The sequence below is a fragment of the Clostridium disporicum genome (genome assembly GCF_001405015.1).
Classification (GTDB): domain Bacteria; phylum Bacillota; class Clostridia; order Clostridiales; family Clostridiaceae; genus Clostridium; species Clostridium disporicum_B.
In genome coordinates, this window is record NZ_CYZX01000005.1 from 57,672 (window position 1) to 171,822 (window position 114,151).

103 protein-coding genes and 1 other annotated feature (1 of these 104 running past the window's edge) are annotated in these 114,151 nt (G+C 29.8%); of the genes, 10 read left to right on the top strand and 93 right to left on the bottom strand.

Annotated elements, in window-relative coordinates:
• The 9 genes from ARA56_RS04450 to ARA56_RS04490 all read right to left on the bottom strand — a co-directional run.
• A protein-coding gene (locus tag ARA56_RS04450; RefSeq protein WP_055264395.1) for a glycoside hydrolase family 130 protein crosses the window boundary here: on the bottom strand, nt 1-249 show its 5' end (the start). The gene continues 765 nt to the left of window position 1, outside the view; the window shows 249 of its 1,014 coding nt (coding positions 1-249); the start codon lies at nt 247-249; the stop codon falls past the left edge of the window.
• A gap of 155 nt (nt 250-404) precedes the next feature.
• Entirely contained in the window at nt 405-1,487 is a 1,083-nt protein-coding gene (locus ARA56_RS04455) for an SGNH/GDSL hydrolase family protein (protein ID WP_055264397.1), read from the bottom strand.
• A 13-nt stretch (nt 1,488-1,500) separates the two neighbouring features.
• The gene (locus ARA56_RS04460) at nt 1,501-2,607 is read right to left on the bottom strand and encodes an SGNH/GDSL hydrolase family protein (protein WP_055264399.1); all 1,107 of its coding nucleotides are present in this window, start codon (nt 2,605-2,607) and stop codon (nt 1,501-1,503) included.
• A 205-nt stretch (nt 2,608-2,812) separates the two neighbouring features.
• Nucleotides 2,813-4,108, bottom strand: a complete 1,296-nt coding sequence (gene eno / locus ARA56_RS04465) for a phosphopyruvate hydratase (RefSeq protein WP_055264401.1) — start codon at nt 4,106-4,108, stop codon at nt 2,813-2,815.
• 411 nt (nt 4,109-4,519) lie between these two features.
• Nucleotides 4,520-5,119: a serine/threonine-protein kinase gene (locus ARA56_RS04470; RefSeq protein WP_055264403.1), complete on the bottom strand. Its 600-nt coding sequence runs from the start codon at nt 5,117-5,119 to the stop codon at nt 4,520-4,522.
• 199 nt (nt 5,120-5,318) lie between these two features.
• Nucleotides 5,319-6,224, bottom strand: coding sequence for an ROK family protein (locus tag ARA56_RS04475; RefSeq protein WP_055264405.1), 906 nt, complete (start codon nt 6,222-6,224; stop codon nt 5,319-5,321).
• 131 nt (nt 6,225-6,355) lie between these two features.
• A complete protein-coding gene (locus ARA56_RS04480; protein ID WP_055264407.1) occupies nt 6,356-7,465 on the bottom strand; it encodes an ABC transporter substrate-binding protein in 1,110 nt (369 codons plus the stop codon).
• Complete coding sequence (locus ARA56_RS16925; protein WP_055264409.1) at nt 7,428-7,661, bottom strand: hypothetical protein; 234 nt, start codon at nt 7,659-7,661, stop codon at nt 7,428-7,430. Before ARA56_RS16925 ends, ARA56_RS04480 begins: the two co-directional genes overlap by 38 nt.
• 40 nt (nt 7,662-7,701) lie before the next feature.
• Nucleotides 7,702-8,943, bottom strand: a complete 1,242-nt coding sequence (locus ARA56_RS04490; protein ID WP_055264411.1) for a response regulator transcription factor — start codon at nt 8,941-8,943, stop codon at nt 7,702-7,704.
• 175 nt (nt 8,944-9,118) lie between these two features.
• Between ARA56_RS04490 and ARA56_RS04495 the strand changes: the two genes are divergently transcribed.
• Nucleotides 9,119-10,879: a sensor histidine kinase gene (locus ARA56_RS04495; protein WP_055264413.1), complete on the top strand. Its 1,761-nt coding sequence runs from the start codon at nt 9,119-9,121 to the stop codon at nt 10,877-10,879.
• Nucleotides 10,880-10,935: 56 nt separating this feature from the next.
• Here ARA56_RS04495 and ARA56_RS04500 read toward each other — a convergent pair whose 3' ends face one another.
• The 38 genes from ARA56_RS04500 to ARA56_RS04685 form a co-directional block, all read right to left on the bottom strand.
• Nucleotides 10,936-11,127 carry a hypothetical protein gene (locus ARA56_RS04500; protein WP_055264415.1) on the bottom strand — a complete coding sequence of 64 codons (192 nt, stop codon included), beginning with the start codon at nt 11,125-11,127 and terminating at the stop codon, nt 10,936-10,938.
• Between the two features lie 28 nt (nt 11,128-11,155).
• Nucleotides 11,156-12,163 (bottom strand): glycosyl hydrolase, encoded by a 1,008-nt coding sequence (locus ARA56_RS04505; RefSeq protein WP_084758953.1) that lies wholly within the window; start codon nt 12,161-12,163, stop codon nt 11,156-11,158.
• Nucleotides 12,160-12,426 (bottom strand): hypothetical protein, encoded by a 267-nt coding sequence (locus tag ARA56_RS04510; RefSeq protein WP_055264419.1) that lies wholly within the window; start codon nt 12,424-12,426, stop codon nt 12,160-12,162. The genes ARA56_RS04505 and ARA56_RS04510 overlap by 4 nt, the downstream gene beginning before the upstream one ends.
• The gene (locus ARA56_RS04515; RefSeq protein ID WP_055264421.1) at nt 12,369-13,382 is read right to left on the bottom strand and encodes an ABC transporter ATP-binding protein; all 1,014 of its coding nucleotides are present in this window, start codon (nt 13,380-13,382) and stop codon (nt 12,369-12,371) included. Before ARA56_RS04515 ends, ARA56_RS04510 begins: the two co-directional genes overlap by 58 nt.
• 1 nt (nt 13,383) lies before the next feature.
• Entirely contained in the window at nt 13,384-14,406 is a 1,023-nt protein-coding gene (locus tag ARA56_RS04520; RefSeq protein WP_055264423.1) for an ABC transporter ATP-binding protein, read from the bottom strand.
• A 12-nt stretch (nt 14,407-14,418) separates the two neighbouring features.
• Nucleotides 14,419-15,327, bottom strand: a complete 909-nt coding sequence (locus ARA56_RS04525; RefSeq protein WP_055264425.1) for an ABC transporter permease — start codon at nt 15,325-15,327, stop codon at nt 14,419-14,421.
• Between the two features lie 3 nt (nt 15,328-15,330).
• Nucleotides 15,331-16,305 carry an ABC transporter permease gene (locus tag ARA56_RS04530; RefSeq protein ID WP_055264427.1) on the bottom strand — a complete coding sequence of 325 codons (975 nt, stop codon included), beginning with the start codon at nt 16,303-16,305 and terminating at the stop codon, nt 15,331-15,333.
• 75 nt (nt 16,306-16,380) lie between these two features.
• Nucleotides 16,381-18,285 (bottom strand): ABC transporter substrate-binding protein, encoded by a 1,905-nt coding sequence (locus ARA56_RS04535; protein WP_055264429.1) that lies wholly within the window; start codon nt 18,283-18,285, stop codon nt 16,381-16,383.
• 231 nt (nt 18,286-18,516) lie between these two features.
• A complete protein-coding gene (locus tag ARA56_RS04540; protein WP_055264431.1) occupies nt 18,517-20,706 on the bottom strand; it encodes an alpha-galactosidase in 2,190 nt (729 codons plus the stop codon).
• 275 nt (nt 20,707-20,981) lie between these two features.
• Nucleotides 20,982-22,520 carry a 2,3-bisphosphoglycerate-independent phosphoglycerate mutase gene (gpmI, locus tag ARA56_RS04545; RefSeq protein ID WP_055264433.1) on the bottom strand — a complete coding sequence of 513 codons (1,539 nt, stop codon included), beginning with the start codon at nt 22,518-22,520 and terminating at the stop codon, nt 20,982-20,984.
• Nucleotides 22,521-23,016: 496 nt separating this feature from the next.
• Nucleotides 23,017-23,763 carry a triose-phosphate isomerase gene (gene tpiA, locus ARA56_RS04550; RefSeq protein ID WP_055264435.1) on the bottom strand — a complete coding sequence of 249 codons (747 nt, stop codon included), beginning with the start codon at nt 23,761-23,763 and terminating at the stop codon, nt 23,017-23,019.
• A gap of 240 nt (nt 23,764-24,003) precedes the next feature.
• Nucleotides 24,004-25,182, bottom strand: coding sequence for a phosphoglycerate kinase (locus tag ARA56_RS04555; RefSeq protein ID WP_055264437.1), 1,179 nt, complete (start codon nt 25,180-25,182; stop codon nt 24,004-24,006).
• 152 nt (nt 25,183-25,334) lie between these two features.
• Nucleotides 25,335-26,354, bottom strand: coding sequence for a type I glyceraldehyde-3-phosphate dehydrogenase (gap, locus tag ARA56_RS04560; protein ID WP_055264439.1), 1,020 nt, complete (start codon nt 26,352-26,354; stop codon nt 25,335-25,337).
• Between the two features lie 45 nt (nt 26,355-26,399).
• Entirely contained in the window at nt 26,400-27,446 is a 1,047-nt protein-coding gene (locus ARA56_RS04565) for a sugar-binding transcriptional regulator (protein WP_055264441.1), read from the bottom strand.
• A 182-nt stretch (nt 27,447-27,628) separates the two neighbouring features.
• Nucleotides 27,629-29,002 carry an RNA polymerase factor sigma-54 gene (rpoN, locus tag ARA56_RS04570; RefSeq protein ID WP_055264443.1) on the bottom strand — a complete coding sequence of 458 codons (1,374 nt, stop codon included), beginning with the start codon at nt 29,000-29,002 and terminating at the stop codon, nt 27,629-27,631.
• 139 nt (nt 29,003-29,141) lie between these two features.
• On the bottom strand, nt 29,142-29,978 hold the full coding sequence (locus tag ARA56_RS04575; protein ID WP_055264445.1) for a DegV family protein: 837 nt from the start codon (nt 29,976-29,978) through the stop codon (nt 29,142-29,144).
• Between the two features lie 19 nt (nt 29,979-29,997).
• Complete coding sequence (locus ARA56_RS04580) at nt 29,998-30,459, bottom strand: tRNA (cytidine(34)-2'-O)-methyltransferase (RefSeq protein ID WP_055264447.1); 462 nt, start codon at nt 30,457-30,459, stop codon at nt 29,998-30,000.
• 111 nt (nt 30,460-30,570) lie between these two features.
• Nucleotides 30,571-31,596: a spore photoproduct lyase gene (splB, locus tag ARA56_RS04585; RefSeq protein WP_055264449.1), complete on the bottom strand. Its 1,026-nt coding sequence runs from the start codon at nt 31,594-31,596 to the stop codon at nt 30,571-30,573.
• A gap of 65 nt (nt 31,597-31,661) precedes the next feature.
• Complete coding sequence (locus ARA56_RS04590) at nt 31,662-32,504, bottom strand: Cof-type HAD-IIB family hydrolase (protein WP_055264451.1); 843 nt, start codon at nt 32,502-32,504, stop codon at nt 31,662-31,664.
• A gap of 137 nt (nt 32,505-32,641) precedes the next feature.
• Nucleotides 32,642-34,111, bottom strand: coding sequence for a VanW family protein (locus tag ARA56_RS04595; RefSeq protein ID WP_242855875.1), 1,470 nt, complete (start codon nt 34,109-34,111; stop codon nt 32,642-32,644).
• A gap of 334 nt (nt 34,112-34,445) precedes the next feature.
• Nucleotides 34,446-35,387: a glycoside hydrolase family 25 protein gene (locus tag ARA56_RS04600; protein ID WP_055264455.1), complete on the bottom strand. Its 942-nt coding sequence runs from the start codon at nt 35,385-35,387 to the stop codon at nt 34,446-34,448.
• A gap of 271 nt (nt 35,388-35,658) precedes the next feature.
• Nucleotides 35,659-36,366 (bottom strand): trehalose operon repressor, encoded by a 708-nt coding sequence (treR, locus tag ARA56_RS04605; RefSeq protein ID WP_055264457.1) that lies wholly within the window; start codon nt 36,364-36,366, stop codon nt 35,659-35,661.
• A gap of 34 nt (nt 36,367-36,400) precedes the next feature.
• Nucleotides 36,401-38,065 (bottom strand): alpha,alpha-phosphotrehalase, encoded by a 1,665-nt coding sequence (treC, locus tag ARA56_RS04610; RefSeq protein WP_055264459.1) that lies wholly within the window; start codon nt 38,063-38,065, stop codon nt 36,401-36,403.
• Nucleotides 38,066-38,166: 101 nt separating this feature from the next.
• Complete coding sequence (gene treP / locus ARA56_RS04615; RefSeq protein WP_055264461.1) at nt 38,167-39,579, bottom strand: PTS system trehalose-specific EIIBC component; 1,413 nt, start codon at nt 39,577-39,579, stop codon at nt 38,167-38,169.
• Nucleotides 39,580-39,873: 294 nt separating this feature from the next.
• Nucleotides 39,874-40,440: a class I SAM-dependent methyltransferase gene (locus ARA56_RS04620; protein ID WP_055264463.1), complete on the bottom strand. Its 567-nt coding sequence runs from the start codon at nt 40,438-40,440 to the stop codon at nt 39,874-39,876.
• Nucleotides 40,441-40,648: 208 nt separating this feature from the next.
• Nucleotides 40,649-41,113: a GNAT family N-acetyltransferase gene (locus ARA56_RS04625; RefSeq protein WP_055264548.1), complete on the bottom strand. Its 465-nt coding sequence runs from the start codon at nt 41,111-41,113 to the stop codon at nt 40,649-40,651.
• 168 nt (nt 41,114-41,281) lie between these two features.
• Nucleotides 41,282-42,304: an ABC transporter permease gene (locus tag ARA56_RS04630; RefSeq protein WP_055264465.1), complete on the bottom strand. Its 1,023-nt coding sequence runs from the start codon at nt 42,302-42,304 to the stop codon at nt 41,282-41,284.
• On the bottom strand, nt 42,304-43,023 hold the full coding sequence (locus ARA56_RS04635; RefSeq protein WP_055264467.1) for an ABC transporter ATP-binding protein: 720 nt from the start codon (nt 43,021-43,023) through the stop codon (nt 42,304-42,306). Before ARA56_RS04635 ends, ARA56_RS04630 begins: the two co-directional genes overlap by 1 nt.
• Before the next feature lie 169 nt (nt 43,024-43,192).
• Nucleotides 43,193-44,110 (bottom strand): D-alanine--D-alanine ligase, encoded by a 918-nt coding sequence (locus ARA56_RS04640; RefSeq protein ID WP_055264549.1) that lies wholly within the window; start codon nt 44,108-44,110, stop codon nt 43,193-43,195.
• Between the two features lie 128 nt (nt 44,111-44,238).
• Entirely contained in the window at nt 44,239-44,745 is a 507-nt protein-coding gene (locus ARA56_RS04645) for a ferritin (RefSeq protein WP_055264469.1), read from the bottom strand.
• 257 nt (nt 44,746-45,002) lie between these two features.
• Complete coding sequence (locus tag ARA56_RS04650) at nt 45,003-46,601, bottom strand: amidohydrolase (RefSeq protein WP_055264471.1); 1,599 nt, start codon at nt 46,599-46,601, stop codon at nt 45,003-45,005.
• A gap of 211 nt (nt 46,602-46,812) precedes the next feature.
• A complete protein-coding gene (gene nth, locus ARA56_RS04655) occupies nt 46,813-47,457 on the bottom strand; it encodes an endonuclease III (protein ID WP_055264473.1) in 645 nt (214 codons plus the stop codon).
• Between the two features lie 52 nt (nt 47,458-47,509).
• On the bottom strand, nt 47,510-48,496 hold the full coding sequence (gene queG, locus ARA56_RS04660; RefSeq protein WP_055264475.1) for a tRNA epoxyqueuosine(34) reductase QueG: 987 nt from the start codon (nt 48,494-48,496) through the stop codon (nt 47,510-47,512).
• A 2-nt stretch (nt 48,497-48,498) separates the two neighbouring features.
• Complete coding sequence (gene epsC / locus ARA56_RS04665) at nt 48,499-49,089, bottom strand: serine O-acetyltransferase EpsC (protein WP_055264477.1); 591 nt, start codon at nt 49,087-49,089, stop codon at nt 48,499-48,501.
• Nucleotides 49,090-49,307: 218 nt separating this feature from the next.
• A complete protein-coding gene (cysK, locus tag ARA56_RS04670; protein ID WP_055264479.1) occupies nt 49,308-50,216 on the bottom strand; it encodes a cysteine synthase A in 909 nt (302 codons plus the stop codon).
• A gap of 112 nt (nt 50,217-50,328) precedes the next feature.
• Nucleotides 50,329-50,566 (bottom strand) — a binding site (T-box leader).
• 66 nt (nt 50,567-50,632) lie between these two features.
• The gene (locus ARA56_RS04675) at nt 50,633-51,889 is read right to left on the bottom strand and encodes a magnesium transporter MgtE N-terminal domain-containing protein (protein WP_055264481.1); all 1,257 of its coding nucleotides are present in this window, start codon (nt 51,887-51,889) and stop codon (nt 50,633-50,635) included.
• A gap of 494 nt (nt 51,890-52,383) precedes the next feature.
• Entirely contained in the window at nt 52,384-52,893 is a 510-nt protein-coding gene (locus tag ARA56_RS04680) for a hypothetical protein (RefSeq protein WP_231072637.1), read from the bottom strand.
• Between the two features lie 200 nt (nt 52,894-53,093).
• Entirely contained in the window at nt 53,094-53,975 is an 882-nt protein-coding gene (locus ARA56_RS04685) for a YegS/Rv2252/BmrU family lipid kinase (protein ID WP_055264485.1), read from the bottom strand.
• A 216-nt stretch (nt 53,976-54,191) separates the two neighbouring features.
• Here ARA56_RS04685 and pssA point away from each other — a divergent pair, with 216 nt between their 5' ends.
• Nucleotides 54,192-54,713 carry a CDP-diacylglycerol--serine O-phosphatidyltransferase gene (gene pssA / locus ARA56_RS04690; RefSeq protein ID WP_055264487.1) on the top strand — a complete coding sequence of 174 codons (522 nt, stop codon included), beginning with the start codon at nt 54,192-54,194 and terminating at the stop codon, nt 54,711-54,713.
• A 95-nt stretch (nt 54,714-54,808) separates the two neighbouring features.
• Here pssA and ARA56_RS04695 read toward each other — a convergent pair whose 3' ends face one another.
• The 11 genes from ARA56_RS04695 to ARA56_RS04745 all read right to left on the bottom strand — a co-directional run bounded on the left by ARA56_RS04695 (nt 54,809) and on the right by ARA56_RS04745 (nt 67,715).
• Nucleotides 54,809-55,231, bottom strand: a complete 423-nt coding sequence (locus ARA56_RS04695) for a hypothetical protein (protein WP_070205651.1) — start codon at nt 55,229-55,231, stop codon at nt 54,809-54,811.
• Between the two features lie 10 nt (nt 55,232-55,241).
• Nucleotides 55,242-56,327 (bottom strand): calcium/proton exchanger, encoded by a 1,086-nt coding sequence (cax, locus tag ARA56_RS04700; protein ID WP_084758954.1) that lies wholly within the window; start codon nt 56,325-56,327, stop codon nt 55,242-55,244.
• Nucleotides 56,296-56,718: a hypothetical protein gene (locus tag ARA56_RS04705; protein ID WP_055264491.1), complete on the bottom strand. Its 423-nt coding sequence runs from the start codon at nt 56,716-56,718 to the stop codon at nt 56,296-56,298. The genes cax and ARA56_RS04705 overlap by 32 nt, the downstream gene beginning before the upstream one ends.
• An 11-nt stretch (nt 56,719-56,729) precedes the next feature.
• Complete coding sequence (locus ARA56_RS04710; protein ID WP_055264493.1) at nt 56,730-57,272, bottom strand: rubrerythrin family protein; 543 nt, start codon at nt 57,270-57,272, stop codon at nt 56,730-56,732.
• Nucleotides 57,273-57,410: 138 nt separating this feature from the next.
• Nucleotides 57,411-58,781, bottom strand: coding sequence for a SpoVR family protein (locus ARA56_RS04715; protein ID WP_055264495.1), 1,371 nt, complete (start codon nt 58,779-58,781; stop codon nt 57,411-57,413).
• Nucleotides 58,771-59,955 (bottom strand): sporulation protein YhbH, encoded by a 1,185-nt coding sequence (gene yhbH / locus ARA56_RS04720; RefSeq protein ID WP_055264550.1) that lies wholly within the window; start codon nt 59,953-59,955, stop codon nt 58,771-58,773. Before yhbH ends, ARA56_RS04715 begins: the two co-directional genes overlap by 11 nt.
• Nucleotides 59,956-59,960: 5 nt before the next feature.
• Entirely contained in the window at nt 59,961-61,883 is a 1,923-nt protein-coding gene (locus ARA56_RS04725; protein WP_055264497.1) for a PrkA family serine protein kinase, read from the bottom strand.
• Between the two features lie 162 nt (nt 61,884-62,045).
• Nucleotides 62,046-63,812, bottom strand: coding sequence for a DNA helicase RecQ (gene recQ, locus ARA56_RS04730; RefSeq protein ID WP_055264499.1), 1,767 nt, complete (start codon nt 63,810-63,812; stop codon nt 62,046-62,048).
• A gap of 150 nt (nt 63,813-63,962) precedes the next feature.
• Entirely contained in the window at nt 63,963-64,607 is a 645-nt protein-coding gene (locus ARA56_RS04735) for a pentapeptide repeat-containing protein (RefSeq protein WP_055264501.1), read from the bottom strand.
• Between the two features lie 215 nt (nt 64,608-64,822).
• Nucleotides 64,823-65,863, bottom strand: a complete 1,041-nt coding sequence (locus tag ARA56_RS04740) for an aldose epimerase family protein (RefSeq protein WP_055264503.1) — start codon at nt 65,861-65,863, stop codon at nt 64,823-64,825.
• 37 nt (nt 65,864-65,900) lie between these two features.
• Complete coding sequence (locus tag ARA56_RS04745; protein ID WP_070205652.1) at nt 65,901-67,715, bottom strand: glycoside hydrolase family 2; 1,815 nt, start codon at nt 67,713-67,715, stop codon at nt 65,901-65,903.
• A 189-nt stretch (nt 67,716-67,904) separates the two neighbouring features.
• Here ARA56_RS04745 and ARA56_RS04750 point away from each other — a divergent pair, with 189 nt between their 5' ends.
• Entirely contained in the window at nt 67,905-68,837 is a 933-nt protein-coding gene (locus ARA56_RS04750; protein ID WP_055264507.1) for an ArsR/SmtB family transcription factor, read from the top strand.
• A 101-nt stretch (nt 68,838-68,938) separates the two neighbouring features.
• Here the strand turns inward: ARA56_RS04750 and ARA56_RS04755 are convergent, their stop codons facing one another.
• From ARA56_RS04755 to ARA56_RS04770, 4 genes are read right to left on the bottom strand one after another with little or no spacing between them, the layout of a single operon-like run.
• On the bottom strand, nt 68,939-70,195 hold the full coding sequence (locus ARA56_RS04755; protein WP_055264509.1) for an MBL fold metallo-hydrolase: 1,257 nt from the start codon (nt 70,193-70,195) through the stop codon (nt 68,939-68,941).
• Nucleotides 70,196-70,218: 23 nt separating this feature from the next.
• Nucleotides 70,219-71,463, bottom strand: coding sequence for a 2,3-bisphosphoglycerate-independent phosphoglycerate mutase (gene apgM / locus ARA56_RS04760; protein ID WP_055264511.1), 1,245 nt, complete (start codon nt 71,461-71,463; stop codon nt 70,219-70,221).
• Between the two features lies 1 nt (nt 71,464).
• Nucleotides 71,465-72,190: a hypothetical protein gene (locus ARA56_RS04765; protein ID WP_055264513.1), complete on the bottom strand. Its 726-nt coding sequence runs from the start codon at nt 72,188-72,190 to the stop codon at nt 71,465-71,467.
• A 46-nt stretch (nt 72,191-72,236) separates the two neighbouring features.
• Complete coding sequence (locus ARA56_RS04770; RefSeq protein ID WP_242855877.1) at nt 72,237-73,694, bottom strand: SLC13 family permease; 1,458 nt, start codon at nt 73,692-73,694, stop codon at nt 72,237-72,239.
• Nucleotides 73,695-73,878: 184 nt separating this feature from the next.
• On the opposite strand from ARA56_RS04770, the gene ARA56_RS04775 reads away from it, so the two are divergent.
• On the top strand, nt 73,879-74,757 hold the full coding sequence (locus ARA56_RS04775; RefSeq protein ID WP_055264515.1) for a LysR family transcriptional regulator: 879 nt from the start codon (nt 73,879-73,881) through the stop codon (nt 74,755-74,757).
• A gap of 169 nt (nt 74,758-74,926) precedes the next feature.
• On the opposite strand, the gene ARA56_RS04780 is transcribed toward ARA56_RS04775, so the two are convergent.
• The 9 genes from ARA56_RS04780 to ARA56_RS04820 form a co-directional block, all read right to left on the bottom strand.
• The gene (locus ARA56_RS04780) at nt 74,927-76,210 is read right to left on the bottom strand and encodes a TRAP transporter large permease (RefSeq protein ID WP_055264517.1); all 1,284 of its coding nucleotides are present in this window, start codon (nt 76,208-76,210) and stop codon (nt 74,927-74,929) included.
• A 12-nt stretch (nt 76,211-76,222) separates the two neighbouring features.
• Complete coding sequence (locus ARA56_RS04785; protein WP_055264519.1) at nt 76,223-76,714, bottom strand: TRAP transporter small permease; 492 nt, start codon at nt 76,712-76,714, stop codon at nt 76,223-76,225.
• A 10-nt stretch (nt 76,715-76,724) separates the two neighbouring features.
• Nucleotides 76,725-77,753: a C4-dicarboxylate TRAP transporter substrate-binding protein gene (locus ARA56_RS04790; protein ID WP_055264520.1), complete on the bottom strand. Its 1,029-nt coding sequence runs from the start codon at nt 77,751-77,753 to the stop codon at nt 76,725-76,727.
• Between the two features lie 77 nt (nt 77,754-77,830).
• Nucleotides 77,831-78,556, bottom strand: a complete 726-nt coding sequence (locus tag ARA56_RS04795; RefSeq protein WP_055264521.1) for a glycerophosphodiester phosphodiesterase — start codon at nt 78,554-78,556, stop codon at nt 77,831-77,833.
• A 284-nt stretch (nt 78,557-78,840) separates the two neighbouring features.
• Nucleotides 78,841-79,188 (bottom strand): DUF1667 domain-containing protein, encoded by a 348-nt coding sequence (locus ARA56_RS04800; RefSeq protein WP_055264522.1) that lies wholly within the window; start codon nt 79,186-79,188, stop codon nt 78,841-78,843.
• 2 nt (nt 79,189-79,190) lie between these two features.
• Complete coding sequence (locus ARA56_RS04805; protein ID WP_055264523.1) at nt 79,191-80,441, bottom strand: NAD(P)/FAD-dependent oxidoreductase; 1,251 nt, start codon at nt 80,439-80,441, stop codon at nt 79,191-79,193.
• Nucleotides 80,442-80,454: 13 nt separating this feature from the next.
• The gene (locus ARA56_RS04810) at nt 80,455-81,882 is read right to left on the bottom strand and encodes an NAD(P)/FAD-dependent oxidoreductase (RefSeq protein ID WP_055264524.1); all 1,428 of its coding nucleotides are present in this window, start codon (nt 81,880-81,882) and stop codon (nt 80,455-80,457) included.
• Between the two features lie 142 nt (nt 81,883-82,024).
• Complete coding sequence (gene glpK / locus ARA56_RS04815) at nt 82,025-83,524, bottom strand: glycerol kinase GlpK (RefSeq protein ID WP_055264525.1); 1,500 nt, start codon at nt 83,522-83,524, stop codon at nt 82,025-82,027.
• 12 nt (nt 83,525-83,536) lie between these two features.
• Nucleotides 83,537-84,097: a glycerol-3-phosphate responsive antiterminator gene (locus ARA56_RS04820; RefSeq protein WP_055264526.1), complete on the bottom strand. Its 561-nt coding sequence runs from the start codon at nt 84,095-84,097 to the stop codon at nt 83,537-83,539.
• 259 nt (nt 84,098-84,356) lie between these two features.
• Between ARA56_RS04820 and ARA56_RS04825 the strand changes: the two genes are divergently transcribed.
• Nucleotides 84,357-85,151, top strand: a complete 795-nt coding sequence (locus tag ARA56_RS04825) for an HAD family hydrolase (RefSeq protein ID WP_055264551.1) — start codon at nt 84,357-84,359, stop codon at nt 85,149-85,151.
• 277 nt (nt 85,152-85,428) lie between these two features.
• On the opposite strand, the gene ARA56_RS04830 is transcribed toward ARA56_RS04825, so the two are convergent.
• Entirely contained in the window at nt 85,429-86,271 is an 843-nt protein-coding gene (locus ARA56_RS04830) for a PHP domain-containing protein (protein WP_055264527.1), read from the bottom strand.
• A 291-nt stretch (nt 86,272-86,562) separates the two neighbouring features.
• On the opposite strand from ARA56_RS04830, the gene fba reads away from it, so the two are divergent.
• Nucleotides 86,563-87,426: a class II fructose-1,6-bisphosphate aldolase gene (gene fba / locus ARA56_RS04835; protein ID WP_055264528.1), complete on the top strand. Its 864-nt coding sequence runs from the start codon at nt 86,563-86,565 to the stop codon at nt 87,424-87,426.
• Between the two features lie 64 nt (nt 87,427-87,490).
• On the opposite strand, the gene ARA56_RS04840 is transcribed toward fba, so the two are convergent.
• The 4 genes from ARA56_RS04840 to ARA56_RS04855 form a co-directional block, all read right to left on the bottom strand.
• Nucleotides 87,491-88,288: a carbohydrate kinase family protein gene (locus ARA56_RS04840; RefSeq protein ID WP_055264529.1), complete on the bottom strand. Its 798-nt coding sequence runs from the start codon at nt 88,286-88,288 to the stop codon at nt 87,491-87,493.
• Between the two features lie 237 nt (nt 88,289-88,525).
• The gene (sdaAA, locus tag ARA56_RS04845) at nt 88,526-89,404 is read right to left on the bottom strand and encodes an L-serine ammonia-lyase, iron-sulfur-dependent, subunit alpha (RefSeq protein ID WP_055264552.1); all 879 of its coding nucleotides are present in this window, start codon (nt 89,402-89,404) and stop codon (nt 88,526-88,528) included.
• Nucleotides 89,405-89,409: 5 nt separating this feature from the next.
• Nucleotides 89,410-90,090, bottom strand: a complete 681-nt coding sequence (gene sdaAB / locus ARA56_RS04850; protein WP_055264530.1) for an L-serine ammonia-lyase, iron-sulfur-dependent subunit beta — start codon at nt 90,088-90,090, stop codon at nt 89,410-89,412.
• Nucleotides 90,091-90,214: 124 nt separating this feature from the next.
• Entirely contained in the window at nt 90,215-91,873 is a 1,659-nt protein-coding gene (locus ARA56_RS04855) for a nucleoside kinase (protein WP_055264531.1), read from the bottom strand.
• A 173-nt stretch (nt 91,874-92,046) separates the two neighbouring features.
• On the opposite strand from ARA56_RS04855, the gene ARA56_RS16385 reads away from it, so the two are divergent.
• A complete protein-coding gene (locus tag ARA56_RS16385; protein WP_055264532.1) occupies nt 92,047-92,886 on the top strand; it encodes a YetF domain-containing protein in 840 nt (279 codons plus the stop codon).
• A 47-nt stretch (nt 92,887-92,933) separates the two neighbouring features.
• Complete coding sequence (locus tag ARA56_RS04865) at nt 92,934-93,263, top strand: DUF4363 family protein (protein WP_172675742.1); 330 nt, start codon at nt 92,934-92,936, stop codon at nt 93,261-93,263.
• 185 nt (nt 93,264-93,448) lie between these two features.
• Here ARA56_RS04865 and ARA56_RS04870 read toward each other — a convergent pair whose 3' ends face one another.
• Entirely contained in the window at nt 93,449-94,354 is a 906-nt protein-coding gene (locus ARA56_RS04870; protein WP_055264534.1) for a helix-turn-helix domain-containing protein, read from the bottom strand.
• 152 nt (nt 94,355-94,506) lie between these two features.
• On the opposite strand from ARA56_RS04870, the gene ARA56_RS04875 reads away from it, so the two are divergent.
• Nucleotides 94,507-96,489 (top strand): FAD-dependent oxidoreductase, encoded by a 1,983-nt coding sequence (locus tag ARA56_RS04875; protein WP_148315742.1) that lies wholly within the window; start codon nt 94,507-94,509, stop codon nt 96,487-96,489.
• 90 nt (nt 96,490-96,579) lie between these two features.
• Here the strand turns inward: ARA56_RS04875 and ARA56_RS04880 are convergent, their stop codons facing one another.
• Complete coding sequence (locus ARA56_RS04880; protein WP_055264535.1) at nt 96,580-97,620, bottom strand: nucleoid-associated protein; 1,041 nt, start codon at nt 97,618-97,620, stop codon at nt 96,580-96,582.
• Nucleotides 97,621-97,722: 102 nt separating this feature from the next.
• On the opposite strand from ARA56_RS04880, the gene ARA56_RS04885 reads away from it, so the two are divergent.
• The gene (locus ARA56_RS04885) at nt 97,723-98,280 is read left to right on the top strand and encodes a class IV adenylate cyclase (RefSeq protein WP_055264536.1); all 558 of its coding nucleotides are present in this window, start codon (nt 97,723-97,725) and stop codon (nt 98,278-98,280) included.
• A gap of 138 nt (nt 98,281-98,418) precedes the next feature.
• Here the strand turns inward: ARA56_RS04885 and ARA56_RS04890 are convergent, their stop codons facing one another.
• The 15 genes from ARA56_RS04890 to ARA56_RS04960 all read right to left on the bottom strand — a co-directional run.
• Nucleotides 98,419-98,907: a TM2 domain-containing protein gene (locus ARA56_RS04890; RefSeq protein ID WP_055264537.1), complete on the bottom strand. Its 489-nt coding sequence runs from the start codon at nt 98,905-98,907 to the stop codon at nt 98,419-98,421.
• Nucleotides 98,908-98,924: 17 nt separating this feature from the next.
• Complete coding sequence (locus ARA56_RS04895; RefSeq protein WP_055264538.1) at nt 98,925-99,758, bottom strand: prephenate dehydrogenase; 834 nt, start codon at nt 99,756-99,758, stop codon at nt 98,925-98,927.
• Nucleotides 99,759-99,905: 147 nt separating this feature from the next.
• On the bottom strand, nt 99,906-100,919 hold the full coding sequence (gene aroF / locus ARA56_RS04900; RefSeq protein ID WP_055264539.1) for a 3-deoxy-7-phosphoheptulonate synthase: 1,014 nt from the start codon (nt 100,917-100,919) through the stop codon (nt 99,906-99,908).
• A gap of 63 nt (nt 100,920-100,982) precedes the next feature.
• Nucleotides 100,983-101,417, bottom strand: coding sequence for a type II 3-dehydroquinate dehydratase (gene aroQ, locus ARA56_RS04905; protein ID WP_055264540.1), 435 nt, complete (start codon nt 101,415-101,417; stop codon nt 100,983-100,985).
• Nucleotides 101,418-101,650: 233 nt separating this feature from the next.
• A complete protein-coding gene (locus ARA56_RS04910; RefSeq protein WP_055264541.1) occupies nt 101,651-102,157 on the bottom strand; it encodes a shikimate kinase in 507 nt (168 codons plus the stop codon).
• Nucleotides 102,158-102,171: 14 nt separating this feature from the next.
• Nucleotides 102,172-102,987 carry a shikimate dehydrogenase gene (gene aroE, locus ARA56_RS04915; protein WP_055264542.1) on the bottom strand — a complete coding sequence of 272 codons (816 nt, stop codon included), beginning with the start codon at nt 102,985-102,987 and terminating at the stop codon, nt 102,172-102,174.
• A gap of 15 nt (nt 102,988-103,002) precedes the next feature.
• The gene (locus ARA56_RS04920) at nt 103,003-104,130 is read right to left on the bottom strand and encodes a chorismate mutase (protein WP_055264554.1); all 1,128 of its coding nucleotides are present in this window, start codon (nt 104,128-104,130) and stop codon (nt 103,003-103,005) included.
• Between the two features lie 235 nt (nt 104,131-104,365).
• Entirely contained in the window at nt 104,366-105,439 is a 1,074-nt protein-coding gene (gene aroC / locus ARA56_RS04925; RefSeq protein ID WP_055264543.1) for a chorismate synthase, read from the bottom strand.
• Complete coding sequence (gene aroA / locus ARA56_RS04930) at nt 105,417-106,712, bottom strand: 3-phosphoshikimate 1-carboxyvinyltransferase (protein ID WP_055264544.1); 1,296 nt, start codon at nt 106,710-106,712, stop codon at nt 105,417-105,419. Before aroA ends, aroC begins: the two co-directional genes overlap by 23 nt.
• A gap of 12 nt (nt 106,713-106,724) precedes the next feature.
• A complete protein-coding gene (gene aroB, locus ARA56_RS04935; protein ID WP_055264545.1) occupies nt 106,725-107,774 on the bottom strand; it encodes a 3-dehydroquinate synthase in 1,050 nt (349 codons plus the stop codon).
• A gap of 11 nt (nt 107,775-107,785) precedes the next feature.
• A complete protein-coding gene (gene aroF / locus ARA56_RS04940; RefSeq protein WP_055264546.1) occupies nt 107,786-108,799 on the bottom strand; it encodes a 3-deoxy-7-phosphoheptulonate synthase in 1,014 nt (337 codons plus the stop codon).
• Between the two features lie 632 nt (nt 108,800-109,431).
• The gene (cls, locus tag ARA56_RS04945; protein ID WP_084758958.1) at nt 109,432-110,865 is read right to left on the bottom strand and encodes a cardiolipin synthase; all 1,434 of its coding nucleotides are present in this window, start codon (nt 110,863-110,865) and stop codon (nt 109,432-109,434) included.
• A gap of 110 nt (nt 110,866-110,975) precedes the next feature.
• Nucleotides 110,976-111,560 carry a TetR/AcrR family transcriptional regulator gene (locus ARA56_RS04950; protein ID WP_055264547.1) on the bottom strand — a complete coding sequence of 195 codons (585 nt, stop codon included), beginning with the start codon at nt 111,558-111,560 and terminating at the stop codon, nt 110,976-110,978.
• A 182-nt stretch (nt 111,561-111,742) separates the two neighbouring features.
• The gene (locus ARA56_RS04955; protein WP_242855878.1) at nt 111,743-113,551 is read right to left on the bottom strand and encodes a flavocytochrome c; all 1,809 of its coding nucleotides are present in this window, start codon (nt 113,549-113,551) and stop codon (nt 111,743-111,745) included.
• Nucleotides 113,552-113,854: 303 nt separating this feature from the next.
• The coding region (locus ARA56_RS04960; protein WP_341380049.1) for a ferritin family protein at nt 113,855-114,151 on the bottom strand (297 nt) is incomplete at its 5' end.

Below are 114,151 nucleotides of genomic sequence, written 5' to 3' on the forward strand. Positions count from 1 at the left end.
CCACTTTAATCCATCTTTACTTCTTCCTAAATGCAATTGTGGTTTACCATGTTTATGGTCTGCTCTAAATATTACTATAAATCCATCTTCATATGGTACTACTGCACTATTAAAAATTCTTGCTGTTTTCTTTGTAGGGTTCCATCCTATAATTGGATTTGCACTATGTCTCCAAACAACGCCTTCATACCCTTCTGGTTTATCTTGCCAAGGAATGTTTTTCAATTCACTACCTATTATTTTTACCATTTTCTTTTCCCCCTCAATCTGTATACGTTTTGCACAATATTCAATAATAAAATAATAACCTATGTCTAAACTTTACTATATTTAATTTATTAATTTAACTACTTTTATATATCACCATAATTATTGTATATATATCATAAAAACTACATATTTTATTAACTCCAAATATCATCTCCAAAGCTTTTTATAAAACTAGTTAATTCATTAGCCATTTCCTCTGCCTCTGGTATTCTTATATGCCCTGGTGTTCCTAAACCATTTCTTTTAAATTTAAATCTAACTATCTTTTCATCATTTATATCATTTGTCATTTCATCTAAGGCATCATCCCAACCTTTGTTATGACATAAAATAGTAGTTATAATAACAAATAAAGCCTCTGGATATTTGCTTCTTAAATCTAAAATAATATTTTTATATTTTGCTTTCCATAGTTCTCTTTTTTCTTTATCTTCATCTATATAGTCATATGGATGTGCATCATTCTGCCCAAGTGCCATTATTACTACATGAGGAATATAATTTGAGAAATCCCACTCATTGCAATAGCCTAATTCTGGATTATATCTTAATTTGTCATAAGTTGATTCTAATCCTAAATATCCCCTATCAGGATTAAAGTATCCAGTTCCATTCATTACTGCAATTCCACCTTGAGCAATATTATTAATTTCTGCTCCTAAATTTCTCGCTGTCATCATAGAATATGAATACCATGAATTAGATAATGTTCCTTCATGTCCTTCTGGATCTACTTTTCCCACATAATCTAGAGCTTCTGAAACTTCTCCTGCCGAAACAGAATCTCCAAAGCATTCAATTCTTCTATTACTTTTTTCTTCTGGGGCTTTTATACAACACCACTTATCTAAAATTACTCCGTAAAAATCAAAATAATGACAAGCGGAAGCTCTCTTATATAGGACTAAATCATGAATTCCTTCTTTAAGTCCTTCTGCAACATTTAAAATAATATCTTTGCCATGTTCTTCTATAACTACTTTCCCTGTAATATTTCCATCAATAATAAATCCAATGGCACTTTCGTACCCTCCACCATTATTGTTAATAGCTATCTTTAATGACGTTCCTGTAAATTTTGTTCTAATTGTACTTCCAGCATAAATGATAGTCGGAGCTTTAGGATTTTCAAAATCTACTCTCCCCATATATTGATAATTAGGATTATCTGCTTCTATTAACGCATATTTATCTTTATCAAGGTTTTCTAAACGCATAAATTCTCTCCTTCTATGATACTAATAACCCCATAATATATATTTCTTTATATATATTATTACTATCTACTAAAAACTCAATTGTATATCTTTCTTTCTTATCTCCTTCTATTAAAACTTCAGTTTCTGAATAATCACCCCATCCACCTTCAAAATAGCTATTTATATTCTTGATATAATTTCCATTAATCTTAACATCAAAACTTCCTGCAGTGTCTTTTATTAATTTCTTATATAGTACAAATATATTTTTTCCTTCTACCTCTAACTTTAAGTTACCTTCACTAGAGAAATCTGAATCAATAGTCCAACCATTTTTAAAACCTTGGAATCCTTCAGTATCTACTACCATTCCTTTAGTACATATAACTTCAACACTATCAGAATTTAAAATCTGTCCTTTAATATAATCTTCACCAAAAACAGGTTGTCCAATTATTTTGTCTTCATTTCCCTTTATATCATCGTCTCTATCTATGCTTTCTAATAAATTAATCAATAACTCAGAAATTATCTTATGTCCTTTATCATTTGGATGTACCTCATCAGAAGCCACTTCATTCCACTTCAAATTTCCATTACTTATCTCAGTTCTAATAGCATCTCTAAAGCTAACCATTGGAACATTATATCTTTTTCCTATCTCTATCTGTTGCTCTTGAACATTTCCTAAAATATCAGTACTCATAAATACCTCAACTACAGCTGGCTTACTATTATGAGTTAATATTCTTCTTATTAAACTATCATAAGCTATTTTATTGTATTTATTATCTTTATCATTAACAGCAAAATCTACAAATACTATATCAGGATTTTTACTTAAAACTTGATTTTCTACTCTATGAACTCCTATTATAGAACCTGTAGCCCCTATTCCTGCGTTCAAATACGTTACGTTAATTTTAGGGAATCTATTTTTAAACCATAAATAAGTTCTGTTTGCATAACAGTTTTCATGAATTGTAGCATTACATCCTTGCGTTATTGATCCACCTATAAAAGCTACTGTAATATCTTCTCCTCTATCAGCTTTTTCAAATACCTTTTTAACTTTATACGTATCTCCTCTATATACTAAAGATTCTTTTAACATTTCTTCACTTGCTATTCTCCCCATAATATCCACCTACGCTTTCTACTAATTTAATATTCTTATAGAAATATTTCATTATAATTTGAAATCTAAAATAGTTATTTTTATATTTTTATTATACATATTAAACAATTACATCTATTAAAATCATATTTTTATACTATAAATAGTAATTACTGTTTATATTAATTGAATGAAAAAGGAGCTACTTTTGTAGCTCCTAAATATATTATTCTTTAATATTAAAGAATGCTTTTCTTCCACGATATTCAGCAACATCGTCAAGTTCTTCAGCTATTCTTATTAATTGATTGTACTTAGCAACTCTTTCAGATCTTGCAGGTGCTCCAGTCTTAATTTGACCAGCATTAACAGCAACAACTAAATCTGCGATAGTTGTATCTTCTGTTTCACCACTTCTATGAGAAATAACTGCTGTGTATCCTGCTCTATTAGCCATTTCTATAGCATTTAAAGTTTCTGTTAAAGTACCAATTTGGTTTAATTTTATAAGAATAGAGTTTGCAACTCCCTTTTTAATTCCTTCTTCTAATCTTTCAGTGTTAGTAACAAATAAGTCATCACCAACTAATTGAACTTTCTTTCCAAGTCTTTCTGTTAATAGCTTCCAACCTTCCCAGTCTTCTTCTGCCATACCGTCTTCAATAGATATGATTGGATACTTGTTAACCCAATCTTCTAAGAAATCTACCATTTCAGCAGCTGTTAAAGTCTTTCCTTCATGTTCTAAAACATATTTACCATCTTTATAGTATTCAGAAGATGCTGCATCTATAGCTATAAACATTTCTTTTCCTGGTTCATAACCAGCTTTCTTAATAGCTTCCAAAATAACTTCGATAGCTTCTGCATTTGACTTTAAGTTAGGTGCAAATCCACCTTCATCTCCAACACCAGTAGCATATCCTTTATCATTTAAAGTTTTCTTTAATGCATGATAAACTTCTGCACATGCTTGAACTGCTGTATCAAAAGATTCAAACCCTACAGGCATAACCATAAATTCTTGTAAATCAACAGAGTTATCTGCATGAGATCCACCATTTATAATATTCATCATTGGAACTGGTAAAACCTTCGCATTTACTCCTCCAACGTATTGATATAAAGGTAAGCCTAAATAGTTTGCAGCAGCTTGAGCAACAGCAAGAGATACTCCTAGTATTGCATTAGCCCCTAACTTACCTTTATTGTTAGTTCCATCTAACTCTATTAATATTTTGTCTATATAAGTTTGGTCAAATACGTTACATCCTATTAATTCTTCAGCTATTGTATCATTAACATTTTCAACAGCTTTAAGTACACTTTTACCCATGAATTTAGATTTATCACCATCTCTTAATTCAACAGCTTCATATATTCCTGTTGATGCTCCTGATGGTACAGCAGCTCTTCCTACAGTTCCATCTTCTAGATATACCTCAACTTCTACAGTTGGAAAACATCTTGAATCAAGTATTTGTCTTGCTACTACATCAACTATTTCCACGAAATTTTTCATTACATGTCTCCTCCTTAATTTATAAGTGAAACATCTTCTCCTTTATTGTCGAAGATGTAACTTTCAATTGTAAAATATAAAATTTTGATTTTCAGTTATGAAACACCTTCTCCTTAATGTCGAATGTGTAAGTTCAGCTTACCAAATTAAAATTTGGAACTTCACTTATGAAACATCTTCTCCTTTATGGTCAAAGATGTAACTTCCAATAAATCTCTCTTGTTTATTTTATCCACAGCCTAGGATAATATTCATTAAAAATACCCTGATAATGTTAAAAAACAGTTATCTTATTTTATAAAATTTTTTAAGGTATAAAAAATAAAGCTAACACAAATGCTAGCTTTATTTTTAGAAGTTGCAATTCAAACTCACTAAGTAATTATAAATTCTACATTTTCTATTAATCAGTTAAACTATTTCCTCATTATCTTGCTTATAGTAATATTGTTCCATCTTCTTTCCCCACTCAAGACTGGTTTTTTTATCAAATCTCTCCACATAGTTTAGAAACTGATCAAGTACATTTATTCCATTTAGCCCCTTCATCAAATGTCTTGGATAAGATACTTTCCTTCTATAACATTGCTTAGGATCTATAACCATTACCCTTTCATCATCACCTACATAAACATCTCTACATCTTATATCTAATTTGGTAAATCTTAATTCCTCAAACTCTTTAATCAATTTATATAGGTTATATGATAATTTTTCAGTCAATCCATATTGCTCAATATAATGGTCTAATCTCATACCATCAACTTTTTCTCTTAAGATATAATAATCTCCTCGGCTATATATTTTGGGAAAATATTTTGATCTCCTTACTTTTTCTAAAATATCAGCTTCTTCCTTACAAATCTTTTTTTCTAAAAATATTTTTAAGGCCTTATTTCCTGGTACCTCATATACAATCCCATTATGACCTTCACCTAAAAATTCTGCTTCTCTAAAAAGGTTTTCCACTTCTTTATCAAAATCCGCTGAATATGCATATGTTCTAGCCATCACACCCTACCTTATTAAGTATTTGTACTATTATATTATTAATATTAATATAATATTCAATTAGTGATATTTATCTATTATGACAAATATAAATTTATATCTATTCTTATATGCATTACTCCAAGACCAATAACTTATTTGTATATAATTCTTATTAAAGGTTTAGGCTCTGTTAGAAAAAATCTAACAGAGTCTAATTTTAAATTAAATCTTGTTTTTGTAGAAAATTATATAATGCACCTAACTTATTTGCATTATTTCCATATTTACATATTCTAACTAATGGTCTAATTGTTGCATCATCATTATTATTCATTACTTCATCTATCTTCTTATTAACCTCTTCTAAAAATCCTTCTCTTTCACAAATAGCTCCACCTAGTATTATTACTTCTGGATCATAAGTATATTGAATGTTATATATTCCAATAGCCATATATCTAAAGAATTTATTTACCTCTTCAATAGCTATCTCATCACCATTATCATACAATTCAAATGCTTTAACTCCATTAAATTCATCTATATTTATCCCTTTTCTATCTGCGATAGCTTTTGCTACTGCAAATGTTGATCCCGCTCTACTCCAAGATAAATATTTTTTATTTACAACATCTATATCTACGAAGCAATATCCAAACTCTCCACCATGTTTATGGATTCCTGTATGAATTTTTTTATCCTTAATTAAGGCTCCTCCAATACCAGTTCCACAAACTACAAAAGCAGAATCATTTGCATCCATTGCAGCCCCTCTCCAGCATTCACCTAAAGCTGCACAATTTGCATCATTTTCGATTTCAATTGGTAAGCTAGTCATTTCATTTAAAATGACTTTAAAATTTGGCCCATGAATATATGGTAATGCACTCATTCCTCCTATTATTCCGCTTACTGAATCTACAGCTCCTGGTGCACTTATAGCTACTCCCTCTAACTGATACTTGTCCTTTAACTCATTAACCTTATCTGCAATAGCTTTAAAAAATTCCTCTATAGTTTTAGGAATAGATATTTTTCCATTCTCTAAAAATTCTCCATTTAAATTTATTATAGACCATTTTACAGATGATCCTCCTATATCAAATGCAATATAATTACTCATACTATAACTCCATTCTATTTATATTTTTAAACCTTTACTTAAAATTTATTATCTAATATTCAAAAATACAATATTGTGCTAGACAACTCTTTATTTTTGTATATATTTTCTTAAGCACAGTATATATTTATCTAATTTAACATTTCTTTAGACTTTAGCTCATTCCATCTATTATTTAAATCATTACTTAATTCTTCTACATTATCACTTACAATATACTCTTGTACAAAGGTATAATTTAATCCAGTTAGCTTTCTTAAGCTATCATATTTTTCATGATTAATATTTATATAATCTTCTCCATAATCAATAATATTATCGTGAATTATAACAGGTATATCAAAACTTTGAATTTCCTTAAGAAAATTTTTACTTTTATCACTATTCTTTGATATTGGTAATATATTCACTGCATCTGCATATCTATCATCTTCAAAAATAAATTTAAAAAATGTTTTTGCTGCTTCAGGGTACTTTGTATTCTTAGAAATTCCAAACCTATAATCACCGTAAACTATTATTTCATTAATTTCTGGTAATGGAAAAATTCCTATATCTTCGACATTCATTCCTATATCCTCTAATTGATATTTATAGTTAGAATTCCAAAATATCATAGCTACTTCTCCATTTTTTATATCTTTTTTACATTGCTCCCATTCATAATTTAATAAATCCTCTTCACAATATCCCTCTTGAACTATTGTCCTTATGAAGTTTAAAGATTTATATAATCCATTCCCTTCTTCTAGTATATTTACTGAATTTAATATAACTTCATCTTCAAACTTATTATTAAATGCATATGGTAATGTATCTATCCACGTACTCATTGTCCAACTATTTTTATAATTTATAGCCATAGGAACCTTATTTATTGCTTTTATTTTTTTACAAACTTCAAAAAATTCTTCATTTGTCCTTGGTATACCTTCAATACCTGCTTCTTCAAAAACTTTTTTATTATATAAAACTCCATTCCATGATATAGAACTATCTATATTGTATAATTTCCCATCACTACCAATCCCACTAGAATAATTATATATACTATCTTCATCAAACCCCAATCCATCTAAAGGCATAAAATACTTACTATATTCACTTATCTTTATAGCTGCAGGAACTAACGTTATATCTGATAATTCACCTACTGTAGCCTTTCTTTGAAGTATCTCTTCTGCATCTCCGATAAGCTCCAGTTCAACTTTTACCCCCTGGATGCATTTCTTCAAAATCACTAATTAAAGCTTCTAATTCTGCTTTTTTATCAGTTCTATTACTAACAAACCGTATTGTTCCTTCTAATTCCTCATCACCTTTAGCAGTTATATCATTAATATTATTTTTATATATAGCTGTACAACTAATAAAAATACTACTAATAATCATAAGATATACACCTAGTAAGATTCTCTTCATTTTATGTTTATTCATAAATTCTAACCTCTTTCATAATACTTAATAAATATTACTCTTATTCACTCACCCTATTATTTCTAAAACTATTTGGTGTTGCTCCTGTTATCTTCTTAAATGCTCTTCCAAAAGTTATAGAATCGTTATATCCCACATTTTCTGCTATTTCATAAACCCTCAGATTTGTTGTTAATAATAAATCTTTTGCAACCTGTATCCTATATCTAGAAAGGAAATCATAGAACCCTTCCCCCATCTCCTTTTTAAATAGCTCTGATAAATAATTCTGACTTAAAAACACTTCATCCGCCACTTCTTTAAGTGTTATATTTTTATTGAAGTTTTTAATAATATACTGCTTCGCCAATTTTATAGCTGTAACATTTGTTTTTTCATTCTCATCATATATATTATTATTCATTTCTTCTGATAAACTTAAAATATACTTTTTGGCCTTACTTTCACTACTAATATTATTTTTTAACTTTCTAAAAAGCCTTGACTGTTCACGTAACTGCCAAACTTTATCAGTATATTCAATAATAAATACATTCTTATCGTTTTCAACTAAGCTGTCAGCTTTACTTATAATATCTTCTGTTAATTTATTAATTAAATTTACTTCGCTACATTCTAGATAGAACACTATATATACGTTATCTTCAAAATAAAAAGATAAATATTCTACATCTTTATTTAACTCTAATATATCTCTTATAAAATTACTTATTATTGTCTTATCATTATTTCCATCTCTCTGAACAATTGTCATCTTATACTTATAATTTTCATTTAACTGTATATTCTCTAAAAGTGATCGGTCTGTTTTATAATTTGTTTCAACGTTTGAAAATAATATATGTTTAAAAAAGTCCTTTTTTAATACCTCTATTGATTTACTTAATAACTTATCTTGTTTCTTATTTTCTTTAATTTTAACTTCTACTTCTTCAATCACCTTTTTAAGCTCTTCTTGCTTTATAGGTTTAAGTAAATAATTAAATGCTCCTGATTTCATTGTATCTCTTACATATGTAAATTCATCATATCCACTTAAAACCACAAACACAGGAGGGTTGTCCAATTCTTTTGCTGACTTCTCTATTAATTCACTTCCCGTCATTATAGGCATCTTTATATCTGTAATGACCAAATCAACTTTATTATCTCTTAAATATTCTAGTGCAACTGCCCCATTATTAAAGTCTGAAATTACTTCATGTTGTTCAAATAATCGTTTTATTATCTTAGTTAATCCTAATCTAATAATTTTATCATCATCTACTACTACTATTTTCATAATTCCTCCTGAAGCTTATAAATTATAGTATAATTCATACTAAAATTATACATTAAATGTTTACATTTTTAAATATATTACTTTTTAAATAAATTTTATTTTTTTTACTATATTATGTATAATTAAATTAAATAAAATTTCTAATCATATTTAACTCTATGGGATGGCAATTATTATGTTTAAAATGAATTTATCAATTAAAAGACTCACTATATTTATTTTAATTTTTATGTATGTTATATATTTTTTAGCTACTTCATTAAACTTATATTCATATTCTAAATATGAATTTAACAAAACAGAAAAAGTAGTTAAAAATTTCAATTCAAGTCTAAGCCAACAGATAATAGAAAAACTTAACAATATTTCTGATGTATCTAAATACCCATTACTTATCCCAGAAGTAAGCAAACTTAATGCTATTCTAAATGATAATAATAGTGAAATTACTGATTATAACTATTTAAAATATATCTGTGAAATGATGTTAATCCAAAATGATTCTATAAACGGAGCTTATATATATGACCTAAAAGGTCGTGGAGTTTTCTCCAGCAGAAATAGTTCAAACTTTAAATTAATCAATCCAACCTTAGAAAATTGGTTTCAAGAAGCTTTATTATCAGATAGCCAAACTAATATTTTTACAAATATAACTGAAAATAATATATTTGATATCGAAATTGATAGCTCTACTAAATTAATAGCATTAACTAGGAAGATTATTGATTTAACAACAAATCAACCTACTGGTTTAATCCTTGTGACAGTACCTGTAGAAAACTTTTTAAACCTATTAACTAACGATTTACCTTTTAATAGACAAGTTATTTCTATACATGATTCTGATGGTAATCTGATAATGACTACCAATAAAGATTTTAGTATAGATAACTATTCTATTAACACAGATTATAAAAGTTCAGAGCCAACAATTAGCTATATAACCGAGGGAATAAAATATGTTAACTGTAAAAATTATATTCCTGAATCTAATTGGATTCTTACTAATACTATGCCAAAATCTGAAGTATTTAGAGTTAATAGTTTATATATAATATTATTTTTTATAAACTTAATTTTCTTCTTAATACTAACTATAATTTTATATATATTCTTTATACGAAGAATATTTAATCCAATAAAATCTTTAATAGTTAATATGGGGGCAAATAATTTAGAAAAAAATCTTAACTCTACTATCTCATATAATAAAGATGATGAAATAGGATTATTAATTAACTCTTATAATAAAATGAAGATTCGTATAAATGACTTAATAAATATAAATTATAAAAACCAAATTGAGCAAAAAGAATTGGAACTACGACAATTACAAAACCAAATTAATCCCCATTTTATATATAATACCTTAGAATCTATACACATGATGGCTGAAATTAATGATGATTTAGAAACCTCAATAATGGCAGAATACTTTGGTTCTATAATTAGATATAGTATGAATAGAAAAATCAATACAGTTACATTAAATAAAGAATTAGAAATAATAAACAATTATATATATCTACAAAAAATACGTTTTGATCAACTATTCACCATTGAGAATTTGGTTCCTGATGAATTATTAAATTGCGAGATAATCAAAATGATAATCCAACCTTTAATTGAAAATGCTATCTACCATGGACTTAGTGAATGTAGTGGTGATGGTAAAATAATAATTCAAGGTCAAAAAATAGATAACAATTTATTATTATCTATATCTGATAATGGTATTGGTATGGATGAATCAACTCGTGATAATCTAAACGACTATATTAATGATAAAAATAATAATTTTAAAGGCATCGCTTTAAGAAATATAAATAGAAGATTAAAGCTTAATTATGGCTCTAATTATGGGTTAGAAATATTCAGTATTAAAGGTAAAGGGACATCTATGGTTCTAACTCTTCCTTTCATAATTAAATAATCTTTATATTTACCCCAAAATTTTCCCCATGGATTCTTATCCATGGGGTTTTCAGATTATATATTTAATGATCTTAACTTATGAATCATATCTATTTGAGTACTATACATATCTTCTCTTTCATTTATATATATCCTTTTTAACTCATTATCATCTTCATTATTAATCTTTTCATCCATATCTCTTATTAGTTCTCCTATCTTAAAAAGATGTAAAGCTAACTCTAGAGCATTTTTAGATTCTTTCATAAAAATATCCTCCCGTAAACCTCTTAAACTACCTTAACTTTGGTAAATCTTCAAGAGTTATTAAAAAATCATCATTAAAAAATCTTTTTAAAACATCATTTGAGTTCCATACAATTTTTTCTGATACATTATTCCAAACCATAAACCAAAGCCAATAAGCTTTTGATGATTTTATAAGTTCAGGATCAGGTATTGGGCCATTTTCTCCTAATGCTAACGGTTTTTTAGTAGTTGGAATACTATAAAAAGTATTATACTCTTCAATTAATGGTCTATTATCTCCTAATGATGAATAATAATCTGCACTATTTATATCTACCACATCATCACCTGGATACCACTCTTTATCCGGGGAATTCCACACCCATATTAAATTATTAAGATTATGATAATTAACGTATCTATCATACATTAATCTATATAATTTAATATAAGCTTCTTTTCCATACGCTCCCCACCAGAACCAACCACCACAAGCTTCATGAAGTGGTCTCCAAAGTATAGGTACATTAGCATCTTTAAATTTTTTTAATTCATAAGCAATCATATCTAAATCTCTAATCAAAGCTAAATTTTCTTCAGTCCCATCAATAAGTGCTTTAACAAGATCAAAACTTGTGTTTTTTGTATAAAAACTTTTATCCTTTCCATTCAAAGGCGAAAACCAATGCCAACAAAAAGTAATTATTGCATTAGTATTCTTTGCCCAATATAAAGCAGCCTCTACACTTCCTTTATTATTGACTAATTCATCTATACATTCAAATGTACTTTCTGGTGTTTCTATTTCCCCTGAATAACTTAGAAAATCAAATCCCAATATAGCTGGAACCTTTCCTGTAACTCTTCTTATATATTCAATATCTGGCATAGTTGCTTTATTACAATGTTGTCCACTTATTATTCCTTTTTCAAATATACTTGAAAAATATTTCATCAATTTTTTGCATTCAATGCTAGCATTTTTATTAGATAAACTAAAGTTAGGAATATCTAATTCACTTATCTCTTTTTCTTCCATCAATTTTTTGCTCATTTTTCATTACTAACCTTATTTGTTAAATATCTTATAGGAAATAATCCTCCAAATACTATTATCAAATTTACTACTATAACCATAATATAAAGAACTTGTGCTGATGGATTTTTCCCTACTAATATTAATCCTAAAACTGATATGCCTAGCATTCCACAACCTATAGCTTGTATAAGTTTTATAAATGTAAGTATAGATGTTAAATCTATATCACTTCTTTTACTTTTTCCCTTTCTCTTTCTATCCTTTCCACATGATGACATGCTACATATCCTCCCTTATATTGAAGTAGTTCTGGTTCTTCCTTTTCACACTTTTCTGTATAGTAAGGACATCTTGTATGGAATTTACATCCTGATGGTGGATTAATTATGCTCGGCATATCTAAAGTTCTTAAAGGTAACTCTTTTGAACCTCCATCAGATCTCTTTCCAACACTTTGAGGCACCGCTGCAAGTAAGGCATGGAAATATGGATGTTTAGGATGATCGATAGCATCATATATATTATTTAACTCAATAATTTTTCCTAAATACATTACAACAAGTCTTCCATTTTTAGCGATATATCTTGCAGTTGCTAAATCATGTGTTATATAAACAAAAGATATATTGTACTTTTTATTCATCTTAGTCATTAAATCTATAAGTGAAATTCTTAATGATACATCAACCATTGATACAGGTTCATCAGCAACTATTAATTTAGGCTTAACAGATAATGCTCTTGCAAGTAAAATTCTTTGTCTTTGTCCTCCACTTAATTGATGAGGATATTTATATAAGAATTGCTCTTGTGGAACTAATCCAACTTCAGCAAAATATTCTTTTAATATTTTCTCAGCTTCTGCTTTATTCTTAGCTATTTTATGCTGTAATAACGGCATAGATAAAGATTGGAATATTGTTCTATTTGGATTTAAAGCAGCAAAAGAATCTTGATGAACCATCTGAACTCCTAATCTATAATCCTTAAACTCAGCTCTCTTTAGCTTACTTATATCTTTTCCTTTATATAATATTTTTCCTTTAGTCTGTTTATGAATTCCAACAATTAATTTGCCTAATGTAGTTTTTCCGCATCCACTTTCTCCAACTACCGCTACAATTTCTCCTTCTCCAACCTCTAAGTTGATATCAGATAATACCTTAACTTTTTCCTTTTTATTAACTCTATTATCGAATTCTATGCTTATATTATCTATTTTTAATAAACTCATTTTACGCACCTTCCTCTGACTTTACTGTAGTTAGACGTTCTGCAAATTCATAACATCTAGTGCATTTAGTATCATTTACAAAGTACATTACTTTAGTCTTTTCTCTACTTCCCTTACATTCACCAGCTAAAAAAATACTACAACGTGGAGAGAATTTACATTCATTAAATTCTTGAGTAAGGTTTGGAGGATTTCCTGGTATAGCTTTACGCTGTGTAACGTCATCATTTAATGTTGGTATTGCATTTAATAACCCTTTAGTATATGGATGAGATGGTTCTTCAAATACATCTGCAACTTCACCAAATTCTACTAGCTCTCCAGCATACATAACTGCAATTCTATCTATTACTCCTGATATAACTGAAATATCATGAGTTAAAAATATTAAAGTTACTCCTAGTCTTTCGTGAATATCTTTTAATAAATCTAATATATACCATTGAGTTATAACATCTAAAGCAGTTGTAGGTTCATCAAGTAATATTACCTTTGGATCTAATACAAGGCTTAAAGCTATTAATACTCTTTGCTTCATTCCACCACTTAATTGGTGTGGATAATATTCAAGTACATTCGTATCTAGTCTTACATATCTTAATACTTCTTCTGCTTTTTTTATAATATCTTCGACTGTTCTGCCTGGATCATGAGCTAACACAGTTTCAATAAAATGCTCCTTTATCTTTAATACAGGATTTAAAGCATTTTGTGCAGCTTGAAATACTGTAGCTATCTCTTTCCATCTATATTCATTAAACTCATCAGTGCTTAGCTCTAATAAATTAACTTTCTTGTCATCTTCATCATAATAATAAACTTCTCCCGATGTTATCTTTCCAGGTGCTTGTACAAGATTTAATATCCCTGAAGCTAAAGTTGATTTTCCGCTTCCACTTTCACCTATTACTCCTAATACTTCATTTTTATATATTGTAAAAGAAACATTGTCACATGCTCTTAGCTTTCCATTTTTTAAAAAGAATTCTATTGTAAGATTTTTAACTTCTATTAAAGGTTTCATAATGTACCCTCCCTATTTACGTAATCTTGGATTCATTGCTTCATCTAACCCATTTGCGAAGAAATAACATCCTAATTGGAATAAAACTATTCCCATAATAGGTGTCATAAAATAAACTATTGGTCCAAGACCACCATATAAAACTGCTGATTGTGACATTGCCATCTGTATCATCATTCCCCAATGGCTGCCTTTAAAAGGAACTAATCCTAAAACCATTAATGAAACTGATGTCATTATAGCTCCCTTCATTATCGCTATAAAGTTTATAGCTATAAATGAAGTTATATTTGGCACTACATCTTTTATAATAATGTTAATTGTGCTTATTCCCATTACTCTACTTGCCTCAATAAAATCCTTATTCCTTATTACAAGCACTTGAGATCTTATAGCCTTTGCAAGACCAGCCCATGACCATAAGCTTAATACTAATCCAAATAATATATCATTACTTACGTTTATAACCATTGAAAGCACCATTGTTACAGGTAAAGTTGGCATAGTTAAAACTATATTTGTTATTAACATTAATATTTCGTCAACTTTTCCTCCAACAAGACCTGCTGTTATACCAATTCCACATGCAAATACTATTGAAAATAATGCTGCATAAAAAGCAACTAATAAAACCGATCTTGATCCATTTATAAATAATGCTAAAATATCTCTTCCTGCATAGTCTGTTCCTAAAAGGTGAGCTGCAGAAGGTGGTTTTAATCTTGCTAAGTAGTTTGATTCCGGTGCAGGCACCACCATTGGTCCAAAAATAGCAAGTAATAAGAAAAATACTAAAATTAAAAATCCTACTCTCGCCATCTTATTTCTCCAAATTACTTGAAAGAATTCCTTTAGCGATGTTAAAAATGTTCCTTCTTTTTCAAAGGTTTTTATTTTATTTACACTTGCTGTACTATTCATATCTTATTTCTCCCTTAATCTTGGATTTAATTTAGTATTCAAGAATTCTGCAAATAATCCTGATAATAATACCATTACAATTATCATTAGGAACATTCCTTGCATAAGAGGATAATCTCTCCTTGAAATAGCTGTGGTTAGGTAATATCCAACACCTGGATAAACAAATAAATTTTCTATTAAAGGTGATCCTCCAAACATCATTCCAAATGATATAGCAACGCTTGTTACCATCGGAAGCATTGCATTTCTTCCTAAGTAGCTAAATATAATACGTTTATTTGATATACCTCTAGCTTTTGCATAATTTATATAATCTTCACCTAAAACTGACATACAGTTTGCTTTCATCCCCATTATCCATCCAGCTAATGTAGTTAAGAAATATGCTAAAATTGGTAATGCTGCATGACTTAATACATTTAATATAAATTCTAAGTTAAATCCTGGTGTAACTGATGAGTCATATGCACCTTTTGATGGAAATAATCCAAGTGTTAATGAAAATAATAAAACTAATAAATATGCAACTATATAATCTGGAATAGATCCTAAAACTGCTTGATATCCAGTAAGAACACCATCTAATAACTTACTTCTCTTCCAAGCTACATAAATTCCTAGAATTACTCCTACAGTAAATGATAGTAATAATGATATTGAACATACAAGCAATGTCCAAGGAAGAGCCCCTAAAACTATTTTAGATACTGATTCCTTAAAAGACATAGATTGTCCTAAATTTCCTGTTGCAATTCCCTTTACATATGATACAAATCTCTCAACCACCGGTTCATCTGGGTCATAATTTAAAGCTAATTTTGCTTTGTTGTAGGCTTGTTCATATGATAATTGACTTGATCTCATATATTCTTGCGTCAATGTATCGACTGGATCTCCTGGCATTGCTTGTATTACGAAAAATATTAATAATAACGAAGCTAGCATTGTTGCAAGACAAGTAGCTAATCTTTTCATGTCAAATCACCTCTTAATTCTAAATATAGGGCTGTTAACTAACAGCCCTATTTACTTTAACTTTTTTATAAATAATTATTTAATGTAATATAATTCTTCCCCTCTTATCATCTTTCCTATAAGAGCACTAGTTGTACCTGACCAATAGAAGTCACTTAATTGTTCTCCTGTTGGAGCTTCAGCCATTGAAAGCTTTGGATTATGAATTCTAAATACATAGTACTTTTCAGTTACAGGAATAAACCACACATTATCATTAAAAAATTGTGCAAATTCTTCTGTCACAGCTGTTATTTCTTCATCATTTGCTGCATCAAATAACTCTGTCATTTTATCTGAGTATTGGAACTCTTCTCCAGTTTCATCATTTTTCCAAACTAATTTACCTTGCTCTGGGAATACTAAGTTCATACCTCTTTGTCCATACCACCAAATTCCGTTGTAAGCTTCAAATGGATGTTGAGTATTAGTTGCTGACGCAAATCCATCTATAACCATATGTCCTTGTCCAGATGTTGCATAATCGTTATACGCTGCTGCTTCTTTCGGTGTAAATACTGCATTTAATCCAAATGATGTTAACATATTCGCTGCTGCTTCACCCATTACAACATATGCAGGATATTCACCAACACCAGCTACTATGATTTCTGGACTATCTCCATTAGCATCAACCCACTTATCACCTTTTTTGCTCCATCCAGCAGCTTCTAAGCATTCAGCTGCTTTTTCTAAGTTAACATCATAATTATCTAGTGTATTTAAGAAATCCTGACTTAGATACTTATCTCTTATTGAAGGTGGAAGTCCAACTGCATACTCATCCCCTTTTACCATTCCTGGTTCAGATACTGGAGCTATTTGAGCTGAATCTATGATATACGCTATTGCTTTTCTAACATTTACATCGCTAGTTGGGTATGTTTGAGTATTCATACAGAAACCTAAAGAACTAAACTCTGGAACTACCATTTGTCTTATTGTATCTGCATTATTCTCAGCTACCTTTTGAGCTAAATCAGGAGATAATCCCATACCTTCTGCATCATAATCTCCATTCGAAATTGCTAATGCATTTGATTCTGTACTTGTTGGTCTTATACCTCTAATTTTTTCTATATAAAGTGGTACTCTATAATTAGGATTTTGTTCAAATATAATTTCAGCTGATGTCATTGTCTTTGGAACATATGCACCTGAACATTTTATACTCATTAAATCTGGTAAGTAATTATTAAGCTCTGTAGTAGCTTCATTAACTTTTAAATCTCCATCAGCAGTGAATTTAAAGTTTCCATCATCATCAAGCTCTCTATTATTATTAAATTGTTCTTCAAAAACCTTAGCAAATTCACCATAGTTTTCAGCTGGATACATCAAAGGTGATTTTAATACATAATCAAGTAATAACGCAGAGTCCTTGTTGTACTTTATTTCTACCGTTAAATCATCTACTTTAGTTACCGATTCAGCGTAGTACGCTATATTGTTTACAGTCATTTCTATAAATAGATTACACATTAAATCATCTGCAGTAATAGCACTACCATCACTCCATTTAAGACCATCTTTTAATTTCATAGTTAATACACAATTTTCAAACTCATAACTTTCTAATAATGAAGGTTTAAATGTTTTTTCTGGTTGAGAGCTGTAATCACATAGATAATCGAATATTAATGGTTGCATTGACCAATCTGGTCCACCATTTACTAATGGATTACCATGAGCTGCTGCTCCTGGCGTAAATGATACCATTGTACTTAATACAGTTCCTGCTACATCAGCTTTTTCACCCTCAAGCTTAGCATTCTTTAATACAGTATCTACACTTATTACTGAGTCTAAAATTGATTCAGATGTAACATTTTCATCTGTTGCTGTTCCTGCATTTTGATTTCCGCATCCGATTAATGATGTAACACTTAAAGTCAGCGCTATAGCTACTGCTATAATCCCTTTTAACTTATTTCTCTTCATGATTCTCCCCCTACTTTTTAAAAGATTTATAATTTATTTATTTGATGTTTTTAGTATAAATCTCGTAAAATCCTCTGTAAACGTTTCTGAGTATAGGGAATAATTATCGTATATATATATTAAGATTTGTATATTTTTTATTGTCACTTTTTATAAATATTAGTTTCGATAAATACTTAAAAATAAAAAAATATGCTAAACTTTTTAACGCTTAGCATATTTTTATTAAATTTATACTTGAATTAGATGTAGTAGCTTACTTGAATAATCTCCATGTAAATCCTTAATATTAAGTCCTCCATGCATTAAGACTCCCCCTGAAAATACCTCTTTAGTACCTTCTAACTTATACATTTTATCTTCTACTAATCCCTTTAACTTTATTCTTCTACTATGATAATTTGCTCTTCCCAATACTTGCACACAAGTAACTAAAACTTCTTTTTTATCCTTAGATACAACTTCCCAAGAATCAAAACTATGATTTTCTGAGAAATTTTCTATACGATAATAGTCTCCTGTTCTAACTAAATCATTATATTTATGATACATTTCAACTTGTTTTGGAATCATCTCTCTATCTTCTTTAGGTATTCTAGTAACGTCTAATTCATATCCAAACGTACCTGCTAAAGCTACATGACCTCTTGTTTCAAAAGGTGTACTTCTTCCGACTGTATGATTAGGACAATCACTAACATGAGCCCCAATACAAGAAAGTGGATATACCATAGCTGTTCCTTCTTGAATCTTTAATCTTTCAATAGCATCCGTATCATCAGAGCACCATATTTGTGGACTATAATATAACATACCTGGATCAAATCTTGCCCCTCCACCTGAGCAATTTTCTAATAATATATGAGGAAAATCTGTAGTTAATCTATCCATCATTTCATAAACAGCTAAAACATATCTATGTAATAACTCTCCATGTCTTTCTGCCGGAATACATTTACTACCTAAATCAGTTATTTGTCTGTTCATATCCCATTTAACATAAGTTATATTAGCACTTGAAAGAACCTTTTTAACACTTTCATAAATATAGTCTACTATTTCTTTTCTAGATAAATCTAAAACATATTGTTCTCTACATAACGCAGGTGTACGACCATCAATATGAATACACCAATCTGGATGAGCTCTATATAAATCTGAATCTGGTGATATCATTTCTGGTTCGAACCATATACCAAATTCCATTCCTAACTTATTCACTTCATCTACAAGATATTTTAATCCACCCTGTATTTTTTCTTCATTTACTATCCAATCTCCTAATGATGAATTATCCTTATTTCTCTTTCCGAACCATCCATCATCCATTACTAGCATCTCTATTCCTAAAGATGATGCTTCCTTAGCTATAGATAATAACTTTTCTGTATTAAAATCAAAATAAGTTGCTTCCCAGTTATTTATTAATATTGGACGTTTCTTATCTTTAAATCTACCTCTAATTAAATTATTACGATATAAATCATGGAAGGTTCTAGTCATTTTCCCTATTCCTTTATCTGAGTAAACCATAACTACTTCTGGAGCTTGAAATTCTTCGTCTTTACCTAAAACCCATGTAAAATCAACTGGATTAATTCCCATAACTACTCTCGTAGTATCAAATTGACATCCTTCAACCTGAGTAAAAAAGTTTCCTGAATAAACAAAATTAAATCCATATACATTTCCACTTTCATCTGTTGCTGAACTATCTAAAAGAGCTATAAACGGATTATCTTGATGACTTGATTCACCTCGTACAGTCGATACAGCTTGCTTCCCATAACTTATTTTTTTTCTTGATATGTGTCTCTCTCTTGCCCATGATCCATGAAGAGAAATCATATCATAATTAATCCCATCGAAATCTATACACGCTGATAAAACCTTTGTTAACGCTATTGAATCTTCTGCACAATTTTTAACTCTTACACTTCTTGTAATTACATCTAGGTTTTCAAATACTGTATAAATTAAAATAACCTCAAGATTTAAATCATTATCTATACATGTTATTTCAAGGCTTGTACATTCATTATCATCTCCAAATGTTGCTGGTAATCCCGCTAACTTTTTCTTACCTTTATATATTTCATGAGATAAATATTGTAGTCTACAACTTGTATTTCCATTTTTATCCCTCACTTGAAGGCAACTTTCTCTAAAATCTCCTATACCATGAGTGGAGTATTCAGTGGGGAAACTATCATAGAATGATACTCTATCACGATTATTCTTTGATGGTACATATGGTGACTCCTCTAAACGTAAAAGATAATTTACATCCTCGTCAATTATCTTTTTTCCAAAATACACATGTCCAACAAATTGCTCTTCATCTATCACAGAAATGATATATGATGTATCTTTTGCATCTAGTTTGAATATTTTCTTATCCTCAATAAATTTTATTCCCATATTAAATTCTCCTATATTAAATAATTTATTATTTATCTTTTACCCTTAAGATATTATAGTTATTTATTTTATTCCATAGTATTTATAAAGTTAATAATATTAGTCAATATTACTGATTTTTTGTATATCTTTATTTAATTAAAATTCCCTATTCTTTATATATATATCAATATTTTACCAATACTTATATTTCTCATTCAAGAAAAATATATAATTTATAAAGCAAAAAGAACTATCGCCTAATCCAGCGATAGTTCTTTTTTATTTATTATAAACTACTTACTTACTATTAAGTTTTCTCCAGTCATTTCTTCTGGTGCTTCTAAGCCCATAACACTTAACATTGTTGGAGCTATATCAGCTAACTTACCTGTGTTTAATTTCTTTCCTTCTGTGTGGTTTGATACCCATACAAATGGAACTGGTTGAGTTGTGTGAGCTGTAAATGGTTGACCATTTGAGTAGTCTATCATAGTTTCAGCATTTCCGTGGTCAGCAGTTATAAATACTGTTCCATCTAATTCTAATACTTTGTTAACTACTTTTCCTAAACATTCATCAACTGTTTCTATAGCCTTAACAGCAGCATCCATAACACCAGTGTGTCCAACCATATCTGGGTTAGCATAGTTTAAGATAACCATATCATATTTATCTTGGTCTAATCTATTTATTAATTCTTCAGTTACTTCATAAGCACTCATTTCAGGCTTTAAGTCATAAGTTGCAACTTTTGGAGATGCAATAAGAGCTCTATCTTCACCTTCATTTTCTTTTTCAACTCCACCGTTGAAGAAGAATGTAACGTGAGCATACTTTTCAGTTTCAGCTATTCTTAATTGTTTTAATCCTTTAGATGCAACGAATTCTCCTAAAGTATTATTTATACTTTGTGGCTTGTAAGCAACTTCAACACCTTCTAATGTCTTATCGTATTGAGTCATAGTAACAAATACTAAGTCTAAGTTTTCTCTTTCAAATCCAGTAAATACTTTATCATTTATAGCTCTAGTTATTTCTCTAGCTCTGTCTGGTCTAAAGTTAAAGAATATTACTGAATCATGGTTAGAAATTGTAGCTGTTGGAGCTCCATTCTTTTCTATAACGCATGGTAATACGAATTCATCAGTCTTATTATCATGGTATGATTTTTCCATACACTCAACAGCTGAAGAAGCAGTTTCACCTTTACCTAATACCATTGCATTATAAGCAAGTTCAACTCTTTCCCATCTGTTGTCTCTATCCATAGCATAGTATCTTCCTGATACTGTAGCTATTTCACCAACTCCGATTTCTTCCATAGCTTTTTCTAATTCAACTATGAAATCTTTTCCTGATGATGGTGGAACGTCTCTTCCATCCATGAATGCGTGAACATATACTTTTTCTATGTTCATATCTTTAGCTAACTTTAATAATCCTTTTAAGTGTTCTATATGAGAGTGTACTCCCCCGTCTGATAATAATCCCATTAAATGTAATGCAGAATTATTCTTCTTAACATTTTCTATAGCCTTTAATAAAGCTTCATTCTTTGCGAATCCGCCTTCATTTGCTTCCTTAGTTATTCTTGTTAATTCTTGGTATATAATTCTTCCTGCACCTATATTTAAGTGACCAACTTCTGAGTTACCCATTTGTCCATCTGGTAATCCTACAAACATACCACTTGCTTGTATTTCAGTGTGTGGATATTTTGCAAGTAAGTTATCGTAATTTGGCTTCTTAGCTTTTTCTACAGCATTACCATCACCATTTGGAGCTATTCCAAATCCATCTAATATCATTAACATTACAGGTTTCTTCGCCATAATTCCCTCCAAGTTATATAAAAATTTCATCTATTTTGACTCGTAAAAGCTGAATTTGAAATAAAGCATCATTTTAACAAATTTCTTCGCTTTAAGATATAATTGGTATAATATATATATCTTTAATCAAATTCTTTTTTATTATACTATAATTATATAACCTTCACAACTAAATAGCTATTCTTGTAAACGTTTGTTGAAAATTTTTCCTATGAAATTTCTTTAGTAAATTTTATAATATTTGACCTTTTTTCTTATCTTTACATCATTGTTAATTACACTGTATAAATTACTTCTATTTTACTTTAATACTTATTTTTGGGTTCTCTAAAAATAAGTATATTTTCTAAGCTAGTACTATAAAAAATAGAATCTTAAACAGATGTAATTTTAACTGTTCCTAAATTTCCAAAATCAATTATATATAATAATCTAATAAATTGCATAAAAAAGAGATAACCCACTTAGAGTTATCTCTTTATAATTTATATCTATTTTAGTAGTTAACTATTGCAGCAAAGTCTGAAGCAACTAAGCTAGCTCCACCAACTAAAGCACCATCTATATCAGATTGAGCCATTTGAGCTTTTATAGTTCCTGGCTTAACAGATCCACCGTATTGGATTCTTACTTTATCAGCAACTTCTTTACCGAACATTTCAGCAACGATTCCTCTGATTGCCATTATTGTTTCGTTAGCTTGTTCATCAGTAGCAGTTTTACCAGTTCCAATAGCCCAGATTGGTTCGTAAGCTATAACAACTTTTTCTGCTAAATCAGCTGATAAACCTTCTAAGTCAGCTTTGATTTGAGCTCCAACTACTTCGTTAGTTGTTCCGTTTTCTCTTTGCTCTAAAGTTTCTCCACAGCAAAGAATTGGAGTTAAGTTGTGAGCAAAAGCAGCTTTAACTTTCTTGTTTAAAGCTTCATCTGTTTCGTTGAACATTTCTCTTCTTTCGCTGTGTCCTAAAACAACATAGTCAACACCCATAGCTTCTAACATTCTTGGAGCGATTTCACCAGTGAAAGCTCCTTTTTCTTCAAAGTGCATGTTTTGAGCAGCAACTTTGATGTTTGATCCTTCTACAGCTTTTAATACAGCGTCTAAGCAAACAAAAGTAGGACAAACTACTACATCACAAGTAGCATCCTTTACTAATGGCTTTAATTCATTTACTAATTTAACAGCTTCTTCTGGAGTGTAGTGCATTTTCCAGTTTCCAGCAATAATAGCTTTTCTCATTATAATCACCTCATACAAATTTTTTAATGAAACTCCTCCTATCGGAGGAGTAAGTTCAAATAACCAAATTAAAATTTTGATTGTCAGTTAAGTTCGCCTGACTAAATCAGATATTTATGGACTTAAGGAAACACCTACTCACATATGTTCGTAGGTGTAAGTTCGACTTGCCAAATCCGAGATTTGGAGTCTTACTTAGCCCTGCATAAGTGCGAGCTACAAAATCGAAGATTTTGGCTCTTACTTATCGTTTAAAGCAGCGATTCCTGGTAATACTTTACCTTCTAAGAATTCTAATGAAGCTCCACCACCTGTAGAGATGTGAGTCATCTTATCTCCAAATCCTAAGATGTTAACAGCAGCAGCTGAGTCTCCTCCACCGATAACTGTTGTAGCATCTGCATCAGCCATAGCCTTAGCAACAGCTATTGTTCCTTTGTTGAAGTTTTCGAATTCGAATACTCCCATTGGTCCGTTCCAGATAACAGTCTTAGCATCTTTTATAGCATCAGCATATAAAGCTTCTGTCTTTGGTCCGATATCTAATCCCATGAATCCTGCTGGAATGTTTTGATCTTCAGTAACTGTAGCTTCAACATCCTTGAATCCATCAGCAATTCTGTGGTCTACTGGTAATAAGAATTTAACTCCGTTAGCTTCAGCTTTAGCTATCATTTCTTTAGCGTAGTCCATTCTATCGTCTTCACATAAAGAAGTTCCGATTTCGTATCCTTGAGCTTTTAAGAATGTGTAAGCCATTCCTCCACCGATGATTATTGTATCAACTTTTTCTAATAAGTTGTTGATAACAGCTATCTTATCAGAAACCTTTGATCCACCTAATATAGCAACGAAAGGTCTAACTGGAGCATTTACAGCTTCTCCTAAGAACTTTAATTCTTTTTGAATTAAGTATCCACAAACAGCAGTGTCAACAAATTTTGTAACACCTTCTGTTGAAGAGTGAGCTCTGTGAGCAGTTCCGAAAGCATCATTAACGTAGATATCACATAAAGAAGCTAATTCTTTAGATAATTCTTCTCCGTTTTTAGTTTCTTCTTTTCTGCATCTAGTGTTTTCTAATAATACAACGTCTCCGTCTTTCATATCAGCAACAGCTTTTCTAGCGTTTTCGCCAACAACTTCTTCGTCTCTAGCGAATACTACTTCTTTACCTAACATTTCGCTTAATCTTACAGCTACTGGTGCTAAAGTCTTAGAAGCATCTTTTCCTAAGTGTGAGCAAAGTATAACTTTTGCTCCATTTTCTACTAAATATTTGATTGTTGGAAGAGCTCCAACTAATCTATTTTCATCAGTTATAACTCCATCTTTTAGTGGAACGTTAAAGTCACATCTAACTAAAACTCTTTTACCGTTTACTTGAACGTCTTCGATAGTCTTCTTATTAAAGTTCATTCTCTTCACCTCATAATTTTATAAATAATTTTATTCCTAATTTTAAAATGAGCCCGGTCCTATAGGTATACCTTAGAGACCGGACCCGTTTTTAGGATCTTATAAAAGTGCCTTTATAGGCATCTAATCCGTATTTAATTAACTATTAAATATTAAGCTAATTCAGAGAAGTATTTAATAGTTCTAACCATTTGGCTAGTGTATGAGTTTTCGTTGTCGTACCAAGAAACAACTTGAACTTGGTATAAACCATTTCCTAATTCAGAAACCATAGTTTGAGTTGCATCGAATAATGAACCGTACTTGATTCCGATGATATCTGAAGAAACTAATTCTTCTTCAGTGTAACCGAATGATTCGTTTGAAGCAGCTTTCATAGCAGCGTTGATTCCTTCAACTGTTACATTTTCACCCTTAACTACAGCAACTAAAATTGTAGATGATCCTGTTGGAACTGGAACTCTTTGTGCAGAACCGATTAATTTTCCGTTTAATTCTGGAATAACTAATCCGATAGCTTTAGCAGCTCCTGTAGAGTTTGGAACTATGTTAACAGCACCAGCTCTAGCTCTTCTTAAATCACCTTTTCTTTGAGGTCCGTCTAAGATCATTTGATCTCCAGTGTAAGCGTGGATAGTTGACATTATACCAGATTGAATTGGTGCATAGTCATTTAAAGCTTTAGCCATTGGAGCTAAACAGTTTGTTGTACAAGATGCAGCAGAGATTATAGTATCTTCAGCTGTTAATATATCTTGGTTTACGTTGAATACAACTGTTGGAAGGTCGTTTCCAGCTGGAGCTGATATAACAACTTTCTTAGCACCTGCATTGATGTGAGCTTGAGACTTAGCTTTTGATACGTAGAATCCAGTACATTCTAATACTACGTCTACTCCGATTTCTCCCCAAGGAAGTTTATTAGCATCAGCTTCAGCGTAGATTCTGATTTCTTTTCCATCAACAGTGATAGAATCTTCACCAGCAACAACTGTATCACCTAATTCGTATCTACCTTGAGCTGAATCATATTTTAATAAGTGTGCTAACATTTTTGGGCTTGTTAAGTCGTTGATTGCTACAACTTCATACCCTTCTGCACCGAACATTTGTCTAAATGCAAGACGTCCAATACGTCCAAAACCATTAATTGCTACTCTAACATTTGCCATTAAAGTTACCTCCTAAAATTAGATATTTATATTTAAAATTAAATTTTAAAGCTTGTTTAAATTGTTGCTTTTTATTATCTCACATATTTCTTTTCCTGTATTTTCGTCTGTAACCAATACAGCATTACGATTATACATTTCTGTTGCAATTATCGCATCAATCTTATTCTTCCCAGCAGCAACTGCAATATGTGTTCTAATTTTTTTAGCATTGTTTAAATTTATTCCTATAGAGTTATTTTCAGATATCATCTGACAATCTTTATTAAAATAACATCCATAAGCCTCTCCTATAGCTCCCATGTCCTCAAGTTTTTTTATAAACTCATCGGATGCTTCTCTTTTTTTAGCCATATGGATTGCATTACCAATTCCATAGATAAGTATATCTGCCTTTTGAATTGACTCAATTACATCCTTAACTTGACTTTCTTTAAGTAAACCATCAAGAACTTCTGCACTAACATTCTCTGGAATATGTAGAAGTTTATATGATGCATTAATTTTTTTAGCTAAAGAAGCTGCTAGCGTATTAGCTTGGCTCTCTACTTTTCGCCCCATACCACCACGAGCTGGTACTACTAATACATTGGAAACATTGTTGATTTTAGGAAATGCTTCTACAACCTCTTTAATCGTAGATCCACCAGTTATAGCAATTATGTTATTATCTTTTAAAATTTTCTTAACATAAGTTGCCGCTGCTTTTCCTAAATCTTTTAAAACAGTAGGATTACTATCTACATCTCCCGGGACTATTATAACATCTTTTAATCCTAAACAAGATCTTAAACACTCTTCAACATCAGCAAGACCTTTAAGTTCATGTATAAACTCTTTTAGTCTTTTGACTATTACTTTCCCATCTTCAGTAACACTCATACCTGGAGTATTCACTTCTATTAAGCCTTGAGATTTTAAAAAACTTATTTCAGTTCTTACTATTCTCTCACCTAAATTAAGTTCACTTGCTAAAACTCTTCTTCCAATTGGTTGGTTATAATATATAGTTCTTAAAATATTATATCTTTTTTCAAGAACTTCAACTAGCTCAGGAACTATCTTTTTTTGTAAGCTTAATATTTCCTGCACTATTAACCCTCCTTTTGGACCATTTATGTCCCACTACTATCTTTTCATGTCCCACCTATTTCATTATAAAGCATCTTTACTAAATTTAAAAGGCTTTCTGTAAATTTTTTATAATATTTTTATAATTGAGAAAAATAGAAATAGGAATATTCTTCTCCAAAATCCTGTCTTCCCTACGTCTGCTATATCCTTTTTCTCTTGCTAGAAGATTTTATTCCCATTTCCTCTCTATATTTTGCCACTGTCCTTCTTGATATATTCAGATTTTTTTTAGAAAGTTCTGTACATATCATTTCATCGGAAAAAGGCTTTTTCTTATCTTCACTATCAATAATCTCTTTTATGATATCTTTTATATTCTTTGCAGATACATTTTTACCATCAGAAGAACTTTTTGTACTATATCCCACTGTGAATAAATCCTTTATCTTAACAGTTCCGTAACTAGTTAAAATATATTTATCCTTAATAGCTCTACTTACAGTAGATTCATGCATGTTTATATCCTCTGCTATATCTTTAAGCATCATTGGCTTTAAATATTTTTTTCCTTTGTCTAAATATTCTTTTTGCCTTTTTATTATATCTTCTAAGATTATTCTTAAAGTATTTTCTCTATTATTAATACTTTTTATTAAAAACATAGCACTTCCAATTTTCTCTTTAATATAACTTTCAACTTCTTTATCACTTCCATGAAGAAGTAAATTTTTATATACTCCATTAATAGATAATTGGGGTACTATATCATTATTCATAATAACTGTATACTCTTTATCTATCTTTTTTATATAAGCATCAGGAGTTATAAATTTCACGTCATCACCTGTATAATACCCTCTAGATGGCTTGGGTTCCAATTCTCTTATTATATCTCCATAATTTTGAGCTTCTATTTGAGATATATTTAAATATTTTGCTATATCTTTAAATTTATTATCAGCCACTAAATCTAAATAATTATTTATTATATTCTCCAGATTTAAATCTAATTTCTTTTTTCTTTTTAATTGGATTAAAAGACTTTCCTTTAGATTTCTTCCCCCAATACCTGCTGGTTCTAAATCTTGTAATATCTCTAGCGCTTGTACACATTTTTCTTCCGAAATATTAAATTTATTACATATGTTCTCTACAGTTTCGTCAAGGTATCCTCTACTATCTAAAGATTCAATCATGTAATCTATAATAATTCTTAAGTTCTTTACTTCTTTATTAGTATGTAATTGTTCATACAAATAACTTTTTAAAGTCTTTTTCTCAGACACAAAATTTAAAGGCGATAACCCCTCTTCATCATACTCTCCTTTAGAATATGAATTGTAAATACTATTATCATACTCCATAGATTCTATCATCTTTTTATATTGCTCGATTTCAGTATTCTTCTTCAAATTAAAATCACTATCAATAATAGGATTTTCTTCTAATTCTTTATTGATAAATTCTCTTAACTCACAAGCTGACATCTGTAAAATATTTATTGATAATTGCATATTTTGTGTCATTACAAGTTTTTGCTGCTGAGATAAATTCAGATTAAAATCTAACTTCATATAACATCCCTCTTTTGTTTTCTTTTATAAATACCACACTTTTAGTATACCTTTATTTTTAATATATTCCAATATATTCTTTGTAAAAGTTTACCGAAGAAATTATAAAAAAAGCTCGTGCATAAGCACAAGCCTTTTATTATTTCACAATAAAGAATAATCCACAAGGTTTAATTCCAGAGTGTATACCAACTGTACATCCAACCTTTGCATCTACGTATTCTATATCTTTTTCTTCTAAGTATTTCTTTAATTCAAAATATACATCTTCATTTAATAAGTCTGTTAATATAACTGGTTCTTTAAAATCAACATCTGCACTTTCAAAATCAGATATTAATTTCTTAAAAGCTTTTTTACTTCCTCTTACTTTATCCTTAACAGCCATCTTACCATCTTTTATTTCTAGTATAAGTCTTAAACCTAAAGCTGTTCCTATAGCTCCAGCAACTTTTGGTAGTCTTCCACCTCTTACAAGATTATCTAATGATTCAAAATTAAGTGTACATTTAACCTTATCTCTAGTCTTTAGAATTTCTTCTTCAATTTCTTTAATTGAAGCTCCATTATCTCTTAATCTACAAGCTTTTAAAACTAATAATCCTAATCCTGATGTAACATTTTTAGAATCAATTACAACTATATCTTCTGTTTCAAGCATATCTTTAGCTATACAAGCTGATTGATATGTTCCGCTCATTTCTGAAGAAAGCACTAAAGTTACTATTTTATATCCTTGATCTAAATACTTTTTAAAAGTTTCTTCAAATCTAGTTGGAGTAATTTGTGCTGTAGTTGGTAAAACATTTTCTCTGTTTATTCTTTCAATCATTTCAGTTGGAGTAATATCAACTCCATCTAAATAACTATCTTCACCAAAATTAATTAATAAAGGCATAACTTCTATGTCATTCTTCTTTATTAAATCTACTGGTATATCAAGAGTACTATCAGTTATTATCTTAATCTTTTGCATAACAATTCCTCCCCATCCATTATTTCATATCCGGAAAGTCCATTTGTCTTAATGCTTCATATGCTATAATTGCAACTGTATTAGAAAGGTTTAGACTTCTAGTACTTGTCTTAATCATCGGCACTCTTATATTTGTATGAGCTTCATGTACTTCTTGTGGTACACCTTTTGACTCTCTTCCAAACATTATGAAGTCACCCGGCTTATAACTTTCCTCATTATAGTAATTACCACCATGAGTAGATGCTAAAAATATTCTTCTATCTCCATACTTATTTATAAAATCTTCATATGACTCATGAACTTCTAACTTTAACTCACTCCAGTAATCTAATCCTGATCTTTTTACTGCCTTATCATCAATACTAAATCCTAACGGCTTTATTAAGTGTAATGTTGAATTAGTTAACACACATGTTCTTGCTATATTTCCAGTATTTTGTGGAATTTCTGGTTGATATAATACAATATTCAAATTCAAGGAATTTCCCTCCAAAACAAAAAGCAAGATGATAAACACCTTACTCTATAATCTCTTATAAAAATAATAATACTATATCCAATTTTAATAGTCAAAGTTTTTTACAGATTGTTAAATAATATATTTTATTTCACTTTCCGGAAAAATTTCACTTATCTCTTTTTTGAAAAACTCCTTCATATCATCAAGTTCTTCCGTCTTATATACATATTTTCCATAACCAAATTGTCCATATTTATATTTACGCTCATCATCATTCATCGGTAATGTATTTTCTGGAAAAACTTCCATTATTACATTTTTTGCTCTTGTTGTATATCTATGAGATATTACCTCAAATGATGGTGGATTTTTCATACTCTTCGGTAATTTCTCTCTTAAGTCTAATAAAAGTTTTTTATAATCTTCTTTATAGTTATTATATAAAAATACCGGTGCAATTATAAACCCTAAAGGATAACAGGCATTAGCTATTTTTTCACACGCTTCTAATCGTAAAGTGATAGATGCAGTAGCATTTTCATACTCATTAATAACTTTATCTGTATTTAAAGTAAACCTCACCTCTGTTTTGCCGTTATGTTTTATATCTAACAAAGTATCCACATCATTAAATTTACTTACAAATCTAAATCGGCCATTAGTATTGTTAGCAAAAAATTCTATAGTCTTTTTTAATGATCCAGCATAAGGTTCCATTGGTAGTGGGTCAGATGTAGCTGATCCTTCAAATATGGTAATACTAGGCAACCTCTCATCAATATATTTTTGAGCTTGCTTTAATATATCATCAATATTTGAATTTATTTTAGCATATGGTTTATCTCCTAAATTGGTATTTAAATAACAATATTGGCATTGTCCCATGCATCCTGAATATAAAGGTAACTGATAATGAGCCGACGGTTTACAAGATTGAAATTTCAGCCCTTTCTTTACTCCTACTACTAATGTTCTCTTTCCTTCTTTGTAGAATTCAGGCAAATAATCATTATAAGGAATGTTTTGTTTAACTTTATTAGATGTGAGTATTATTTTCTCTACTTTAGTATTATCTTTAAAATAATTGTATACATTCTGTCCTATTTCATAATCTAATGAGCCTTTTTCAAATATAATTCTTTTGGGAATAAACATAAAATCACACTCCTTAGAATTATTTTCTGTATATTTAAAAATATAATTCTTAGGAATGTGATTTTCTATTCTTTATCTAATATAAACTTTTTAATAGCTTTAGCTACTCCATCATTTTTATTTGAATCTGTAATATATTGAGCTGCTGACTTTACTTCATCAATAGCATTTGCCATAGCAATACCAAGACCAGCATACTTAATCATAGATACATCATTTTCATTATCACCAATGCAAATAATTTCTTCTCTTTTTATTCCATATTTTTCACTTAAAACTTTTACTGAATTTCCTTTAGATACACCCTTAAAATTTATCTCTGTACTATGGTTACCTGAACCAAAATAAACTATATTTTCTAAGCTATCTAATTCTTTTCTTACTTTTAAAATATCTTTACTACTTGGTGAAAATGCTATACATTTAGCCATTCGTCCATTTTCTTTTTTAAAAATTTCAGCCCATTCTTTTTCAGTCTTTACAGTATAGTAATTTATATTTAAATGTTCATAATAAACTTGTTTTGTCATATAAACTTGAGTGCCCAGTTTACTGAACCAGTTATTACAATATATAGTGTCGGTAGTATGAAAATGAAACGGTACTTTATATTTATTTAATATTTTTAACACCTTCATACACTCTACTTCTGGTATTGCGCTTTCATATATAATATCATTAGTCTTTTGATCTATAACAATTGCCCCGTTGGCTGCAATCACTGGAGAGTCCACACCTAAAAGCTGTGAAAAATATGCTGCATTATTATATAGCCTTCCTGTTGTAACAACAATTTCTACACCCATATCATGCGCCTTTTTTATAATGTCTTTACTAAATTCCGAAATCTTTTTTCTCTTTCCAAGTAAAGTTCCATCCATATCAATGCAAACCATTTTGTATTTCATACTTAACTCCTTTGTTCAAATACTAGCTATAATATATAATACCATCTAACTCTTAATAATTACATAAAATATTCTAAATTTTTACTAAGAATATAACAAAAATTTAAAAAAAGGAGCTAAAAAGCTCCTTTTTTCTATTATTGTGCTGATGTTTGTCCTTCTGTATTTTCAGTTGGCTTCTCTTCTGGTTTTTCCTCTGGTTTTGGTGCTTCAACCTTTTTAGTTCCTCTTAAAACTATTGCATTCATAGGTTGATATACATCTGTAGATATTAATTCTCTATTAACTTCCACACCATTTTCATAAGTAATTAAATATCCTTCTGATTTATATCCTGGAGCTCCATTAAGCTTTGTTCTAGTCTTACCCTCTTCTAAAGTAGGATCATCTACATATTCTGTAGTATAGTCATACTTTTCTATTACATTATTGACAAGCTCATAAGTCTTATTGCCTTTTTCAGAAGTATTTCCATATACATTGAATGTAATTGTGCTTCCACCCATATAGCCTTCTATATATATTGGAGAATTATACGTATTTATAAATCTGTAATCTATATCTCCTTCGAAAACTGTAGCATCTAGGCTTGGCTCTGAATAACCAACCATCATTGAATGGTTATATCTTATTGTAGATCTTATGTTAGATGTTATTACTGCTCTATAAAGGAAAGTAGATATTTGACATACTCCTCCTCCATAATTAGGAACTACTTCACTTCCTACATATGTATTAGCTTCCTTATATCCATTTTCCGGAGTTGTATCTAATATAGTCTTATTATAACTAAATTCATCTCCTGGCATTAAAAGAGTTCCGTTTATATATCCTGTGGCTAATTGCATATTAGTAACTCTTCCAGTTCCATCATTAGTGTAAGAGCCACTAAAACTTCCTATTATTCCATCAATTTTATTTAATTCTTCTGCAGTTATTCTAGGACTATAATCTTGTAACTCTAAAGAAACAGTTTCTACTTTATTTGGATCAGGATCTATACAGTCAACTAATTTTGTATGTAATTCTTCTGCATTTATTTTCTTACCTATAACTTCTGGAGTTATATACTTCTCTCCATAACTTATAGTTATCGAAGCATCTACGGCAGGAATTTCTACCTCTGTATTTATCTTATCTTCGAATTCTTTAAGCTTAGCTTCATCATAAGTTAGTTCAGTATTAACTTCAGTATCAACTCCATCTTTTATGTAAGAGTTCTTTTTAAACATCCCTTCTTCTTTTCCATAAGCTAAAGCTTCTTCTGCAGTTTTATCCGCATTTATAGTTGAACCTATATCTGCGTACTTGATATTAAAACTTTTGTCACCAACAGTTACTGTTATACTTTTATCATTAACTAATGTAGCTAATTGATCATTTAAAATTGCAACTGCCTCATCCTTAGTCTTACCACTTAAATCTACTCCATAAGCATGTACCCCAGGATAAACTTTATCTTCCCAAGACTTTACTTTATTATTGATGTTAGCCATTACTCCTCCAACAGTTGCAGCTACTGCTAAAACTGCTACTCCTGAAATTGCAATAACTTTCTTATGTTTAGTAAAAAAGTCTTTAGTTCCATTAGAATTATTATTGCTCAAAAGCTTCATTCCTCCCCACTTTTTACATAAAATATAAAATTATGCTATTAGTACAATATAAAAACAGATATTTTTACAATATCTATTATAATTATAGACTATTCTCCCTCTTATTACAATTACAAACCCCTTACAATTATTTCCCATACCGAAAAATATTACAAATAATATTTTCTTAGTTGAACATTAAGAGTATAGAGTTAAGAGTTTAGTAATAAAGTCACCTTAGATGACTTTAAATACCTATAAATTTAGAAACTGAGTATCAATTTTATTCTTAATTTTTCACTTTTAACTCTTAACTCTTAATTTAAAAGGTGTTTCGTGCTTTATTTTAAACTGTTACTGTGGTTCTTACTCTTGATGTTTCACCATCTAAATCAAATGCTTCAATACTTATTTTTATTGGTCCACTTTGAGTAAATGGCAATGAAGATACTGGAATAGTAAACTCTGTATCATTAGCATCTACTGTTCCTATCCAATAATTATTTGCAAACAAATTATATCCTAGTAAATCTGCATCAGTATTTGCGTTCCATCTAATATTTATAGTATTTCCTCTCTTAGTAGCTCTAAGCCCTGTTACGCTTCTAGGTTGAATTAGATAGTCAATACTATTTGGTCCCCAGTTAGCATCTACAGGATTGCCAATACCTTGTACATTTGCACTTTCACTATATTGCCATACTCTCCATCTTGTCCATCCGCCTACATCTGGTGGATATGCTGGATTTCCTGGAATGGCTGTATACATTGCAATCCAAAGAATCATATTCTTTAAAGGATAGCCTCTACCTGGAATAAAGAAATTATTATAAAGTTCAACATAGAAAGTTCCTGTATATAACATTATCCTTCTTCTAGTTTTCTTTTCAAATCTCTTTCTAAATCTATCAATCCAATTTACTACAGTTTCTACTGCAAGTGATTTATCTGTAGGTACTTCTACATCTATGACTGGAAATAAATCTCCATAATCTTTTTTCCCAAATCCTTCTTGTAAAACTTCGATAAAATCATCACATTGAGCATCTGCAGTAGTTAAATCATCAGCAGGAACGCCAAAGTGATATGCCCCAACTGGTATCCCATACTCTCTCGATTTTTGTGCAAACTCTAAGAACTTATTGTCTCTTCTAAATCTTCCTGATGCTGAACCTGAGGCTCTTAGGTATAAAAAATCTATTTTTGTAGCTAATACTGTAAAATCAACATTTTGCGTATACTCGTTTATATCTACTCCAAATAGACTTTTGTCATTTTTATTTTGCATAGTTCCTCCAAAATAAAGTTTTCCTTAATATATAGGATATTATTAAACTTTATAAATGGTTACTATAAATTTAATCATTAAAAATAACTGTATTACACTTAGTGTTGATTCTTATTAATATCTTTACTAAAAATAAAAAATAAGCTAGTTTACACTAACTTACTTTTTATCTTTTTAATATTCTAACATTAATTCAGTAATATATAACCTAAATAATCTATTACAAGTACTATTTATTACTCTAATAAATAAATTATTAACTATCCTTATATCATCTTCTAGCAAAATCTACAAAAACAAATTTATCTGGCCTATGTCTAGATTCAGTATATTGAAATAAACTAGTATCATCTAAATATGTATAGCTTTTTACTACTACTATCATTTCAAAACCTTTCATATCTAGGTACTTTTTATCCTCTTCTGTTGCATTCTGGACTGTTATCTCTTTTTTTGCATATGCAATTTTCAGTCCTAGCTCCCCCTCTATATAGTCATATAGAGATTCCTTACAGATATCATAAGTAAGATTTTCAACAAACTTCTGCACGATATAATCTTTATCTAAAATGATTTTTTCATCATCTACAGATCTCGCTCTTACTACTCTCCAGACCTTATCATCTCCAGATAGCTCCAACCCTCTTGCAATATTTTTTTTAGGAACTATACATTCTAAACTTTCAACTATAGTTTCTACCTTCATTCCTAGTTTTCCTGAAATCTCCTTAAAACTAACTACCCCTGATACAGGAAAATTAAATTTACCTATATCAAGTACAAAAGATCCTTTTCCCTTAGTTTTCTGAATATATCCATTCTGTTCTAACATATTCAGAGCCTTCCTTACAGTATCCCTAGACACATTGTAATCATTCATTATTTCTTTTTCTGAAGGAAGTTTATCATTTGCCTGATACTCATTATTCTCTATTTTATCTACCAATATATTGTATATGTTCAAATATTTCTTATCCATTTTATCACCAGAAATATTTTAACATAACTAAATGCTATTTCTCAATATAATAAGCAATCGATTCGTATGGTCTTAAGATAATTTCTTCTCCTAACTTAGCTGAATCTGAGTAGTTTGATAGTAATATATTAGAAGCTTTAATACCATTTAATATACTTTCAGGAATATTCACTTTAGCCTGCTTTCCATAGAAATTATTTAATACTACTAAACTCTTATTTTCATAATTTCTTAAATAAGCTAAAACTTCAGTATGATCTTCTAATATCATCTCTATATTACCTTTAGAAATTACATCATATTCTTTTCTTAATTGTATTAACTTTTTATAATGATTAAATATAGAATTGCTATCATTAACTGCTTTTTCTGCATTTATTTTTTCATATGATTTTCCTATAGGTATCCATGGAGCTCCAGTTGTAAATCCTGCATTTTCTTTATCATTCCACTGAATAGGAGTTCTAGAGTTATCTCTTGATTTAGATTTTAGTATATCTAATATTTTATCAACTGGTTCACCGTTATCTTTTAATATATTATAGTAATTTATTGATTCAACATCCCTATAATCTTCAATAGACTCAAAATATGGATTAGTCATTCCAAACTCTTCACCTTGATAAATATAAGGAGTTCCTCTCATCATATGTATAGCAGTTGCTAACATTTTACCACTTTCATTAAAGTACTCTTTATCATTACCAAATCTAGATATCGCTCTAGGCTGATCATGATTACACCAGAATAACGCACTCCATCCATTACCTTCTTGCATTTCCTCTTGCCATTTCTTAAAGATATCTTTTAACATCTTAAAGTCAAAATCCATTAAGGTCCACTTATCACCATTTTCATAATCCACCTTTAAATGATGAAAATTAAATACCATAGAAAGCTCTTTTTCATCTGGGTTAGAATACTTAATACAGTTTTCAACTGAAGTTGATGACATCTCTCCAACAGTAATTATATCCTCATGTTTACCAAAGGTATTTTCATTTAATTCTTTTAGATGCTCATGTATTCTTGGCCCATCAGTATAAAATCTTCTTCCATCTCCAATATAGTCATTTTCTAATTCATCCGGTTTAGAAATAAGGTTTATTACATCTAATCTAAAGCCTTTAACTCCTTTTTCAATCCAGAAGTTAACTACTTTATATATCTCGTTTCTTACTTCTTCATTTTCCCAATTTAAATCCCCTTGAGTTACATCAAATAAATGAAGATAATACTCGTCCATATTTTCAACGTACTCCCAAGCATTTCCGCCAAATTTCGAAATCCAATTTGTAGGTGGTTCATTATCTTTACCTTTTTTGAAAATATAAAAATTCTTATACTTTTCATTTCCTTTTAATGCTTCTTTAAACCACCAATGTTCTGTAGAAGTATGGTTAAATACCATATCAAGCATTATATCTATATCTCTCTTTTTAGCTTCTTCAACTAATCTTTCAAAATCCTCCATAGTTCCCATTCTTGGGTCTATTTTATAATAGTCCTCAATATCATAACCATTATCTTTTTGTGGAGATACATACACTGGTGTTAACCATATGTAATCTACACCTAATGTCTTTAAATAATCTAACTTCTCAGTTACTCCGTTTATATCTCCAATTCCATCTCCATTAGAATCATTAAATGATTTAGGGTATATTTGATAAACAACACTTTCTCTAAAATCTTTCATTATATCTATCTCCTTTTATCAACCAAAGAATGGATAATATATGATTCATTCTTTAAGAATATATATTATCCAACCTTTGCTACTAAATTTACTATTTCAAGTTATGCTACATTTAATTTTTTTCTACCTACTACTACTGTTAGTATAAAAGGTACTACTATTGCAACAACCATAGCTACTGCAAACATTGGTATGCTATTTGGTTGAATTGAAAGTATTCCTGGAAGACCACCAATTCCTATTGCATTTGCCATAACTCCAGAACCTACTGATATTATAGCTGCTATACCTGATCCTATCATTCCACATATGAATGGGAATCCGTATTTTAAGTTTACACCGAATAATGCTGGTTCAGTTACACCTAAGTATGCTGAAATACATGCTGGTATTGAAACTTGCTTTTCTTCTTCATTCTTTCTTTGTAAGTATATCATCGCTAAAACCGCTGACCCTTGAGCTATATTTGATAAAGCTATCATTGGCCATAATGATGTTCCACCAACTTGAGCCATTAACTGAAGGTCTATTGCATTTGTCATATGATGTAATCCTGTAATTACTAATGGTGCATAAGCAAAACCAAATATTCCTGCAAATAACCATCTAAATGATGATGTTAATCCTGCATATACAACAGTTGAAATCCATGACCCTATTGTCCAGCCTATTGGTCCTAACACAACATGTGCAATAAGTACAGTTGGTACTAAAGCAAAGAATGGAACTATTATCATTGAGATTGATGCAGGTGTAATCTTTCTAAAGAATCTTTCTAGATATACTAGTGTGAAACCTGCAAGTATAGCTGGTATAACTTGTGCTTGGTAACCTATCATGTTAACTTGTGCAAATCCAAAATCCCAGAAAGGAATATCTCCTCCCCCTGATACTGCATAAGCATTTAAAAGCTGAGGTGATACTAAAGTAATCCCTAAAACTATACCTAATATTTGAGTTGTTCCCATCTTCTTAGTTATTGCCCATGTAATACCTACAGGTAAGAAGTGGAATATAGCCTCTCCTATTAACCATAAGAAACTATGTGTTCCTGCCCAAAATTGAGATATTTCTATTAAAGTTTTTGTACCATCTTCAAAAAACTTAACATCTCCAATTAAATTTCTAAATCCTAATATTAAACCACCAACTATAATTGCTGGAATAAGTGGTGAGAAGATTTCAGCTAAATTTGCCATAAGTCTTTGAATAAAAGTCATATTAGATTTTGCTGCATCTTTCACGTCATCTTTATTAGTACCTTCAACTCCAGATACCTTTATAAAATCATTATAAAACTCTCCAACAGTGTTCCCTATTATAACTTGAAATTGTCCAGCTTGTACAAATGTTCCTTTTACAGATTTTAAGCTTTCAATTTTATCCTTATTTGCTAATGATGTATCCTTTAGGACAAATCTCATACGAGTTACACAGTGTGTAACTGCACCAATATTATCTTTTCCACCTACATATTCAAGTAAAGCTCTTGAATCATCAATATATTTTCCCATGTTAGTGCCTCCTGTTTTATTCTATACATACATATTTATACCTTTACATAAACTTGTACGTACATGTTTTATGTCTTTATAATAACTTGTACGTACATCTTTGTCAACAATTTTGTGTAATTCTTTTCATAAGCAATTTCTGACAATACTTCATTATTAAAGCTATCATTAACTTAAATGCCTCAAATAATACCTTTTTATTTATCTTTTAGCAAAAAAATCGATGTATTTATTACATCGATTTTTCAAATATATGATATTTATCTTTTAATTCTCTATTGCTTAATTAGTAAATTAATACTTTTTTAAAATATAAGTTACAAAAAATCCTCTTTCATCTTCATTTTCTTCATACTTAATTAAATTAAACATATTTTTTATTCCTTCAAAATCACTTTCCAAAATTAAATCTTCCTGTCTAATTTTAAAATCTACTTTATGCTTATACCCGAAACCACATACAAACAAGATTCCTTCATCATTTATGTGCTTTGATATGTCTTTTAATACTTCTTTACTTGCTCTATAATGGTTAATTACTATATTATCAAAATTCTTCAACTCATTTAAAGAATTACTACCACTTAAATCAACCTGCTTTGTTTCAACTTCGTACCCAGCCCTCGTAGCAAAAGCATTTAATCGTTCAAGAGCTCTATTACTAAAATCTATGCCAGTTACATCAAATCCTTTTTGAAGTAAATACAAAGTATTTCTTCCATCTCCACATGCGACATCAAGCACAGTTCCTGTCTTTAAATATCCTATATTATTAACCAAAGCTTTTTCAGGACTTAATAGGCTATCTCCTCTAATTTCAAATTTACTATCCCAATAATTTTTATCTCCCATGTACTCCATTATTTATCTCCTATCTCTATTTAATCAAACCAATATAAATTAAATCCATAACACATAGCCTTTGCACCTTTAGGTACCTACTTAATAGTATTATATATATTAAGATAATCTCCAATGCCACCTAAAATCATCATACGAGTGTTTCTTCATCTTTGTATTTTCCCTTAAACTTAATATTGTACATACTACCTTCCCCATATATCACACTTTATAAAGTCTTAACCATAATTAAGCACGGATTACTCTCTCCCCATATCTCTTTGATTTCTTCTAATGGATAAAAACCTAGTTTTTTATAAAACTCTCTAGTTATTTTATAATTTTCATCTGGATGAGATTCCCCTAAAGTTTTTACCATAAAAAATTTAATTTCATCTTCAATTAATAATTTTTCAGTAATTTCAATTAACTTTCTACCAATCTTTTGATTTTGATATTCCTTTAGTATTCCTATAAGATACACTTCTGCTGTATACTTATTATTATATTTTATACTTATAAATCCTACTGCTTTTCCATTATTATATGCTCCATAAAAATCATACTTTTTAACTTCTTCAACATACTCTACTATTGACTCTTCAATTCCAAACCATTCTGGTAACTCTCTTAATATATAATTTGTAATTCTTGACTTTTCATTATTATTTCTGATATTTTTAATCTCTATCATACCCATCCTATCTCCCGGTAAATACTATATGCTTTAAAAAATATTACCATTTATTCACTTTCTTCTCAATAAAAAAATACAACATTAAATCGTTGATTCAAACAATTTAATGTTGTATTATCACTTTATCTCACTTCATAAATATTTCCCTATAAAACTGAACTTCATCTAAATAACATCTCTCTTGCAGAACACTCCATAAGTAATTGCCATAAATAAAGCAATATAAGCACCTACTATTAAAGCCGCAATTACTGGTGTAAATCCTTGAATTACAATACTTTGAAAATCATTATTTATTTGTGGTAATACTGTTCCATAATCTAAAAACTTTCTAAAATCTAAATGATTAAATGGTAAATAGTTTATTAATCTACTCATCTTCCCAGCATATAAAACTACTGGTGATACTAAGAATATAGTTATTATAGATGTTATTGTAGCAAAGGATACTGACTTTAAAAGTACAGCTATCATAAATGCTAAAGCTATTGAGAATATTAACTCAACAAGTTTTAATAATACTATAATAACTGAATATAGAGCTGTACTAATAACATACGGTCCATTCACTCCATAAAGTATAGTTTGACTAGATATCCTATCAAATCCATGAATTATTATTCCAGACAATAATCCCATTACAAGAACTATTCCTAATATTTCTAATCCATAAATTAAAATTGCTAAATACTTTGATGTAAGCACCTTCCAACGTTTATATGGTGATACAAGCCACATATTTATAGTTTTATTGTTATATTCACTAGCTACATTAAATACTCCAACTAATACTACTGTTAAAATTATAAATCTAAATACCCAATTAAAAGAATTATCAGCAAAGAACCACCATATATTTTTTTCATAATCCTTTGTAATATTATGCTCTAATCTATATTCTGCAATTTCAATTCTCTTATTTATCTCATCTTTTTGAATCTCATCATAATATGGATCACTCAACATAACATCCTTCTGCGATATAAGATATTCTTCCCTCTCTCTCCAATCAAAAGTCGTTGAAGTTCCATTAGTACTTTCGTATTCCCTTACTCTTTTCATATCACTATATTCAGATATAGTTAATCCAATCATAATTATAAAAGATAATATTATTCCAACTTTAGCTATTTTACTTTTAAACATCTTACTAAACTCTAGTTTACTTAAATATAAAACATCGTTCATTATTTTTCAGCCTCCTTGATAGAATTAATAAATACTTCTTCTAAAGAAGACTCTTTATTAATTTCATCCATGGTTTTAGTACATATAACTTTCCCATCTGAGATAATAACAACTCTATCACATAGTTGTTCCATTTCCATTAATATATGACTTGAAACCACTACCGAAATATTTTTATTATGTGATAAATCCTTTAAGAATTCTCTTAAATCTTTTATTCCCATTGGATCTAAACCGTTAGTAGGCTCATCTAAAATTAATAATTTAGGTTGCTTCATAAGAGCTACAGCTAGGCCAATTCTTTGTTTCATACCTAAAGAATACTCTTTAACCTTATCATTTAATCTATCCTTAAGTCCAGAAACCTTTATAGCCTCATTTACCCCTTCTTCTGATGCTTTATAAAGCTTAGCAAAAAGCTTTATATTTTCCATTCCAGTCATATATTCATATAAAAATGGAATTTCAACTATCGCTCCTACATTATCCATAGCCTTTTCAAAGTTACTTTTTATATTATGTCCATCTATTATAACCGTTCCACTATCTGCACTTATAAGTCCCGTTATCATTCTTATTGTAGTGGTTTTTCCTGCTCCATTAGCTCCTAAAAACCCTAGAATTTCTCCTGCTTTAGCTTCAAAAGAAACATTATCAACTATTCTTCTCTTTTTAAAAGACTTACTTAAGCCTTCAACTTTTAAAATAGTTTTATTCATAAGTTAACCTCCATACTTAATTATGAGTACAAAAAAAGAGCAAATGTAAATTGACATTAAAACTAGCATAGCAACTTCTTTAAATATTTTTAGCTAAAGTTAGCCATGCTGATTTTTTGCGTCAACCTCCCATCTGCCCATTTTTAACTTTTATATCTAATTTACTATTTTATATAGCTCTCTTAACCTTTAAAGATGTTTGTATAATCATATCTATAAGCCCTGAATAGCTTACATTAACAGCATTGGCACTCCTTGGAAAAAGCGAAGCAGCCGTCATTCCTGGTAATGTATTAACTTCTAATATATAAGGAACTCCTTCACTTGTTACTATCATATCTACTCTTGCATAAACTTCACACTTTAATGCTCTGTAAGTACCTATAGCCATCTTTTCAACTTCTTTATGAAGATTTTCTTCAAGTTCTACTATAACTTCTTCAGCTCCATCCTCTGAATACTTTTGAGTAAAATCAAAGAAATCTGCCCCTTCCTTAGGTCTTATTGCTATAACTGGCCACATCTTCTTGTCAAATACAGGACAAGTTATTTCATCACCTTTTATGAATTCTTCTATCATAACTTCTGTATCCCATTTTAAACCTTCTAAAACAGCATTCTCTATATCTTCTTTCTTTGTTATTTTGAAAGTAGCAACACTTGATCCTCCATTTGTAGGCTTAACGAAAACAGGATATCCCATTTCTTCTATCTTGTCATAATCTATTTCTTCTATTGATGAAACATTTATCCATCTAGCAGTTCTTATTCCATTAGCTACTAATATTCTCTTTGTAAGGTCCTTATCCATACATACACCTGAGCTTATTGGTCCACATCCTGAATATGGTATATCTAAAGTTTGAAGTACTGATTGAACAGTTCCATCTTCACCAAACTTTCCGTGTAATGCTAATAAAGCAAAATCTATTCCTTTAACTTTATTTATTATATCATCTTTATTATCTATAACTATTGGCACAACTTCGTATTTGCTTCTGTCTATATTCTCAACTATCGAATTTCCACTTTTTAATGATACTTCTCTTTCTGAAGAAATACCACCCATAATAACACCAACTTTAATCATTTTTGCCTCCAAATTTAAACTTACTTATAAAATAAAGACCTGTATTTACAAGTCTTTATAATTATAACACTATATATTATTTAATAGAAGTAAACATTGTGCTACTTCATCAAAATTCAATATTATTATACTGTTGCAGGAACATAAACTCTCTTAGCAAGCTCATCATCCATTAGATATAATGCAGCTGGATTTCCTTCAACTCTTCTAACCTTTTTAAGTAAAGCATTGAAGTTATTTTCTTCTTCAACCTGCTCATCTATAAACCATTTAAGTAAGCTAATTGTAGCATGCTCTCTTTCTTCATAAGCAATATCTGTTAACTCATAAATCTTTTTAGTTACAAGTTGCTCATGCTTATATCCCTTTTCAAAAACATCAATTATTCCATCGTACTTTGGCTGTGGTTTATCTATATGCTCTAATTCAATTGAACCATTTTTTTGATAAACGTAATCGTATAATTTCATTGCATGATCTAATTCTTCCTTAGCTTGGACTCTGAAGAAGTTTGCAAATCCACCTAAATCTAAAGATTCACAGTATCCAGCCATAGCAAGATATGTGTAAGAAGAATAGAATTCAAAATTTACTTGCTCATTAAGAGCTTTTAATAAATTTTCATTTAACATTTCTTTTAACCCCCTTATATTTAACGATTAATTTAACTATTGTATATAATAAATATTATGTTAATTTAATAAAAAATTATAACATTATCTGTTACTATTATATACCATATTCATTAAATGATAAACATACTCTTATAATTTTAATTTTTATATAATAAAGATTACTTATATAGTTCATTATTAATTGAACTATAACAACTTTCATGAACAAAGTAAGCTATACACTTTACTTATATAGCTTACTCTCGCTATTAAAACTATCTTTTCTTAAAGATAGTCTCTCCTTCTTTTATAGTTTCTACAACTTGTATATCCTTAATTTTCATTGGATCAACTTTTAAGATATTCTTATCTAATATAACTAAGTCTGCTAGCTTTCCTTCCTTTAATGTCCCTTTAATATCTTCTTCAAAATATTGATATGCTGCATTCTTAGTTACAGCTTTTAAAGCATCTAATGGACTTATTCTCTCATCATCACCTAATAAAACTCCATTTTTAGTTATTCTATTAACTGCACACCATATAGTTTCTAACATATTCGGCTCTATAACTGGTGAGTCCTGATGGAATGTATAAATTATTCCCTTATCTTGAGCTGATTTAGCTAAGCTTATTCTGCTCGCTCTTTCCATACCATAATTCTTAATATGAATATCTCCCCAATGATATACGTGAGCAACAAAAAATGATGGTATCATTCCAAGTTTTTTTACATTATCTAATTGATCTCTATCTAATAATTGTGCATGAACTATAACAGGTCTTATATCATTTGATGATTGAGTTTCTTGCTTTGCTAGTTCAAATTGATCTATGTATTGTTGGCATGCAGCATCACCATTACAGTGAACTAAAATCTGCATATTATCTTTTAATGCTAATTCTAAATATTGCTTTAATTCTTCATCTTTTTTTGTTCCATAAGCATAATAGTCTTTTTCTTCTCCTAAATATGGAGTTCTCATCCAAGCTGTACGTCCTTGTGGTGAACCATCTAAGAAAGTTTTGTATCCACCCATCTTTATGTGATTATCATATTTATTCAAGCAACTAGCAAACTTTTCTTTTAATGCACTAGCATTAGATATGTCTAAGAATCCTATTAAGTCTACTTTAAGCATCTTTGATTGTATTAAAAATTGATAAATAGGAGCTAGCTGTTCTACTACAAACCCTTCTTGAACAGTTGTTATTCCATTACTTGCATATGAATTCTGAGCCTTCATTAAATTACCGAAAAACTCTTCATTAGACATCATAGGAAGCTTTTGAATATATTCCATAAAAGCAGCTTCTTCTATATATCCTGTAGGTTCTCCATCCTTCTTGCCAATTACTCCACCCTCTGGATTTGGAGTATCATTAGTAATTCTTAATTCATTTAAAGCCATAGTATTTAAAACTCCCATATGACCTGATTTATGCTTTACTATAATTGGATTATCTGGTGCTGCTTTATCTAATAATCTTCTAGTTGGATGCTCTTTCTCTACTAAAAAGTTTTGGTCATATCCATCACCTTGAATCCACTTACCTGCAGGTATATTATTTTTTTCAATAAACTTTTTTATAGCTGCTGCAACTTCTGCAAAACTTGTAGTTTCTTTAAGGTCTACTTGCGAAAAAGAGCTTGCATATCCAGAAAAGTGGCTGTGTGGGTCTATAAATGATGGCATTAAAGTTTTTCCCTGTAAATCTATTAGTTCTACCTCTTTACTTGCTTCCTTAATTAAATCATCTTTTTTTCCTAATTTATATATCTTACTATCCTTAACTAGAATAGCTTCAACATATAAATCATCTTCAAGAGTCAATATGTCACCATTGAAATATAACTTTTCATTATTTATCATCTTAAATCCTCCTTAGTAAAATATACCTATATGTATTTTTACTTTCTCTTTTTAATATCTTCCCCTTAAATTCCTAATATAACTTAAATAACTTACCTACTTGAATTATACTACTTTTGGTAAGAACAAATTGTAATTAATCTATTAATTTATACTTATAAAAATAAGAACACTTCTTTACAAAAAGTGTTTCTTAATAATAGTATTCTTTTTAAAACTTTCCATTCTTTTTCAATTCCTTGTAATATTTACATCTACTTTGCAGCCTACATTCTCCACATTTTGGGTTTCTAGCAATACAACATCTTCTTCCATGAAATATTAGAAGGTGATGTGCAAGACTCCATTCCTTTTTAGGTAATTCTTTTTGTAGTTGCTTTTCAACCTCTAAAACATTATCCGAGTCTGCTAATCCTAAACGATTTGAAACTCTAAATACATGTGTATCTACAGCTATTGAAGGAACTCCAAAAGCATTTGATAAAACTACATTTGCAGTTTTACGCCCTGCACCTGCTAAAGTCACTATCTCTTCCATAGTTTTAGGAACTTCACCATTAAAATTATTTTTAAGTTGATTACACATTATCATTATATTTTTAGCCTTGCTTCTATAAAGTCCTATTTGTTTTATTCTTTCTTCAAGTTCATCTATAGATAATGTTAAAAAAGCATCTAAATCTGGGTAATCTCTAAATAAAGTTTCAGTGACTTCATTAACCTTTTTATCTGTAGTTTGGGCTGAAAGTATAGTTGCTACTAATAGTTGAAATGGTGAATTATGCTCTAATTCACATTTGGCATCTGGGTATAATTCTTTTAATATATCTAAAATTGCTTTAGTTCTTTGCTTCATAATAATCACCTTTCTAATAACTTAAAAGTTAAAAATAATAATTTTATCTTTCCTAATTGTTAATTCTTTTAATCTCATCAATGCAATTATTTATCATTAGAGAATCTCCTTTATATTTTTCAATGTCTTCTCCTTCATTATGTAACCTAATTATTGCATTTCTTCTTATGACGTTTTTACCTCTCCATCCACAAGAGGTTCTAGATATTTTTTCTTTAAACTCTTTATTGTTTAAATCAGCATAATATTTTATATCAGTTGTATTCATAAAGTCTAATGACTTAAACTCTTCTAAATTAGAAAAGCTAATTTCTTTATTATAAGGACAAGTATTTTGACAAATATCACAACCAAAAATTCTATTCTTGATAAGCTTATAATCTATCTTAGAAAGTTCCTTTTTTTGAGTTATGTATGATGAACATATATTAGGATTTTTTCTTCCTGTCATAATTGCTTTTGTTGGACAATTATCTATACAAACTTTACATTCATTACAACCATCATACTTTTGAATATCCTCAAAAGTTCCTGCATCTCTACAACAAATTTCTAAATCTGTTATTATCTCACCTAAAAAAACATATGAACCATACTTTTTAGTTATAATCATATTATTCTTTCCTATTATACCAAGTCCAGCTAAAAATCCTATATATCTTTCTGGAAGTGAATTGCTATCTACTAAAGGAATAGCTTTTCCTCCTAATTCATTTATATATGTACATATTTTATCTAAGTAGCTTTTAACTACTCTATGATAATCATATCCCTTTGTATAAACAGAAAATCCATTATCAACATCCTCTTTTCCCATATAATATGGGAAAGCTATAGAAATAATAGTTTTCCCATCTTCCATATATACATTAGGATTAATCCTTTTTTCTATATCATTTTCTTCAAATTCATTTTCTAGACCTTTTTCTTTTCTGTCTAAATAAAACTCACGTAACTCTTCAAAAACTCTGCACTTTACAAAACCAATAGTATCTAAACCTATCGAATTACAATACTTAACTATTTTTTCTTTAATCATTCTTAAATCACCATATCATTATAGATATTTTTTTTACTTTCATTATTTTTTTCTGTTTCTATCTCCGGGTTGCTTTTAACAACTCTAACTAAATTTTTTGCTGCTTTTCCTACTGCTGTAACTCCAGTTGGAACATCTTTTAAAACTACAGCATTAGCTCCAATCTTAGCTCCATCCCCTACTGTAATTGGACCTAAGACTTTAGCTCCACATCCTATCACAACATCATTTCCTATAGTTGGATGCCTCTTACCTTTATCTTTTCCTGTTCCCCCTAAAGTTACTCCATGATATACAGTAACATTATCACCTATCTCAGTAGTTTCTCCTATTACTACACCCATTCCATGATCTATAAACAACCCTCTACCAATTTTAGCACCTGGATGTATCTCTATGCCAGTAAAAAATCTTGCTAATTGTGATATAAGTCTTGCCATAAAGAAAAACTTTTTAGAGTATAAAAAATGAGCTATTCTATATGAAATTAGTGCATGAACACACGGATATAACAAAAATACTTCAATCTTACTTCTAGCCGCAGGATCCTTTTCCATTATATTATTCAAATCATGACTCAAATTCTTAAACAATCTAATACCCCTCCTTTGGTATGAGCTACTCTCGAAATATAAATATCACTTTGCCAGAGAAATACGCCTCTAGCATATATGTTTCTCATTTATTCAATGAGACATTTTTCCATAATACAAAAACATATTTCTCTTTTACTTAGTCAAACATTTATTCCTGCTTTTAGCATATATTTCTCTTAAGCAAAGCTGAACATTTCTCCTAATTGCTCTGTATTTTACTCATAAATTCCCATAGATATATATTTTTCTCCTCCATCTGGAGCTATAGCTAGTACTTTTTTGCCTTTTCCTAATTTCTTAGCTACTTGTAATGCTGCAAAAAGTGCCGCTCCTGATGATATCCCTATTAGTATTCCTTCTTTCCTAGCAAATTCAACTGCTGTATTTATCGCATCTTGGTCTGAAACTGGTATTATTTCATCAACATATTCTCCTTTGTAAATTGAAGGAATGAATCCTGCACCTATTCCTTGAATTTTATGAGCTCCTGGTCCTTTTCCTGCCAGTACTTGTGATTTTTCTGGCTCTACAGCTACAACCTTTAATGTTTTTATATTTTCTTTTAATTTTTTAGCTACTCCAGTAATAGTACCTCCTGTCCCAACTCCTGCTACAAAAGCATCTAAATCTTTAATATCTTCTAATATTTCATCTGCTGTAGTTTCATAATGTTTATTTGGATTCGCTATATTTTCAAATTGTTGTGGCATGAAATATCCATAGTTATCTACTAACTCAGTAGCTTTTGCTATAGCCCCTTTCATCCCCTTTGCTCCTTCAGTTAAAATTAGTTCTGCTCCATAAGCCTTGATTAAATCTCTTCTTTCTTTACTCATAGTTTCAGGCATAACTATAATTACTTTATATCCTTTTACTCGTCCTATCATAGCAATTGCAATACCTGTATTTCCACTTGTAGGTTCTATTATTGTAGATCCTTCTTTTAATATTCCTAACTCTTCTGCTTTTTCAATCATCCCTAAAGCAGCTCTATCTTTAACACTACCACCTGGATTAAACTTTTCTAACTTAACATATACATCAGCACTATTTTCTCCTACCATATTGTTTAGCTTTAAAATTGGTGTTTTTCCTATTAAATCTAGCATTGAATTATAAATCATAATTATTCCCCTTTCTCTACACATATCTTTTATATATATTTAAAATTAATTTCTTTTATTATATAATAATAATTTTCCTAGGAATTTTTATAAAAAAAATACGCCTCTATAACTTAGAGACGATAAAATATCCGTGGTTCCACTCTACTTGGATTATATGAAAATAATCCCACTCAATAAAGGTACAATCATACCTCTTCACTATAACGGGTGAACCCGTAACACCGTACTATTATTTCAGGCTTAAACTCCAAAGGGCACTTCGTTATAAATTACTGGCAAAAAGTTCTCAGCATCCTTTTCTCTCTGTAACCTTCCTTTATACTACTTTCCTTTTTCACAGTTTCAATTCTTACTATTTAACTCTGTTTTATATTTTTATTATATGCTTTTCTCAAATTTTGTAAACACTTTTTTTAAAATTTATTTTTCTTTTTCCACATTGGGTATAAAAACTCATCTATTAAGTCATGAGTATTTACTGATCCAATTAAGACATCATTGTCATCAACTACAGGGATAGATAATAGGTCATATTTTGATACTATTTCTATAGCTTCATTTATATCAACAAAATGTCTTATAACATTAGTGTTTTCATTCATAGCTTCTCTAGCCTTTGTCTCAGGAGTATTCATTATCAAATCCTTAAGTGTTAATATTCCTAACACTCTTTCATCTTCATCTGTTATAAATATTGAGTTTAACTGCTCATCTTCTGGTTCAGTCTCTCTAAGAATTTCAATAATTTCACCTATTGTTATATCTATATTGAAAGAAATAAATTCTTTACTCATTATACTACCTACAGTTTCATCATCATACTGTAAAAGTTCTTTAACTTCATTAGCATCTTCAGCTTCCAAATTTATAAGAATCTTTTCTCTCTCATCATCATCTAGTTCATCTAAGAAATCTGCTATCTCATCATTAGGCATATTTTCTAATAATTCTGCAGCCTTAGCTTCACTTATATCTTTAATTATAGCACCTTTATATTCAGGATCTATTTCTTCTAAGGCATCCGCTGCTAAATCTTCATCTATGAATTCAAAAATTTTCTTTCTTGAATTTGAATCTAAGTCCTCTAATATATCTGCTAAATCTGCTGGATGTAATGTTGATAGTTTTTTATATGGTATAGCAATTTGTAAATTATTATTTACCATTTCTAAAGATTCAACATCATCCCACATAAGAACCTTATCTTCAAAATCCTTATGAAGTGTTTTATATATTAACTTTCCAACGTTTAAAAGTCCAAATCTTCTTGCTCTAGCCATTGGCCCAGTCTCTACCGCTATTACTCTATATTCACCAGCTATCTCAGCAATTCTTAAATCATCAACTCTTACAACTTGCTTTCCATTTATATCTACAATTTTTTTATCTAAAAGGTGCTCTGATAAAAGATAAGAGTATCTTCTCGGCAGTATCTCTTTGCTCCCTCTAGTCATTATCTTTACTTTATTATCATTTTGTAAAAAGATTACACTTCTAAATTCATAATGAAATGTTGACCTATCTCTTTTCACTTTATATCCTATAACTCTTGGATACCCTTCATCTGTAGTTACATAAATATCCTTTAATGTACCTAATACCTCATCAAATTCGTCATATATCTTCTTGTCTAAAATGCTACTAAATAGTAGTACTGATAATTTTTTCATAAAGTTTCCTCCTATATTTAGAGAGAATAACTTTATTCAAATAATTTAAAACTTAAAGTAATTCCCTCTATACTATTATTTGATTTTTCTAACTTAATACTCTGAGGGACACCCTCCATCTTAAATTCACCACCTGTAAATTTTCTAAATAAATCTCTAGCAACTTAGCTAGTAGTATTTTAACAATATGTGTATATAATCTGATTCTGAATTAGCCTCAAATTTTTTATATACTAAACAATAAAGTTTTTATTAGCACATTTGCATATTAAGTGCTATTCTAAATGCAATTAAAAATGCCCATTAGCTGGGCATTTCATATACTAATATTATATTATAGAAACCTTGAAAGGCAACAAATTTTGATTTATATTTGAAATATTTATATTACCTATTTAATTTATTATATTATTTTTTATATCTATTCTAAAAAAGAGATATCGTGATAATTTTTTATTACGATACCTCTTTTTCATTATTTAAAATATACTATATTATTTAAAAGTTCTTAACGCTTTATAGTTAACTAATAAAATTAATATATCTCCTATAAAAGGATAAGGAAATACCTTTATTCCACCTAGGAAAATAATGAATTCAGCTATAGTAATCATAAGACTTATTGTAAGTAGTTTCATTCCCCATTTATTACAATACGGCTTGTCTACACATAGCAGTGCTACTATTGCAATAGATGCAATTATAATTAAATAAATAAGATTTGGTGTTAAACTATTTTTGAAAGTTATTATAAATCCAAATGAATTATTAATATTTATGTTTACCTTGTACAAATATAATTCGCCTATATATAGTAATAATAAAATAGCCATAAATATAAAATTATAATCAAATGTTGTACCTTCATTTCTTAAAAATATATATGCTGTACCTAATGCTACTAACGGTATAGCAGGATAATTAAGTAAGATAAAACATCTTAAAAAATATACTATTGTCTGTGATTCTATTAATGTCCCTATTAAAACTGCTATATATCTCATAAATAATAATGCAAATGTAATACAGAAAAATGTTTTCACTTTTTTAGGACATTTATTTTTATTTATTATTAGTAAATATAAAATAAAAATAATTATAAATATCAGAGTTAAAAGGTAAGCAAAATTTAACATAATATGTTCCTTTCATAGTGCTGTTATTTATAATTATTATTTTATTTTGTAAATTATTCTTTATTAATCTATTTTACACCTAAAATTTTCAGTCCACCTTTTATACACTTAATATCTAATGGGAAATCTGGACCTTTTTCTCCATCAATATCTGTAACTATATCCTCATAACATTCAATATGAATTTCCTTAGATTTGAAATATATTACATTTTCTGAGTCTAAGTGCTCCCCTTTTAATACCTTTATAAATAGAGGTATTAATTCCATTATAGGTATTGCCTTAAATATTATCACATCTAACAATCCATCTTTAGCATCAGACTTTGTAGCAAGCTTAAAGTTACCTGCTGTTTGGCCATTAAATACTAGCAAGAAATACATCTCACCTTCAAAGTTAACATTCTCTGAGTTTATCTTAACCTTTAGCTTTCTGAAGTTTGGTAACTCCTCTAAGCCTTTTAGGTAATATGCTAATTTACCTATAGTATTTTTTATATTTACATCTGTTTTTTGTGATACATCTGTAAAAAGCCCTGTGCTTGCTACATTAACAAAGTATTTATCATTTATACTTCCTAAGTCTACTGTAGTTATATGTGAATTTATAATCCTATTACATGCTTCTTCTATATCTGAAGGTATACCTAAGAACTTAGCGAAATCATTTGCTGTTCCTACTGGTAAAATTGCTATAGGTATTGATATACCTTGCTTTGCCATCGCATTAACAACTGAATCAACTGTTCCATCTCCACCAGCTACTAAAACATATTTATAATCAAAATCTTTTACATCCTTAAAAGCCTCAGAAACATCTTCGTCTCTACTTATCCTATACGGAACTATAGTATATCCAGCATCTTGATGAATACTTATAACCTTATCTAACTTAGAAAGAATTAAATTTTCACCTGAGTAAGGATTGTAAATAAACTTTACATATCTCACAGCTCTACCTCCCTAGTATCTTTACTAAAATATTACATATATTAAATTATAACATACTTAACTTTTATAAATCATTATATTACTAATAATATTTTGTAAATAATCTTTATATAAATATAGCTTTTCTATATGATTACAAATTATAGTATTATATTTTATTAGGTATTATGTTATAATTATATATCATTAATTTGGAATTATTTTGGGAGTGATTATATGAAAAGATCTTATATTCCTAATGCTTTTACTTTTATTAATTTATCTTTAGGCATATGTTCAATTTTATCCACAATAGACGGTAATTACGCATTAGCAAGCATTTTTATACTTTTAGCAGGATTAATAGACAGATATGATGGGAGAATTGCGAGATTTCTTAATGCAAGTAGTGAGCTTGGAAAGGAATTAGATTCTTTAGCTGACTTAGTTTCATTCGGTGTAGCACCATCAATTCTATCTTTTTTATTATTTAATTTTAAAGGTGTAGGACCTACAAGCCTAATTGGATTTATAGTACTACTAACGTTTCCAATATGCGGTGCTTTTAGACTAGCTAGGTATAATGTATCTACCTTTGATGGTGTATTTGCAGGAGTGCCAATAACTATTGCTGGATGCTTTATGGCTTTATTTATTTTACTTACTATAAACGTAAATATGTCTGCAGTTATACCAATGCTTCTTATGATTGTATTTTCTTATTTAATGGTTAGTAATTTTAAATTAAAAAAATTCTAATTATAAAAAGCTGTGCATATGCACAGCTTTTTATAATTAATAATCTAAACATAAATCACTATAAAACTTAAAGTATTAATTATTTCTATTAACCATTAATTCTTATCTTTTTTAGGCTCTTCTTTAGGTCTAGGTCCATAGTTACCTCCAGGTGAGCTATTAAATCCTCCTGAACTAGTAACTCCTGGTGAGTTTGAAAATTGTAAATCACTATCCACCTCAGTTAAAATAAGGTCAGTATTACCATTTTTCAGTATATAATCATTCATAACTGCTACATACTTATAGTATGATTCCCCACACTCTTCAAGCAAATCTATTAAATGATCAATTTCATCTCCTAGTTTATCTGCTCTATTAACAGCTTCTTTGACATATTTTGTCCTTGCTTCTGGTATATTATTTAATTCAAAAGCACCTCCAATTAAAAGTCTATAGGAGTCTGTTAATGTTTTTAATAAACTAGCTAAATTACTTAAATTTATATAATACTCGTGTATTAATTTGTTATATCCCATTAGCTACCTCCTACACAAAAAAGTAACATATAGTTATGATTACATATACCGCTATTAATACTATTCCTTCAAACCAATTAGTACTACCATCAACGAAGACTATATATGACATAAAAATAGCTAGTCCTGCTATTATTATATTTAGTACTGAAAAAACTAAGGCCATTTGTATTCCTAGTAAAAAAGCTGTTAATACTAGAATTGGAGTTGCAAATAATGCTATTTGTATTCCTGAACCTATAGCTATCTCCAAACTTAAATTTACTTTATTTCTTACAGCACACATAATAGCTGAAATATTCTCTCCTATATTACCCAAAACAGGAATTAATATTATCCCCATAAATCCTTCGGATATATTAAAATTCTCTATAATAATATTAGCATCATTTATTACTTTTTCTGACAAAAAGTATATAGCCAAACTTATAACAAATATTTTTATTAGTAAGATAACTAACTCTCTCTTATCTGATTTCTTCTCCTCTATTTTTTCAGTTTTGTCATCTCCTAATATTAAATTACTATGTGTATATAATGAATATATTAGCCCTAACAAATATACACATATTAAAATTATTGATACTACAGCACTTATTTTTATTACTGTTTCAGATGGTATACTTGAATAATTATTTATGCAAGCCATTACTACCATAGATGACATAGCTAATAACAACATACTAAAGTTTGTTTTAGCATTATTCTTATTAAAAGTTTGTTGCTTATATTTTAATCCACCTAATAATATTGAAACTCCAAGTACTAAGAGCATATTATTAACTATACATCCTATCATAGCAGCTTGTACCATAGAAATAAGCCCTAATCTCAATGACCATATTCCCATTATTATTTCAGGTAAATTACCTAAAGTAGCTGTTAATAATCCTCCTTTTTTTTCTCCTATATATTCTGAAATACTAGAAGTGAATTCCCCAAGCATAAAGGCAAGGGGAATCATTGCAATTGAATGTATTACTAATCCTAATACTATATTAGTTGTATTAATAAAGAAGCACCCTAATGAAATTATAAATAGAATTATGCTATCTCTTGTTTTCCTATCTCTTAAAGCCTCTAGCATACTCATCATCTATATCACTATATACACTTCTACTATTTGATCCTTTATAATTTTCTTTTGTTTCTCCTTTATTTATATATTTATCTTTATTATTTGTAGCACTATTTATATACTCATCATCTATAGAGTTGTACATAGTTGCCTCCACATAAGTAGCTTCTTTCTCCTGTAATGCCTTATAATATTCTTCATCAACTTCTTGTCCATTTGTTTCTTTACTACCAGGCTTTATATAAGTGGCCTCTTTATTTTGTAATGCTTTATAATACTCCTGATTAACTTTCTCTTCACCAGTACTCTCTCGATTCATTTCTGTTGTGCGTTTATCTAACAACCCTAAATTTTCCTTATAATCATACATAACAGGAACAAAAAAGTCCCTAGGCATTGATATATACATAACTTTTCCTCCTATGCATCTTTAATTTCACAGCATGGTTTAAAATATGCCCTTGGATATTTGCAAAGTGGACAAATTAACGGAGCTTCAGTACCTTCATGTATATATCCACAATTCATACAACACCACTTAGATTCTTTTGGTCCACTAAACATTGTTCCATCTTCTAATTTGTCATATAGCTTCTTAAATCGTTCAGAATGTGATTCTTCTACTTCTTGCAATTCTTTAAAGAAATCAGCTATATCATTAAACCCTTCTCTCCTTGCTTCATCTTCAAACTTTTTATAAATATTCTTGTATTCTTCGTTTTCCCCCATAATAGCATCTAATAAATTCTCACAAGTAGAATTCACATCTTTTAAGAATTGTCCATATACTCTCCTAGCATGAGCTAGTTCATTTTTAGCTGTCTTATCAAATATTTCTCCTACCCATTGATATCCTTCTTGTCTTGCCTTCTCAGCAAATAATGTATACTTAGTATTTGCTCTACTTTCTCCTGCAAAGGTTCTATAAAGATTTTTTTCTGTATTACTTCCTTTTAAATCCATAGTCTTCTCCTAAAAAATATTTACACTATTAAAATATTCAAAAGGATTTAATATGTGCCTTTAAGAAATAAGAGAGCAGCTTGAACTTAATTCATTCAAACTGCTCTCTTATTTCTAATTTACCATTATCCATTATCATTAATTGATATAAATTTTTCTATCATTATCACATAAGATTTCTATATTTTTACCTTCCCTTGTTTTTGTCTTTAATAGTACTTTTCTTCCCCATAGATCAAATAAATACTTTAATGTCTCTTTAGCATATAAAAGTTCTAGTTCTCTTCCATCAAATACATGTTCTAATGTTAAAGTACCATCTTTTCTGTCTAAGTCAACAATTCTGATATATGGTATTCCACCTACTCCACAAGTAGATGATAATGTATCTCTTATAATCTTCCATCCTTCATCATCAGAAACTTCTTCGATTACAAAATCAAAGCTCTTTTTAGCATATTGGAACAAATTCAATTCATTACATAAATCTTGTGTTAAATATTTTCTTAAGAATGAATTATCTCTTTCTAGACTTCTAACCTCAAAAAGCTTTTCTCTTCCATATCTCTTTTCAATATCTTGGAATATCTTAAATCCCATATAATAAGGGTTAAGTCCACCAAGTATAGGAGCTATTACATCATTGTGTCTTTTTAAGAATTCAAAATGAAGTCCTTCTGGTAATTCCAAAGAATTTAAAATTGTGTAGTGCCAATAGCTTGCCCATCCCTCATTCATTATCTTAGTTTCTATTTGTGGCATAAAATATTCAGTTTCTCTCTTAACTATTTTTAATACAGTCTTTTCCCATTCTTCTAGATATCCATATTTAATTATAAATCCTATAACATCATCACAAGGTTCAAGTGGTATTTTATTTAAATCAGGAAGTTCTATTTCTTCATCTTGGTCTAAAACATATCTACCTTCAATCTTTCTATTATACTCATTCATTAGATTAGCTTTTATTTCTTCCTGACTTAACTCCTTAACACCTACTACTCTTGGTATTTGAAACTTTAATGCATGAGCTGCATCTAATATCTTTTCTACCTTTGCATATCCTATATTAGGATCATTAACATATCCTCTTATTATTTCAGCATCTAGCTTAAACATCTCTAAAGTATAATAAGCCTTAGTTCCTTCTTTAAATAATCTATTATTTTTGAAGAAATCATTATGACCATATACGTGTGCCATTGTTAGTATTTGTAATAATAATGAATTTTCTCTCATCAAATATGCTAAGCATGGGTCTGAATTAATAACCATCTCATATGGTAATCCAGTTAAATTAAGAGAATATAATGTTTTGTTTTTTTCGTATGCTTTTCCATAGCTCCAATGTGGATATTTAGAGGGCATACCTACGTATGCCTCATATCCAATCATTTCATTATATCCAATTATCTCAAATTCTTGAGGATAATAGTCTAAACCAAAGCTTTTAGCTTTTTCTTCTATTTTTACATTCCATTCTTGTAAATCATTTAAATTATACTCCATCGTTTCCCTCCTTAAGCTCCTTACTAAGCATTATCTTTAAAGCATCCCAAAGATTTTTCTTTTCCTTAATTATTACAGATACAAAGTTCTTTTCATGTATCTCTTTATTAAAACGATAATACATAGTAGTTGAATAAGTTGATGGTAAAAGTTCAGCATATCCAAACATATTACTTATTTCACATAAATTTTTAACTGCATTTATTGCTCTTTCATTATCCTCTGACCAGTTATCACCATCACTAGCATATATAGGATATATATTCCATACCTCTGGAGAATACTTCTCTTCAATTATCTTTAATGCCAAATTTAATCCACTAGATATATAAGTTCCTCCTGATTCAGCTTTATGGAAAAATTCATATTCATTTACGTTCTTAGCCACAGTAGTATGTGAAATAAACTCAAAAGCTATATTATTATATTTTCTTTTTATAAATCTAGAAAGTACAAAGAAGAATGACCTTGCAAGATATTTTTTAGTAGTATCCATAGACCCAGATACGTCCATTATAAATATTAAAACTGCATTACTTTCCTTTTTAGGTTTCTTTTTAACTTTGTAATACCTTAAATCATCTTCTCTAAATGGGAATCTTTCTAACTCCTGATCTATACCACTTTCCATTAAAGCTCTCTTCTTACCTTGTTTTCTTGCTGTCTTAGACATAACAGTCTTTTTCTTTGCCAACCTTGGTCGTATTCCGTACTTTTGATACCCACGCTTCCTTGAAGCACTTTCTGTTAAAACTTCTGAAAACTTCTTTCTATCTAGATTAGGCAAGTCTAAATCTTCTACTATATAATCTAATAATTCTTCCATAGTGATTTCTGTTTCATAAATATCATCACCTTCGCCTTGCCCTGCTCCTTTATTTCCTTTTTTTCCACTACCATCTGCTGAGCCGACTTTATCCCCTCTTTTTTCTTCACCAGTACCAGATGCTACTCCAGTACTATTTTTACCAAAAATAAATTGATACTCTTTAATTCCTCTAATAGGTATTTTAAACTTCTTATTTTTAGTTTCACCTACTATACTTTCCTCTGATAATATGTCGCCAATATTTTCTTTTATAGACTTCTCTACTAATTGTCTGTGTCTTCTTCTATCTTCTATACTTCTATCGTGTTCAATAGGATTATCGCTATTATCTCTAAAGATTGCCATAGCTATCAATCCTTCCACAAATTATTGGCAGCATATTTTAAGATTACATCACAGCAGTGTAAGCAGTATCCATTATTTTGCATTTCTTCTACCATCGCGTTGTATTTTTCAGCTTGCTCAGTATCTCTAACTCTTGACTTAGTTATAATTCTTGATAAATCTTTTACTGATGCCATAAGTTTCTTTTCGATAGCTTCTTTTAATGGCTCATAAGAAGTATAGTCTATCTTTGATCCATTTCTAACTAAGTAGAACATATATGATGTTACATCTGCTCTAAAGCCCTTAGCTGATGCTTCAGATACTCCAATTTGCTCTTCTATGCTTCTCATAAAATCTTCATCTGGATTTAATTCCTCTCCAGTTGAAGCATCTTTGATTTTTGTCTTATTAACAAAAGCTTCTGCATTATCTATATAATTATTGAATAAACTTTCAGCTTGTTCTCTAAATGAATGTATAAATGCCTTAGTAATTTCTTTTTCAAGAATCTTATTATATTCTTTTCTTATTGTATCTTGAATAAATGCAAGATATCTCTTCTTATCTTCAGCTGCAATATCAAGTTCCTTAATAGATTTTATTATGCTTTCCATTATGCTTAACGGATTTATACAATCATATTCTGAATTTGATAAAGCATTATCTATAGCTTTAACTATAAATCTTGTACTGATACCTTTCATTCCTTCATAAGGACCAGCTTCTTCTCTAAGTTCACTAATATCAATTCGTTTTGTTGTTCCTTTTTCAACTAAATCTTCACCATTATAAATCTTTAACTTAGTTATAGGGTCAACCTTAGCTGATGGAGTTAATCTTGAAAGTATAGCAAACATTGCTGCAATTTCAATAGTGTGTGGTGCAATATGAGCTTTAAAGTTACTCTTATTTAATATCTTTTCATATATTTTCACTTCTTCTGCAAGCTCTAAGCAGTAAGGTACTTCTACCTTAACTATTCTGTCTAAAATAGCTTCATTAGTATGGTCTGATTTAAACCTATTCCACTCAGCTTCATTAGAGTGAGCTATTATAAGACCATCAAAATAAATCATTGATCCTTTACCAGGTGATGGTATAGATTTTTCTTGAGTAGCTGTTATTATAGTATGAAGATATTCAACATCATTTTTAAATACTTCTATAAATTCAACTAATCCTCTATTACCAACGTTAAATGCACCGTTTAATGAGAATATTCTAGGGTCATCTTCTGGATAAATATCCATCTTAGAGATATCTATAGCTCCAGTAAGTATTGAAGTATCTTGGTTATTAGGGTCTACAGGTGGTACTACCCCTATACCTTTTCTTGAACGAATAGAAAATCCTGTTGTTTCTACTGGAACATTCTCATATTCACCATTATATTCATTCAATAATTTATACTTACATATTGGACATAAGTCTCCTTCAATTTGAACACCTAATAATTCGTTAAATTTTGGTCTTAAATGATTTGGCACTAGGTGTAAAGGTTCTTCATGCATTGGACAACCTTTGATTGCATATATAGGTTCACATTGAACTAATGCATTTTTCAAAGCTTCTACTAATGAAGATTTACCTGCTCCAACAGGACCTACAAGATATAATACTTGTCTAGATTCTTCACCTTTCATTGATGCAGAATGTAGGTAATTTACTATCTTCATAATTACATTATCAATACCAAAAAATTCATCTCTAAAGAATCCATATTTCTTTATGGTTTCGTTTCCGTATATTTTCTTTATTCTAGGGTTCTCTTCTCCCTTTAAAGTTTCAACTCCTTTACTCATAATAGTGTCATATATTCTCTTATGAGCAAGCTTAGCTACATCAGGATTTTCTCTTAGTATTTCCAAGTAATCTAGAAATGTGCCTTCAAACTTATCTCCATTTCTGCTTTCTCTATCTGTACGAATAAATTCCTTAAAATCCATAACTACTCCCCCTTTATAATTTAGTATATTATTGTCTTGAATATATATATGACTATTTTTTATATTAAAATGACTACATATTATTTAAATAAAAAAAGGTTAGGAATTATTTTCTCAATTCCTAACCTTTTTTTATCTATTATTTAATTCTTTTAAAATATTTTATTGCACCTTTTCGTGCCTCATCAAATCTAACAATTCTTCACCATACTTTTCAAACTTCTTCTCACCCATACCTCTTATAGATAATAACTCTTCTTTATTTTTAGGATGTTTGTTAGTAATTTCTATTAATGTTGAATCAGAAAAAATTATATATGGCTTAATTCCTTCTTTCATAGCTCTATCTTTTCTCCATAGTCTAAGACTATCAAATAATTCTTTGTTTAAAATCTTAACCTCTAAATCATCACTTAGTTTGCATATTACCTTTAATCCTGATTTTAATACCTTATAAGATTTATCGTTAAGCTTTAGCATAGAATATGTTCCTTCTTTTAAGTCAACATAGCCAAGTTCTAAAAGAGTTTTTATCAAATCTCTTATAAATTTACTGCTATAATCTTTCATTATTCCATAAGTAGTTAATTTATTTAATCCATCACTAGCTATTTTAGGCCCACTCATTCCTCTTAATACATCTACTAAGACAGAAATACCATACTTCTCCCTACTTCTATAAACACAAGAAAGTATCTTTTGAGCTTCTATTGTATAATCTCTAAGCTCCTCATTATTTAAACAATTGCTACAGCTATTACAATAACCTCTTACATTTTTCTCACCAAAATAATTCAGTACAAAAGACCTATAGCATTCTTTACTTTCACAAAGGTCTATCATTCTTTGAAGTTTCGATATCTCAACTTCCTTTCTATTAAGAGACGCTGTAGTATAAATTAAATATTCTAAAGTTCTTATATCACTTCTATTAAATAATAAATAACATTTAGAAATATCACCATCTCTTCCTGCTCTTCCTATTTCTTGATAATAACTTTCTATATTTTTAGGAATAGTAAAATGCACGATATATCTTACATTAGGTTTATCTATTCCCATTCCAAAAGCATTAGTAGCTATCATTACATTTATATTTTCTTTAAGAAATTCCTCTTGATAATATACCTTTTCATTATCTTTTAATCCTCCATGATATTTACCTACCTCATATCCTAAATCTTTAAGATAATAATAAAGATTATCTACCTCTTTTCTTGTAGCACAATAAATTATCCCTGCATTATCTTCATTTTCTCGTATAATATCTTTTACAAACTCTAATTTATCCTCTTCAATATGTACACTTATAATAAGATTATCTCTATCAAAACTACCAAGATATTTATATGGATTTCTTAAATCTAAAAGCTTTATTATATCTTCTCTAACTACTTCTGTTGCAGTTGCTGTAAAAGCCGTTATTACCGGTCTATTAGGTAAACTATTTATAAATGGCGCTATTTCCCTATAGCTCTTTCTAAAATCATGCCCCCATAAAGATACACAATGTGCTTCATCTATAGCTATTTGACTTATCTTCAATCTTCTTAATTGCTTTTTAAAAAAATCATTTTCTAATCGCTCTGGTGCTATATATAATAATTTTACCTCTCCACTTTTACACTTTAAAATTATGTTATCTATCTCTTCTAAACTTTGACTACTATTTATGTACTGTGCCGGTATTCCATTATAATCTAAACTATCAACTTGGTCTTTCATAAGTGCAATAAGAGGTGAAATAACTATTGTCATACCCTTAAATATAACTGCTGGTATCTGATAGCATATTGATTTTCCTCCACCAGTAGGTAAAACTCCAAAACTATCTCTACCCTTTAAAATATTAGTAATTATCTCATACTGCCCTTCCCTAAAAGAACTATAACCGTAATACCTTTTTAAAGCCTCAAATACAACATTCATATCATCACCCCTTTCTTTAGTTAAGAGTTAAAAGTTTATAGTTAATAGTTTCTTACTTTATATTTTAAAATCTGTTCAACAGATTTTTTTCCTTTAGTATAGAATCACCTCAAATTAAGTAATAAATTATTATAGTTGAAATGATATTTATTACTTGATTTTAAGTCCCATTAATCTTGTTAAGTCTAATCCTTGCATTGCTGTTACTGTAGCTCCATATATATTTTCTATATCGACATCTATTCCTTCAATATCACAACTTGTAAAATCTTGTTTTCCTAAGAATGTTTTATTAAAATATCCATTAGTTAAATCACATTCTTCAAAAACTACTTTATCTAGTTTTACTTCTTGAAATACTGCTTCTTTTAAATTAGATTCAATAAAGTTTACATTCTTTATTTTACTAAAAGAGAATGTTGCATAACCTCCCATTACATTTTGGAAAGTTGCATCTTTAATAGAACACTCTGAAAAATTAGCACCCATAAGCTTGCAGTTTACAAATTCAACTCTATGTAAACCTCCACCAGAAAAAGATACATTAGATAAATCACAATTTTCAAATCTCGAATCTAATAAATCTATTCTAGTAAAATCGCAATCTTCAAATGCTACATTTCTAAATATACACGAATCAATAGTAATTCCAACATCATTTTTTTCTCTTATATCTCTATCTTCAATAATTTTATTTTGAATCTTTTCTTCATAAATCACTTCATCGTATATATCTTCAATTTCTTCAAAATCATCTATAAACTTAGGCTTTTGAACTTTTATTAACTTAGCCATAATACTCTCCTCTTTAATACCAAAATATTTATTAAATTAATAATACAACAAATATCTATAATTTTCTTTAAAAATATATTTATTATATAAATTATAACTATTTTTATACTTCTAAATAAATAAACTACCCATTAAACATTTTAAAATTATTTAAGAGGTAGTTTATATTTTTTAAATTTTAGTATTAACTTTTTTATCTAGTAAGTTTTTTAGATTTATTTAGTCGAAAATTTATATATAGTCTTTTCTTTAAAACTTTCTCCTTCTTTTAATATTACTGATGGGAAATTTGAACACTCTAGTGAGTTTGGGAAATATTGAGTTTCAAGACATAATCCAGCTCTCTTATTATAAACAGTATTACTCTTTCCGTTCTCTCCATCTAATACATTTCCACTATAAAACTGAACTCCAGGACATGTAGTATATATTTTCATTTCTATACCACTCTCATCTCCTTCAAGCTCTCCCACATACTTCATATTTTCTTCGGAGTCTAATATAAAGTTATGGTCATATCCTAATCCATTCTTTAATTGAATGTCTTCATCGTTTATATCTCTTCCTATTTTTTTACCTTCTCTAAAATCAAATGGAGATTCTTCTACATTTAATATATTTCCTGTTGGTAAGCAATGCTCATCATTTTCAGTATACTTACTTGCATTTAATTTTAACTTATGTCCTAATATATTACCTTTATTTTCACCATTTAAATTAAAATAACAATGATTTGTTAAGTTAACTATAGTCTCTCTATCAGTAGTTGCATAATAGCTTATTATTAGTTCACCTTCATCATTAAATTCATATTTCACTTCTATACTAAGATTCCCTGGATACCCCTCTTCTAAATGCTTTGAAACTCTAAAAAAAGTTATACTATTTCCATTAATAATATGATCCCAAACATATCTATCAAATCCCTTTTTTCCTCCATGAAGATGATTAGGTCCATTATTAATAGCTAATTCATATTTAGTGTCATTTAAAATAAATTTACCTTCTTTTATTCTATTTGCATGTCTTCCTATAATAGCTCCTAAATACGATATATTATTTTCATATTCTTCTAAAGTTTTATATCCTAGGCATACATCTACTAAATTTTCATTTTTGTCTAATACATTTATTGATGTTAATGTACATCCATAATCTAATATTGTAATATACTCTCCTATTTGATTTTCAATCTTAAACTCATGTACTGCGATACCTTCTTTAGTTATTCCAAACTCTCTTTTTGTTATTCTCATTACTATCCCCCACTAAATTATGTTGTTTCTAATATTTCTACTTAAAAATAAATCCTAAGTTGTGTTTATACTCTAATATTTCTCTAATTTTATCAGGTTCAAACTTATATTTATGATTATGATCTAATAATCCATTTACTTCTTGTTCTACATCAGTAAGTTGTGTATAACAGAACCCACATACGTCTTCTATATCCATAACAACTTGAGTTAGCTCATTTATCTTATTTATTACAGAATTCTGATCTTGTAATCTTTCTCCATATCCCCACGATTTATCTGAATTACTTTCATCAATATCGTATGCAATCCCACCATATTCACTTATAATTATTGGCCCATTATTATACTTATAGCCCTCACTATAACATTTTCTTGTACTAGTCTTAGATGGTGAACCATTTGCTGCTTTCTCTATATTTTTGTAACTTTCGGCCATAGTGTCCTTATCTGAATTATAATCATGAATAGTTAATATATCTGATATAGTATGTTCCCATCCATCATTACCAACTACTAATCTACTATTATCTAAAGATTTTGTTAAGTAAAATAAGGCATTTACAAAGTTTTGTTGTTTTCTATCACTATATACTTCGTTTATTCCCCATGATTCATTTAAAAGTGTATAGACTATAACTGAAGGATTATTATAATGCTTGTCTATAAAAGAATATAATTCCTTTGTCACATTTTCATTTGTTATATTACTATATTCAAATGTACTTGGCATTTCTGCCCACATAACAAGACCTAATGTATCACATAGGTACATATATCTATTATCTTCTATCTTCTGGTGCTTTCTAGCTCCATTAAAGCCCATTTCTTTAATCTTTAATACATCATCCTTTAATTCTTCTGGTGTAGCAGTTAATCCACCATCTTTAAAATACCCTTGATCTAATATTAGTTTTTGGTAAAATTCTTGATTATTTAAGTATATCTTTCTTCCTATAGATTCAACTTTTCTCATACCAAAATAACTATCTATCTTATCCAGTGTTTCTTCTTTTCTACATAATTTAAATTTTATATCATAAAGATTTGGCGTATTTGGGGTCCAGAAGTTCAATCTAAAATCTGGATCTTCAGAACTTACATCTATAGTTAATCTTGCTCTCTTGGATTTAAATGCAGTCGCAAATCTAGTTATAAACTCTCCTTTAAAATAAACTTCTCCAAAAAGATCTACAGTTTTATCATCTTGATTTATTCTTATATCTAAATCTAATGATGCATTATCTATCTGTGGAGTCATTTTAACATCAGTTAAATATGTATCTCCTACTTCTTCAATCCATACTGGCTGCCATATACCTACTGTTCTTGTATACCAACATAAGAAATTTTCTTTTTTCCATGATTGTTTACCTATAGGTTGAGTGCACTCATTTCTATCTTCAACTCTTATAATTACTGAGTTATTTTCTTTAATATATCTTGTAATATCCAAACTAAAGGGAGTATGTCCTCCTACATGTGTGGCCATATGATTTCTATTTATCCATATATCGCATTTATAATCTACTGCTCCAAAATTTAATATATATCTCTTATTTGCTTTTATATCTATTTTTAACTCTTTTTTATACCATACAATTTGATGATCTTCATTTAATTCAATTCCTGAATTCTTAGTATGATAACTATATGGTACTTTAATTTTCATACTATAAAAGCTATCATCCATGAAACGTTCATTTAATTCACCTACGTTTTCATCATCAAATGCAAATTTCCATTCTCCATTTAAATCAATCCAATTTTCTCTTACAAATTGAGGTCTTGGATAATGCAACTTATCTAAAATAATAATCCTCTCCCATCCCAATAAGATTAGCTTAAACATTAATCAACTATGAATTCTTACACATATTTAATTAATCTTTTAGTTATTCTATTAACTTTTTAGTTACTTTTTATAATATAAATATATTTAATTTACTATCTTTTGTCAACGTTTTCTAATGCTGCTTTATTTAATAATACAGATAAATCTTTATGCTATAATAACTATATGAAATGGAGGACTGTTTGCATGGATAATCGCTATGTTGAAAAAAAATACATTAAAGCTTTAAATAAAAACTTACCTTTTTTCCAAGCACTTGCTAGTGATACAAGGTTAAAAATTATATCTTTACTTCAAAATAAAGAAATGTCAATTAAAGAATTAAGCTCTGCTCTTAATATTTCATCTGCTGTAGTTACAAAACATATAAACATATTAGAAGAAGTTGATATTATAGAGTCATACTCTCAACCTGGAGTAAGAGGATTACTTAAATTATGTAAAATAAAAACTAATGAAGTCCAAATTATATTAAATAATAATTATGAAGAGATTAATAAAAACTTTATTGAAATAGATATTCCTATTGGAGCTTATTCTTCTTTCAAAATATCTCCACCTTGTGGCTTATCATTAAAAGATAAATTATTTGGAGTTTTAGATGATCCTAGATATTTTGCTGCACCTAATAGAATTGACTTATCTTTAATATGGTTTACATCTGGATATTTAGAATATCCTATACCTACTTATGATATTAATTTCAACAACTTAGTTGAGATGGAAATTTCTCTAGAGATTTGTTCTGAATTCCCTGGATATAACAACTCTTTTAAGTCAGATATTTATTTTTACTTAAATAACATTCCTTTAGGAAAATGGATAAGTCCTGGTGATTTTGGTGATAGAAAAGGTGTGTTTACACCTAATTGGTGGAATCTTGGAAGTGAATATGGTTTACTAAAAACAATTAAAATAAATAATACTGGAGTATATCTAGATGGTATTAAACTTTCTTCAACACCTTTAAGTGAATTTTTAAAAGAAGATAATGATGCCCTATTATTTAAAATAGAATGCCCTGCTGATACCCATAATCCGGGTGGTATAAATATCTTTGGAAAAAACTTTGGTAATTTTGATCAAAATATTAAAGTTAAATGTCATTATAACAAGTAACCTTATTGTTTTTTACATAATATTTTCAAAAATATACACCCTAGTAAACTCTTACTAGGGTGTAGTAATAATAAAATAATTCTATAGTATATTTTCTCAAGTTAGTTTAAATTATAACTTTCACCAGTAGAAAGACACATCGCACTAACTCCAGTATTAGCTAAATTTGATATAACATTAACTGTTTTATCTTTATTTGAATGGAAAAGGATTATTGTTTTAGCTTTTAGATATTCATTAAACTCAACTACATCTACATCATCAAAGTGAACTTTAAAAATTACATGGCCTTTTTGTAATTTTACTAAATTGTTTTTACAATATTCATCATTAAATATTTCAGCACCTATAGTTCCCTTTGCTGCATGTCCTGTAATTATAACTTTATTTCTACTGTCTTCTTTAAGATGTTCAAAATAGTATTTTCCCTGAACTGCTGTAAGCATTCCGTCTTGAGTTAATATTACAGATGGCTCATCTTTTAAACATACTTCTTCTCTATCTTCCATTGTATCAATACATACAACATTTCCAGAGTCTAAGCTTCCCTCTATATTCTTAACCCAATCTGTCATATCTGATAATTTTTTATAATTATCTATTATTTCTTTATCAACATATAATGGCATGTCTTTTATATTTTCACAAAGGAATTTATATATATCACATCCACGTCCATTTGGAGGTAATGGTAACACAGCCTTTCCCCCTATTGATAAAGTTTCTTTAACTGAATTTAATAATATTTCATACTGCTGAGATTGCTTAAGTATCTTTCCTGCATAGGCACAATTAAGAATTGCTGCATCAACTTCATGTGGTTTATCATTATGTAGAAGCATAGGTTCTGATACTATGTCTCCAGAATAGAATATCTTCTTTCCTTCGACATTTACTATAAACCATATCCCACCTACAACGTGCCCACTACGTCCAACTGTTATCTCTACGCCGTCAATATTATTTAATCCTATATTAAGTGTTTCAAATTCAACCTTTGTTATATCTTCTTCACTAAATGGAATTACTCCATTATTTTCTTTAACAAAGTTTTTCCACTTATTCATAAAGTTTGGTGTTGAATTTGCTGTTGGGCTCGAAGCATATACTTTACCTCTATATCCCATACTATATATTAAAGGCAGTGAAGCACTATGATCTTCATGTGCATGAGATAATAATACAAATCTTAGTTTAGATACTAATTCCTTTGTTAAAACAGGATAATCACCTACACCATTTTCATTAATCTCTCTTTTTACACCACAGTCTAATAAAATGACACCTTCTGACCATTCAATAGCATAGCAGTTACGTCCATTTTCACCACTACCGCCTAATGAATATAATTTAATCATCGTTTCCTCCCGCTTTTCTCAACTTAAGCTCCATATTTCTTTGTATGCCCTAAGTAATCCATTATTGTACTCATAAATTGTGCACCAGTATATCCATTTATGATACCTTTTGCTATTGCTCTTTCACCACATGAAGTACATTCATCAACCCTAACATTAGGTCCCCATAAAAATGCAGGTACTGGATCTGCACTGTGATCTCTAACATGACATGGTGTTGAATGGTCTGCTGCTAAAGCTAAATAAGTATTATCCTTATCTATTTTAGTTAACCAATAAGTAAACATAGCATCTATCTGTTCAACTATTTTAGCTTTCTTTAATGGTTCATTATCATGTCCGCAAAGGTCTGTTCCCTTAATATGAACTATAACTAAATCATGATTTTCAAGTTCATCAAGAACCTTCTGTGCTTTTCCTAAGTAATTTGTATCAAATCCTCCAGTAAAGCTTTCATCTGTTGCATAGTCGAAGTTACACATCTTTCCTATACCAGTTATAGTTTCATCTCCAGCAATTACACTAACCTTTACTTTAGGGAATATACTTTCAATCGGAGGCAGTACCATTGCAGCAGCTGCTCCTCTTGTTATTATAAAGTTTGCTTTGTGTAAGCCCTTCTTTTCTCTTTCTATATTTACAGGATGTTTATCCCAAACCTCTTTTACGTGTAGTTGGAACTTCCAAAGCGCTTCTGCACTCTTTTGATAGTTATTTTCTTGTATAGGACATATCATCTTGCTTCCTTCACAAGCTGTTCCTGGATCAGTATCAACTATATGCCAATCTAAGTCTTCTCCACTCATAACTACAGCTACTCTATGTTCTGTAAGTGAAAGAATCTTAAACGTACATCCATCAACTTCATATCCATCAACAGCTTCTATTAATGCTTTTATATCTTCTTTATCTTTAATACGTCCTGCTCTTCTGTCTATAACTACTAAATCATCATCTACAGTTCCTAAATTTCCACGGAAAGCAACATCACCTTTTTTCATTTCTAATCCAGCACTATAAGCTTCAACAGCTCCACGGCCAGTATAATGTTCATCTGGATTATATCCAAAAAGACATATGTGCCCCCAGTCTGTTCCTACACGGCACCCTGGACGGTATGGATGTACCAGTCCTGTCATACCTTCTTTACATAATAAATCCATAGTTGGCGTATTAGCATACTCTAATGGTGTTAATCCATTTAATTCTGCTATAGGGCGATCTCCTAAACCGTCAGCTATAAGATAAATTCCTTTAGCCTTCCCCATTTTACTTCGCCTCCTTTAATCTTTCCTTTATTACGAATGCTGAAATTCCTATTACAACTACCCATATAGCAACTACTGCTACTGTGCTATTTGTAAATGGTTTCCCAAAAGTAAACTTAAAAGTTGAGCTTCCAGCTACTGCAACTCCGCCATTTAAAGAAAGTGTTCTTTGTCCTGCTTCATTCTCACTTAATGTATACTTTGTTACATTACTTGGAGTCATAACACTTATTGGCTCCATTCCATTAGGAAGGGCTATAGTTAAATTATAAGATTCTATTTTATTTGAGCTCTTGTTAGTAAACTTGTATTCCATTAAAGCTGTTGGTATACCAGTTTCTGGATCATCATTCTCAACTGCATAAAAATCCTTACAGCTAACTTCAGCTATAACATTTACTTCTGTTTCTGGCATTTCTGAGTTTAATGTAAAGTATGAAACACTACCTACTTTAGTAAGTTCTCCATCAACTGCTTGTCCATCTATAGAAGCATTTATTAGTTCTGAATCTTCTACACTTACTGGAATATACACTATACCTTCATCAGAAGTTTTAGCAGTCATTTCTATATTTAAAATAGCATCACTATTTTCTGCTGGTACAAATGACTCGCTATATTTACTAATAGTGAAAGTTTCAACTGAAGCTTCCGCAACAACTGGATATGATATAGCTGCTACAGCTACAGCAAGCGTTACCATGAATTTGCTAATATATTTATTCATAAATGTTCTCCTTATCTCATTTCTTTGTTTTTTTATTAAACAAGACCTATAATACGGAACCATGTGAAGTAACATACTCCATAATTAACCACTTAGCTGTTAAAACTAATAATCCATATACTAATTGATTACTGATAGTAAAGTAGTTTGTACTATAGAATATTAAGTTTGGTTTGCAGTGTGGTGGAAGAGTTATACTATCACAAATAGTTAATGATGCAGGAAGTGCAAATAATAATGGATTAACACCAGCCGCAGTTGCTAAAGTAATAGTAGTTGGAATTAATATAACTGTTCTAACTGTTTTACTTGTAAATACCATATGGCTGAAACTTGCTACAAACATAACTATCATGAATAAAATAAATGGATTCATTCCTGATAAATCAAGAGTACCAAATACCTTATTTAATAAGAATGCCGCAACACCTGATTTATCTAATGCTAGTCCACCAGCGTAAGCTCCACAAGAAAATATCATTAATTCCCATGGAATCTTAGTCTCTTTCCAGTTAAGGAATCCTATATATGGTAAGTAGAATAATACTGCTGAAACAACAGCTACCATTGCTAAGCTTATTTGAACTCCAAATATGTTTGCATGGTATCCATCAGTACACCATAAGAATACTGTAATAGCGAATATAATAAGTGCTTTTATTTCATTCTTAGACATTTTACCTAGATCTTTATATTGCTCAGCAAGAGATTTTTCTTGTCCGCTTTCTGTACTTAAAGATGGTTTTTTTATTTCTAATGGGAATAAAACTTGAGCTATTACGAATGAAGCAATCATAGTTAAAATAGCTATAGGCATACCTGCTATAAACCATTTACCCCATGTTACTTCTATTCCTGCTAAATCCTTTATGTATCCAGCCGCCATTATTTGAGCTGCTGTTGCAGTTAATATACCAGAAGTAGCTATATTGTTAACATGTATTTCTTGAAGCATCATTTGACGTCCAAAATTACTTTCACCTGGTACAGCATTGTATATTTTACAAATCATCATAGTGATTGGTAATAATAATGCAGCACGAGCTGTAGTTGATGGAATTACAAATGCTAATAAGAAATTAACAAATATTAATGATAAAAGTGCACCTTTTGCAGTTTTACCAAATTTAGAAACTACGAATAATGCTAAACGCTTTGCAAATCCTGACTTTTCCATCCCTGAAGTGATAACAAATGCCGATAACATTAACCAAATAACGTCATAACCTAAAACACTAAATATTGAACTTTGATCCCAGCCACCAGTAAGTGCTAATATAACAACAACTAATAAAGCTGAAGCATATGTAGGAATTGCTTGTGAAACCCAAAGTACTAGTGCCATAAGGAATGTTGCTAAAGCAGTCTTCCCTTGGAAAGTCATTCCAATAGGCGTCTTCATTGTTATTATTAAACCAAAAACAAGTAACGCCACTGGAATCCCTAAAATTTTCATCCAGTCACGTTTTGTACTAGATGATTTCGATACAGATGTAGTCTTCATAATATCCTCCCAAATTTTATATAACTTTTTAGTTATGGAATTAATTTAAATTTAAATGTAAAATTTAATATTATTCCTTTAAAATTATATTAAGAAATCGTATTCTAGTCTAATTCCATTATTTACTCACCTTATAACTTTTTGTTATAATAAATAATTATTAATGAATTTAGGAGATATATTTATGAACATAGAAAAACTAAAAAGTTTCTGTAAGGTAGTAGAATATGACAGTTTCTCTAAAGCATCTGAAGAATTATTCTGTAGTCAGCCTGCCATCTCAAAACAGATTAAATCTCTCGAAAAAGAAATCGGTTTCTCACTCTTTGATCGTGATGGTAAAAAGATAACATTAAATTCAAATGGACAAATAGTCTATAAATATGCACAAAGAATTTTAGATGAAATTGCTGAAATGAATAGAGAAATTATAGAAATCAACAGTTCTCTTTCCCCTGTGATTTCCTTTGGGGCAACTAATTTTATTGGAGTACATATAATAACACCTAAAATAAGTAGATTTAAAGAAGCTAATGCTGAAGCATCACTTTCTTTTACAATTGATTTTATACCTAATATTTTAAAAATGCTTCAATTTAATAAATTCTCATTTGCTTTTATATCTGAATCTAATTTACTTAATGATTATCCCGATATAGAAACGGAATTTTTTAGAGATGATGAACTTATACTTGCAGTACCATATAATCATCCTTGGGCTAAAAGACAATACATTAATTTAGATGAGTTAAAGAATGAAACTTTTTTAGTATCCCAGCCTAATTCTGCTGTTAGAAACTTTATAGAAAAGCAACTTTATTCAAAAGGTATAGTTCTTACTAATATCAATAATTTGTATAATATTGAAGGGATAAAACAGTCTATCCTAAGTGGTCATGGTATTTCTATAATTCCTAAAGAGGCAATTATTACTGAACTCAATCATAAATTATTAGTGGAAGTCCCTATAAAAGATTTAACCTTTACTAGAAAATTGTTTATTGCTTACAAAAAAAATAAGCGTTTCACTTCAATGGAGAGAAATTTCATACAGTCGCTATAAAAACAAAAGAGTATTGACATTCCATCAATACTCTTTTTATTATTGAATTTTATAGCTTACTATACTATCATTTTCTGAAATCACATCATGAAACTTTAAATATAAGATTAATTAAATTTACTCATAAATACTATCAGCAGCCAAATTTCTTAAATTAATATACTTAGTTTTAATACAATAAATTAGGTAGTAACAATGATATCTGCGGTATATATGTTATTAATAGCAACGATATCAGCATTGCTATAATAAATGGTATGGACTCCCGTATGAAATCTTCTAACTTACAATCTGTCATTGAACAGCAGGTGAACATCATAGAGCCGAATGGTGGTGTGATTCCTCCAATCATGATATTAACTATAGCTATAAGACCAAAGTGTATTGGGTCTACCCCTAGCTTAGTAACTACCGGCACTAAAAGGGGTGCAATTATTATTAATGCTGCTCCACCTTCTAAGAACATACCTAAAAGTAATAATAATATATTAATTAAAAGTAACATTAAATATTTATTACTTGTTATTCCTAATAATAAACCTGTCAACTGTTGAGGAATCATTTGCCATGTCATATAGTACCCAAATACAGATGCTGCAATAATTATTAATACAACCGTACTTGTTCCATAAACTGTTTCCTTTATTATTGCTGGAATATGAGAAACCTTTAAATTCTTATAAATAAATACTCCTACTATAATACAGTAAACTACAGCTACAGCCCCTGCTTCTGATGGAGTAAATACTCCCATTCTAAGTCCAGCTATAATTCCAAAAGGAAATAATAAAGCCCATATAGAATCTAAGGCTTGTCTTGCTATTTCTCCAAGAGTAGCACGCTTTTCACGGGTTGGCATGTACCCTCTCTTTTTTGCAATTATATTAACTGTAATCATTAATGCTACAGCCATTAAAATTCCTGGAATGTATCCAGCCATAAACATCTTACCAACTGATACACTTGCTATTAAAGCATAAACTATTAAGTTTATTCCCGGAGGTATTACTGGAGTTACCGCTGATGATGCCGCTGTGATAGCAGCTGCAGTAGCTTTTTTATACCCTCTCTTCTCCATTTCTGGAACAAGCATCTTACACTGCATAGCTGCATCAGCATTTGCTGAACCAGATACACCTCCCATTAATACGCTCAAAAGAACATTAACTTGTCCTAATCCACCTTTCATATGCCCAGTTAAAACTTCAGCAAACTTCATAAGTTTTCCACTGATTCCAGCATAGTTCATTATAGAACCAGCTAATATAAAGAAGGGAATTGCTAACAATGGAAATGACTGTGCACTAGTTATAAACTTTTGTAATATTAAATCAACAGGTGCTCCGTGGTCTAGGAATGTAAAATAACTAAGAGTTGCTCCAAATAAAGCATAAGCTATTGGTATTCCTGTGAAATATAATAAGAATACTATTAATATCGGTAAAAATGCCATAATACTTTCCTCCTATGCATTATTTTCTTCTTTAATCTTTTTAAAATCTCTTACTAAAAAAATTATCGAGTACATTGTCATCAATGCAAATCCAATAACTAATGATGAAGAAACATATGCAGACGAAATTCCAAGTACTGCTGTAGGTTTAATATACGAACGACTTATATAAATAACTCCAATGTAAGTAATATATCCATTTAAAAGTATTAATATTAAATCTACTAAAATTACAACTATATTTCTAATTGTCTTTGGTAGCTTGTTTACAATTATATCTACACCTATATGTTGCCCTCTTTTATATGAAGCTGCTGCACCAATGAATACGCTCCATACAAAACATATAGTTGCTACCTCTTCAGACCAATATAAACCCGTTTTCATAAAGTATCTCAAAAATACATTTATAACAACAAGCACAGTTGTTATCATTATAAAAGTACCAGCAATAATTTCTTCAAAATTACTCAATATACGTTTGAATAAAGATTGTTCTTTCATAGTTTCCCCCTTAGTTATCTCTCATCTTTTTTAATTCTTCTTGAAGCATATCGTAAATACCAGGAGTTACTCCATCCATATTTTCATAAACGACCTTAGTTACTTCTGAAAATGCTTCAGTATCCACTTCATTAAATTGAACGCCAAAAGATTCAAGATCTGCTACGGTCTGCTCATATGATTCATTCATTATCTCTATCATTTCCTGTGCTCCATAAGCAAACTCTTCTTCTATAATATTACGGTATTTTTCTGGAATACTATTAAAAAGATCTAAGTTTATATAAGCTCCACAAGTTCCTAGAAAATGCTTAGTTAATGCAACATTCTTTACAACCTCATAACATTTAGTTCCTATATTAGAAAACTCTGAGCCTTCTAATCCATCAACAACCCCTTGTTGTACTGCTGATATTGTTTCCCCGAAAGTTAGGGATGTTGCAGTTGCTCCCATGGCATTTATTGAATCAATAAATAACTTACTTCCAGGTGTACGAAGCTTAACTCCCTTAAGGTCTGCTGGAGTTTCAATAACTTTATTAGTCATTAAGTTTCTAAAACCAAAAATATAATCAAGACCTAATATCTTTATCCCCTTTTCTTCAGCCTTTTTTATCATATCTTGCACAAGCTCTGTTTGTATCATCTCACTATATTCCTCAAAAGAAGTATAAAGCATAGGTCCTACTAAAGCTTTAAAGTCTGGAACATAATCTCCTAAATATGATGGATCTTCAACAGATATAAAATGTGCTCCACGGACAACATATTCAAGGCCATCTTTATATGTAGCTAATTGCCCTTGTGGAAATGTTAAAATTTCAATAGCTCCATCTGTCTTCTCATAAATTCTTTCAGCTATCAAATCCATAGTTTTTGTTAACTGTTCATCTGGTGAGAATACGTGGCTTAGTCTTAAAGTTAATTTGTAGTCTTCATCATTAATGTTTTTGTTTCCACAAGCAGCTAGATTTAACATCATCAATACTGAGATGCTTGATAATACAACCCGTCTCCCTATGCTCCCCCATTTTTTCATTTTGTTTCCCCCTAAGCTAATAATTAATTTGTAATATATAAATATTTTTAACAACAACTATCTTAAGTAGTTATTAACTATTTATTCTTTAGAATTTCTCCTACTATGTCAGGATCATTAGATATTAAAACATCTATTTCCATATCAATAAGCTTCTTATAATCCATAGGTTCTTTACCTAGCCACACATTTACTTCTATCCCTTCATTATGAATAGCTTTGACCTTTTCTCCTGTTAAATAGTATCCAGCTGGGTGGAAGCATTCTATTCCATATGCTTTAGTATATTTTCCTGGTTCAATCATCCAGCAATCTGATAAAAATCCACACTTAATCTCAGAATCTATTTTTTTCATTTTTATAATACTTTCATGATTAAATGACGAAATTATAACTTTTTTATCTAATCCATATTCAACTATTAATTCATATACTTTTTCCTCTAAGTCTTCATAATCATATACACTATTCTTAAGCTCAATATTTGAAATTATTTCCGTATCTTTAACAAGGTCAAAATATTCTCTTAGTAGTGGTATTTTTATGTATCCAAATTGTCCTGTAAATGAAGCTGAAAAATCATACTGTAATAACTCTTCATATGTAAAATCTTTTACACGGCCGCTTCCATTTGAAGTCCTATCTATTGTTTCATCATGTATAATTACAATTTCTCCATCTTTAGTAAGTTGAACATCGAACTCCATTCCATCTACACCAACTTCAATAGCCTTTTCAAATGCTAATAAAGTATTCTCCGGATACTTACTACTGAAACCTCGATGTGCAAAATTTTTAGTCATAATATACCTCCACCCTTTTAATCGTTTACACATTTTCTTGTAATAAAAAAAGAAGAATACAAAAAATAATTATTAAAATTCTTCCCCTTCTTTATTTTAAAATATTTACCATATGAACTTAATTTATCATACCTCATATTCAACTTCAATATATTATTCCAATTTTAGCTATATTTAACCTAATTTTTACATATTTTTCTCTAATTTATTCCTCTCTCATAAAATCTATTATTAATTTTTATAAATAAAGCCAGCGCTAGCTGGCTTTATTCCTTAATTATTAATTAATTTAGACTTCTTGATGCTACAACATCTACCCCTGTTCCTAGAATATCCTTTATTATTATATCTCCAACCTTTATAGGAGCTTTACAGATAACATCATTTATTACTTTTATAGCTTCAAAATTTAAACTTTTAGGTATAGCACCATTAGTTTTCACAGGTAAAACTGGTAGTCTAGCACCTTCTATTTTAACTGTTGAAGTTATTACTCTTACCGGATTAATAACTTCATTCAATCCATATACTTCTCCTCTTTTGCATGTATTACCTGTTACAGTTTTATTATCAGCATCTACAGTTAAGTGACATCCTAAAGGGCATGATATACATATTAATTCCTTTTTCATTATTACGCCTCCTCTAATGATACTACTAAATCTTCAACTACATTTTCTAAAAGACTTTTCTTTAAAATAATCTTTTCCATTTCAGATGGAGCTAAATGCTTACGTTTAAATTCGGCCACTATATTTTCACCTGATCTTACTACTATTTTTTTATCATGATAAATATTATTTACTCTCATAAACATAGTAAGATTATCTTTCATTGAATCCGTACTTATCTTTTGAGGCACTGTGTAATTTATATTTTTACCATTGATAACTTTTAAATAACTACCTCTTTTTAGCTCTCCTTTTATATATTCAGCTGCACATTTTCCAGCTCTATTGGCTTCTTCACTTACAAAATCAACTAAGTCATGAACATGAAGTACATTACCACAAGCAAATACTCCATCAATTGAAGTTTCCATAGATTCACTTACTATTAATCCATTAGTTCTTCTATCACCTTCTATGCCAGCCTTTGATGAAAGTTCATTTTCTGGAATTAATCCAACAGATAATAGAAGTGTATCTACATCAAACTCTATTTCTGTTCCTTTAATTGGAGCTCTATTTTCATCTACTTTAGCTATAATAACTTTTTCTAATCTATCTTTACCTTTTATATCTACAACTGTATGAGATAAATATAACGGTATATCATAATCGTTTAAACATTGAACAATATTTCTGTTTAATCCATTTGAATATGGCATAAGTTCAACTACAGCTTTAACATTAGCTCCTTCAAGTGACATTCTTCTAGCCATTATTAGCCCAATATCACCTGAACCTAATATCAATACCTCTTTACCAGGCATATAACCTTCCATATTTATATATCTTTGAGCAGCTCCTGCAGTTAATACTCCAGAAGGTCTATCCCCTGGTATTGCAATTGCACCTCTAGTTCGCTCTCTGCATCCCATTGCTAATATTATAGCTTTTGCATTAAGAATCATATATCCATCTTCAGTATTTATAGCATGTACAGTTTTATCTTCCTCAATCTCTAAAACCATAGTATCAAGTTTAACTTCTATATTAGTACTCTTAACCATATCTATAAATCTTTCAGCATACTCTGGTCCAGTAAGCTCCTCTTTAAATGTATGAAGTCCAAATCCATTATGGATACATTGATTTAAAATACCACCTAATTCTTTATCTCTTTCTACTATTAATATTTTTTCTATACCTTCTTTATGAGCTTCATAAGCTGCTGCAAGTCCAGCTGGTCCTCCACCTATAACGATTAAATCATATTCCATATCTCCATACCTCCTACTTTGTTTTACCGTAAAGTATTACTGAATCAGATTTTTCTTGAACTATATCTTCCATTTTTATATCTAGCTCTCTTGAAATAATTTCTTGAACTCTTGGCCCGCAGAAGCCTCCTTGACATCTTCCCATCCCTGGTCTACATCTTCTCTTAACTCCATCAATAGAAATTTTTCCAAATCCCCTATGGATTGCATCTATAATTTCCCCTTCTGTTATACTTTCACATCTACAAATTATTCTTCCATATCTTGAATCTTTTTTAATTAATTCAGCCTTCTCTTCTTTTGATAATTCCATAAAGTAAACTTGTTCTCTCTTACCATTAAACTTTAAATTCTTCTCTAAAGTTAATCCTGAATCTTTTAATATATTAACTACATCTTCAGCGATAGCCGGTGCTGAAGTTAATCCTGGAGATTTTATACCAGCTACATCTATAAAGCCTTTTACTTCTTTATCTTCACCTACTATAAAATCACCTGAATCCGATACAGCTCTAAGTCCTGCAAATGTTCTTATACAATCTCTAAAATTAATTTTGTCAGTTGTATTCATTGCTGATTTTTTTATATTAGCTAAACCTTCACTTGTTGTGTTTAATGCTTCTCTATCTTCTCCATCTACGGCATTAGGTCCAACTAATAGATTCCCATGAATAGTTGGAGTTACTAATACACCTTTTCCTAATTTCGATGGACATGGGAAGCAAGTATGACTAACTAAGTTGCCTTGGCTTTTATCCATAACATAATATTCACCTTTTCTTGGCGTAATCTTAAAGCTTTCTTTACAAATCATATTATGTATTCTATCGGAGTAAATACCAGCTGCATTTATTACATATTTAGCTTCTATTTTCTTACCATTTGTAGTTTCTATTACAAAGGTTTCATATTTATTAATTTTCGCTACTTCAGCATCTAAAATAATTTCGCCACCATTTTGAATACCATTTTCAACAAGAGCTATAGTATATTCAAATGGTCCTACTATCCCACCTGTAGGTGCTAGAAGTGCCCCTTTTATATCATGAGATAAGTTAGGCTCTATCTTCAATACCTCTTCTTTAGAAAGAACCTTTAGTCCTTTTACCCCTATTGTACTTCCATTTATATAAAGATTATTTATTGTCTCTAAATCCTCATCATTAAATGCTAATACTAGTGAGCCATTTCTCTTAAAAGGTACTGATAACTCCTTACATAAATCTTCAAACATTTCATTGCCTTTTACATTGTATTTAGCCATTAATGTTCCTATTTTCGGGTCATAACCTGCGTGTATTATTGCTGAATTTGCTTTAGTTGTTCCCATAGAAACATCATTTTCTTTTTCTATTAAAATACTTTTTACATTATACTTGCTTAACTCTCTAAAAATTGATGCTCCCATCACTCCAGCACCTATTATTGCTACATCATACATATAACTCACTCCTCATACTCAAATAAAAAAAGCCAAGCCAAAAACAAGGATTACTAAAACCCTTAGCTTTTGTGCTTGACTCTGTTTCTCTTGCACTTATTCAATATATTTAAATTATAAACCTTTTAGAAATCACTGTCAATTATTCTTCTTCCCATTTTTTAGATCTATCAACAGCTTTTTTCCAACCCTTATACAACTTTCTTCTCATTTCATCATCAAAATTAGGCTCATAGCTTTCACTTACATAAAAATTCTTTGCAATCTCTTCTTTACTTTCCCAATAACCAACTGCAAGTCCTGCTAAATATGCAGCTCCTAATGCAGTCGTTTCAGTTATTATCGGTTTACTAACCTTAGCATCTATAATATCAGCTTGAAATTGCATTAATAAATTATTTTTGCTAGCTCCACCATCAACCTTTAAAGTTTTAAGCTTTAATCCTATATCTTCTTGCATAGCTTCTATTAAATCCTTAGATTGATATGCTATTGATTCTAATGCAGCTCTTATAATATGGTTTTTATTTGCACCTCTAGTTAACCCTAATATAGCACCTCTAGCATACATATCCCAATAAGGTGCTCCAAGTCCAACGAAAGCCGGAACTACATAAACACCACCATTATCATTAACCTTTTTAGCAAAATACTCTGAATCACTAGATTCTGATATTAAACACAGCTCATCTCTCAACCACTGAATTATTGCCCCTCCCATAAATACAGAACCTTCAAGTGCATATTGAATCTTATTATCTATTCCAATAGCTATAGTAGTAATAAGTCCATTTTTACTTTCAACCATCTCTTCACCAGTATTCATAAGTAAGAAGCATCCAGTTCCATAAGTATTTTTAGCATCTCCTTTGTTAAAGCATGCTTGCCCAAACAAAGCAGCTTGTTGATCACCAGCTATACCAGCAATAGGAACTTTAATATCTTTTTTACTTCCTCCTAAATTAGCATATCCATAAACTTCTGATGAATTTCTAACCTCTGGTAGCATACTCATAGGTATTTCTAATCTTTTAGCTATTTTCTCATCCCATTTTAATTCTTTAATATTATATAACATTGTCCTAGATGCATTTGTATAATCAGTTACGTGAACTTCTCCATTAGTAAGCTTCCAAAGTAACCAAGTATCTACAGTACCAAATAAAAGCTTTCCTGCTTCAGCTTTTTCTCTTGAACCTTCTATGTTGTCTAATATCCATTTTATCTTAGTCGCTGAAAAATATGCATCTATAACTAAACCTGTATTTTCTTTAATATATTTATCTAAGCCTTGAGACTTTAACTCTTCACAAATTTTTGCAGTTCTTCTACATTGCCATACTATAGCATTATATATAGGCTCTCCCGTTTCCTTATCCCAAACTATAGTAGTTTCTCTTTGATTTGTTATTCCTATAGCAGCAATTTGCTCTGGCTTTATATTTGTCTTAGCCATAACTTCTTGTAATACTCCATATTGTGATGACCATATCTCCATAGGATTATGCTCAACCCACCCTTCCTTAGGGTATATTTGAGTAAACTCCTTTTGAGCTATACCATATATATTTTGTTCTTTATCAAATATAATTGCCCTTGAACTTGTTGTTCCTTGATCTAAAGCTACAATATACTTTTTCATTTCTCAATCTCCCTACATTCCCCATATTTCTGTTTTACTTGTTGATACGCAAGTTGCTCCTGAATTTAAGGCTAATATAACATCTTCTTTAGTATCTATTAATCCTCCTGAAACTACTGGCTTTCTTGTAAATGTCGAGATATCTTTAACTACTTTAGGTATTACTCCTGGTAATATCTCAATTGCATCACACTCTGAAATAACATGATTTTTGCTATTATTAAGAGATATAGTGTCAAAAACAAAGAAACGTTGAATTGCTACTAATCCATAATTCTTTGCTTGCTTTATTAAATTTCCCTTAGTGCTTATAATTCCATCAAAACTTGTCTCATTCTTAATAAACTTAATTGATATTTCTTTATTGCTTAACCCTTCAACTAAATCTATATGAATTATTCCTATTTTATCTTTTCCCTTTATTTTTTCACTTATTTCTTTTATAGAAATAATATCACCAAATAAAACAAATATTATATCAATATCTGTTTCAATAGCCTCTTCAAGTGATTTCATATCTTTTACTGCTGCTATTACTGGATTACCTTCTAAAACCTTTTTCATTTCAATCATATATTCTCTTCCTTCTCGTTAGTTAAACATTTACATCTTCTTATATACTAACCTCAAATCTTTATATTTTAAATTATAGCCATATATTACATATAACGTCAATGGCTTATCTCTACAATACAAGTGATACTTTTTTAACAATAATTTTATATAAAATATCTAATTTTTAATATTTTCATATAGTTGTTTTAAGTTTTATATTATATACTTAAAAATATAAAATTTTTAAAGGAGTATGCAATTGTTGCATTTTAATATTATGGACAGAAAAATTGTATTTTTTGATATAGACGGAACACTTATTGATGAGAATACGCTTATAATTCCTGAAAGCGCTAAAAAAGCCTTAAAAGAAATGAGATCTAATGGACATCTAGCCTTTATTAATACCGGAAGAACAGCTTGTCAAATTGAATCTCTAAAAAGTAAACTTGAATTTGATGGATTTATTTGTGGATGCGGAACTTATGTTGAATATGAAGATAAAGTTTTACTTCACAAATCTCTTGGGAATGAATTAACTTCTAAATTAGTTAAGGCACTAAAAAAGTATCATATAGATGGTGTTTTAGAAAGTATCGATGGTGTTTATTATGATAATATAGAAGCAATAAGACACCCTGAAGTTTTTAAGGTTCTTAATATTCATAAATCTGAAGGTTCTTATTCGGGTAAGACTTGGTATGAAGATGGGCTAAACGTAGATAAACTTGTAATCTTCTTAAATAATGATAGTGATTTTGATGGATTCTTTAATGAATTTAAAGATGTTTTTGATTTTATTAAAAGAGCTGATGATTTCTATGAATTAGTACCGATTAATTACTCAAAAGCTACTGGAATACAATTTATTATAGAACATTTAGGTATTCCATTTGAAAATACGTACGCTATAGGTGATAGCGCTAATGATTTAACAATGCTTAAATATGTAAACAACAGTATAGCTATGGGAAACTCTAATCCAATATTATTTGATCTTGTTAAATTTGTTACTAAAGATATAAATGATGATGGTATAGAATATGCATTAAAACATTATGAAATGATTTAACTAAAAAAAGTGCGTACTAAGTACGCAAGTGAAAAGTCGGCTACGCCGAAATGAAAAAGCTACTTTGTAGCTGTGAAAAGTCAACTCTGTTGAGATGAAAATGCTATGAAGTAGCAGGGGAAAGTTAATTTAGTTAAGGTGAAAATGCTACTTGTGTAGCAGAGAAAGTGTAACAGATAGATAATTTTCACTATTGCCATAGGCAATCATTTCCCTGTCACGTCAGTGACATTTTCCCTTCAGCTTCAGCTGACTTTTCCCCAAAGTGCTTCGCACTTTATTTAATTAGTTTTTCTATATTAAGTAACTTTTCAGAATCAACCTTCATAGCACCGATATAATATTCTACTCCTTTACTTACAGCGGCAAAATCTCCATGGCCATCTGATCCGCAAGTTATTATCATATCATTATCTTTACAGAATTCTATACAAGTTTCTGTCATTAGTTCACTGTTAGCTGGATAGTAACTTTCTATTCCATCAATCCCCATAGATTTAAATTTATTTAATTTTTCTATTATTTCTTCTTTACTCTTTTCTTTATAATAATTACAAGGATGAGCTAACACTGCATATCCACCTGCCTTATGAACAACACTACAAGCTTCTTCTACTGTAGGAAAATCAAAATGTTCATGTCCACAATTGTATTCTCTATAGTATTTCATTCCATCAAATAAGCCTTCTGTTATTTTCTTATCATATAAATAGTGAATTCCATCCCATCCACCTTTTCTTTTATCATGTTTATATCTAGTGAATTCATCGTAAGATATATCTTCATAATCCTTTTCCATTCTTCTAATAAGCTCAAAACTTGTTTCTAAAAGGGCATTTTGTGCTTTATCTACAAGTGTTATCATTTCATCATTATTATCAAATTTATAGCATGTTACATGTACTACTATATCTTCAAACTTACAATCTAATTCTACTCCTCTTATTAATGTAACACCTAATTCATCAGCTGCTTCCTTAGCTTCCTTATATGAACCAATCTCATCATGATCTGTTATAGCTATCACTTCTATATTTTTTCTTTTTGCTTCTTCAATTATTTCTCTTGGAGACATTGTTCCATCAGAATAATATGAATGCGTATGTAAATCAACTAACATATTTTCCTCCTAAGGTTTTATTTCTATTTGCATTTTATATTTTTTATAATATATTGTCTATAATTAATGTCCTATCCCTAAATATTAAATACTCTTTAATATACTTTAATTAAATGTTTACATAGCCCTTTAGCTCGTATTTTGATACTTTTTAGTAGATTTATTGTTTTCTTTCCTATTGATTTAGGGTATAATAACCAGTAGGAGAAACGTAAATGTAATAGTTTTTAAATTATTACATATTTTATATTATTCTCTATAACTTAAATTGAAATATACGGAGGTATTACCATGTTAGTTTCAGCTAAAGAAATGCTAAACAAAGCAAGAGAAGGAAAATACGCTGTTGGTCAATTCAACATCAACAACTTAGAATGGACAAAAGCTATTTTACTTACAGCTCAAGAAAATAATTCACCAGTAATCTTAGGAGTATCTGAAGGTGCTGGAAAATACATGTGTGGTTACAAAACAATAGTTGGTATGGTTAACGGAATGTTAGAAGAATTAAACATCACTGTACCAGTTGCTTTACACTTAGACCACGGTAGCTACGAAGGATGCTATGCAGCAATGAATGCTGGATTCTCTTCAGTTATGTTCGATGGTTCTCACTATTCAATCGAAGAAAACATAGCTAAAACATCTGAATTAGTTAAAGCTACTGCAGAAAAAGGATTATCTTTAGAAGCAGAAGTTGGATCAATCGGTGGAGAAGAAGACGGAGTTGTTGGTAAAGGTGAAGTTGCTGATGCTCAAGAATGTAAATCAATCGCTGATTTAGGAGTTACTATGTTAGCTGCTGGTATCGGAAACATCCACGGAAAATACCCATCAAACTGGCAAGGACTTGCTTTCGACGCTTTAGAAGAAATCAACAACGCTTGCGGAAACATGCCATTAGTATTACACGGTGGTACTGGTATTCCAGAAGAAATGATAAAGAAAGCTATATCTTTAGGAGTTTCTAAAATCAACGTTAACACTGAATGTCAATTAGCATTCCAAGAAGCTACAAGAGCTTACGTTGAAGCTGGAAAAGATAAAGAAGGAAAAGGATTTGACCCAAGAAAATTATTAAATCCTGGATTCGAAGCTATAAAAGCTACAGTTAAAGAAAAGATGGAACTTTTCGGATCAGTTAACAAAGCTTAATACATTTTATATAAAAATAAAGTGAAGTAAATTAATACTTCACTTTATTTTATTACTTTTTTAATTATCGCTTAAACCTATATCCTATTTCGCTTATCTTATATATCTCTTCGCTATTCAAAGATGCTATTTCTCTAATTAAATATTCTTTAATTAGATTTTTAAATCCATCTATTTCAACTCTTTTCAAAGCTACTTTCTTACTAATTTCAAAAATATTAATAGCTAACAGTATGGCTTCCACTCTTTGCTCTTTTCTATCATAAAGCGCTGTACATGCTAATATTAATCCTGTTAAGATATCTTCAAATTCTTTATCATCTAATAAATTTTCCTCAATGCTAACTGTAAATTCACTATATCCATCTGTAATCCAATAATTCGTATCTTTTATTATTAATATAGTATTATTCTTTCTTGAAAAATCTCTATATTTATCATCCTGTGAACTTAAATAATACTTTTGTCCATCAATCAAAGAAATTACCTCTTCTTTAGTACCTTTTACAATATCGATATCATATCTATTTATAAAGCTTAATATTAAATCTCGATTATCTCTAGATTTATTAATTCCACATAAATCTAAAATTATTTCTTTGCTCTTTTTAGATGATATTAGATATTCTTCTATTTCTATTAAATTCTCACTCTCTAAATGTTCTAAATTTATTAATAATCCATCTATATTAACTTCATCATTTTCTGTTATTTCATATATTAACTTAATGTTATTATTATAGCTTTCTATAGTTTCTCTTATATCATTTATCCTATCTTTGCTAACAATGCATTGTATCACTAGCTCCTTAAACATTCGTAAATTAAAAGCATTAGTAATAGTTTCACTGCTTAGTTTCATTATTTAGTCCTCACCTTATTATCTAGAGTGCAAATCGCCTATTACATCGTATTCGACAAAAAGTTCTTTGGTTCGCTTTTTTAAATGAAATGTAGCTTCAATAGGTACTAAAGTATAAATCTCTTTATTTACAAATAACAAGTTAATATTGATAATATATTTTGTTACTAAATATAAATAACCTATGGTATATATAAATCAAATTACCATAGGCTATTTATATTCTTCTATATTAACTTATTCTTCTCCAAAAACCTTCTTCCTTAATTCAAGCCCTGCTTTAGTAACAGCAACTCCACCCATAGCTGTCTCTCTTAACTCAGATGGAAGACTCTTTCCTACTTTATACATAGCTGAAACTGTATCATCAAAAGGTATCTTTGAATCTACTCCAGCCATAACCATATCTGCTGTACATAATGCACTTATAGCCCCTGCTGCATTTCTTTTCGCACATGGAATTTCTACTAATCCAGCAACTGGGTCACACACAAGTCCCAATACATTTTTTAAAACTATTGCTCCTGCATCTAAACTCATCTTAGGAGTACCACCCATCATTTCAACAACTGCTGCTGATCCCATAGCTGCTGCTGAACCACACTCAGCCTGACAACCACCTTCAGCTCCTGCCAAAGTAGCATTCATTCCTATAATCATTCCGACAGCTGCTGCAGCAAATAATCCTTCAATAAGCTCTTCATCAGTTTTTTCAAGTTTCTCACCAGCTGAAAGAATAACTGCTGGTAAAATACCACATGAACCAGCTGTAGGACAAGCTACAATTCGCCCCATAGCTGCATTTACTTCTGATGAAGATAGCGCCATAGCCATAGCTCTTACAGTAACATCTCCAGTTAATGTATTTCCTTTTCTTAAGTACTTATTTATCTTATATCCATCTCCACCTATAAGTCCACTTACAGAATATATTTTCTTTTCTCTACCTTCATTAGCGCCTTCTCTCATTACCTCAAGATTTTTCGCCATTTTTTCAAATACTTGTTCTCTAGTAAGACCTTTATCTTCCATTTCTAATCTTATTGCATATTCACTTAATGATATATTTTCTTCTTCGCAAATCTTTAAAAGTTCTTCGCCTGATCTTGCTACTATCATTTTTATTCACCGCCCTTAATTGGATTGATTCTAATTACTTTATTAATAGATTCCATTATTTTAATTTCTTCTATAATCTCATCAGTAACTTCATTATCAACATCAAATACCATTGTTGCTTCTTTGCCTTTTTGACTTCTAAAAACTTTCATAAAGGCAATATTTATAGCATGATCGTAAAGTAATTTTGTTACATTAGATACTACTCCCGGTACATCTACATGAGATATTATTATAGTTGGATAAGCACCTGTAAATTCAACTTTTTCGCCATTTACCTCGGATACTTCTATACTTCCTCCTCCTATAGATGATCCTACCATTTCGTATTGTTTTCCTTCTTTACCTGTTATTAAAAATTTAACTGTATTAGGATGTGATTCTCCTAAATCTGTTTCTTTAAAACTTATATCTATACCTTGCTCTCTTGCAATATTTAATGAATCTCTCAATCTTAAATCACTTGGTTCCATGCCTAATATTCCAGCAACTAAGGCTCTATCAGTTCCATGTCCCTTATAAGTCTTACCGAAAGATCCATGTAATAGAAATGTTACTTCTTTAATATCAGCATCTGCAATAGATCTAGCTACTTTTCCAAGTCTTGCAGCTCCTGCAGTATGTGATGATGATGGTCCAACCATTATTGGTCCAAGTATATCAAATACACCAACTGTTTTCATCTCTCTTCTCTCCTTATCTATAGTTCTTTTTATACCATAATCCCATTGTTTAATATTCTTTATCTTACATTAACAAAATTTTCTTATTTATGCTAGTATTATTTTATTAGTAATAAAAAGTAAATTAATATTTATAAAAAATACTTCCTCCAATAAACTCCCTTAATATTGAATTCTGTGGCACTAAATCATAGTCAATCTCTTTAAAAAATCCTAAAAAAGATTTTAACCTTTTTGCCTCATTATATATAGTATTATCTTCATCTATCTTATTTAATTCCTCTAATGCAGCTTTTTTAAGAACACATAACTCATATACTAAAGTGGAATTAAACATAACATCGGCTTCTTCTTGATAAACAAATATATTTTTTTGCTCACCTCTTTTTATCTTAGGCCACATCTTTAACGTATCTTCAGCTTCATGCCCCCTTGATAAATGATCTCTAACTATTCTTCGTATTCTTCTCACATCTGTAGTTGATATTCTATTATGATTATCTAAATTTAATTGTGTTAATGCAGAAATATAAATCTTAAATTTATACTTATCATCAATTTCAGAAGTTAAAATAGGATTTAATCCATGTATTCCTTCAATTATCACTACCCCATTTTGAGGTAACTTTATTTTATTTCCTATCCATTCTCTCTTTCCTGTTAAAAAATTAAATGTTGGAAGTTCTACTTCATTACCTTTTAAAATTTCTCTTAGTTGTTCATTAAATAATTTTATATCTACAGATTGAATTGTTTCAAAATCATATTCTCCATCTTCATCGATAGGCGTATCTTCTCTATTGACAAAATAATCATCTAAAGATATCGGAATTGGAATAAGTCCATTTACTCTTAATTGTATCGCCAATCTATTGGCAAATGTGGTTTTACCTGAAGAGCTAGGTCCTGCTATTAATACTATTCTAGTATCTCTTCTATTAAATATTTTATCAGCAATTTCTGCTATCTTCTTTTCATGAAGCGCCTCAGAAGTCATTATTAAACTTGCTAAATCTCCATTTATTATTTTTTCATTTAAAGAACCTACTTCTCCTACACCTAAAATATTTAACCATCTTTCTGTTTCCATAAAAATACTTGCTAATTTTTTCTGTTCTTTGAATTTAACTAAAGTATTTATATCTTCCTCTAAGGGATATCTTAAAATAAATCCTGGGTCATAGTACATAACATCAAAGGCTTTAATAACTCCAGTACTTTGTGCCATGTATCCATAGAAATAGTCATATCTTCCATCAAGTTCATATAAACTTACAGATTCAAAATTTACTTGCTCCAATAAAAGCACCTTATCATCCATCCCATAAGATTTAAATATATCTATAGCTTTTTCTCTTTTAACTTTAACCTTATTTATTGGAATATTTTTGTTTACTATTTCTTTCATTCTATTTTTTATTTTATTTATATCTTCTTCATCTAGAGGAGTTATCTTATGAATCTCTCCAAATATTCCTTTATCTATACTGTGTTGTATAACTATCTTTGCATCTTTAAATAAATCTAATGTTGCCTTAATAAAAACATATTGCAACGTCCTTGCATATACCTTCATTCCATCAACACTAGTAAAAGGTATCATAGTTAACTTGCCACAACATGGTACATTTTCACCCAATTCATAATATTTGTTATTTAATTTACATATAGCTATATCCAACACTTTACCATTATAGTATTTACCAACTAAATCTATAAACTTAGTTCCTTCTTTACAGTTTACATATTGTTCTTGCCCTATTTGTATTTTGTATTCATTCATAATATTCCTCCTTCCTCTTTTCTATATCTATAATCTTGCCATTCTATACTTTTATTATATACTTTATGATTTATTATTCTATTAATTTATAATTTTTTTGCTTACTTTAACCATATTTTTTAGAATAAAATACTTCTTTTTACTAATAATACATAAATAGAGGTGGTGATTAAATGTTTATTGTATTAATTAGAACTATCTTTTTATATGCGTTAGTAATACTGGTGATGAGACTAATGGGAAAAAGACAAATTGGAGAACTTCAGCCTTACGAATTTGTAATAACAATAATGATATCAGATTTAGCAGCTTTACCAATGCAAGACACGAGATTACCATTAATCTTAGGAATTATACCTATTGTAACATTACTATTTATTAAGACTGTATTAACTCAGCTTCAATTAAAAAGTCAAGCTGCAAGAAAATTTCTTGAAGGTGAACCAAGTATACTAATTTGTAAAGGTAAGATAAATTTTAAAGCTTTGAAAAGTCAACAGATTAACTTAGACGAACTTATGGAAGAGTTACGATTAGCTGGCTATTTTGATTTAAATGAAATCGAATATGGGATATTAGAGAATAATGGGCAAATGTCTTTTTTAACTTATGACGCTTCCTCAGAATCTAGTTCATCTAAAGAAAACCAATCGCAATCTAGTAGCTCATCTGGTGATTCTAGTCAAAATAGTTCTTCTAAGACAAATTCTTCTAGTTCACCACCTGCTAATAGCGGAACTTCTACTATTAATATTCAAGGAAGTAATAGTCCAAATAAAACTACTAGTAGTTCTTCCAATCAAAGACCTCGTCTTCCAGTTATTTATGTGTTAGATGGCCACGTAAATAAGAATTCTTTAACTACTAGTGGTAAAAATAAATATTGGATAGAGGCTGAATTAAAAAAACATGGAATAAATTCTATAAAGGATGTACTTCTATATATGACAGATACTAATGGTAAAATTATATGCCAACTGTATGATGACTATGAAAAGGGGTGTTTTAAATAAAAAATTCATTAATTTCAATTTCACTTTTCTTAGCCTTAATTATTTTTTTGTTTTATGCTGATTTTAAATTTAAAAGTCTTTGTACTGATATAGTTAACATCTGTGATGAAATGGAAGAGTCAATAAAAACTGATAATGTAGAAGTAAGTTTTGAAAAAGCAATGGATTTATTTGATATGATTCAAGATAGAGGTGCTATAGCCGCTATATACATAAACCATATGGATTATGATGTTATGTTAAATGAAGCTTTAAAGCTTTCAGTATACCTTGAAAATGATGATATAAGCGAAAGTGAAGCTTCTCTTCATTTATTAAAATATAGTACTAAACACATGAAAGAACTACAGGTTCCAAATATTGAGAATATTTTCTAATTTTAAAACTATCAAAAAATATATTTATGCACTACTTAATAGTTTTTATATATAAATATATTCTATTCAAATTGTCACGGTTGTATTAGTTAAATTAATGTTTTAGTTTCATCTACTAGCACAATCAGCCACAATAATAAGCTAGTCCCTCTTCTCACTAATCAGAAGAAAGGCTAGCTTTTTTATTATATACTATTTTCTAAATTAAACTTTTCTAGGTGCTTTTGTTTATAAGCACTTGGGGAACATCCATAATATTTCTTAAATACTGTACTAAAATGATTTGCAGAGGAAAATCCATATTTATCTGCAAGTTCTTGTAAAGGTATACTTTTCGATAATAGTTCTACACTTATTTTTCTCAGCTTATGCTTTTGTATGAAATCCTTAGTAGATACTCCCAAAACAGTTGTAAAACATTTGTATAGATAACTTTGTGATACATTAACATGGCGACAAAGGTCGTCAACTTGTATTTGTTCATGGATATAAGTATCAATATATTTTGCACAATCTTGAATTATAAGTTCTTCATTTGTTGCAGCTACTTCACTGGCTAGACCTAATAAATCACTTGGTTCAGAAGCGTTTAGAGCAGCAAAGATTGTACTATGTAATAGGTTGCTTATATTATAATAAATCCCAGGTTTATTATCTAAAAGCTGTTGATTAAGATTTCCAAGGTTAGCTATAGAACGCTCTGTAATTAACCCCTTGTATATAGCAATATCCTGTAAGTCTAATAACATGGTTAAAAGATTTCTTTTGTCAACAGGAGCCACATCAAAGTGTAAAAAATAAAATTTAAGCTCTTCACCTTGATGACAGGTTGCACGATAAGTTATAAAAGGAGGAAATAATAGAGTATCTCCACTTTTAACCTCATAGTCTACGTTCCCTATAGTCAGGGTACAAGAACCATTAGTTATATATATAAATTTAAAATGTCCAAGAACTTCATTATGCATGGGAACATCTTCATTTTGCTGCCATATTCCAAAAGTAATTAGTTTATATTTAAGAGCTGCTAAATACCTTGATACACGATCTTCTTCAAGCACTGGAAAATAGTTTATTTTTTTATTATTCATAGTTCACCTCATGTATAAAATTAATTCTAATTATATCATTATTTTGGAAAGTTTGGTTATGATTTGTATAAGTTTTAAAACAGAAATGTTATTGTTAAGAAAAATACAATTATGTTATTATGTTAACATATTCAATAAGGGGGAATAATTAAATGATAAAAAAAGCTTTACTACTACTATTATCAGTAGCAATTACTGCTGGTTCGTTTACTGGATGTACAAGCACATCTGGTAATGATGATACGAATCTACAAACACAAGAAATTAAATTTGATGATGAGAAATCTGCAGATCTTGTTATCGTAGGTGCAGGGGCAGCAGGTTTATCTGCAGCTTTAGAGGCTGTTAACAATGGAGCTGAAAAGGTTATTATTCTTGAAGCTACTAATAAAACTGGGGGATCACTAAACTTTACTAGTGGATCAATGTCAGCTGCTGAAACAATCATTCAAGAGGAAGATGGAATTGAAGATACTCTTGAATCGTTTGTAGAAGATATAATGAACACTGGAAGTGACTTTGGTGGAAAACCTAATAGAGAAATGATTGAAATATTTGTTGAAGAAGATAAGGATGCATTCCAATGGCTTTGGGATAATGGATTAAGCGAATATGAGTTTACGAAAGATCAGCAAGGAAATCGTGCAGTTTTTGCTCCTGAGCATGCACTTTACTCTATTCAACGTACTTATAAAGCACAAGCAAAAGATAAAACTAATTATAAATCACCATTACATGAAGTATTAGATGGCCTTCTTAAATCAAACAGCAAAATTGAAGTTGAATACTTAACAAAAGCTACTGATTTAATTGCTAACGACGAAGGTCAAGTACTTAGCGTATGCGGTGAAAATACTCAAACTGGAAAAGTTACTCGTTACAATAGTAAAAAAGGTATTATCGTAGCTACAGGTGGATATTCTGCTAACCATAAACTTATGGCTAAATACGCTACTTATGGTGGAAGCTACATTACTGGAAGTCCAGCAACAGCTGATGGAAATGGTTTATTAATGATGCAAAAAGTTGGTGGAGCTTTACAAGATGATGAAATAATGGGATATATCCCAACGTTCCCTATGGGTCTTGCTAGTAAAGATGATCCAACAACTGGAATTATAGCTTCAACTTACACTTGGAAAACTGGTGGTATAGTTGTAAATAAAGAGGGAGAGCGTTTTGTAAATGAAACAGAAGCTAATCCATCAATAAGAGAAGTTGCCCTTGAAGAGCAACCAGATGCAGTTCAATTTGATATATTCACAGATAAAATATTAGAAGACTTACGTGCTAATAATGCGGCTGGTATGTATGATTTAAGATTTGGTGCTGAAGGTGCTCCAGGAAAACACGCACTTTATGAAGCAGATTCTTTAGAAGAATTAGCTGAAATGATAGAAGTTCCAGTAGAGAAATTACAAGCTACTGTAGACTCATACAACGCTTCAGTTGAAGCTGGTGAAACTGATGAGTTCGGTCGTAGTTATGATGAAAACTTCAACACATTTAAATTAGCTAACAACAAAATAGAAGGTCAAAAGTACTATGCAGTACGTCTTAATGCTTTATGTATAATGACTTTAGGTGGAATTCAAACTAATACAGATTTACAAGTATTAGATGCATCTGGTAGTGCAATTCCTGGTTTATATGCTGCTGGAGAAGTTGTAGGTGGTATCTGGGGTAAATTCGTTTCTGGTGGTACAGGAGTTATGGGACCAGTAGTATTTGGTCGTTTAGCTGCTAGACATGCTATGTCAACTGAACCTGCAACTGGCTACGAAGTTAAACCAGCTGAAAACATGTTAGATGAGGAATTATTTATTAAAGATAAGACTAGCGAAAATGAATTTGATATGAGTAAAGAACTTAAAGATGGAAAATATGAAGTAACAGTTGATGGACAAGAAGGTCCAATGACTGTAAATGTAACAATTGCTGATGGTAAAATATCAGAGGTTGTTGTAGGAGATAACAAAGAAACAGAAGCAGTCGCATCTGGAGCTATCAAAGATATTCCTGCAAAAATAGTTGAAACAAACTCTGTAGATGTGGAAGCAGTATCTGGAGCTACTTTAACTTCAGAGCGTATTAAGAAGGCTGTTGTTCAATGTTTAACTGAGGCTGCAAAGTAATTAAATAGTGTACTCCCTAAATATATAAAAATATAAGGTGGTATCGCAAAATATATTTATCTATTTTGCGATACCACCAATTGTTTTACTCTATTTTTCAATATAATTAATTACATGTTTAATTATCATATTTATGCTTCCATCGCCATTTCTTTGTATTTCAAACTTAGTTGGATCATGGTACGCTTCTTCATCTATGTACAAATCAATTTCTTTATCAATCTTTAATCTTATTCTCTTTAGTTTCTTTTCAACCCACATTTTATCAACTGCAATTTCGTCTTCTAATCCATGTCCTTTAACAAATGTAGCAAACTCCTCTTTTGCTTTAGGCTCTTCTTGGAAAAGCTGATTTGAAATATCGTCTATACTTATTGAATCCTCTTCCTTTAGCTTACTCTTTATAGTAGTTCTTATTCTTTCTGCCTTATCTGCATCCTCTGTTACATTACTTCTAGTCCAAGTTTCCGCAGCCTTTAAGAAAGTTTTTGTCATATCTCTATTATTAGCAACTATTGTGCAACCTAAGAAACTATTTAAAAAATAGTTTGCTCCATATTCATCATCCTCTTTACTCTTCTTCTGTTTATCAATTACCCATAAGTCAAATCTTTGATCATCTCTTATTGGTTTAATAAATGCAGCCTTCTGTATTCTTTGAGAACTACCTGGAAGACCTGCTGCTTGAGGTACTATTCCAATTCCTATTTTATCCCCAACAAAATCAACTTGATGAGTAAAGTTTTTAACATAATCCATCTTTAATATTGCTATTAAAGGTCCTTGGTCCGTTATCAAAAATGCAACTATCAAATCACAAGATGGTATGTTTACATTTCCCTTCATTATTACGAAAAGTTGTCTTGCTAGCTCTCTAGATAAAGTTATCATATCTTTATCTATTCCATTTAAATAATCCTGTACTATTTCTTTTACTATATTTCTTTCTGGATTAAATACAGCTGTCTTTAACTCTTCATCCTTTAAGCATTTCTCAATATGCCTATATAAAAATTTATAAATATCTTCAGTCAACTCTAAATTATACTCATTTAATATAGGTTCATCGCTATTACTATCTAAAATATGTATCACAGCCTCTTGAATATTTATATCATTAATGTATTCCATACCTTACACCTCTTACTATTGTAGTCAAACATATATTATTATAGCTATTATTATAGCATTAGTTTATAATATTTTTAATGACATTTGAAGGGAGTATTTTGAATGAAAGAATTAGAAACAAGAATCGTAGATATTGATGTTGATGATATAAGAAATAAACTGATTTCACTTGGTGGAGAAAAAGTTAAATCTGAAGACCAAGTAAATGAAATATATGATTTTGAAGATGGTAGACTTTTAGCAGCTAAAGGATATGCTAGAATCAGAACAACTGTAGATAGAATCAAAGGAAAAGAAACAGTTTTTATGACTACTAAAAAAATGTTAAGTCAAGATACATTTAAAGTTATGGAAGAAAATGAGGTTATAGTTGATAATAAAGATATGGCTAGAAGAATTTTCACTTCTTTAGGACTTAAACTTCAAGAGTCTATATCCAAATATAGAGAAAGCTATAAAATTAATGATTCACTTGTAGAAATAGATATAAATGATAAAAGCTTCTGTCCTTTTCCTTACCTAGAAATCGAAACAACTTCTGTTGAAAAACTTGAAGAAATAGTTAAGCTATTAGGATATACATTAGAAGATACAACTTCTCAAACTATTTACGATATATTAGCCGAAAGAGGAATACAAGGTAAAACAAAAGGGCGTTAATCGCCCTTTTTACTTATGCAAACTCAAAATTTTTCCCTATTTTACTTCGTAAAAGATTATTTTTAATTTTAGTACAACTAACTTTTCACCTCAGCATAGCTCACCTTTCATCTGCTGTAGGCACCTTTCACCACGATTTTAATCGTCCGAAAGTGGTACTCCATCAGCATCTTCTGTGATTCCAACTCCACAAAGAATTAATATACCTTCTATAAATCCCCAAAGACTTGCTAATCCAAAACTTAAAAATGTTAATATTAATTGAAGTACTCCTATACCTATATATCCTAAGTAAAATCTATGAACTCCGAAAGGTCCAACTAAAACACCTAAAATTCCCGCAACAACTTTAGACTTTTGTTTTTTATTAACATTTGTATTTTGAGCTGTACTGTTGCTATTTGCATTTGAGTTAACTGATGATACTCCTACATCTGTAGAGCTTTTAGTATGATTGCTTGTTTTTCTCTCTATTATTTGCCCACATTTTTCACAGACAGTATCATATTCTTTAACCTCTGCCCCACAGTTACTACATTTTAGTATAGGCTTTTTAACCTTAGCTCCACAATTTGAACAAAAATTGCTATTATCACTAACTACCATTCCACAATTCTCACAATACATAAATACCCTCCTAAAATTTATAAATTTTCTCTTCTCTTTGTGGATTTTATAAATAATTTTTCTAGTCCTTCTTTATTGTCATTCTTAATACATTCTTTTATACGTTCAAGCTCCCTTTGGAAATTTTCTATTGATACAATTAAATTATTCTTATTTCCTAAAAATAGTTCACTCCAAAGTGTCTCATTAATATTAGCTATACGAGTTAATTCTCTATAACTATCACCAATAAAGCTTCCAGTATCTCTACCTTCTATATCGCTATTAATCAATGCCACAGCTAATGCATGTGGAAGTTGACTCGTAAACGCAATCATTTCATCATGATATTCTGGACTTATTTTCTTAACCCTCTTAAAACCCATCTTATATGCTAAATCTTCAATTAAACTTATATTTTTCTCTTTATTTTTTGGAGTTACAGTTATAAGATAATTCGCTCCTTTAAATACAGTATTAGTAGCATAATCTATTCCCTTTTTTTCTCGTCCTGCCATAGGATGTCCAAAAACAAAATCTATATCCTCTGGAAGTATGGCTGTTACTTCCTCTATAAATGGCTCCTTAATCCCTGTTACATCAGTAATAACTAATCCATCTTTAAATAACTTTATATTATTTTGAATAAACTTTTTAACTAAATCAGGATAAACAGCCAAAACTATTAAATCTGCCTTAGGAATAACACTTTCACCTGTAAGGCAACCTTCTTTAATTATTCCTAAAAACTTAGCCTTTTCTAATGTTTCTATGTTATTATCTACCCCATATACTTCAGTATAACCAGCTTCCTTTAATGCCATAGCATATCCTCCGCCAATCACACCAAGTCCTATTATAACAATATTCATAAATAGCCCCCTTTTATTCACTTAACGATTAATAGTTAATACTGTATGAAGAAAGTCAGCTTACGCTGACTTTAAAATTAATTTATAAAAACTTTTGTATAGTATTAGCTATAACTATTTATTCTTATCTTTTAACTATTAACTATATTAAATTCTTTTTCCTTCCATTTCAGCCAACACCTTAATCTTCTTCATAAGTTGGTCAAATGATTCTGGTTTTATAGATTGTTGTCCATCACTTAAAGCACATTGTGGATTATTATGAACTTCTATCATAAGTCCATCTGCACCTGCAGCTATAGCGGCCTTTGCTAATGGTTCTACAAGATACCAGTATCCAGCAGCATGACTTGGGTCAACTATAATTGGTAAATGTGATAATCTCTTTACTACAGGAACTGCACTTAAATCTAAAGTATTTCTTGTATATCCCTCATAAGTTCTTATTCCTCTTTCGCAAAGAATAATATTTTCATTACCACCAGCCATTATGTACTCAGCTGACATTAACCATTCTTCAATGGTTGCTGATAATCCTCTTTTTAATAAAATAGGCTTGTTAGTTTTCCCTAATTGTTTTAAAAGGTCAAAGTTTTGCATATTTCTTGCACCAACTTGAATTACATCTACCTCTCTAACAAAATCATCTATGTAATCTGTTGACATTATTTCTGTAACTATAGGAAGTCCAGTTTCTTTTTTTGCTAACTTTAATAATCTTAATCCTTCAAGTTCCAATCCTTGGAAGCTATACGGTGAAGTTCTTGGCTTAAATGCTCCCCCCCTTAAGAAGTTTGCACCTGAAGCCTTAACTTTTTTAGCAATGTCTATTATTTGTTCTTCACTTTCTACAGAACACGGTCCTGCCATAACTCCTAAATTATTTCCTCCGACTAAAGTATTTTCTACTTTAACTATAGAATCTTCTGGCTTAAATAATCTATTTGCTTTCTTAAATGGATGTTGTACTTTTAATACCTTATCTACTCCATCAAAAGTTAATAACTTATCTGGATCTATATTTGAAGCATCTCCAACTATTCCAATTATGCAATAAGTACTTCCTTGTGATAAATGAACGCTTAACCCCTTACTTTCTAACTCTTTTTTTACAATATCTATATCTGAATCTGTTACATTTGGATTCATTACAACTATCATACTATCACTCCTTTTTATAATGAATAGTTAATAGTTTCATTCTTAACTCTTATTTGTTAATTCTTAACTATTAACTTTTTTTAACGCATCCATTGCTAAGATATACCCAATTTCTCCAAACCCACATATTTGTCCTATGCATGCTGGTGCTGTTACAGATTTATGTCTAAACTCTTCTCTTGCGTGTATATTAGATAGATGAACTTCTACAGTGTTTATATTTACACTTTTTATAGCATCATGTATTGCATAACTATAATGCGTATAAGCTCCTGGGTTTATGATAATACCATCGAAATCTTCATAGTAACATTTATGAATTTGATTTATTATATCCCCTTCTATATTACTTTGATAAAGCTCTACTTCTATATTTCTTTTATTAGCTTCATCTTTTATATAATCACATATATCTTCAAAGCTTCTAGTACCATAAATACCTTTTTCACGAACTCCAACCATGTTTAAATTAGGTCCGTTTATTACCATTACCTTCACTTAAAATCCCGCCTCCTAAATAAAGTGCGAAGCAAACTTCACTGTGAGAAGTCGAATACATCGAGATGCAAAGGCTACTGTTATAGCGATGAAAAGTTAACTTAAGTTAAAGTGAAAAGTACCAATATAAACATTTTTCACTATTGCCATAGGCAATATTTTCACTGTCATGTCAGTGACTTTTTCCTTTTTGACGTAGTCAAACTTTTCACCAAAGTGATTCGCACTTTACTTTAATTCTTCTCAATAACTTCAACAATTCCATATAAAGCCTCTTCTATACTTCCATCATTAACAATCCTATAATCACAATACTTATTATATAAATCATATCTTTCTTCTTTTAGCTTATATAATACTTCTTTTCCATCAGACAGTAAAGGTCTTTTAGATACATCTATATCTTCCAAAATGTTCTCTATTGGTCTATCTATAAAAACTATTATACTATTTTCATCAAATAGCTTCATATTAATATCTTTTTTTATTATTCCTCCACCAGCTGAAATAACAGTATGTTTTAATTTACTTAATCTTCTACAGCTCTCTGTTTCCCAATTTCTAAAATTATCTTCACTTACTTTAAATAAATTAGAAATTGTATCATTTGATATTTCTTCAATATAACTATCCATATCAATAAAGTCATAAGATAATTTTTTAGCTAATATCTTTCCCAACGTTGTCTTACCACAACCCATCATTCCTATTAAAAGAATATTTTTTTTAGTCTTTTCCATAATAACACCCTCAATTACTTAAATTTATCTTGTAAGTCTCGGTATATATTATCTATTATCTCATCATCAATATTAATTTCTTGGAATATCTCCTGAGCTTTTACAGCTTGAGCTACTAACATATAAAGACCATCTAAAGTTATCTTTTCTTTCTCTCTTCCATACTCTAAAAATTTAGTTTCTAATGGATTATATATAAGATCCATTACTACATCATAATTATCAATTATATCCTTTCCTATCGGACATCTATCTTTATTAGGATACATGCCAACAGGCGTAGAGTTAATAATAATATTGCCTTTTATACACTTTAATTCATCATAGCTAATAACTTTCAACCTCTTATCATCCACATTCAAGCTTACATCCTTCGGATTTCTACTAACTAAATATAATTCTTTTATTTCATTATCTAAAATATATGTTAAAGCTGCTTTGCAAGCTCCACCAGTTCCTAAAATTACTGCTATCTTATCTTTAAAAGTAATTTTTTTTCTCTCAAAAGTAGCTCCAAACCCAAAGTAATCTGTATTATATCCATATAGTTTATTATCTTTTAATACTACTGAATTAACAGCCCCAATTCTTTTAGCTTCTTCAGATATAAAATCTAAATATTTCATTATTTCTTGTTTGTAAGGTATAGTAATATTAAATCCTCTTACATTAAAAAGCTTAACTGCTTCAATAAATTCACCTAATTTATCTCTTTCTATTTCAAAAAGCTTATACTCTCCACATTTATCTATACTTTTCAATATAGTACCATGAATTTCAGGTGATAAACTATGACTTAATTTTTCTCCTAATATCCCAAAAAAATCCATAACATTAACTCCTAATTAGCTAAATTTTTTATAATTACCAAGCAACTTAAAATACCCACTATTCTTTTGAATTAATTTCAAAGCATTTTTAACTTCAATACTATTTAAATTCCCCTCAAAATCTACATACAATAAATACTTCCAAGGTGAGTTCTTAATTGGTCTTGATTCAATATTCTTTAAGTTTATGTTATTTTCTGCAAAGTGCTTTAAGAGACTATATAATGTTCCCACTTCATCTTCTAATGAAAAAACAACACTTACTTTATCTGAATTTTCATCAAATTCTAAATTTCTACCTATTATTAAAAATCTAGTCTGATTCTCATATTGGTTATTTATATTATGAGCTAATATTTTAAGCCCATATAGCTTAGCAGCTCTTTCACTTCCTATAGCTGCTTTTGTTATATCATTTAAATCATATACTTTTTTAACACTTGTTGCTGTATTGTAGTAAGGTATACATATCCACTGTTTATTAGTTTTCAAGAATTCACTACTTTGTTGAAAACCTTGTGGATGTGAATAAACTTCCTTTATATTATCTAAAGTAGCTCCTTCTAATCCTATAAGATGTTGATTTATCTTAATACACTCTTCTCCAACTATATAAAAGCCATATTTATTCATAAGGTCATAAACTTCTGTTATAGCACCAGTTGAAGTGTTTTCTACCGGTAAAATTCCATAATCTATTTCATTATTTTTTAAAGCTTCAAATACGTCCTCAAAAGTTTCATAGTGAGATGTTTCTCTATCTTCTCCAAAATACTTTATCATTGCTTCTTCACTGAAGGAGCCTTCTAAACCTTGAAATCCTAACTTACCATCTCTAATTTTTCCATTTGCTTCTGTAGAGCAATTATTACATTCATTAAATCTCCTTTGTTGAAGTGCTCTACTTAACTCCATTAAATGATTAAAATATTTTCTTATTAATGATTCATAGCTTGAATTTTTTAACCTTTTAACATTTTTATGAATTACTTCAGCTTCTCTTCCACCATTAAAGATAGGTAATTTATTATTAATTTTATATTCTGCAACCTTAACAGAGATATCCATTCTCCTTTCAAAAAGCCTAGTCATCTCTTCATCTATCTCATCAATTTCCTTCCTATAATCAGAAAGATCCATAATCTCCACCTCACTTCTATTTATATTTCTCTACATTCATTCCTCTATCTCAATTTCCAACTACAATTATTTTACCTTTTGCGAAGCAAAAGCATCACTATTCAACGGGAATCCATCACCTTTTGCAAATCAAAACCATAATCTTGTCTTAGGTAACTTTTCACCTTTCGCATAGCAAAACTTTTCTCTATTACCAAGGCTAATCTTTTCACCTTTTGCGCAATCGAAACCTTTCACTTTACGATAATAGCTCTAATATTCCTATTGCAGTAACAGCCTCTATCACTGGGATAGCCCTTTGAACTATACAAGGGTCATGCCTTCCTTCAACCTTTAATATTGTATTTTCTTTTGTATTAATATTTACTGTTTTCTGCTCTTTTCCAATAGATGAAGTTGGTTTTATAGCAGTTGTAAATATTATTGGCATACCATTAGTTATTCCCCCTAATATTCCACCGTTATTATTAGTTCTAGTTTTAATTTCTCCATTATCATAATATATCTCATCATTAGCCTCAGAGCCTCTCATATTAGTCAATTCAAATCCTCGTCCAAATTCAACACCTTTTACAGCCGGTACTGAGAATAAAAGATGAGCTAATGTTGATTCTACTGAATCAAAAAATGGATCTCCTACACCTGGATTTATTCCAAATACACCACATTCAATAGTTCCACCTACTGAATCCATATCTTCCTTAGCTTCTAATATTTCTTTTCTCATATTCTCCTTAATACTTTTATCTATTAAAGGTAACTCAAAAGTTTTTAATGCCTCTACAAAATTTAAATCTATATCTGAATCAAGAAAACTCTTATCTTTAATATCCTTTATTGACTTAACATGAGCTGCTACTACTATACCTTTTTCTTTTAATATTTGCTTACATATAGCTCCTGCAAAAACTAAAGGTGCAGTTATTCTTCCTGAAAAATGCCCTCCACCTCTATAATCATTAAAACCATTATATCTAATATTTCCACTATAATCTGCATGACCCGGTCTCATTACATCCTTTAACAGACTATAATCCTTTGATCTTGTATTAGTATTTCTTATAATTGCACAAAGAGGTGTTCCTGTAGTTTTTCCATTAAAATATCCACTCAATATTTCTGGAATATCTTCTTCACTTCTAGCTGTAGATAATGGACTCTTACCTGGAGCTCTTCTTCTCATTTCATAAGCTATATCTTCTAAATTTAGTTCTAACCCACTAGGTAATCCATCAATATTTATTCCTATAGCATTTCCATGGGATTCACCAAATATAGATATCTTTATTTTACTTCCCCACATTCCACTCATCTACTTTACCTCCTAACATTTTATAGTCTTCAAAAAAATTTGGATAAGATTTAGCTATACATTCATAATCCTTTATAATTATAGGATTCTTACATCTAGTAGCAATTATTGCTAATGTCATTGCTATCCTATGATCTTTGTGGCTCCAAACTTCAATACCACCATCTAAACTATCAATACCATCAATAATTAGTCCATCTTCATTTTCTACCACATTTACTCCTAGCTTTGATAATTCGCTATTTACGGCAGCTAATCTATCACACTCTTTAATTCTAAGCCTTCTTGCATTTATTATTTCTGTTCTTCCCTTTGCCAACGCAGCCGTTGCAGCTAGTACTGGTATTATGTCTGGACACTGAGACCCATCTATTATCGTTGAATTAATTTCATTCTTAACTTTACTTCTAATACCATTTTCAGAATTGATAAATTCAACACCCATTCTCTCTAATATATCTACTACTTCTTTATCTCCTTGAAGAGATTTAAGAGATAAATCTTTTACTTCAATATCATTCCCTAAGGCATTTGCACACAAGAAGAACGCTCCTTGAGAATAATCACCTTCAACTCTATAATCTCTAGACGTATACTTTTGATTTCCTTTTATAATAAATTCTCTATAATCATTGTTAATTATATCAATCCCAAATTCTTTCATAGCTGATAATGTTAAATCAATATATCCTTTAGATTCCATCTCTGTAGTTATTACTATTTTTGAATCTTCCTTTAATAATGGAAGTGTAAAAAGTAATCCAGTAATAAATTGAGAACTTACATTACCTTCAACATAAAACTTTCCACCCTTTAAATTTCCTTCTATATCTAGATTAAGCTTTTCATTTTCATAAGAATATTTAATGCCTTGCTTATCAAATATTTCATAATAAGTCTTTAAAGGTCTTTTTCCTAAATTACCTCTTCCTACGAATTTACTTTTACCAGGGATTAACAATGATATTGGAACCAAAAATCTTAAAGTAGACCCTGATTCATTACAATCGATAATTCTCTCTTCATTTCTATTTAATGAAGATGAATATATGCCTTCTACCTCTAAACTGTCACCTTTTTTAATAATATTAGCACCTAAAGCTTTCATCCCTTCAATAGTTGCAATTATATCATCAGAATAATCTATATTATCAATTTTACTTTTTCCATCACTAAGACTTGCACAAATTATCGCTCTATGTGCCATACTCTTAGAAGGAGGTACTTTTATACTTCCTTCTAATTTTGATGGATATACTTTTAAATCTGCCATAGTATCTCACCTTTACTTTTTGAAAAACTCATTTGTAGTTTTATAAATTTCAGATTTTCCTATTTCCTTTAAAATAATTAAATTCAACTTTTTACCTAATTTCTTTTTATCTAAATTCATAGTCTCTAAAATATTTTCTATATCAATGTCCATATTATATGGAAGGTCATATTTTTCTAAAATACTTCTTATTTTCGTACTTGTACCTACCTGTGTAAGACCATACTTTTCACTTATAAGAGAAATATTATACATTCCTATAGCCACAGCTTCTCCATGAGTATATTTAGAGTAATTATAATATTGCTCTATTGCATGACCTATAGTATGACCAAAATTTAATAACATTCTTTCTCCTGTATCTCTCTCATCTTTTTCCACAACTTCCCTTTTTATATCACAACATCTGTGGATAATACTCCCAATATTGTTGATTAATTCAATATAGTTAGGGATATTTTCAAGGTACTTAAATAATTCTTCATCTTTTATACATCCGTACTTAATAACTTCAGCCATTCCATCAATTAAGAATCTCTTATCTAAAGTCTTTAATACTAATGGATCTATTAGTACTGACTTAGGATGATAGAAGCTACCTACAAGATTTTTTCCTTTTTCTAAATCAACTGCAACTTTCCCTCCAACACTACTATCAACCTGAGCTAAAAGTGATGTTGGTATTTGGACAAAGCTAACACCTCTAAGATAAGTTGATGCAACAAACCCTCCAAGGTCTCCAATTACTCCACCACCTAAAGTAATTATCAAATCACTTCTAGTAAGATTAAATTCTAATAATGAATTATAAACCTCTGGTAAGGTAAAGAAGCTCTTACTTTCTTCACCAGCAGGTAATACATGTTTTTTAACTTCATAACCTACTTCTTCTAGTTTTGAATAAATAATATCTCCATAATACTTATTAACGTTATTATCAGTTAATATAAATATCTTATTGCCATTAAAGACCTTCTTTATCTCAACATCAACTCTATCTAATAATCCATCTTCTATTATAATAGGATAGCTTCTTTCCCCTAAATCAACAACTAAATCCATTTTTACTCCTCCTAAATTTCGCGACCAACTGCCTCTGCTATTACTCTTAAATCATTCATAATATTTCTGAATAATTCCGGTTTAATTGATTGTTGTCCATCACACCATGCTTTTTGTGGGTCATTGTGTACTTCTATTATAAGTCCATCTGCACCTACTGCAACTGCAGCTTTTGCTAAAGGCTCAACCATCCACCACTTTCCTGCAGCATGGCTTGGATCTACTATTACCGGTAAATGGCTTAACTTTTTAATTGCAGGTATCGCACTTAAATCTAAAGTGTTTCTAGTATAAGTTTCAAATGTTCTTATTCCTCTTTCACAAAGAATTACATTCTCATTACCACCTGCCATTATATATTCAGCACTCATAAGTAATTCTTCTATGGTAGCTGATAAACCTCTCTTTAAAAGTATTGGTTTATTTATTTTACCAAGTTCTTTTAAAAGGTCAAAGTTTTGCATATTTCTCGCTCCAACTTGAATTACATCTACATTCTCAGCAAATATATCTATATCATATGGTGACATTATCTCTGTCACTATAGGTAATCCTGTTTGTTTTCTAGCTATCTTTAATAGTTCCAATCCATCATATTTTAACCCTTGGAAACTATAAGGTGAAGTCCTTGGCTTGAAGGCTCCCCCTCTTAAGAAACTTGCCCCATATTTCTTAACATCTTCTGCAACAGTTAATATTTGTTCTTCAGTTTCAACAGAACAAGGTCCCGCAATAATAGAAATCTTTCTTCCACCAATAGTATTTCCATTTACATCTATAATACTATCTTCTGGATGAAACATTCTATTTGCTTTCTTAAAAGGCTCTTGAACATGCATTACTCTCTCTACATAAGGATTAGCTTCAATATAACATGGATCTATTTTACTTGTATCTCCTACTAATCCTAAAATAATAAGCTCTGTTCCAATTACAGGATTAACTGTAACCCCTTTTGACTCTAAGTCCTTAGTTAATTTATTAATCTCCTCTGTACTTGTTTTTGGTTTTAAAATTACAACCATTTAAATTGCCCCCTTTTATTTAGTCAATAATTAAATGAAACACACTACTCGCATTCACTCGTAAGTATGCTATAAGCTTTCCAAATTGAAAATTTACTATTTAAATGAAACTCGTTACTAACATACGTTCGTAGGAGTATTTTAAACTAGCCAAATTACATGTGCGCCCTCTGGGTGAAATTTGGATTTTAAATGAAACACACTACTCGCATTCACTCGTAGGTGTGCTATAAGCTTTCCAAATTGAAAATTTACTATTTAAATGAAACTCGCTACTCACATACGTTCGTAGGAGTATTTTAAACTAGCCAAATTTAAATTTGGAGTTTAAATATAAAAAGAGAACTCTTAATGAGTTCTCTTTGATATAACAAAATTATTAACACTTATTTATATAACATTATAAAAATGTGTACTATTATTATACTCCCATTAAGATAGAATTATATTTATTTTTGCAAAAGAAATAGCCAGCGCTAAAATAAAAGCCCCAGAACATAAAAAAGTAAAAATAGCTATATAATTTTGCAAATAATTCTTTTCTTAATCCTTTCATAATAATACCTCGTATAATGTTTTATTTTTCTCTTGTGTTAATTATACCAATTTTAACCATATTGTCAACATGCATTTTATAAGATAGGCGCAATTAGCCTTATTAATGACTCTTTAATTCTAAGGGCTCTACTTCTATTATCGTACTCTTTCTTTGTGACAAGCTTACACTTTTTTTGATCTTTATAAAAAATATTTTCTTGTTCTTTTGATATTTTCTCATTATACATAATAGCATTTACTTCAAAGTTTAATTTAAAGCTTCTTATATCTAGATTAGCTGTCCCAATACTACATACTTTTCCATCTGATACTATAGTTTTTGCATGTATAAAGCCTTTTTGATATCTATAAAATTTAATTCCGTAATCAAGTAATAGTCCAATATTAGCACTTAACATCCATTCCATAAAAAAGTGATCTGGCTTTCCAGGAACCATTATCCTTACATCAACTCCTGATAATGCTGATATCTTTAATGCTTCTATAACAGGTCCATCTGGAACTAGATATGGTGTTTGAATATATACATATTCTTTGGCATCATTAATAATTTTCATATATGCATTCTTAATATACTCTTCCATATGGTCTGGTCCAGAAGATACTATTTGCATACCTACATCTCCATAAATCTTATGCTCTGGGAAAAACTCCGTCATATCATTTATATTTTCCTCTGCAGCATAATCCCAATCCAAGATAAATCTCTTATTTAATTCATTTACAGCCTCACCTTGAACCCTTATATGAGTATCTCTCCAGAACTCAAACTGCTTTCCTCTATTTACATATTCGTTTCCTACATTAAATCCACCAACATAACCTATATCTCCATCTATTACAACTATTTTTCTATGGTTTCTATAATTTATACGGGTATTTATATGAGGTAATATTCCTGGGAAAAATACTGAAAATTTGATTCCTATGCTTTCAATATATCTTATTTCTTTCTTTTTAAGACTTTTAGAGCCCATTCCATCTACTAATAATCTTACTTCTACACCTTCTTCAATTTTTAACTTAAGCTCATTTATCAAAGCTTTTCCTAAATCATCAAATCTAAAGATATAGTACTCTATATGTATAAATTTTTTAGCACCTCTTATATCATTAAATAGATCTCTAAACTTATCCTCTCCATTTATATAAGTTTTGACATCATTTCCATTAGTAAATATTGACCCTGAATGATTATAATTCATAAGTATTAAGCTCTTATAATTATCTATAAACTTTTTATCATCCTTTTTAGATAATTCATGTTTCTCTTTTACTGCTTTAGTCTTAACTTTATCTATTATCTTTTTTTCCCTAAACAATTTTTGTCTACTTAGATTTTGGCCAAACATTAAATATATTATAAACCCTATACCTGGTAATATTAATAATATCAATAACCATGCCCATGTAGTATCAGGCTCTTTCCTCTCAATAAATATTAACGAGAACACTAATACCATATTTATAAAAAATATTAATGCTGCTAAAAATATATACGCTCCCAATATTTCACCAACTTCCCTTATTATATTTATATACAATTAATATTATATACTATATTAATCTTTGCTAATACAAAGGCTAATTCTTTAATTTTTATAAAATATTTTTACTATTATTTAATGCCTCTTACAAATATACTGATACTATTTCTTATTTGTGCAACTAAATCATACTGACCCTGGAACTTACACCAATCAAAAACTATTCCTCTAATATTTATTAATATCATATTTGAAATTTCTTCTGTACTAAAGTCAGTATTAATTTGTTCTTTTTCTTTAGCCCTTTTTATTATGTTAAATATAATCCTATTTATATCTCTTTCTATAGATCTATAAATCTGATCAGATTCAGTATTAATTGCTGCTCCAAATATTTGTTTTGCTACACTTAACCCACTATCAGCTACGAATCTACCATACTCTTCTGAAAATGTAATTATATTTTTTAGTTCATCTTCATCACTTAATTTTTCTATCTCAATCTCGCTTAAATACTCATCAACACTTGTATATAATTGAATTATTATATCTCCTTTATCATTAAAATAGTGATAAAAAGTTCCTATAGAAATATTAGCTGCCTTGCATATACCTCTTACCGTTACATTTTCAAATCCTATTTCATCCATAATGCTCTTTGTAGCCTCAATTATTTGTTTTCTTTTTTCTATTTGCTTCCTAGTGCATTTGCTCATATCTATACTCCTGAAATACTCTTGCATTCTATTTAATATTTTATACTATTTTATCATAAGGTACCTATAATCACCACTTTACTTTATCTATTCAGTTAAATAAATTAGGCCATAGAAGAAAGCTTCTATGGCCTATATAATAATAATCACTTTAGGGGATTAACTATTATTTGCTTATATTCTTATTTGTTTGCTTTAGCTGCATTTTCACCTGCAATTCTTCCAAATACAGTTATATCTGCAAGAGCATTTCCACCTAATCTATTTGATCCGTGGATTCCTCCTGTTACTTCTCCAGCTGCGAATAATCCTGAAATAACTTCTCCATTAGTATTTACAACTTCAGCATTAGTGTTTATCTTAACTCCACCCATTGTATGGTGAACTGTTGGCTTTCTAGCTGCTGCATAGAATGGCGCTGTATCTATTTTATTCGCAAATAAAGTTCTTCCAAACTCATCTTCTGCTCCATCAACAGCTTCATTAAATTTATTAACAGCATTTATAAAGTTATCTTTATCTACACCCATCATTTCAGCTAATTCTTCTAAAGTATCAGCTTTATAAGCTCTTCCTGCTTCAACTAACTCATCTATAGTTTCGTTAAAGTTATTTTTTGTATCTCCTGTTGGATATGAGTGTTGGTCAACAACTATCCACATAAAGTCATCAGTTTGCTCAAATAAAGCTTTAGTCATAACGTCTCTACGTTCACCTTCATCAACAAATCTATTACCTTCTTTGTTAATAAATATACGATCTTCAACGCCTTGCTCTATATTACCAGTAAGACTTCCTGTTTCAGGATCACCCATTGGTAATAATTGAATTTTATCCATACCTACTAATTCAGCACCTATAGCTTCAGCCATAACAACACCATCTCCAGTAGCTCCTGGATGATTAGTAGTACCTATTGATTCATCTAAAGTTCCCCAGATACCATCATATTCTTGTCTCATCTCAACATTAGCACCAAATCCACCAGTAGCTAATATTACACCGTTATTTGCTTTTATAGTTACTTTATTTCCTTTAGAACCTTCAGCTATAACTCCAACTACTTTTCCATCTTCTACGATAAGTTCAGTAGCTTTTGTTTCTAGCATAACTTCTACATTATTTTCTTCTAAATATGGCATATATGCTTGTTCAAAATATCCTGTACCTAAAGGTAAAACTGGTTTATGAGCTCTTGGCCATAATCCACCTAAAACAGTGAATACCTCATCCTTAAATTGCATTCCTAAACTTTCAAGCCACTCAATTCCTGAGTAAGCATTTTCAGTAAGTGTCTTTACTAATTCTGGATTTCCTAAATTGTCTCCACCCTCTAAAGTTTGCTCATAATGCTTTTCAACTGAGTCCTCTATTCCTTGTGCTTTTTGTCTCACTGGGTCAACAGCATTGTAAGCAGTACCAGATATCATAGTATTACCACCAACTTTACCCATCTTTTCAATTATTAACACTTCAGCTCCATTTTGGTGCGCTGTAACTGCAGCAGCCATCCCTGCTCCCCCTGCACCGATTACAAGAACGTCAGTAGTTTTTTCGATATCTTCAACTGCGACAGCATTTCCTTCTGCTCTCTTATTTAAAGCATCTATATCTACTCCTGATTGCTTAAGAGCTTCTGTTACAGCTGTTATTATAGCCATACTTGAAACAGTTGCCCCTGAAACGCTATCTACATTTATACTTTGTGTCTCAATTATTTCATTTGGAACTTTCTCAAACGCTGGGTCTGATATTCCAGGAGATTCATTATGTTCTAAAATATTTATCTCCTTAATAGATGTTTCATCGACAGTAACAGATAATTTTAAATCTGCATTATGCCCTTTCGCTGTTGCTTCATAAGTACCAGCTTTAAAAGTAATAGCTGAATCTTCTGAAGTTGATTTTTGTCCACAGCCAACTAAACCTGTGGCAATAGTTAAAGTCATTAGTGCACTAATAATAACAGTGCTTAATTTTTTTCTTTTCACTTGTAATTCCCCCCTCAAATATAGAACACGTTCTAAAACCAGTTCGAAATTATTGTATTATATTTAACAATTTTAGTCAACTATTTTTTCTATTAAATCCATTTTTTTCTTTTTTATTTGATTTAAATATATAAAATCCACATTTATGTACATTACGAAACACTTAATTAAGTTAGTTAATAATCAAACTTTTCCTTTTAAAACATTAGATATAAACAAAAAAAACCAGAAGAATTAATATCTTCTGGTTTTTATTTCATATTTTTATGATAGGTTTTGTTTTTTATTAGATTTTTCTTTTTATTATCCGAAGTATCTGTTTAATAATCCTTCGAAAGCTTTTCCGTGTCTAGCTTCATCTTTAGCCATTTCATGAACTGTGTCATGGATAGCATCTAAGTTAGCCATCTTAGCTCTCTTAGCTAAATCGAATTTACCTTCAGTTGCTCCATTTTCTGCTGCTATTCTTAATTCTAAGTTCTTCTTAGTTGAGCTTGTAACAACTTCTCCTAATAATTCAGCAAACTTAGCTGCGTGTTCTGCTTCTTCATAAGCTGCTTTTTCCCAGTAAAGACCGATTTCTGGGTAACCTTCTCTATG

Bases quoted from the DNA above. Each gene is read 5' to 3' on its own strand.
- treR (WP_055264457.1), bottom strand. From the start codon at position 36,366: ATGGATAAGAAATATTTGAACATATACAATATATTGGTAGATAAAATA.
- cysK (WP_055264479.1), bottom strand. From the start codon at position 50,216: ATGATTTATAATTCAATGCTAGATTTAATAGGAAAAACACCAATTTTA.
- ARA56_RS04705 (WP_055264491.1), bottom strand. From the start codon at position 56,718: ATGTATATATCAATGCCTAGGGACTTTTTTGTTCCTGTTATGTATGAT.
- ARA56_RS04630 (WP_055264465.1), bottom strand. From the start codon at position 42,304: ATGAACGATGTTTTATATTTAAGTAAACTAGAGTTTAGTAAGATGTTT.
- ARA56_RS04645 (WP_055264469.1), bottom strand. From the start codon at position 44,745: ATGTTAAATGAAAATTTATTAAAAGCTCTTAATGAGCAAGTAAATTTT.
- sdaAB (WP_055264530.1), bottom strand. From the start codon at position 90,090: ATGAAAACAGTTGGTGTATTTGATATACTTGGACCAATAATGGTTGGA.
- ARA56_RS04510 (WP_055264419.1), bottom strand. From the start codon at position 12,426: ATGTCATCATGTGGAAAGGATAGAAAGAGAAAGGGAAAAAGTAAAAGA.
- ARA56_RS04680 (WP_231072637.1), bottom strand. From the start codon at position 52,893: ATGAGATATATAGCAGTTTTAATAGGGACATTAATAGAATCACAGACA.
- gpmI (WP_055264433.1), bottom strand. From the start codon at position 22,520: ATGGCGAAGAAACCTGTAATGTTAATGATATTAGATGGATTTGGAATA.
- splB (WP_055264449.1), bottom strand. From the start codon at position 31,596: ATGTTTATTCCCAAAAGAATTATATTTGAAAAAGGCTCATTAGATTAT.
- ARA56_RS04885 (WP_055264536.1), top strand. From the start codon at position 97,723: ATGAAAGAATTAGAAACAAGAATCGTAGATATTGATGTTGATGATATA.
- ARA56_RS04855 (WP_055264531.1), bottom strand. From the start codon at position 91,873: ATGAATGAATACAAAATACAAATAGGGCAAGAACAATATGTAAACTGT.
- ARA56_RS04880 (WP_055264535.1), bottom strand. From the start codon at position 97,620: ATGGAATACATTAATGATATAAATATTCAAGAGGCTGTGATACATATT.
- ARA56_RS04590 (WP_055264451.1), bottom strand. From the start codon at position 32,504: ATGAAATACAAAATGGTTTGCATTGATATGGATGGAACTTTACTTGGA.
- ARA56_RS04770 (WP_242855877.1), bottom strand. From the start codon at position 73,694: ATGAAGACTACATCTGTATCGAAATCATCTAGTACAAAACGTGACTGG.
- recQ (WP_055264499.1), bottom strand. From the start codon at position 63,812: ATGAATGTTGTATTTGAGGCTTTAAAAAGGTATTACGGTTATAGTTCT.
- ARA56_RS04780 (WP_055264517.1), bottom strand. From the start codon at position 76,210: ATGGCATTTTTACCGATATTAATAGTATTCTTATTATATTTCACAGGA.
- ARA56_RS04525 (WP_055264425.1), bottom strand. From the start codon at position 15,327: ATGAATAGTACAGCAAGTGTAAATAAAATAAAAACCTTTGAAAAAGAA.
- ARA56_RS04825 (WP_055264551.1), top strand. From the start codon at position 84,357: ATGGACAGAAAAATTGTATTTTTTGATATAGACGGAACACTTATTGAT.
- queG (WP_055264475.1), bottom strand. From the start codon at position 48,496: ATGATTAAAGAAAAAATAGTTAAGTATTGTAATTCGATAGGTTTAGAT.
- eno (WP_055264401.1), bottom strand. From the start codon at position 4,108: ATGAAAAATTTCGTGGAAATAGTTGATGTAGTAGCAAGACAAATACTT.
- ARA56_RS04800 (WP_055264522.1), bottom strand. From the start codon at position 79,188: ATGAAAAAGGAATTAATATGTATATCATGCCCTTTAGGATGTCACTTA.
- ARA56_RS04895 (WP_055264538.1), bottom strand. From the start codon at position 99,758: ATGAATATTGTTATAATAGGACTTGGTGTGATTGGCGGAGGATATGCT.
- aroC (WP_055264543.1), bottom strand. From the start codon at position 105,439: ATGAGTGGAATGTGGGGAAGTAAAATAAAGATATCTATATTTGGTGAA.
- ARA56_RS04785 (WP_055264519.1), bottom strand. From the start codon at position 76,714: ATGAAAGAACAATCTTTATTCAAACGTATATTGAGTAATTTTGAAGAA.
- ARA56_RS04600 (WP_055264455.1), bottom strand. From the start codon at position 35,387: ATGCAAAATAAAAATGACAAAAGTCTATTTGGAGTAGATATAAACGAG.
- treC (WP_055264459.1), bottom strand. From the start codon at position 38,065: ATGAAAGATTTTAGAGAAAGTGTTGTTTATCAAATATACCCTAAATCA.
- yhbH (WP_055264550.1), bottom strand. From the start codon at position 59,955: ATGGCAATCTTTAGAGATAATAGCGATAATCCTATTGAACACGATAGA.
- ARA56_RS04675 (WP_055264481.1), bottom strand. From the start codon at position 51,889: ATGAAAAAATTATCAGTACTACTATTTAGTAGCATTTTAGACAAGAAG.
- ARA56_RS04575 (WP_055264445.1), bottom strand. From the start codon at position 29,978: ATGCAAAAGATTAAGATAATAACTGATAGTACTCTTGATATACCAGTA.
- ARA56_RS04520 (WP_055264423.1), bottom strand. From the start codon at position 14,406: ATGAAACCTTTAATAGAAGTTAAAAATCTTACAATAGAATTCTTTTTA.
- ARA56_RS04875 (WP_148315742.1), top strand. From the start codon at position 94,507: ATGATAAAAAAAGCTTTACTACTACTATTATCAGTAGCAATTACTGCT.
- ARA56_RS04475 (WP_055264405.1), bottom strand. From the start codon at position 6,224: ATGAGTAATTATATTGCATTTGATATAGGAGGATCATCTGTAAAATGG.
- cax (WP_084758954.1), bottom strand. From the start codon at position 56,327: ATGATGAGTATGCTAGAGGCTTTAAGAGATAGGAAAACAAGAGATAGC.
- apgM (WP_055264511.1), bottom strand. From the start codon at position 71,463: ATGGGGAAGGCTAAAGGAATTTATCTTATAGCTGACGGTTTAGGAGAT.
- ARA56_RS04820 (WP_055264526.1), bottom strand. From the start codon at position 84,097: ATGATTGAAATGAAAAAGGTTTTAGAAGGTAATCCAGTAATAGCAGCA.
- ARA56_RS04910 (WP_055264541.1), bottom strand. From the start codon at position 102,157: ATGGAAAAGACTAAAAAAAATATTCTTTTAATAGGAATGATGGGTTGT.
- ARA56_RS04795 (WP_055264521.1), bottom strand. From the start codon at position 78,556: ATGACTAAAAATTTTGCACATCGAGGTTTCAGTAGTAAGTATCCGGAG.
- ARA56_RS04810 (WP_055264524.1), bottom strand. From the start codon at position 81,882: ATGTATGATGTAGCAATAATAGGTGCTGGAGTGATGGGAGCATCAATT.
- ARA56_RS04790 (WP_055264520.1), bottom strand. From the start codon at position 77,753: ATGAAAAAATGGGGGAGCATAGGGAGACGGGTTGTATTATCAAGCATC.
- ARA56_RS04460 (WP_055264399.1), bottom strand. From the start codon at position 2,607: ATGGGGAGAATAGCAAGTGAAGAAATGTTAAAAGAATCTTTAGTATAT.
- ARA56_RS04650 (WP_055264471.1), bottom strand. From the start codon at position 46,601: ATGATAAATAATGAAAAGTTATATTTCAATGGTGACATATTGACTCTT.
- aroA (WP_055264544.1), bottom strand. From the start codon at position 106,712: ATGGCAGATTTAAAAGTATATCCATCAAAATTAGAAGGAAGTATAAAA.
- pssA (WP_055264487.1), top strand. From the start codon at position 54,192: ATGAAAAGATCTTATATTCCTAATGCTTTTACTTTTATTAATTTATCT.
- nth (WP_055264473.1), bottom strand. From the start codon at position 47,457: ATGAAGCAAAGAACTAAAGCAATTTTAGATATATTAAAAGAATTATAC.
- ARA56_RS04830 (WP_055264527.1), bottom strand. From the start codon at position 86,271: ATGTTAGTTGATTTACATACGCATTCATATTATTCTGATGGAACAATG.
- ARA56_RS04740 (WP_055264503.1), bottom strand. From the start codon at position 65,863: ATGAGAATAACAAAAAGAGAGTTTGGAATAACTAAAGAAGGTATCGCA.
- ARA56_RS04725 (WP_055264497.1), bottom strand. From the start codon at position 61,883: ATGGATTTTAAGGAATTTATTCGTACAGATAGAGAAAGCAGAAATGGA.
- ARA56_RS04775 (WP_055264515.1), top strand. From the start codon at position 73,879: ATGAACATAGAAAAACTAAAAAGTTTCTGTAAGGTAGTAGAATATGAC.
- rpoN (WP_055264443.1), bottom strand. From the start codon at position 29,002: ATGAAGTTAGATTTTAATCTGAATTTATCTCAGCAGCAAAAACTTGTA.
- ARA56_RS04530 (WP_055264427.1), bottom strand. From the start codon at position 16,305: ATGAAAAGATTAGCTACTTGTCTTGCAACAATGCTAGCTTCGTTATTA.
- aroF (WP_055264546.1), bottom strand. From the start codon at position 108,799: ATGGTTGTAATTTTAAAACCAAAAACAAGTACAGAGGAGATTAATAAA.
- ARA56_RS16385 (WP_055264532.1), top strand. From the start codon at position 92,047: ATGTTTATTGTATTAATTAGAACTATCTTTTTATATGCGTTAGTAATA.
- ARA56_RS04555 (WP_055264437.1), bottom strand. From the start codon at position 25,182: ATGAACTTTAATAAGAAGACTATCGAAGACGTTCAAGTAAACGGTAAA.
- glpK (WP_055264525.1), bottom strand. From the start codon at position 83,524: ATGAAAAAGTATATTGTAGCTTTAGATCAAGGAACAACAAGTTCAAGG.
- ARA56_RS04735 (WP_055264501.1), bottom strand. From the start codon at position 64,607: ATGGCTAAGTTAATAAAAGTTCAAAAGCCTAAGTTTATAGATGATTTT.
- gap (WP_055264439.1), bottom strand. From the start codon at position 26,354: ATGGCAAATGTTAGAGTAGCAATTAATGGTTTTGGACGTATTGGACGT.
- ARA56_RS04535 (WP_055264429.1), bottom strand. From the start codon at position 18,285: ATGAAGAGAAATAAGTTAAAAGGGATTATAGCAGTAGCTATAGCGCTG.
- ARA56_RS04635 (WP_055264467.1), bottom strand. From the start codon at position 43,023: ATGAATAAAACTATTTTAAAAGTTGAAGGCTTAAGTAAGTCTTTTAAA.
- ARA56_RS04540 (WP_055264431.1), bottom strand. From the start codon at position 20,706: ATGGGAATAAAATTTATTGAGGATAAGAAAATATTCAAACTAGATGCA.
- ARA56_RS04455 (WP_055264397.1), bottom strand. From the start codon at position 1,487: ATGCGTTTAGAAAACCTTGATAAAGATAAATATGCGTTAATAGAAGCA.
- ARA56_RS04620 (WP_055264463.1), bottom strand. From the start codon at position 40,440: ATGGAGTACATGGGAGATAAAAATTATTGGGATAGTAAATTTGAAATT.
- ARA56_RS04625 (WP_055264548.1), bottom strand. From the start codon at position 41,113: ATGATAGAGATTAAAAATATCAGAAATAATAATGAAAAGTCAAGAATT.
- ARA56_RS16925 (WP_055264409.1), bottom strand. From the start codon at position 7,661: ATGAATAAACATAAAATGAAGAGAATCTTACTAGGTGTATATCTTATG.
- aroB (WP_055264545.1), bottom strand. From the start codon at position 107,774: ATGGATTTAGTTGTTGATTTAGGGGAAAGAAGCTATCCTATTATAATA.
- ARA56_RS04505 (WP_084758953.1), bottom strand. From the start codon at position 12,163: ATGAGCAAAAAATTGATGGAAGAAAAAGAGATAAGTGAATTAGATATT.
- ARA56_RS04515 (WP_055264421.1), bottom strand. From the start codon at position 13,382: ATGAGTTTATTAAAAATAGATAATATAAGCATAGAATTCGATAATAGA.
- ARA56_RS04710 (WP_055264493.1), bottom strand. From the start codon at position 57,272: ATGGATTTAAAAGGAAGTAATACAGAAAAAAATCTTTATAGAACCTTT.
- aroF (WP_055264539.1), bottom strand. From the start codon at position 100,919: ATGATAGTTGTAATGAATCCAAATGTAACAGATTCAGATATAGATATT.
- ARA56_RS04765 (WP_055264513.1), bottom strand. From the start codon at position 72,190: ATGAATAAATATATTAGCAAATTCATGGTAACGCTTGCTGTAGCTGTA.
- fba (WP_055264528.1), top strand. From the start codon at position 86,563: ATGTTAGTTTCAGCTAAAGAAATGCTAAACAAAGCAAGAGAAGGAAAA.
- ARA56_RS04715 (WP_055264495.1), bottom strand. From the start codon at position 58,781: ATGGAGTATAATTTAAATGATTTACAAGAATGGAATGTAAAAATAGAA.
- ARA56_RS04695 (WP_070205651.1), bottom strand. From the start codon at position 55,231: ATGGGATATAACAAATTAATACACGAGTATTATATAAATTTAAGTAAT.
- ARA56_RS04500 (WP_055264415.1), bottom strand. From the start codon at position 11,127: ATGAAAGAATCTAAAAATGCTCTAGAGTTAGCTTTACATCTTTTTAAG.
- ARA56_RS04750 (WP_055264507.1), top strand. From the start codon at position 67,905: ATGGATAATCGCTATGTTGAAAAAAAATACATTAAAGCTTTAAATAAA.
- ARA56_RS04890 (WP_055264537.1), bottom strand. From the start codon at position 98,907: ATGTATTGTGAGAATTGTGGAATGGTAGTTAGTGATAATAGCAATTTT.
- tpiA (WP_055264435.1), bottom strand. From the start codon at position 23,763: ATGAGAAAAGCTATTATTGCTGGAAACTGGAAAATGCACTACACTCCA.
- ARA56_RS04490 (WP_055264411.1), bottom strand. From the start codon at position 8,943: ATGAAAATAGTAGTAGTAGATGATGATAAAATTATTAGATTAGGATTA.
- ARA56_RS04755 (WP_055264509.1), bottom strand. From the start codon at position 70,195: ATGATTAAATTATATTCATTAGGCGGTAGTGGTGAAAATGGACGTAAC.
- ARA56_RS04870 (WP_055264534.1), bottom strand. From the start codon at position 94,354: ATGAATAATAAAAAAATAAACTATTTTCCAGTGCTTGAAGAAGATCGT.
- ARA56_RS04745 (WP_070205652.1), bottom strand. From the start codon at position 67,715: ATGTTTAAGCTAATCTTATTGGGATGGGAGAGGATTATTATTTTAGAT.
- ARA56_RS04950 (WP_055264547.1), bottom strand. From the start codon at position 111,560: ATGAGCAAATGCACTAGGAAGCAAATAGAAAAAAGAAAACAAATAATT.
- ARA56_RS04805 (WP_055264523.1), bottom strand. From the start codon at position 80,441: ATGGAATATGATTTAATCGTTATAGGTGGAGGACCAGCTGGACTTGCA.
- treP (WP_055264461.1), bottom strand. From the start codon at position 39,579: ATGGGAAAATATATTGATGATTCAAGAGCTTTACTTGAATATGTAGGT.
- ARA56_RS04470 (WP_055264403.1), bottom strand. From the start codon at position 5,119: ATGGCTAGAACATATGCATATTCAGCGGATTTTGATAAAGAAGTGGAA.
- ARA56_RS04840 (WP_055264529.1), bottom strand. From the start codon at position 88,288: ATGAAACTAAGCAGTGAAACTATTACTAATGCTTTTAATTTACGAATG.
- aroE (WP_055264542.1), bottom strand. From the start codon at position 102,987: ATGGATTTTTTTGGGATATTAGGAGAAAAATTAAGTCATAGTTTATCA.
- ARA56_RS04495 (WP_055264413.1), top strand. From the start codon at position 9,119: ATGTTTAAAATGAATTTATCAATTAAAAGACTCACTATATTTATTTTA.